General features: G+C 65.9%; 110 protein-coding genes (2 of these 110 cut by a window edge). 60 read left to right on the forward strand and 50 right to left on the reverse strand.

The genetic code is table 11. The annotated features are described in order from the left end of the window. Together AC3ANU_RS04975 and AC3ANU_RS04980 are read right to left on the reverse strand one after the other, a co-directional pair. Positions 1-33, reverse strand: the 5' portion of a protein-coding gene (locus AC3ANU_RS04975) for an acyl-CoA thioesterase (protein WP_488315566.1). 432 nt of this gene lie to the left of the window's left edge; 33 of the gene's 465 nt are visible here — the first part of the coding sequence; the start codon lies at positions 31-33; its stop codon lies off the left edge, out of view. After that, complete coding sequence (locus AC3ANU_RS04980; RefSeq protein WP_488315567.1) at positions 26-1,276, reverse strand: CaiB/BaiF CoA transferase family protein; 1,251 nt, start codon at positions 1,274-1,276, stop codon at positions 26-28. The genes AC3ANU_RS04975 and AC3ANU_RS04980 overlap by 8 nt, the downstream gene beginning before the upstream one ends. A gap of 174 nt (positions 1,277-1,450) precedes the next feature. On the opposite strand from AC3ANU_RS04980, the gene AC3ANU_RS04985 reads away from it, so the two are divergent. Then, positions 1,451-2,347 (forward strand): LysR substrate-binding domain-containing protein, encoded by an 897-nt coding sequence (locus AC3ANU_RS04985; protein WP_488315568.1) that lies wholly within the window; start codon positions 1,451-1,453, stop codon positions 2,345-2,347. 150 nt (positions 2,348-2,497) lie between these two features. Continuing rightward, positions 2,498-3,685 (forward strand): acyl-CoA dehydrogenase family protein, encoded by a 1,188-nt coding sequence (locus AC3ANU_RS04990; RefSeq protein ID WP_018770668.1) that lies wholly within the window; start codon positions 2,498-2,500, stop codon positions 3,683-3,685. A gap of 43 nt (positions 3,686-3,728) precedes the next feature. On the opposite strand, the gene AC3ANU_RS04995 is transcribed toward AC3ANU_RS04990, so the two are convergent. Then, positions 3,729-5,000: an alkaline phosphatase family protein gene (locus AC3ANU_RS04995; protein ID WP_018770667.1), complete on the reverse strand. Its 1,272-nt coding sequence runs from the start codon at positions 4,998-5,000 to the stop codon at positions 3,729-3,731. Then, positions 4,997-6,649: an alkaline phosphatase D family protein gene (locus AC3ANU_RS05000; protein ID WP_026265984.1), complete on the reverse strand. Its 1,653-nt coding sequence runs from the start codon at positions 6,647-6,649 to the stop codon at positions 4,997-4,999. The genes AC3ANU_RS04995 and AC3ANU_RS05000 overlap by 4 nt, the downstream gene beginning before the upstream one ends. A gap of 302 nt (positions 6,650-6,951) precedes the next feature. On the opposite strand from AC3ANU_RS05000, the gene AC3ANU_RS05005 reads away from it, so the two are divergent. The 4 genes from AC3ANU_RS05005 (at position 6,952) to AC3ANU_RS05020 (ending at position 11,332) form a co-directional block, all read left to right on the forward strand. Continuing rightward, positions 6,952-8,400, forward strand: a complete 1,449-nt coding sequence (locus AC3ANU_RS05005; RefSeq protein WP_488315569.1) for an HNH endonuclease signature motif containing protein — start codon at positions 6,952-6,954, stop codon at positions 8,398-8,400. 308 nt (positions 8,401-8,708) lie between these two features. Beyond that, entirely contained in the window at positions 8,709-9,587 is an 879-nt protein-coding gene (locus AC3ANU_RS05010) for a phosphatidylinositol-specific phospholipase C/glycerophosphodiester phosphodiesterase family protein (RefSeq protein WP_144600218.1), read from the forward strand. Positions 9,588-9,614: 27 nt separating this feature from the next. Continuing rightward, entirely contained in the window at positions 9,615-10,670 is a 1,056-nt protein-coding gene (locus AC3ANU_RS05015; protein WP_488315570.1) for a hypothetical protein, read from the forward strand. Positions 10,671-10,849: 179 nt separating this feature from the next. Beyond that, positions 10,850-11,332 carry an SRPBCC family protein gene (locus tag AC3ANU_RS05020; RefSeq protein ID WP_488315571.1) on the forward strand — a complete coding sequence of 161 codons (483 nt, stop codon included), beginning with the start codon at positions 10,850-10,852 and terminating at the stop codon, positions 11,330-11,332. Positions 11,333-11,411: 79 nt separating this feature from the next. On the opposite strand, the gene AC3ANU_RS05025 is transcribed toward AC3ANU_RS05020, so the two are convergent. Both AC3ANU_RS05025 and AC3ANU_RS05030 read right to left on the reverse strand, forming a co-directional pair. Then, positions 11,412-12,809 carry an MFS transporter gene (locus AC3ANU_RS05025; RefSeq protein ID WP_018770661.1) on the reverse strand — a complete coding sequence of 466 codons (1,398 nt, stop codon included), beginning with the start codon at positions 12,807-12,809 and terminating at the stop codon, positions 11,412-11,414. 115 nt (positions 12,810-12,924) lie between these two features. Further along, positions 12,925-13,860 (reverse strand): dihydrodipicolinate synthase family protein, encoded by a 936-nt coding sequence (locus tag AC3ANU_RS05030; RefSeq protein ID WP_026265982.1) that lies wholly within the window; start codon positions 13,858-13,860, stop codon positions 12,925-12,927. Between the two features lie 166 nt (positions 13,861-14,026). Here AC3ANU_RS05030 and AC3ANU_RS05035 point away from each other — a divergent pair, with 166 nt between their 5' ends. Continuing rightward, the gene (locus tag AC3ANU_RS05035) at positions 14,027-15,052 is read left to right on the forward strand and encodes a LacI family DNA-binding transcriptional regulator (RefSeq protein ID WP_488315572.1); all 1,026 of its coding nucleotides are present in this window, start codon (positions 14,027-14,029) and stop codon (positions 15,050-15,052) included. A gap of 8 nt (positions 15,053-15,060) precedes the next feature. Here the strand turns inward: AC3ANU_RS05035 and AC3ANU_RS05040 are convergent, their stop codons facing one another. Next, on the reverse strand, positions 15,061-15,540 hold the full coding sequence (locus AC3ANU_RS05040; protein ID WP_478222857.1) for a GNAT family N-acetyltransferase: 480 nt from the start codon (positions 15,538-15,540) through the stop codon (positions 15,061-15,063). Positions 15,541-15,730: 190 nt separating this feature from the next. Here AC3ANU_RS05040 and AC3ANU_RS05045 point away from each other — a divergent pair, with 190 nt between their 5' ends. Together AC3ANU_RS05045 and AC3ANU_RS05050 are read left to right on the forward strand one after the other, a co-directional pair. Further along, complete coding sequence (locus AC3ANU_RS05045; protein ID WP_488315573.1) at positions 15,731-16,651, forward strand: patatin-like phospholipase family protein; 921 nt, start codon at positions 15,731-15,733, stop codon at positions 16,649-16,651. 208 nt (positions 16,652-16,859) lie between these two features. Continuing rightward, entirely contained in the window at positions 16,860-17,003 is a 144-nt protein-coding gene (locus AC3ANU_RS05050) for a hypothetical protein (protein WP_155845608.1), read from the forward strand. Between the two features lie 238 nt (positions 17,004-17,241). Here AC3ANU_RS05050 and AC3ANU_RS05055 read toward each other — a convergent pair whose 3' ends face one another. After that, entirely contained in the window at positions 17,242-17,601 is a 360-nt protein-coding gene (locus tag AC3ANU_RS05055; protein WP_144600224.1) for a VOC family protein, read from the reverse strand. A 119-nt stretch (positions 17,602-17,720) separates the two neighbouring features. Between AC3ANU_RS05055 and AC3ANU_RS05060 the strand changes: the two genes are divergently transcribed. The 9 genes from AC3ANU_RS05060 to AC3ANU_RS05100 all read left to right on the forward strand — a co-directional run bounded on the left by AC3ANU_RS05060 (position 17,721) and on the right by AC3ANU_RS05100 (position 28,546). After that, positions 17,721-18,623 carry a LysR family transcriptional regulator gene (locus tag AC3ANU_RS05060; RefSeq protein WP_018770653.1) on the forward strand — a complete coding sequence of 301 codons (903 nt, stop codon included), beginning with the start codon at positions 17,721-17,723 and terminating at the stop codon, positions 18,621-18,623. A 131-nt stretch (positions 18,624-18,754) separates the two neighbouring features. Next, positions 18,755-20,128 (forward strand): MFS transporter, encoded by a 1,374-nt coding sequence (locus AC3ANU_RS05065; RefSeq protein WP_488315574.1) that lies wholly within the window; start codon positions 18,755-18,757, stop codon positions 20,126-20,128. Then, on the forward strand, positions 20,125-21,036 hold the full coding sequence (locus AC3ANU_RS05070; RefSeq protein WP_018770651.1) for a shikimate dehydrogenase: 912 nt from the start codon (positions 20,125-20,127) through the stop codon (positions 21,034-21,036). Before AC3ANU_RS05065 ends, AC3ANU_RS05070 begins: the two co-directional genes overlap by 4 nt. Beyond that, positions 21,033-21,773, forward strand: a complete 741-nt coding sequence (locus AC3ANU_RS05075) for an SDR family NAD(P)-dependent oxidoreductase (RefSeq protein WP_018770650.1) — start codon at positions 21,033-21,035, stop codon at positions 21,771-21,773. Before AC3ANU_RS05070 ends, AC3ANU_RS05075 begins: the two co-directional genes overlap by 4 nt. A gap of 66 nt (positions 21,774-21,839) precedes the next feature. Continuing rightward, the gene (locus AC3ANU_RS05080) at positions 21,840-22,964 is read left to right on the forward strand and encodes a Gfo/Idh/MocA family protein (protein ID WP_488315575.1); all 1,125 of its coding nucleotides are present in this window, start codon (positions 21,840-21,842) and stop codon (positions 22,962-22,964) included. A gap of 8 nt (positions 22,965-22,972) precedes the next feature. Further along, positions 22,973-25,039, forward strand: coding sequence for an FAD-dependent oxidoreductase (locus AC3ANU_RS05085; RefSeq protein ID WP_488315576.1), 2,067 nt, complete (start codon positions 22,973-22,975; stop codon positions 25,037-25,039). Continuing rightward, positions 25,036-25,905: a sugar phosphate isomerase/epimerase family protein gene (locus AC3ANU_RS05090; protein WP_488315577.1), complete on the forward strand. Its 870-nt coding sequence runs from the start codon at positions 25,036-25,038 to the stop codon at positions 25,903-25,905. The genes AC3ANU_RS05085 and AC3ANU_RS05090 overlap by 4 nt, the downstream gene beginning before the upstream one ends. Beyond that, a complete protein-coding gene (locus AC3ANU_RS05095; protein ID WP_488315578.1) occupies positions 25,902-26,756 on the forward strand; it encodes an aldo/keto reductase in 855 nt (284 codons plus the stop codon). The genes AC3ANU_RS05090 and AC3ANU_RS05095 overlap by 4 nt, the downstream gene beginning before the upstream one ends. Then, the gene (locus tag AC3ANU_RS05100; RefSeq protein WP_488315579.1) at positions 26,753-28,546 is read left to right on the forward strand and encodes an FAD-dependent oxidoreductase; all 1,794 of its coding nucleotides are present in this window, start codon (positions 26,753-26,755) and stop codon (positions 28,544-28,546) included. Before AC3ANU_RS05095 ends, AC3ANU_RS05100 begins: the two co-directional genes overlap by 4 nt. Before the next feature lie 60 nt (positions 28,547-28,606). On the opposite strand, the gene AC3ANU_RS05105 is transcribed toward AC3ANU_RS05100, so the two are convergent. Both AC3ANU_RS05105 and AC3ANU_RS05110 read right to left on the reverse strand, forming a co-directional pair. Continuing rightward, entirely contained in the window at positions 28,607-30,478 is a 1,872-nt protein-coding gene (locus AC3ANU_RS05105; RefSeq protein ID WP_488315580.1) for a pectinesterase family protein, read from the reverse strand. Then, positions 30,478-31,821: a pectate lyase family protein gene (locus AC3ANU_RS05110; protein ID WP_488315581.1), complete on the reverse strand. Its 1,344-nt coding sequence runs from the start codon at positions 31,819-31,821 to the stop codon at positions 30,478-30,480. Before AC3ANU_RS05110 ends, AC3ANU_RS05105 begins: the two co-directional genes overlap by 1 nt. 164 nt (positions 31,822-31,985) lie before the next feature. On the opposite strand from AC3ANU_RS05110, the gene AC3ANU_RS05115 reads away from it, so the two are divergent. The 4 genes from AC3ANU_RS05115 (at position 31,986) to AC3ANU_RS05130 (ending at position 33,435) form a co-directional block, all read left to right on the forward strand. Next, positions 31,986-32,288 (forward strand): hypothetical protein, encoded by a 303-nt coding sequence (locus AC3ANU_RS05115; RefSeq protein WP_488315582.1) that lies wholly within the window; start codon positions 31,986-31,988, stop codon positions 32,286-32,288. 76 nt (positions 32,289-32,364) lie between these two features. Beyond that, positions 32,365-32,679, forward strand: a complete 315-nt coding sequence (locus tag AC3ANU_RS05120) for an ArsR/SmtB family transcription factor (protein ID WP_488315583.1) — start codon at positions 32,365-32,367, stop codon at positions 32,677-32,679. After that, positions 32,676-33,083: an SRPBCC family protein gene (locus AC3ANU_RS05125; protein WP_488315584.1), complete on the forward strand. Its 408-nt coding sequence runs from the start codon at positions 32,676-32,678 to the stop codon at positions 33,081-33,083. The genes AC3ANU_RS05120 and AC3ANU_RS05125 overlap by 4 nt, the downstream gene beginning before the upstream one ends. A 103-nt stretch (positions 33,084-33,186) precedes the next feature. Further along, positions 33,187-33,435 (forward strand): hypothetical protein, encoded by a 249-nt coding sequence (locus AC3ANU_RS05130; RefSeq protein ID WP_018770639.1) that lies wholly within the window; start codon positions 33,187-33,189, stop codon positions 33,433-33,435. Between the two features lie 462 nt (positions 33,436-33,897). Here the strand turns inward: AC3ANU_RS05130 and AC3ANU_RS05135 are convergent, their stop codons facing one another. The 3 genes from AC3ANU_RS05135 to AC3ANU_RS05145 are packed head-to-tail and all read right to left on the reverse strand — an operon-like array spanning position 33,898 to position 37,624. Then, positions 33,898-35,361: a hypothetical protein gene (locus AC3ANU_RS05135; RefSeq protein WP_488315585.1), complete on the reverse strand. Its 1,464-nt coding sequence runs from the start codon at positions 35,359-35,361 to the stop codon at positions 33,898-33,900. 50 nt (positions 35,362-35,411) lie between these two features. Continuing rightward, positions 35,412-37,163 carry a DUF5671 domain-containing protein gene (locus AC3ANU_RS05140; RefSeq protein WP_488315943.1) on the reverse strand — a complete coding sequence of 584 codons (1,752 nt, stop codon included), beginning with the start codon at positions 37,161-37,163 and terminating at the stop codon, positions 35,412-35,414. Continuing rightward, positions 37,160-37,624, reverse strand: coding sequence for an LpqB family beta-propeller domain-containing protein (locus AC3ANU_RS05145; protein ID WP_488315586.1), 465 nt, complete (start codon positions 37,622-37,624; stop codon positions 37,160-37,162). Before AC3ANU_RS05145 ends, AC3ANU_RS05140 begins: the two co-directional genes overlap by 4 nt. 265 nt (positions 37,625-37,889) lie before the next feature. Between AC3ANU_RS05145 and AC3ANU_RS05150 the strand changes: the two genes are divergently transcribed. The 3 genes from AC3ANU_RS05150 to AC3ANU_RS05160 all read left to right on the forward strand — a co-directional run bounded on the left by AC3ANU_RS05150 (position 37,890) and on the right by AC3ANU_RS05160 (position 41,526). Continuing rightward, positions 37,890-39,260, forward strand: a complete 1,371-nt coding sequence (locus tag AC3ANU_RS05150) for an MFS transporter (protein ID WP_488315587.1) — start codon at positions 37,890-37,892, stop codon at positions 39,258-39,260. A 110-nt stretch (positions 39,261-39,370) separates the two neighbouring features. Next, positions 39,371-40,627: an aminopeptidase P family protein gene (locus AC3ANU_RS05155; protein WP_018770635.1), complete on the forward strand. Its 1,257-nt coding sequence runs from the start codon at positions 39,371-39,373 to the stop codon at positions 40,625-40,627. Positions 40,628-40,689: 62 nt separating this feature from the next. Beyond that, entirely contained in the window at positions 40,690-41,526 is an 837-nt protein-coding gene (locus AC3ANU_RS05160) for an IclR family transcriptional regulator (protein ID WP_056391544.1), read from the forward strand. 26 nt (positions 41,527-41,552) lie between these two features. Here AC3ANU_RS05160 and AC3ANU_RS05165 read toward each other — a convergent pair whose 3' ends face one another. Continuing rightward, the gene (locus tag AC3ANU_RS05165) at positions 41,553-42,947 is read right to left on the reverse strand and encodes an MBL fold metallo-hydrolase (RefSeq protein WP_043425183.1); all 1,395 of its coding nucleotides are present in this window, start codon (positions 42,945-42,947) and stop codon (positions 41,553-41,555) included. 6 nt (positions 42,948-42,953) lie between these two features. Next, the gene (locus AC3ANU_RS05170; RefSeq protein WP_488315588.1) at positions 42,954-43,421 is read right to left on the reverse strand and encodes an Hsp20/alpha crystallin family protein; all 468 of its coding nucleotides are present in this window, start codon (positions 43,419-43,421) and stop codon (positions 42,954-42,956) included. 271 nt (positions 43,422-43,692) lie between these two features. On the opposite strand from AC3ANU_RS05170, the gene AC3ANU_RS05175 reads away from it, so the two are divergent. Beyond that, complete coding sequence (locus AC3ANU_RS05175; protein ID WP_056391542.1) at positions 43,693-44,160, forward strand: DUF4383 domain-containing protein; 468 nt, start codon at positions 43,693-43,695, stop codon at positions 44,158-44,160. Positions 44,161-44,203: 43 nt separating this feature from the next. Further along, positions 44,204-44,659 (forward strand): universal stress protein, encoded by a 456-nt coding sequence (locus AC3ANU_RS05180; protein WP_488315589.1) that lies wholly within the window; start codon positions 44,204-44,206, stop codon positions 44,657-44,659. 500 nt (positions 44,660-45,159) lie between these two features. Here the strand turns inward: AC3ANU_RS05180 and AC3ANU_RS05185 are convergent, their stop codons facing one another. Further along, positions 45,160-46,773 (reverse strand): PucR family transcriptional regulator, encoded by a 1,614-nt coding sequence (locus tag AC3ANU_RS05185; protein WP_488315590.1) that lies wholly within the window; start codon positions 46,771-46,773, stop codon positions 45,160-45,162. A 106-nt stretch (positions 46,774-46,879) separates the two neighbouring features. Here AC3ANU_RS05185 and AC3ANU_RS05190 point away from each other — a divergent pair, with 106 nt between their 5' ends. Both AC3ANU_RS05190 and AC3ANU_RS05195 read left to right on the forward strand, forming a co-directional pair. Beyond that, the gene (locus AC3ANU_RS05190; RefSeq protein WP_488315591.1) at positions 46,880-48,430 is read left to right on the forward strand and encodes a purine-cytosine permease family protein; all 1,551 of its coding nucleotides are present in this window, start codon (positions 46,880-46,882) and stop codon (positions 48,428-48,430) included. A 62-nt stretch (positions 48,431-48,492) separates the two neighbouring features. After that, complete coding sequence (locus AC3ANU_RS05195; protein WP_268002005.1) at positions 48,493-49,440, forward strand: polysaccharide deacetylase family protein; 948 nt, start codon at positions 48,493-48,495, stop codon at positions 49,438-49,440. An 87-nt stretch (positions 49,441-49,527) separates the two neighbouring features. On the opposite strand, the gene AC3ANU_RS05200 is transcribed toward AC3ANU_RS05195, so the two are convergent. Next, positions 49,528-50,370, reverse strand: a complete 843-nt coding sequence (locus AC3ANU_RS05200; RefSeq protein WP_488315592.1) for a helix-turn-helix transcriptional regulator — start codon at positions 50,368-50,370, stop codon at positions 49,528-49,530. 85 nt (positions 50,371-50,455) lie between these two features. On the opposite strand from AC3ANU_RS05200, the gene ilvD reads away from it, so the two are divergent. From ilvD to AC3ANU_RS05230, 6 genes are all read left to right on the forward strand, one after another. After that, entirely contained in the window at positions 50,456-52,315 is a 1,860-nt protein-coding gene (gene ilvD / locus AC3ANU_RS05205; protein WP_134165483.1) for a dihydroxy-acid dehydratase, read from the forward strand. A 105-nt stretch (positions 52,316-52,420) separates the two neighbouring features. After that, positions 52,421-53,194, forward strand: coding sequence for a hypothetical protein (locus AC3ANU_RS05210; protein WP_018770624.1), 774 nt, complete (start codon positions 52,421-52,423; stop codon positions 53,192-53,194). Between the two features lie 82 nt (positions 53,195-53,276). Then, positions 53,277-54,095, forward strand: a complete 819-nt coding sequence (locus AC3ANU_RS05215; RefSeq protein WP_056391521.1) for an oxygenase MpaB family protein — start codon at positions 53,277-53,279, stop codon at positions 54,093-54,095. After that, a complete protein-coding gene (locus AC3ANU_RS05220) occupies positions 54,088-54,996 on the forward strand; it encodes a DUF817 domain-containing protein (RefSeq protein ID WP_134165480.1) in 909 nt (302 codons plus the stop codon). Before AC3ANU_RS05215 ends, AC3ANU_RS05220 begins: the two co-directional genes overlap by 8 nt. A gap of 70 nt (positions 54,997-55,066) precedes the next feature. After that, on the forward strand, positions 55,067-56,308 hold the full coding sequence (locus AC3ANU_RS05225) for an MFS transporter (RefSeq protein ID WP_488315593.1): 1,242 nt from the start codon (positions 55,067-55,069) through the stop codon (positions 56,306-56,308). Between the two features lie 44 nt (positions 56,309-56,352). Continuing rightward, on the forward strand, positions 56,353-56,748 hold the full coding sequence (locus AC3ANU_RS05230) for a (R)-mandelonitrile lyase (RefSeq protein ID WP_134165516.1): 396 nt from the start codon (positions 56,353-56,355) through the stop codon (positions 56,746-56,748). A 77-nt stretch (positions 56,749-56,825) separates the two neighbouring features. Here the strand turns inward: AC3ANU_RS05230 and AC3ANU_RS05235 are convergent, their stop codons facing one another. The 6 genes from AC3ANU_RS05235 to AC3ANU_RS05260 all read right to left on the reverse strand — a co-directional run bounded on the left by AC3ANU_RS05235 (position 56,826) and on the right by AC3ANU_RS05260 (position 62,714). Then, entirely contained in the window at positions 56,826-57,248 is a 423-nt protein-coding gene (locus AC3ANU_RS05235; RefSeq protein WP_018770619.1) for a universal stress protein, read from the reverse strand. 111 nt (positions 57,249-57,359) lie between these two features. Continuing rightward, a complete protein-coding gene (locus AC3ANU_RS05240) occupies positions 57,360-58,736 on the reverse strand; it encodes an LLM class flavin-dependent oxidoreductase (RefSeq protein ID WP_488315594.1) in 1,377 nt (458 codons plus the stop codon). A 24-nt stretch (positions 58,737-58,760) separates the two neighbouring features. Beyond that, the gene (locus AC3ANU_RS05245) at positions 58,761-59,519 is read right to left on the reverse strand and encodes an ABC transporter ATP-binding protein (RefSeq protein WP_488315595.1); all 759 of its coding nucleotides are present in this window, start codon (positions 59,517-59,519) and stop codon (positions 58,761-58,763) included. Then, positions 59,495-60,349 carry an ABC transporter permease gene (locus AC3ANU_RS05250; RefSeq protein ID WP_488315596.1) on the reverse strand — a complete coding sequence of 285 codons (855 nt, stop codon included), beginning with the start codon at positions 60,347-60,349 and terminating at the stop codon, positions 59,495-59,497. The genes AC3ANU_RS05245 and AC3ANU_RS05250 overlap by 25 nt, the downstream gene beginning before the upstream one ends. After that, positions 60,346-61,464, reverse strand: coding sequence for an ABC transporter substrate-binding protein (locus AC3ANU_RS05255; protein WP_488315597.1), 1,119 nt, complete (start codon positions 61,462-61,464; stop codon positions 60,346-60,348). The genes AC3ANU_RS05250 and AC3ANU_RS05255 overlap by 4 nt, the downstream gene beginning before the upstream one ends. A 356-nt stretch (positions 61,465-61,820) precedes the next feature. Beyond that, positions 61,821-62,714 (reverse strand): helix-turn-helix transcriptional regulator, encoded by an 894-nt coding sequence (locus AC3ANU_RS05260; protein WP_026265975.1) that lies wholly within the window; start codon positions 62,712-62,714, stop codon positions 61,821-61,823. Positions 62,715-62,854: 140 nt separating this feature from the next. Here AC3ANU_RS05260 and AC3ANU_RS05265 point away from each other — a divergent pair, with 140 nt between their 5' ends. Then, positions 62,855-63,871 carry a zinc-dependent alcohol dehydrogenase family protein gene (locus tag AC3ANU_RS05265; RefSeq protein WP_018770613.1) on the forward strand — a complete coding sequence of 339 codons (1,017 nt, stop codon included), beginning with the start codon at positions 62,855-62,857 and terminating at the stop codon, positions 63,869-63,871. Between the two features lie 146 nt (positions 63,872-64,017). Then, complete coding sequence (locus tag AC3ANU_RS05270) at positions 64,018-65,058, forward strand: NAD(P)-dependent alcohol dehydrogenase (RefSeq protein WP_056391504.1); 1,041 nt, start codon at positions 64,018-64,020, stop codon at positions 65,056-65,058. A 93-nt stretch (positions 65,059-65,151) separates the two neighbouring features. On the opposite strand, the gene AC3ANU_RS05275 is transcribed toward AC3ANU_RS05270, so the two are convergent. The 5 genes from AC3ANU_RS05275 to AC3ANU_RS05295 all read right to left on the reverse strand — a co-directional run bounded on the left by AC3ANU_RS05275 (position 65,152) and on the right by AC3ANU_RS05295 (position 68,785). After that, the gene (locus tag AC3ANU_RS05275) at positions 65,152-66,189 is read right to left on the reverse strand and encodes a nitronate monooxygenase (protein WP_018770611.1); all 1,038 of its coding nucleotides are present in this window, start codon (positions 66,187-66,189) and stop codon (positions 65,152-65,154) included. A 171-nt stretch (positions 66,190-66,360) separates the two neighbouring features. Continuing rightward, positions 66,361-66,555: a hypothetical protein gene (locus AC3ANU_RS05280; protein ID WP_018770610.1), complete on the reverse strand. Its 195-nt coding sequence runs from the start codon at positions 66,553-66,555 to the stop codon at positions 66,361-66,363. 318 nt (positions 66,556-66,873) lie between these two features. Beyond that, entirely contained in the window at positions 66,874-67,605 is a 732-nt protein-coding gene (locus AC3ANU_RS05285) for a GAF and ANTAR domain-containing protein (protein ID WP_056391502.1), read from the reverse strand. A 100-nt stretch (positions 67,606-67,705) separates the two neighbouring features. After that, a complete protein-coding gene (locus AC3ANU_RS05290; protein WP_134165464.1) occupies positions 67,706-68,056 on the reverse strand; it encodes a hypothetical protein in 351 nt (116 codons plus the stop codon). Between the two features lie 9 nt (positions 68,057-68,065). Then, on the reverse strand, positions 68,066-68,785 hold the full coding sequence (locus tag AC3ANU_RS05295; protein WP_018770607.1) for a GAF and ANTAR domain-containing protein: 720 nt from the start codon (positions 68,783-68,785) through the stop codon (positions 68,066-68,068). 67 nt (positions 68,786-68,852) lie between these two features. Here AC3ANU_RS05295 and AC3ANU_RS05300 point away from each other — a divergent pair, with 67 nt between their 5' ends. After that, positions 68,853-69,587 carry a GAF and ANTAR domain-containing protein gene (locus tag AC3ANU_RS05300; RefSeq protein ID WP_488315598.1) on the forward strand — a complete coding sequence of 245 codons (735 nt, stop codon included), beginning with the start codon at positions 68,853-68,855 and terminating at the stop codon, positions 69,585-69,587. 31 nt (positions 69,588-69,618) lie between these two features. Here AC3ANU_RS05300 and AC3ANU_RS05305 read toward each other — a convergent pair whose 3' ends face one another. Then, complete coding sequence (locus tag AC3ANU_RS05305) at positions 69,619-70,344, reverse strand: Type 1 glutamine amidotransferase-like domain-containing protein (protein ID WP_488315599.1); 726 nt, start codon at positions 70,342-70,344, stop codon at positions 69,619-69,621. A gap of 82 nt (positions 70,345-70,426) precedes the next feature. Here AC3ANU_RS05305 and AC3ANU_RS05310 point away from each other — a divergent pair, with 82 nt between their 5' ends. The 3 genes from AC3ANU_RS05310 to AC3ANU_RS05320 all read left to right on the forward strand — a co-directional run bounded on the left by AC3ANU_RS05310 (position 70,427) and on the right by AC3ANU_RS05320 (position 72,025). Next, on the forward strand, positions 70,427-70,759 hold the full coding sequence (locus AC3ANU_RS05310) for an ArsR/SmtB family transcription factor (protein ID WP_018770604.1): 333 nt from the start codon (positions 70,427-70,429) through the stop codon (positions 70,757-70,759). 12 nt (positions 70,760-70,771) lie between these two features. Continuing rightward, entirely contained in the window at positions 70,772-71,269 is a 498-nt protein-coding gene (locus tag AC3ANU_RS05315; protein WP_018770603.1) for an SRPBCC family protein, read from the forward strand. A 156-nt stretch (positions 71,270-71,425) separates the two neighbouring features. Next, on the forward strand, positions 71,426-72,025 hold the full coding sequence (locus AC3ANU_RS05320; RefSeq protein ID WP_488315944.1) for a DnaJ family domain-containing protein: 600 nt from the start codon (positions 71,426-71,428) through the stop codon (positions 72,023-72,025). 133 nt (positions 72,026-72,158) lie between these two features. Here the strand turns inward: AC3ANU_RS05320 and AC3ANU_RS05325 are convergent, their stop codons facing one another. Beyond that, entirely contained in the window at positions 72,159-74,330 is a 2,172-nt protein-coding gene (locus tag AC3ANU_RS05325; protein WP_223992688.1) for a transglycosylase domain-containing protein, read from the reverse strand. Positions 74,331-74,508: 178 nt separating this feature from the next. On the opposite strand from AC3ANU_RS05325, the gene AC3ANU_RS05330 reads away from it, so the two are divergent. Continuing rightward, positions 74,509-75,135: a PadR family transcriptional regulator gene (locus AC3ANU_RS05330; protein WP_018770600.1), complete on the forward strand. Its 627-nt coding sequence runs from the start codon at positions 74,509-74,511 to the stop codon at positions 75,133-75,135. A gap of 24 nt (positions 75,136-75,159) precedes the next feature. On the opposite strand, the gene AC3ANU_RS05335 is transcribed toward AC3ANU_RS05330, so the two are convergent. The 3 genes from AC3ANU_RS05335 to AC3ANU_RS05345 form a co-directional block, all read right to left on the reverse strand. Continuing rightward, complete coding sequence (locus AC3ANU_RS05335) at positions 75,160-76,479, reverse strand: ammonium transporter (RefSeq protein ID WP_018770599.1); 1,320 nt, start codon at positions 76,477-76,479, stop codon at positions 75,160-75,162. Between the two features lie 322 nt (positions 76,480-76,801). After that, on the reverse strand, positions 76,802-77,596 hold the full coding sequence (locus tag AC3ANU_RS05340; protein WP_488315600.1) for a carbon-nitrogen hydrolase family protein: 795 nt from the start codon (positions 77,594-77,596) through the stop codon (positions 76,802-76,804). After that, a complete protein-coding gene (locus AC3ANU_RS05345; RefSeq protein ID WP_026265973.1) occupies positions 77,596-77,832 on the reverse strand; it encodes a DUF2630 family protein in 237 nt (78 codons plus the stop codon). Before AC3ANU_RS05345 ends, AC3ANU_RS05340 begins: the two co-directional genes overlap by 1 nt. Before the next feature lie 85 nt (positions 77,833-77,917). On the opposite strand from AC3ANU_RS05345, the gene AC3ANU_RS05350 reads away from it, so the two are divergent. Beyond that, complete coding sequence (locus tag AC3ANU_RS05350; RefSeq protein WP_018770596.1) at positions 77,918-78,316, forward strand: hypothetical protein; 399 nt, start codon at positions 77,918-77,920, stop codon at positions 78,314-78,316. 14 nt (positions 78,317-78,330) lie between these two features. On the opposite strand, the gene AC3ANU_RS05355 is transcribed toward AC3ANU_RS05350, so the two are convergent. Genes AC3ANU_RS05355 through AC3ANU_RS05365 form a run of 3 tightly spaced genes read right to left on the reverse strand, consistent with a single transcriptional unit; the run spans position 78,331 to position 79,435 of the window. Next, positions 78,331-78,666: a DUF202 domain-containing protein gene (locus AC3ANU_RS05355; RefSeq protein WP_144600246.1), complete on the reverse strand. Its 336-nt coding sequence runs from the start codon at positions 78,664-78,666 to the stop codon at positions 78,331-78,333. A 4-nt stretch (positions 78,667-78,670) separates the two neighbouring features. Continuing rightward, positions 78,671-79,066, reverse strand: a complete 396-nt coding sequence (locus AC3ANU_RS05360) for a YidH family protein (RefSeq protein WP_018770594.1) — start codon at positions 79,064-79,066, stop codon at positions 78,671-78,673. Between the two features lie 9 nt (positions 79,067-79,075). Further along, positions 79,076-79,435 carry a YnfA family protein gene (locus tag AC3ANU_RS05365; protein ID WP_268001994.1) on the reverse strand — a complete coding sequence of 120 codons (360 nt, stop codon included), beginning with the start codon at positions 79,433-79,435 and terminating at the stop codon, positions 79,076-79,078. A gap of 54 nt (positions 79,436-79,489) precedes the next feature. On the opposite strand from AC3ANU_RS05365, the gene AC3ANU_RS05370 reads away from it, so the two are divergent. The 3 genes from AC3ANU_RS05370 (at position 79,490) to AC3ANU_RS05380 (ending at position 82,970) form a co-directional block, all read left to right on the forward strand. Continuing rightward, entirely contained in the window at positions 79,490-80,518 is a 1,029-nt protein-coding gene (locus tag AC3ANU_RS05370) for an LLM class flavin-dependent oxidoreductase (protein ID WP_488315601.1), read from the forward strand. A 156-nt stretch (positions 80,519-80,674) separates the two neighbouring features. Next, on the forward strand, positions 80,675-81,772 hold the full coding sequence (locus AC3ANU_RS05375) for a ferredoxin reductase (RefSeq protein WP_018770591.1): 1,098 nt from the start codon (positions 80,675-80,677) through the stop codon (positions 81,770-81,772). A gap of 13 nt (positions 81,773-81,785) precedes the next feature. Next, a complete protein-coding gene (locus AC3ANU_RS05380; protein ID WP_056391468.1) occupies positions 81,786-82,970 on the forward strand; it encodes a fatty acid desaturase family protein in 1,185 nt (394 codons plus the stop codon). A 73-nt stretch (positions 82,971-83,043) separates the two neighbouring features. On the opposite strand, the gene AC3ANU_RS05385 is transcribed toward AC3ANU_RS05380, so the two are convergent. Then, positions 83,044-83,955: a cation diffusion facilitator family transporter gene (locus AC3ANU_RS05385; protein WP_018770589.1), complete on the reverse strand. Its 912-nt coding sequence runs from the start codon at positions 83,953-83,955 to the stop codon at positions 83,044-83,046. A gap of 125 nt (positions 83,956-84,080) precedes the next feature. Beyond that, complete coding sequence (locus tag AC3ANU_RS05390) at positions 84,081-84,488, reverse strand: ArsR/SmtB family transcription factor (RefSeq protein WP_155845606.1); 408 nt, start codon at positions 84,486-84,488, stop codon at positions 84,081-84,083. Positions 84,489-84,662: 174 nt separating this feature from the next. On the opposite strand from AC3ANU_RS05390, the gene AC3ANU_RS05395 reads away from it, so the two are divergent. Beyond that, a complete protein-coding gene (locus AC3ANU_RS05395) occupies positions 84,663-85,499 on the forward strand; it encodes an alpha/beta fold hydrolase (protein WP_488315602.1) in 837 nt (278 codons plus the stop codon). Between the two features lie 100 nt (positions 85,500-85,599). Here the strand turns inward: AC3ANU_RS05395 and AC3ANU_RS05400 are convergent, their stop codons facing one another. Further along, positions 85,600-86,010 (reverse strand): response regulator transcription factor, encoded by a 411-nt coding sequence (locus AC3ANU_RS05400; protein WP_056391459.1) that lies wholly within the window; start codon positions 86,008-86,010, stop codon positions 85,600-85,602. A 76-nt stretch (positions 86,011-86,086) separates the two neighbouring features. Beyond that, a complete protein-coding gene (locus tag AC3ANU_RS05405; protein ID WP_018770584.1) occupies positions 86,087-86,830 on the reverse strand; it encodes a GAF and ANTAR domain-containing protein in 744 nt (247 codons plus the stop codon). A 295-nt stretch (positions 86,831-87,125) separates the two neighbouring features. On the opposite strand from AC3ANU_RS05405, the gene AC3ANU_RS05410 reads away from it, so the two are divergent. From AC3ANU_RS05410 to AC3ANU_RS05425, 4 genes are all read left to right on the forward strand, one after another. Continuing rightward, positions 87,126-87,719, forward strand: a complete 594-nt coding sequence (locus tag AC3ANU_RS05410) for an adenylate kinase (protein ID WP_056391456.1) — start codon at positions 87,126-87,128, stop codon at positions 87,717-87,719. A gap of 46 nt (positions 87,720-87,765) precedes the next feature. Further along, positions 87,766-88,644 (forward strand): NAD-dependent epimerase/dehydratase family protein, encoded by an 879-nt coding sequence (locus tag AC3ANU_RS05415; protein ID WP_018770582.1) that lies wholly within the window; start codon positions 87,766-87,768, stop codon positions 88,642-88,644. Positions 88,645-88,739: 95 nt separating this feature from the next. Then, complete coding sequence (locus AC3ANU_RS05420; protein WP_488315603.1) at positions 88,740-90,587, forward strand: S8 family serine peptidase; 1,848 nt, start codon at positions 88,740-88,742, stop codon at positions 90,585-90,587. A 96-nt stretch (positions 90,588-90,683) separates the two neighbouring features. Beyond that, positions 90,684-91,481, forward strand: coding sequence for a phosphatase PAP2 family protein (locus AC3ANU_RS05425; protein ID WP_018770580.1), 798 nt, complete (start codon positions 90,684-90,686; stop codon positions 91,479-91,481). Between the two features lie 60 nt (positions 91,482-91,541). Here the strand turns inward: AC3ANU_RS05425 and AC3ANU_RS05430 are convergent, their stop codons facing one another. Continuing rightward, positions 91,542-91,859 (reverse strand): MerR family transcriptional regulator, encoded by a 318-nt coding sequence (locus tag AC3ANU_RS05430; protein WP_056391447.1) that lies wholly within the window; start codon positions 91,857-91,859, stop codon positions 91,542-91,544. 144 nt (positions 91,860-92,003) lie between these two features. Here AC3ANU_RS05430 and AC3ANU_RS05435 point away from each other — a divergent pair, with 144 nt between their 5' ends. The 4 genes from AC3ANU_RS05435 to AC3ANU_RS05450 all read left to right on the forward strand — a co-directional run bounded on the left by AC3ANU_RS05435 (position 92,004) and on the right by AC3ANU_RS05450 (position 94,935). After that, positions 92,004-92,429, forward strand: a complete 426-nt coding sequence (locus tag AC3ANU_RS05435) for an Hsp20/alpha crystallin family protein (RefSeq protein ID WP_026265970.1) — start codon at positions 92,004-92,006, stop codon at positions 92,427-92,429. Positions 92,430-92,493: 64 nt separating this feature from the next. After that, entirely contained in the window at positions 92,494-92,871 is a 378-nt protein-coding gene (locus tag AC3ANU_RS05440) for a J domain-containing protein (RefSeq protein WP_488315604.1), read from the forward strand. Positions 92,872-92,912: 41 nt separating this feature from the next. Then, positions 92,913-93,290, forward strand: a complete 378-nt coding sequence (locus tag AC3ANU_RS05445; protein WP_018770576.1) for a hypothetical protein — start codon at positions 92,913-92,915, stop codon at positions 93,288-93,290. 97 nt (positions 93,291-93,387) lie between these two features. Beyond that, on the forward strand, positions 93,388-94,935 hold the full coding sequence (locus AC3ANU_RS05450) for a glycoside hydrolase family 1 protein (protein WP_478223411.1): 1,548 nt from the start codon (positions 93,388-93,390) through the stop codon (positions 94,933-94,935). A 21-nt stretch (positions 94,936-94,956) separates the two neighbouring features. Here the strand turns inward: AC3ANU_RS05450 and AC3ANU_RS05455 are convergent, their stop codons facing one another. Continuing rightward, on the reverse strand, positions 94,957-96,069 hold the full coding sequence (locus tag AC3ANU_RS05455) for an App1 family protein phosphatidate phosphatase (RefSeq protein WP_261377375.1): 1,113 nt from the start codon (positions 96,067-96,069) through the stop codon (positions 94,957-94,959). 32 nt (positions 96,070-96,101) lie between these two features. After that, a complete protein-coding gene (locus AC3ANU_RS05460) occupies positions 96,102-96,833 on the reverse strand; it encodes a DUF72 domain-containing protein (RefSeq protein ID WP_056391426.1) in 732 nt (243 codons plus the stop codon). Positions 96,834-96,894: 61 nt separating this feature from the next. Here AC3ANU_RS05460 and AC3ANU_RS05465 point away from each other — a divergent pair, with 61 nt between their 5' ends. The 3 genes from AC3ANU_RS05465 to AC3ANU_RS05475 all read left to right on the forward strand — a co-directional run bounded on the left by AC3ANU_RS05465 (position 96,895) and on the right by AC3ANU_RS05475 (position 99,821). After that, entirely contained in the window at positions 96,895-98,703 is a 1,809-nt protein-coding gene (locus AC3ANU_RS05465) for a glycoside hydrolase family 15 protein (protein WP_056391424.1), read from the forward strand. Positions 98,704-98,817: 114 nt separating this feature from the next. Continuing rightward, positions 98,818-99,108, forward strand: coding sequence for a hypothetical protein (locus tag AC3ANU_RS05470; protein WP_018770571.1), 291 nt, complete (start codon positions 98,818-98,820; stop codon positions 99,106-99,108). Further along, positions 99,108-99,821: an HAD family hydrolase gene (locus AC3ANU_RS05475; protein WP_056391421.1), complete on the forward strand. Its 714-nt coding sequence runs from the start codon at positions 99,108-99,110 to the stop codon at positions 99,819-99,821. The genes AC3ANU_RS05470 and AC3ANU_RS05475 overlap by 1 nt, the downstream gene beginning before the upstream one ends. 37 nt (positions 99,822-99,858) lie before the next feature. Here the strand turns inward: AC3ANU_RS05475 and AC3ANU_RS05480 are convergent, their stop codons facing one another. Further along, a complete protein-coding gene (locus tag AC3ANU_RS05480; protein ID WP_056391418.1) occupies positions 99,859-100,107 on the reverse strand; it encodes a hypothetical protein in 249 nt (82 codons plus the stop codon). A 192-nt stretch (positions 100,108-100,299) separates the two neighbouring features. On the opposite strand from AC3ANU_RS05480, the gene AC3ANU_RS05485 reads away from it, so the two are divergent. Beyond that, positions 100,300-101,481: a zinc-dependent alcohol dehydrogenase gene (locus AC3ANU_RS05485; RefSeq protein ID WP_142071011.1), complete on the forward strand. Its 1,182-nt coding sequence runs from the start codon at positions 100,300-100,302 to the stop codon at positions 101,479-101,481. Positions 101,482-101,566: 85 nt separating this feature from the next. Here the strand turns inward: AC3ANU_RS05485 and AC3ANU_RS05490 are convergent, their stop codons facing one another. The 4 genes from AC3ANU_RS05490 to AC3ANU_RS05505 are packed head-to-tail and all read right to left on the reverse strand — an operon-like array spanning position 101,567 to position 106,754. Beyond that, the gene (locus tag AC3ANU_RS05490; RefSeq protein ID WP_134165446.1) at positions 101,567-102,379 is read right to left on the reverse strand and encodes a bifunctional allantoicase/(S)-ureidoglycine aminohydrolase; all 813 of its coding nucleotides are present in this window, start codon (positions 102,377-102,379) and stop codon (positions 101,567-101,569) included. Positions 102,380-102,396: 17 nt separating this feature from the next. Further along, the gene (locus AC3ANU_RS05495) at positions 102,397-103,674 is read right to left on the reverse strand and encodes a DUF6986 family protein (RefSeq protein ID WP_478222888.1); all 1,278 of its coding nucleotides are present in this window, start codon (positions 103,672-103,674) and stop codon (positions 102,397-102,399) included. A 1-nt stretch (position 103,675) separates the two neighbouring features. Continuing rightward, positions 103,676-105,274, reverse strand: a complete 1,599-nt coding sequence (gene aceB, locus AC3ANU_RS05500; protein ID WP_488315605.1) for a malate synthase A — start codon at positions 105,272-105,274, stop codon at positions 103,676-103,678. A gap of 34 nt (positions 105,275-105,308) precedes the next feature. Continuing rightward, on the reverse strand, positions 105,309-106,754 hold the full coding sequence (locus AC3ANU_RS05505; protein WP_488315606.1) for an NAD-dependent malic enzyme: 1,446 nt from the start codon (positions 106,752-106,754) through the stop codon (positions 105,309-105,311). Between the two features lie 221 nt (positions 106,755-106,975). Between AC3ANU_RS05505 and AC3ANU_RS05510 the strand changes: the two genes are divergently transcribed. Then, positions 106,976-107,731: an IclR family transcriptional regulator gene (locus tag AC3ANU_RS05510; protein WP_483687199.1), complete on the forward strand. Its 756-nt coding sequence runs from the start codon at positions 106,976-106,978 to the stop codon at positions 107,729-107,731. Between the two features lie 88 nt (positions 107,732-107,819). Here the strand turns inward: AC3ANU_RS05510 and AC3ANU_RS05515 are convergent, their stop codons facing one another. Continuing rightward, a complete protein-coding gene (locus AC3ANU_RS05515; protein WP_488315607.1) occupies positions 107,820-109,325 on the reverse strand; it encodes a nucleobase:cation symporter-2 family protein in 1,506 nt (501 codons plus the stop codon). Between the two features lie 152 nt (positions 109,326-109,477). Next, on the reverse strand, positions 109,478-110,027 hold the 3' portion of the coding sequence (gene pucL, locus AC3ANU_RS05520) for a factor-independent urate hydroxylase (RefSeq protein WP_026264395.1). Its footprint extends 359 nt past the window's final position; the window shows 550 of its 909 coding nt (coding positions 360-909); its start codon lies beyond the right edge, outside the window; it ends in the stop codon at positions 109,478-109,480.

A 110,027-nucleotide genomic window follows, 5' to 3' on the forward strand; every position in this document is an offset into this window, starting at 1 on the left:
TGGGCAGACTCGGGTCCGGTAGGTTTCAGGCATCGACCAGGGCTTTCCGATGGAGTAGCCATTCCCGCACCAAGCGGGAGCTTTCGTTCAATCCCGGGGGTGCGAGCGAATAGTCCACCGGCGTAAGGGAATACTCGACAGGATGGCGGACCGTGGGTATCTTCCGGGGCCCGTCGCCAGCCATCACTATCGGGTTCAGCCCCAGCTGTTCAGCGAGCTCCACACCGCCGCGGACATCCTGGATCGGAGCGCAGGGCAGCCCTGCCGAGGAGAGCTCACGGAACCATTCGTCGGCTGACTGGCTGGCCAGTTGGGCGTGGAGGATGCCGCGCAGCTCGTTACGGTTGGCGTTGCGCTGCAGAGTTGTGACGAACTTTGGATCACGGGCGACTCCGGGAATCCCCAGCGCCTCGCACAGCCGGACGAACTGGGCATCATTTCCCGTCGCGATGATGATAGTGCCGTCCCCGGTCTGCATCGGAGCGTATGGATACATGCTGGGGTGTTCGTTCCCCATCCTGGTCGGTACCACACCGCCCGTTACGTAGGCCGCAGACTGGTTCACCATGCCGGACAGGGCCGAGGTCAGCAGGTTCAGTTCCACCAGCTGACCCTCGCCGGTCCGGTCCTTGTGGTGTAGTGCCCCCAGGATGCCGATGGCAGCGTGCAGGCCCGTGATGACATCGAACAGCGCGATGCCTGCCCGGTACGGTTGGGAGTCCTGGTCCCCGGTAAGGCTCATCATCCCCGATGCGGCCTGTACCAACAGGTCATACCCCGGAATATGTGCGCCCGCTCCAGTACCGAACCCAGTGATGGAAGCATAGATAATGTTCGGGTTCAGTTCGGCCGCGGACGCGTAATCCAAGCCCAGCCGCGCCATGTTGCCGGGCTTGAAATTCTCGATCATGACATCAGCGCTGGCGATCAGGGAACGCGCAACGTTGAGGTCCTCCGGGTCTTTCAGGTCCAGGGCAATGGAATGTTTGTTGCGGTTAACCGCGAGGAAGAACGTGGCCTCGCCGTCCCGTACGGGGGGCATATACGTGCGGGTGTCGTCACCCTCAGGTCCCTCCACCTTGATCACCGTGGCGCCCATGTCAGCCAGGAGCATGGTGGCGTACGGGCCTGCCAGCACCCTGCTGAAATCTGCCACCACAACGCCGGCGAGGGGACCCGCGCTGGCCCGGCCCAGGACGTCACCTTCAGGATTGTCGTCACTGCCAGCGGGACGACTATGTCCGCTGGAAACCGGTTCGTTGATCGGTTGTGTCATCTGCTTCCTCCGCTTTGTGGTGTGCATCACCTACCTTCCCAAGCGGACTGATTCGCGTCCAATACACATTGGGTGCCGGACTGATACCTCAGCGCCATCAATGTCAGCTCGGTCTGCCTTCGGTATGTTGGGCGTATGAACAACGACGTTTACCTGGTCAGGAGCTGAGCGGAAGTGGAGATACACCAGATCCGGGCCTTTCTCGCCGTGGCAGAGGAACTGCACTTCGGCCGGGCCGCGCGTCGGCTCCATATGGCCCAGCCGCCGCTGAGTCGGTCCATCCAGCGGCTTGAGCACGAACTGAAGGCGCCGCTGTTTATCCGCAGCACGCGCACGGTGCAGCTGACCGCCGCGGGTGAGGCCCTTCTCGGCCCGGCACGCGAGATACTCGAGGGGTGCCGGCGGGGCCGCCTCGCGGTCGCCTCGGTGGGCCGCGGCGAAACCGGGCGCGTGCGGGTCGCCTTTGCCGGGGTTTCCTCGCATGTCATGGTTGGCAAGCTCGCCAAGCGTGTCCGGGAGGTGCACCCGGGAATCGACTTTGAGCTGTCCAGCTCCAATTTCGCCCTTCCGGCCATGGAGAAGGTTATGAGCGGGTCCATGGAAGTCGGCCTGGGCCGCTGGAATTTCATTCCTGCTGTCCTTGACTCGCGGATCGTGGCCAACGAGCGGCTCGTCGTTGCCCTGTATGAAAGCCACCCCCTGGGCGGGCAGGCTTCGCTGCGTATGGCAGACCTCGCGGGGCAGCCTTTCGTCACGTTGCCGGAGCACCCGGGCGCCATCCTCCATGACCACCTTCGAAGGCTCTCCAGTGCCGCAGGTTACGTCGTGGAGATTGCCCAGGTGGCGCCGGATTCCCAGACTCTTATGGCGCTGGTGGCAGCCGGGATCGGTGTCGCCCTGACAGTGTCCTCCGTGCCGGAAAACTTCAGCCACCCGGGTGTCGTGTTCATTCCCCTTGATGATCCGGTTGACCCCATCCAACTGCGGCTGGTCTGGCGGAAGGACAACACCAGCCCGGCGCTGCGCGAGGTCCTTCGGCTGTCGGAAGAGGTCCTTCCATCGCCAGACTGAACCGTCCATTGATGCGCATGGGGCATAACCGGAATCACTATTAGGTATTGGATCTGACGGCAATCAGGCTGGCACAGTGGTTCGGGTCACCGGGTGCAAGTACGCCCGTGCTGACGCCAACCCTTCCCTTGACCTGCCAGGAGAATCACCGTGACCGTAACCGCACCTGCCCTGGTCTTCGACGACGTGCTAAACCTTGACACCCTCCTGACCTCCAGGGAACTGGAGCTGCGCAGCACTGTCCGTGCCTTTGTGGATGAACGGATCCGGCCCAACATCGCCGAGTGGTATGAGGACGCCCACTTCCCGCTCGAGCTTGTTCCCGAGCTTGGGGAGTTGGGGGTCCTCGGGATGCACCTCAAGGGCTACGGATGCCCGGGCCGCAGCGCCGTCGAGTATGGCCTCGCCGCCATGGAGTTGGAAGCCGGCGACTCCGGGCTTCGGACCTTCGTCAGCGTCCAGGGTTCCCTGGCCATGAGTGCCATCCACAAATGGGGGTCCGAGGAGCAGCGGAACGAGCACCTGCCGGCGATGGCGCGGGGCGAGAAGATCGGCTGCTTCGGACTCACCGAGCCCACGGCCGGCTCCGATCCTTCCAGCATGGCAACTTTCGCGGCACCCGACGGAGACGGCGGCTGGGTCATCAACGGCGCAAAGCGCTGGATCGGGCTCGCCTCAGTCGCCCAGATTGCGGTCATCTGGGCTAACACTACCGAAGGTATCCGCGGGTTCATCGTCCCGACGGACACCCCCGGCTTCACTGCGACGCCCATCAACTCGAAGCTGTCCATGCGGGCCTCCATTCAATGTGACATCAGCCTCGATGAAGTACGGCTGCCGTCCACTGCGCTCCTGCCCGGTGCCCGCGGGCTCAGCGGCCCGTTTTCCTGCCTTAATGAGGCCCGTTACGGAATCATTTGGGGGGCCATGGGTGCCGCGCGGGACTCCTACGAAACGGCCTTGGCGTATTCCAGCGACCGCCTCCAGTTTGGCAAGCCCCTCGCCGGCTACCAGCTTACGCAGGAAAAACTGGTCAATATGCTGCTGGAAATCCAAAAGGGGACCCTGCTGGCGCTTCATACCGGACGCCTGAAGGACTCCGGGACGCTGGAGCCAGTTCAGATCTCCGTGGGAAAGCTGAACAACGTCAGGGAGGCCATTGCCATCTGCCGCGAAGCCCGCACCATCCTTGGGGGAAACGGAATTACCCTGGACTACTCGCCGCTGCGGCACGCTAACAACCTTGAATCAGTGCGAACGTATGAAGGTACGGACGAGGTCCATACCCTAATCCTGGGTCAGCGGATCACGGGCATCCCGGCGTTCCGGCAGGAGTGACGGCATGGCACGCGGCTGTGCGGCCGCGTGCCATGCCGGCCGCTTAAAGCCCAAGTGCTCCTGCCCGGGAAGCCCCGTCATAGCCGCCGGCCGGTGGGTTGAGTCCGTAGATCGCGCCAATGGTCGGTGCTACGTCGGCCGTCCTGGCCGGATCCGAAGAAACCCCCGCGACTACCTTGGGGCTGCCGCCGGTAATGAAGAAGGGGATAGGTTCCGTGGCGGGATGTCCGTGATTACCGGGAATCGGATTTGAGATCACGTACGGGTCGGAGAAGCGCCAGCCCGCCCGGCAATAGGCCACCAGGTCTCCCGCCTCGGCCCCGAGCCGGAGTTCGCCGGGCTTATGTACTGACAGCACTCCCTCATGCGCGTCCACAAGCTGTTCGACGGCGGCCAATCCCGCAAGGCGGTCCGCTTCGGAACCGGTCCAGTACAGCAGGTCCGCCCCGCCATTTTGGGCGATCCTGATGTTGGCCTGGAGGTCAGGGCGTGCCTGCAGGATCAGGTCGACGGAAACCACATTGGTGGGAATGGACCAGTCCATGGAGTGGTCAGCAAGCACCATGATCACGCTCGACTCCCATTTGCCCGTGCCCTTGAGGTGATCGACGAAACGTCCCACCTGCTGGTCAGTGTTCATCAGCGCGGCCTCGCGTGCCGCCCGCAGCGTGGTGCCGGTGAGGTCGGAGTGCCCCACCCGGTCGATGTCGCCCAGGTTGGTGAACACGAAGTCGGGGTCCGGCCCGCTGACCATGGCCAGCAGGGCGTCCATCGTGGCCAGATCGGGTGCGTGGCCGGTTACCGGGAGAAGCGGCTGGGGTTCCCAGCGGTAGCTGGCTCGGGTTCCGAAAATGCCGTAAAGGTACTTCTTGCTGAGTACAGACCCCGTGGTAAGTCCGCGCTCCTGCAAACGCTCCAAAATAGTTGGAAAGTGCAGGTCGGTGGGCCGGTCGAGGTCGCGGACCACACTTTCCGTGCTGTCGAAGATGGAGTTGGCAGGGACCCCGGAGCGGTCCGGACGGACACCCGTCATCATCATCACGTGGTTTGGAATGGTCTCCATGACGGGGAGCGACCGGGCTGCCGGGAAGTTGGTGCCAGCGGCCCGGAGCGCGGCCAGCCGTGGGGTCAGCGTGGTGGAGATTTCGTCTGGGCGGCAGCCGTCCACCACCAGCACGTAGCTTCGCACACGTTCGGCGGCGGGTGCTGCCCATGCCGCCCCATGGGCGGCGGAAAGCACGACGGCGGAACCTCCTGCGGCGGCGAGTTTCAGGAACTGCCGGCGTCCTGGGTTCTGATGGGTTGATGAGCTCAAGAGAGGCCTCCTTGTGCCGGCGTTACTTTGCCGGTGTTGGCTGCGATATTAAACGAGGTGGACAGGGTGGATCCTGAGCCGGCGGAAGTTCGCTCGGCGAGGACATACCAATCCATCCGCACTCCGCCGGGCGTGACGTCCAGGACGGAATAGCCGTGCGAGTCGAAATCGAGGTACTTCACGTGCGGGTTTGCCCCCTTGATGGCGCTCTCGACGCCGACGGAGACCGTACGGGGTGGCACGTTGAGGATGTCGTCCAGGTTGTCACTCGTCACCGAAGTACAGACAAGTTCGGCCGCCACGGAATCGCCCGTGACGGGGTAGGTGGCGGGATCGGCCGGGATGTCGCATGCCCAGCCGGAGTGGATGTCGCCGGTCAGGAACACAGTGTCCTTGACCGCGTTGTCCCGCAGGTGGCTGATGACGCGGTGCTGGTCCGCCTCGTAGCCGTCCCACTGGTCGACGTTGATCTGCGCCCCGTCGATGGTGGTGCCGCCCATAAGTTTCTGCACCCCGCCCAGTTCGGCCGTGCTCAGCGATGACGGGACGCGCACTGGCGTGATCATGACCGGGTTGCCGACCAGCTTCCATTGCGGGCCAGTGGACTTCAGGTTGCCAAGGAGCCAGTCCATCTGTGCGGCGCCAGTGATGCTGCGGTCAGGGCTGTCGACTGTGGGGTCGGCTGCGTTGGCGGCCTGATGATCGCGGTAGGAGCGCAAATCCAGCATGGACAAGCTGGCCAGGGAACCGAAGTCCAACCGCCGGTAAAGTTGGCCGCCAGGTTCGTACCGCACTGGCATCCATTCGGCGTAGGCCTGATGTGCCGCGGCAAAACGCTCATCCCACGCTCCCTCGGCTCCCTCAGTGTGGTTTTCCGCGCCGCCCTTCCAGGCGTCGTTGGCCGATTCGTGGTCGTCCCAGGTCACGATGAACGGCGCGGCGGCGTGCAGCGACTGCAGGTCCGGGTCGGTCTTATATTGTGCGTGCCGGCGGCGGTAGTGGGCCAACTGCGTCATTTCGTGGGCAGGCTCGTGGGGACGGACCACCACGTCACGTGCCTGGTATTCGCCAGGCCCGTATTCGTAGAGGTAATCGCCGAGGTGAAGCACGGCGTCGAGGTCTCCGCGGGCGGCGAGGTGGCGGTAAGAGGAAAAATAGCCGGCCTGCAGGTTGGCGCATGACACCACGCCAAACTTCAGCCGGTCCACGGGGGTACCGGCGGCGGGTGCTGTTCGGGTCCTGCCCACGGGGGAAACTGATTGCCCCAAGGTAAACCTGAACCAGTAACTGGTGCCTGGGGAGAGCCGGGGCGCAACAACCTTGACCGTGTGGTCCCTGGCCGGGCTGGCGTTGGCGATGCCGCGGGCAACTATTTTTCTAAAGTCTGCATCAGCCGCGACTTCCCACCCCACCGTGACCTCCGGGCCCAGCCCGCTCCCGGGCAGGGCCTCAGGTGACGGCGTGACCCGTGTCCAGAGCAGCACGCTGTCAGGAAACGGGTCGCCCGAGGCAACACCGTAGGCGAAAATCCCCGTACCAGCTGCGGCCGCGCTGGCCGCGGCGGTCCCGGCCCAAAGCGAGCCACTGCCACCCGCTGCCGCAACCACCGCTGCGGACCTTAGCATTTGACGACGAGTGTAAGTGTTCATAATTCGAGTATTCCTACTCGCCAGTAGCGGATTGGGCTTTCCGTCCGGGAGTTCGCCTGCAGTTTCCCAAGTGTTTGCTCCCGGGCAACTGACGGATACCTCCCATGTCTGCCTCCCGATGATGGCAAGGCCAGGTGGCGCGGATGCACAGTCCTGGCCGCCCCGTTCAGCGCATGGGCCCCGAAGAACCATGGCTGGAGATGTGGGCGCCGATGTCCTGATGAACACAATCGCTTGCCTCAGCACGGTGGACAGGTTGAATCGGAACTCGAATTGTCAGACCCCAGTGACAGCATTTGGGTATGGAAACCGGAGCGGTTGTGGACGCGGGACGCAGGGCCGGGTTGCCGGCTGCTGTCACCTCCCTGGCCGGACTGGTGGACGAGTTGGCCGGAGTCCTTGCCCGTTCCTCGGAAGCGCCGGCTCGTGGAGACGGCCTGGCTGGCCATGATCCTCTGCGGGAACTTTCCGAGTCCTGCCTGGACGGCCTGGCGGTGGTGGCCCGGATCGAAGCTGCCACAGCCGCGGCGAAGGTCCAATTGCTGGCCGGTTACGCAGAGGCGTCAGATGCGTTGGAAGGGCCGGCGCAAAGTGCCTATGAATCGTCGGCGCGGGAAATGAGCATGGTGGCAGAGGTTGCCTGCTTCCTCACCATCGGTGAACGTGCCGCGTCTGCACTTTTGGGGGAAGCCCAGGCGCTGACCAGCTCTTTGCCGTCGACGCTGGATGCGCTCCAGGACGGAAGCATTTCCTGGCAGCACGCACGGATCCTTGTGGACGAAACCTCTGGCCTCAACCCCGCTGCGGCCGCTTCATTGGAAGCTCACTTCCTTGACCCGGAGGCACCGAACGCGGCCAGGGGAGCCGCTGCTGGCGAATTGGTGCCGGCCCGGTTTCGTCGGAAAGTCCGTTCCTGGCGGGAACGGCATCACCCGGAGTCCCTGGATTCGAGGCACGCGAAGTGCGCAGGGGACCGGCGGATGGAGTACTCCCTGGACCGGGACGGAATGGCATGGGTCTCGCTGTACATGCGGGCGGACACGGCATGCGCGGTCTGGAACAGGATGTCCGCCATGGCCCGCGGCCTGCAGGGCCCGGATGAACCGCGGACGCTTGCCCAGCTCAGGGCGGATGTGGCTGCGGGGTTGCTGTTGGGCAATCCAGCCCAGGCAGTTGGCGCGGCGCCCTCCCTTAAAGCCGACGTGCTGGTCACCGTGCCGGTGTTTTCACTCCTCGGAACCGCGGACGAGCCCGCAGAGCTTGACGGTTACGGACCCATCCCGGCGTCGATGGCCCGAAGGCTCGTCACGGAAGGTGCCGGCTCGTTCTACCGGGTCCTCGTGGATCCCCGGGACGGGGCACCGCTGGAAATCAGCCGGACCAGCTACCGCCTCCCGGAATCACTGAAGCGGTGGTTGCGGATGCGCGATGGAAAATGCACTTTTCCCGGCTGCAGCAACGCCAGCCCGGATAATGAATCAGACCACCTCACGGCCTGGGAACATGGCGGAACTACCGGAATCAGCAACTTGGGTCAGCTGTGCCCCAAGCACCACAGGCTCAAGCACCGAACGGGCTGGAGCCCCGGACCAGCCGCCAGGAACGAACCACCCGGCTGGATCTCGCCCACCGGGCGCCAATACAACGCCGAACAACCGGACCGGGAACCGCCACTGTGGCCGCCGGGCTTCCTGCCCGGAGAAGGCAGCCTCTTGGAAGCAGTATGCGTGGATTATCTGGCTGCGTCATAGCCGGGGTATTCATGCTCCCCGTCGGCGTGCTCCGTTGATGTGCGCCCCGGCACAGCCAGGACCGCGTTCAACCGCGGCGCCACGTGGAGCAATCATCCGTGCCGGTCTTGGAAGTGAAGTAGACATCCTTGCCGGTCTTGGAAGCAGGCTGCCGGTCCTGTAGGGACCGGCCTGTTGTTCCCTTCCGTTTACCCACCATCAACCAAAGCGCTCCAAACCGTTCCAGCAGGCACAGCAAGCTGTTCGGGCACCCTTCCGCCCGTCACACCCCGGCCGGGCAGACATCCCCGACGCACCAGGAGTACTCCGTGTTCGTGAAAAGCACCCTCGCCACCGTCGCCATCCTCGCTTCCCTTGCCGGGACAGCCGTAGCCCCCGCCCAGGCGCAGACTCAAGCCCCGGCTGAGGCACCCAGGCCGGCTCCCGTCGTCGTCGGCCAGCCGCTTGCCGGGACACACGCCCACAATGATTACGAGCATGACCGGCCCCTGTTCGACGCCTTGGAGCACGGCTTCACCAGCGTCGAGGCGGACGTGTGGCTTGTGGACGGCGAACTGCGGGTGGCCCACGACCTCGCCGACGCCAAGCAGGGCGTCACGCTCGAGAGCCTCTACCTCGACCCGCTCCAGGACCTGGTCCGCAGCCAGCCCGGCCACAGCGTCTACCCCCAGTGGGACGGCAGCCTCCAACTCCTGATCGACATCAAGAGCGAAGGCGAGGCCACCTACGCCGCCGTCGAACAGGAACTGTCCGAGCACCGCGGCATCATGAGCCGCTACACCAACGGCAACGTCAAGACCGGCCCGGTGACCGCCGTCATCAGCGGCAACCGCCCACTGGCCACCATGCAGGCACAGACCCAGCGCTTCAGCTTCTACGACGGCCGCTCTACGGACCTCGCCTCAGGCCTCCCCGCCGCCCTGATGCCCCTGGTCAGCGACAACTGGACCAAGCTCTTCACCTGGCAGGGCGTGGGCCCCATGCCCGAATCCGAGCGGACCAAGCTGCGCGCCTTCGTTGCCACGGCCCACGCCAACGGCTACCGCGTCCGCTTCTGGGCCACCCCGGACCAGCCCGGCGCCGCCCGCGACGCCGTCTGGACCGAACTGGCCGACGCCGGCGTGGACCACATCAACACCGACGACCTCGCCGGCCTCCAGCAGTTCCTCACCGCCCGCGGCGCCTAGGCATTTAGCAGAAACAGGAGCAATCACATGCCCACAAAGACTTTGAAAATTACGACGGCGGCACTCACCCTGGCGCTTGGCCTCCTTGCGTCCCAGCCCGCATTCGCCGGAATACAGGCTGCGGACAGCAGCAGCGACAACAACCAGGCCTTCACCTTCGCCGCGATCGGCGACATCCCCTACGGCGCAACCGAGATCGCCAAGTTCCCGTCCCGCATCCAGGACCTCAACGCCGACAAGGACCTGAAGTTTGTAGCACACGTGGGCGACATCAAGAACGGCTCCTCCGTCTGCTCCGACGGGTACTTCTCCTACATCCGCTCCCAGTTCGACACCTTCACCCACCCGCTGGTCTACACGCCTGGCGACAACGAATGGGTGGACTGCCACCGCGCCAACAACGGCGCCTACAACCCGCTGGAACGCCTGAACAAACTGCGGGAGGTCTTCTTCAACCAGCCCGGCAAGACACTCGGCGCCACCATGCCGGTGAAGTCCCAGGCGAACCTGGGCCTGCCCGAGGACGTCCGCTTCACCAAGAACCGGGTGGCCTTCTCCGTCCTGAACGTCCAGGGCAGCAACAACTCCCTCCTGCCGTGGACGGGCCTGGGCAAGACAGAACCCACCCCGGAGCAGCTGGCGGAGGTGGAGCACCGGACGGACGCCGTCATCACCCAGATCCACCAGACCTTCGCCGACGCCAGGCGCAGCAATGAGCGCTCGGTGGTGCTCATGCAGCAGGCCGACATGTTCGACCCTTCCCTCCTGGCCGACGCCACCGCCAGTCCCGAAACCGTCTCCGGCTTCCGCGGGATCGTGCAGGCGATCGTCGAGGAAACCAACCACTTCGACGCACCGGTCTACCTCATCAACGGTGACAGCCACGTCTTCGCGGAGAACCAGCCCCTCGCCGCGGGATCGCCGTGGCTGGGCATCTACGGCTCGGCCCCAGCGGACAACCTGCGGCGCATCACCGTGGACGGCGCCAACAACGCCGTGGACTATGTGCGCTTCACTGTGGCCGGCAACAGCGCCACGGGTGAGGACGTCCTGAGTTGGGAAAAGGTCGCCTTCAGCGGGTAGGCACCAACCGGAAGCGGACGACGTCGGGCGCCCACCCGCCGTCGTCCGCTTGGGAATTCCAAGGCTCTGGACACAGATAGCTGCCGGACTTATCGTGCTGGGGTGGCGGCTGCCTGACTGGCAGGAAGGCCAGTGCTGCCGGTCTGTCGCTGCGGCCGTCCGTCATAAGGAGGAAGCAGATGGAACACTTCGAAGAGGTTGAAGAGACCGTTGAAGTCGCCGTCCCGGTGGGTACCGCTTACAACCAGTGGACCCAGTTCGAATCCTTTCCGCGGTTCATGTCCGGAGTGGAATCGATAACCCAGCTGACGGACACCACCAACCACTGGGTTACCAAGGTGGGTGGCGTCAGGCGGGAGTTCGACACTGAAATTGTCGACCAGGAGCCCGATGACCGGATCGCCTGGCGCAGCGTCGACGGCAAGTCGCATGCCGGTATCGTCAGGTTCACGCCGCTGGACGCTACTCACACCAAGGTCAAAGTCCATTTCGAATGGGCCCCGGAAACCGTCACCGAAAAGGCAGGCGCGGCGCTGAAGATCGACAACATGCAGGTCAAGGCGGACATGCGCAAGTTCAAGGACTTCGTTGAATCGCGCGGCACCGAAACCGGAGGCTGGCGTGGCGAAGTCAAGGACAGCGGCCCCACCGGCCAGTTGTAGACCTGGCAAACAGAAACGTACGACGGCGGGTGCCCACCCGGCGTCGTACGTTTCCTTGTTTTTGTGGTTGTGGTGCGGGTCAGGGCGAGAGTTCCTCGAGGACCCGGCCCTTGGTTTCGATGGCAAAGAAGATGGTGACCAGTCCACCGATGAGCGCGACTGCGGCGAAGACCGTGAAGACGTAGCTGACCCCGTAATTGTCCACGATCCAGCCGACCAGGATGGGCCCGATCGCGGAGCCTGCCCGAAGCCAGGCACTTCCGAATCCGGTGCCGATGGCGCGGAGACGCGTCGGGTAGAGCTCGGCCGAGTAGAGGTAGAGGGAAAACGAGATGGTCTGGAGGATGGCGTAGGCGATGCTGGCGAACACCACAACCTGCGTGGCGGAGACGGCGCCGAGGGCGGTGAGCACTACCAGCGGGACCGTAGCGGCGAGGAATGCCCATGAGTACCAGCGCTTGCGGCCCACGCGGTCGATGAGGAGCGCGCACAGGATGGACGCCACGACGCCTACTGCCGATGTCACCCAGCCGTAGGCAAGGCTGGCCTGAAGCGGGAGGTTGAAGGTCTGCTTATAGAGCGTTGGGAGCCAGGTGATAAGGCCGTTGTTGACCATGTAGACGCAGATCCAAAGCATCCAGATCATGAGCGTGCGTTTGCGGTAGATGCCTGAGAAGAGTTCGCGCCAGTCGGTCCGGGCGGTCGCTTTCGGGTCCACGGGGCGCACAACGGGCTCGGAAAGGGCGTGGCCTGCTTTTCGGGCTTCATTTTCCAGCATGGTGACAACCATGTCTGCCTTGTTGACGTGTCCCCGGGAGGCGAGCCAGCGGGGGGATTCGGGCATCAGCCAGCGCATGGGAATGGTGAGCAGGGCGGGGACGATGCCGACGATAAACATCGCCTTCCAGCCCACCACCGGGACCAGGAAGTACCCGGCGATGCCGGCGAACATGAGGCCCACGGGGAAGATGACCTCGTAGAGGAGGAAGAACCTGCCGCGCTTTTTCGCTCCAACGAATTCGTTGATGTAGGCGCTGGCCACCGGGACCTCACCACCGGTTCCAATGCCCTGGATGAAGCGGAAGACGATCATCGACGCGGCGCCCCACGCGAACAGGCAGGCGACGTCCATGGAGACGAAGAGCAGGATGGTGATGAGCAGGACGGGAAGCCTGCCGATCCTTTCGGCCAGCTGGCCAAAGAAGAGTGAGCCGAAGATCTGGCCGACGTATCCGGCTGACAGGATCATCCCGATCTCCCCGGCCGTCAGGTGCCATTCCGTGGACAGCTGCGGCATGGCGAAGGCGATGGCCAGGACGGTGTAGGCGTCGAAGAACGTGGCGGACCCGATGATCACGCGGATCAGGGTCAGGCGCCGGGTGAGCGGAAGCCTTTCGAGACGGGCTACGAGCTCTGCATTTATCCGGGCGGCGTTGGGGCCGCCAGCCATGGTGGTGGTGTTGTTCGGCTCGCGCATTGCGAGTCCTCCTTCTCCAGCGCGGTGCTGGGGTCCTCATTGACCAAGAGTGGAGATGGCAAAAGCCTAGGGGAGGATGGCGGGAGTTGTCCCCGCCATCCTCAGGATCCGTGGATCAGACAGTGGCGGTGACCTTGCCGATGTTTGCGGCGGCGAAGGCTTCCGCAATTTCGGTCTCGGCGCCTTCCGGCAGGGGCAGGAGCGGGGTGCGCACTGTTGCGTGCTCGAGGATACCGCGGTTCACCAGGCCCCACTTCAAGGCGACGGTGCCCTCCATGTGGGAGCCGCGGTGGTAAACGTTCTTGGTCACTGGCAGCAGCCGCTCATGAATGGCGTGGGCACGCTTGTAGTCCTGCGCCTTGCCGGCCTCGATCAGTTCGACGAGCAGTTCGGGGGCGATGTTGCCGTAGCCGACGAGCAGACCGTCGACATCGAACATTGTCGGGAGCAGGTACTCGTCATGGCAGGACAGCACCTGCAGCTCGGGGTACGCGGCGCGCAGTGCGGGAATCTCGGTGTACCACCGGCGCATGTTGCGGACACCGTTCTTCGTGGCAAAGACGCCCTCCTGGCCGGCGATCTCCAGCTGGGTGTCGAGGTCGTAGGTCGCCTTGGTGTTGTCGGGGTACTGGAAGAGGATCAGCGGCAGGCCGGACTCTTCGTAGATCTCCTGGTAGCGCGACTGCGGGGCACCCTTCTGGTATCCGAAGCGCAGCCACCCGTGCGAGGGGTAGACGAGACCAGCTGACGCGCCGGCCTCGACGGCCTTCCTGGCCTCGAGGGCCGCGGTCTTGTTGCCCTCCTTCGTGATGCCCGCCACGACCGGAATGCGGCCGTCGGTGGACGCCACGAACGCGCGGATGACGTCCAGCTGCTCCTCTTCGGTAAGGAACGTGCCTTCGCCGGCGTGGCCCAAGACGACGAGACTCTTCACGCCCTCAATCGATCCGAGCCACGAACCCAGACGCTGGATCGCAGCGAAGTCGACAGCGCCATCTTCGGTGAACGGGGTGACAGGTGCGGGGCTGAGTCCGCGGAGATCGAGTGTCATTACAGCTACCTTCTTCTCTTCTTTGATAGTTGGCAGTTCCGCTAGTATGGGAACGTTTGCAGGAACGTTTTCAAGTTTGCACGTGTCGCAGCTCACTGTCAAGGGAACGTTTGCAAGTTGGAGGAATAGAGTGTCTGTTACACCCTTGCTGAAGAGGAGAACCGCGATGGAACGGGCCTTACCGGCTGAGATCGTTACCCTGAAGGACGTCGCAGCTGCCAGTGGCGTCAGCATCTCCACGGCCAGCCGGGCCCTGGATGAACGCACCCCGTCCCGTTCAGCGGCCGCAATACACGTCCGGAAAATCGCTGAGGAGCTCGGCTATCGGCGGAACTCCTTCGCCTCAAGTCTTCGCCGCGGCGAGACCCGGACGTTGGGTGTCTTGGTCCCCCGCCTGAGCGACACCGTCATGGCCCTGATGTTCGAAGAACTCGAAAAGGCCGCCTCTTCCCGCGGCTACTTCGCCATGGTCGCTACCAGTGGGGATGACCCTGAGGATGAACGACGCGCAGCCGAAACACTCCTGGACAGAAACGTCGACGGGTTGATTCTCGCCACGGCACGCCTCGATGACGAACTCCCCCGGCGGCTGCGTGAGCGCCGGGTAGCCCATGCGCTGGTGCTGCGCACCGACGGTATCAGCCCCTCCGCGCTCGGAGACGACGAGATTGGTGGATACCTCGCCGTACGCCACCTCATCGACCTCGGTCACCGTGACATTGCTGTTGTTACCGGTCCCGCCTTCACATCAACCGGAACCGCACGCCTGGCAGGAGCCCGGAAAGCACTGGGCGAAGCAGGGATACAGCCGCGCGAAGAATGGCTGATCGCAGCCGGATACGGCATCGAGAATGGATATTCGGCAGGTGAAACCCTGCTTGGACACACTGCGGGAAACCGACCCACAGCCATATTCGCAGCCAATGACAACATTGCCATGGGGGTCATTGCCGCGGCGCACCATCACCGGATCGAGATAGGGAAAGACCTGGCCCTCGTGGGCTATAACGACATCCCCCTGGCTGCCAGGCTCTCCACGCCCCTGACGTCCGTGCGGGTACCCCTGGACCAGATCGCCGCCACCGCGATCGACCTCATTATGAATCCCGGAAAGGAACCGCGCATACGGAAATCCCTTCCAACGCTCATTCCCCGCGAATCCAGCGGCGCCCCCAAACACTTTCCGCGGTAAGGGGGCGTCTACGCCTGGAGCCTCAGCTCCATGAACACGCTGTTGGGGTCCAGGACATAGTCGGCGAAGGGCGGGCACTCGGTGAACCCGTGCCGGGCGTAGAGACGCCGTGCGGGCGCGAAGTAATCCTCTGTTCCGGTCTCCAGGAAGACGTGCCCAAGGTTCCGGGCACGGGCGTCCTCAAGGATATGCCGAATCATGAGGGTGGCCACACCCCGTCCCCGCGCCGTTGCCGTGGTGCGCATCGACTTGATCTCGCCGTGCCTTGCGGCGCCGGCGGGGGAGGGCAAAAGTTTGAGGGCGCCGCACCCCAGCAGCGCGCCGTCCTCGCGTGCGGTCCAGAACGAGATGGACGGCGCGGACAGCGCGGAATGGTCCAGCGCGTGGACGCTTTCAGCGGGCGAGGTGGCGAACATGTCCGCCAGGTGCTCGCTCAGGAGCAGACGGACGTCATCACGCGCGGGGCTGTCCCGCTCAATCAAAATCATCGCTACAAATTTACCCGTTGCGCCCGGCCCCGCAGGTGTGCCAAGATTCCCATGATCGTGACCAGGCCGCAGGAGGTGAGACCCATGAATGCTGTATCCGCAATGGGTGCTCCCCGCAGTCCACGATCGAGCGGCTGAACTAGTCGCCACCGGGAGCGCCGAATCAGGCAATTCGCGAAGGGCGACTCCCATGAACTCAACACCTTCTTTAACCCCGCACGGCACCTTTGCGGTGTCTTCCGGGCGGGCACTGGTCCTTGGCGGCGGCGGCTCAACAGGAAATGCATGGCTGATCGGCGTCCTCGCCGGGCTGGCCGATGCCGGTTTGGACGTGGCCGGCGCCGAGCTGGTCATCGGCACCTCCGCCGGGTCAACAGCTGCAGCCCAGATCGCCGGCGCCCCTCCCGCCGAACTCTATGCGGCCGTCCTTGACGCTGCGCCGCAGCAACGAACGGCTCCGGCCGGAGCAGCTGCTGGGGTGAGTCCCGCCAGGCCGGTGTCCGACCACCTCGAGCGGACTGACCGGATCATCGCCTCAGCTGCAGATCCAGCCGACATGCGCCGCAGGATGGGCGCGCTGGCGCTGGACCTCGCTTCCGCGCATGACGCCACCGGGCGGTGGCGCGAAACCGTCGCCAGCCGGCTGCCAATCCGGGAGTGGCCGCAGCACAGGCTGCTCATTACGGCGGTCGATGCCCGCACCGGCGAACCGGCCGTCTTCGACCGCAACAGCGGCGTGGACCTGGTGGACGCCGTCGCCGCCAGCTGTGCCAGCGGGTTCGCCTACGGGATCGGGGACAGGCGCTATATCGACGGCGGCTACCGGCGCAACGAGAACGCCGACCTTGCCGCGGGGCACGGGCGCGTCCTGGTGCTTTCGCCCTTTGGCGGCAGGACCCGGATGCCGCTCGAATGGGGCATGCAGCTCACCGCGCAGATGGCGGAGCTGACTGCAGGTGGGAGCAGGGTGGAAACGGTCTTCTCGGACAGCGGTTCCGAGCACATGTTTGGCGCCAACGCCATGGATCTGTCACTTCGTCCGGCCGCGGCCCGGGCTGGGTTCAGCCACGGTGAAAAGCTGGCCCCGCAGCTCACTGAATTCTGGCGTTGAGTGGGTGGTTTTCCTGCGGCAATTTCGGAAATTTCGGCGCCATGCCCAAATCAGCAGAATCATCAATTTAATGTTTTTGTACTCCGCTCCGAAAATGACCAGACCCCGCCGCAGGGCAGGTGGAGGCGGCTGCGTGGGGCGATTTTGGGAGGGCTGGATAAATAAATAAAACGGCGTAGGGTGGCGGGTATCGCAAGCAAGGAAAGGCGTGATTCCGATGTCCGGAAAATCTCCCAGGGGCTCCGCTGCCAAAAAGGTCGGCAAGTCGATTCTTGAAAAACGGGCCGACAAAAAAGCGAAACATGAAAGCGGCATACTCAACATCGTGAAGCCGCGCAAGAACCAGCGCTGACAGGCGCGCGGGCGGCCGGAACTCCTAGCCCGGCCGCCCGCTGCTGACGGCCGGGATCAAAGCAGGAAGGACGACGGCGGGTGCCCACCCGCCGTCGTCCTTCCTGCCTGACTGCCAGTCCTCCGATGGTGACGCCGCGCCAGAAGGTGTTTTTGCCGCTCTCCCGCAGGTAGCCGGCGTTGACAGTGTCGCGCGGGAAGTAGTGGTGCCGGCGGCGGGCTTGTTTCCGGTGACGGCGCTATCGCGGGCTTTTGTCGATGACGCAGAACCGGTTCCCGTCCGGATCCTCCAGGACCACGAAGTCCGGGTCATCCGGGTACAGGTCCCAGTCCACCCGCTGGGCGCCCAGCGAGACCAACCGGTCAACCTCCGCAGCCTGGTCATCCGCGTAGAGGTCCAGGTGGATCCGCGGGTGGTCCTGGACGGGCGTTTCGCTGAGCTGGAGGGACAGTTCCGCGCCAGGGCCCGACGCCGGCACGAGGGTCACCCACGTGTCGTCGCCAGGTTCCCGCGGGACGTAGCCGATGGCGGCGTTCCAGAAGTTGGTGGCGGCGGCAACGTCGTTGACGCCGAGGACGATGGTTCCGATGGTCAACATCCGCCCAGCCTAAACCCGGTCCTTGGGGACCGGCCAGGTTCCTGCGCATGGGGGAGCGCCGGTGTCTGCGAAAGCTGCGCGCCCACGGTAATAGGCACGAAAGAGTAAATTCTGAAGATATGACAGAGATCCGCTGGCTGGAAGCATTTGTTGCGGTTGCCGAAGAACTGCATTTCGGCCGTGCCGCACAGCGCCTGCACACTTCGCAGTCGCCGCTGAGCCAGACCATCCGGAAGCTGGAGGCGGACCTGGGGACGCGTCTCTTTGAACGCAACACCAGAAGCGTAGCCCTCACACCGGCAGGGTATGCCCTGCTGCCGCGGGCGTACCGTGTGCTCCACGAAATGCGCCTTGCCCGGGAGGCGGCCCAGACCGAGGAGGCGGGCGTCCGTGGCAACATCAGGATTGGATTCTCAGGTGCCGTAAACCATCTCACTCTTCCGCCGCTCACCCGCGCCGTCCGGCGTCGCTATCCCGACATCAAGATGGACCTCACCAGCCGGGTCCGAACGGCTGATGGACTGGCCAGCGTCGCGAAGGGCGCTCTCGACCTTGCTTTCGTTGGCCTTCCCGAATCCCCGCCAGCGTCGGTGATGACCAGGCTGGTTGCCAGTGAGGAAGTCGGCGCGGTACTTCCTTTGGACCATCCGCTGGCCCAGGAACAGTCCATCCCATTGAAGTCACTGGCAACCGACGACTTCATTTCCCCGCCGCTGGATGGCTCATCGTCAATGACCGACGTGATGCTCGCGGCCTGCCAGGCGGCGGGATTCCGTCCCCGCATCGTCCAGGAGTTGTCAGACCCCTACATGGTGTTGACCTTCGTCGCCGCCGGTGTGGGGGTCACCCTGATGAGCAGCGGGATAGCGGGCATCATTCCCTCCGGAGCCACATACGTGGCCCTGGATGACCCGCCGCATTTCATGAACCATGCCATCGCGTGGTCGGCGGAGAACGATTCAGCCGTCCTGGCCGCTGTGCTCGGAGTTGTCGAGGAGATCTTTCCGGAGATTCCCCGCTGACGGCACCTAACTCCACTTAGTGGAATAGCAGCATAGTGATAGATCATTTTAGTCGTGGACTAGCTAAGTGATGACAGCCACACTGGATGGAGCAGCCGCATCAAGCGGCGAACCACAAGAAAGGGAACTCCATGTCAGTGTCGACATCGGCTCCAGCACGCCCCAAAAACAACGCGAAAATCGCGGCCGTATCCGGCTTCGTGGGCAGCGCACTTGAGTACTACGACTTTTTCATCTTCGGCTCCGCGGCAGCGCTGATCTTCGGCAAGCTGTTCTTCGCGCCCGGTCCCTCCGCCATGCTGCTGTCCTTTGCAACGGTGGGCGTCGCCTACATCGCCCGCCCGCTCGGAGCAGTGGTCTGCGGGCACCTCGGCGACAAGTTCGGCCGCAAGCGGGTCCTGCTCCTGACCCTGCTGCTAATGGGTACCTCGACCTTCCTCATCGGCTGCCTGCCTACCTATAGCCAAATCGGGATGGCAGCGCCCATCCTCATCGTGGTTCTTCGCCTTGTGCAGGGACTTTCGGCGGGCGGCGAATCACCCGGATCAAGCTCACTGACCCTTGAGCACGCCCCTGACGGGAAGCGCGCCTTCTACACCAGCTGGACGATGAGCGGCATCATGTTCGGCATCGTGCTTTCCACCCTTGTCTTTATTCCGGTGGCATCCATGCCCGAAGACCAGCTGTTCTCCTGGGGCTGGCGCATCCCCTTCCTCGCCAGCGCAGTAGTCACAGTCATCGCCTTTATCCTCCGCCGCCTCCTCGAAGAGCCTGCCGTCTTCGAGGAAGTCAAAGAGCACGACGCAGTGGTCAAGGTACCGCTTGTTACGCTGTTCCGGCATCACTGGGCAACCGTCATCCGCGTCACGGCAATGTCGCTGTTCACCATCATCAACACCATCATCAACGTCTTCGCCCTCTCCTACGCCACCTCGGTGGTCGGCGTGGAAAAGGGACTCATGCTGACGGTGATCGCCGTCGCGAACCTTGCCGCCGTCGCCATGGGTCCGCTGGCAGGCATGCTGTCGGACCGGATCGGCCGCAAACCCGTCTTCGTCTCCGGGCTGCTGCTGCAGATCGGCATGATCTACGTGTTCTTCATGGCCCTCTCCGCCGCGAACCTCCCGCTGATCTTCCTCACCGGCATCCTGCTGATCGGTGTCGCCTACACGTCCACCAACTCCATCTACCCCGCCTACTTCCCGGAGCAGTTCCCGGTCAGGGTCCGGTACTCGGGCATGGCCATCAGCCTCATGTTCGGACTGCTCCTGGCCGGATTCGCCCCGGTCATTTCCGAGCTGCTGATCGGTGGGGACAAAGCCAACTGGGTGCCGGTCGCAACCTTCGCCGCGGTGGCCTGTGCCATCTCCGCGGTCGCTGCGCTGATGGCACCCGAGACCTTCAAGACTCCAACTGCCCAGCTGGGACTCAAGAAGTCTGACCTGGCGCGCCACCCGGCGTCGTCCGCCATTCCTGCGGCAGCCACCGCCAAGGTGCAGGCATGAGCCAGCTCGCGCTGCCTGGCCTGTGGTCATTCCAACCACGTGAAGCCGATACCGGCCACCGGTTTGTCGTCGGACTGCTCGGATCGGGGATCGGCGGCTCACTGACCCCGGCCCTGCATGAAGCGGAAGCCGATAGCCTGGGCCTTTCCTACACGTACCGAGTCATCGATCTGGACGTCATCGGAGAACCCGCAGAGCGGTCCGCGGCACTGGTGCGGCGCGCAGCAGACCTCGGATTCGACGGCCTGAACATCACCCATCCGAGCAAACAACTGGTGCAGGACGGCCTCGACGAACTCTCACCCGAAGCCCGGATCCTCGGTGCCGTCAACACCGTCACTTTCCACAACGGAAGGGCGGTGGGCCACAACACGGACCACGTTGGCTTCATCGGCGGTCTCCGGGCCGGCCTTCCGACCGCAACGACCGGCTCGGTGGTTCAGATCGGTGCCGGGGGAGCCGGTGCGGCAGTGGCCTTCGGGCTGCTCAGCGCCGGAACCAGGAACCTGGTCATTGCTGATATTGAACCGGCAAGGGCCGAAGATCTCGCCGCCAGGCTCGCCCGGCACTTCCCGGGCAGCCAGCTGTCAGTGAGCGGGACGGATGCCATCGCCGGAAGCCTCCGGGAGGCCGACGGGCTGGTGAACTCCACGCCCATCGGCATGACAGGCCACCCCGGTACACCGGTGGATCCGGACCTCATCCACCCCGGCCTGTGGGTGGCGGACGTGGTCTACCGGCCGCTCGAAACCCAATTGATCAGGGCAGCGCGTGGCAAGGGCTGCGCTGTACTTGACGGCGGCCGCATGGTGGTTGGCCAGGCAGCCGCCGCCTTCGAACTCTTCACCGGGATTCCCGCAGACGCTGACCGCATGCTTGCCAACTTCCGACGGGCGGTTAGCCGATGACACGCCAGGCACCGGCCACCATCACCGGGTCCCGCTGCCTGGTGGTCGGGGCAGCCAGCGGCATCGGGCGTGCGACGGCGTCATGCCTTCGGGCGTCCGGGGCGGCGGTGGTCGGCGCCGACCTGCCCTCGGCCACCTGGCCCGGAGAAGCCGGGACCTCGTCACTGGCCATGGACGTCACCAACCCAAAGTCCGTTGCTGCGGCCGTGTCCGCCGCAACGGAGGACATGGGAGGGCTCGACGCGGTGGTGAACTGCGCCGGCATCCTGGGTCCCGTGTCCCCTGCGGCGGACATGTCCGTGGAAGACTTCGAACGCATCATCAGGATCAACCTGACCGGGGCGTTCATCGTCTCCCGGGCCGTCCTGCCGCGAATGGCAGAAGCAGGCTACGGCCGGCTGCTCCACATTTCCTCGACAGCCGGCAAGGAAGGCGTGGCCAACATGGCCGCCTACTCCGCCAGCAAAGCCGGGATCCTGGGCCTGGTCAAGTCCCTCGCCAAGGAGTTTGCGCTGTCAGGGGTCACCGTCAACGCCCTCGCCCCGGGCAATGTTGTAACCCCGCTCTTCGCCGAAGTTCCGCAGGAACAACAGGCAGCCCAGGCCGCCAAAATCCCGATGGGCAGGTTCGGCACGCCCGCCGAGGCGGCCTCGCTCATCCAATTCATCATTTCGCCGGCGGCCTCCTACACCACTGGCTTCGTTTTCGACCTGTCCGGCGGCCGCGCCACCTACTAGGCCGGAACCAGCCGGCCGCCCGGACCCACACACTTTCCCACCGCACCAGAAAGACGGCACCAGTCGATGAACACCGCACCACCTCCCACCGCCCGCCCTCTCCGGATTGGAATCGCAGGATGCGGCGCAATCTCCCGCAACCACCTGGAGGCCTTTCGCGCCCTTGACCACGTCACCATCGCCGGGGTCTGCGACATCGACCTGGACCGTGCGCGTGGCACTGCCGGGGCGTGGGGGATCCCGGCGGCAGTGAACACCGTCCGGGAGCTCCTGGACCTGGGCCTGGATATCATCTCCGTCTGCACGCCGCACCCCACCCATGAGGATGTGGTGTTGCAGGCCGCTGCGGCAGGGGTCCATGTTCTTTGCGAAAAGCCCATCGCCATTGAGCTGGCATCGGCTGAGCGGATGGTGAAGGCCTGCGGGGATGCCGGTGTGAAGTTGGGCGTCCTCTTCCAACGCCGGTTCTGGCCTGCCGCGCAGCGCATCCGTGCAGCGATTGACGACGGCACGCTGGGCCGGCCCATCATGGGCCAATGCTCGGTGATGTTGTACCGCGAACCGGAGTACTACTCCCGGGATGCCTGGCGCGGAACGTGGGCCAACGACGGCGGCGGCGTCCTGATGACCCAGGCCATCCATTACATCGACCTGCTGCAGTGGTTCATGGGAGATGTGGCAGAGGTCTACGGGAAGATCACCACCTACAAGCACGGCGGGCACATCGAAGTGGAGGACTCAGCGACGGCCGTCATTACCTTCACCTCCGGTGCCATGGCCACCCTTGAAGCGTCGACGGCGGTGTCCCCGAGCCTTGGCGTGCAGGTCAGGATCACGGGGGAGACCGGTGCCTCCGCGTCCCTCACCGAATTCCCGGAAGGCAGCGACGGGCGGGTGGACCTGTGGGCAGTATCCGGGACGGTCAGCACCGAGCCTGCCTACCCGGAAGGAATGCAGGGGAACGTTCCCCTGGAAAGGATCAATGGCCAACTCATCCCCCACCACACCTCCCAGGTCAAGGATTTTGTCCAGGCCGTCCGTGAAGGAGGCGAACCGGCCATCACAGGCCGGGACGCCACGAAGGCCCTGCGGATCCTGCTGGCGGTTTACGAATCGTCCCGTACCGGCAAACCCGTCCACTTCACCCAACTGCCGTCAGATACCCTGCCCCGTGTTCGGGTTGCAGGCTAAGGAACGTCATGGAATCCAACACACGCCACGCCGCCCGTCCGCTCACCCTGGGCCGCAACGGCCGCACCCCAAAAACTCTCCGTAACCGCCTCGCCTCCGCTCCCATGGAACGCAATTACGGAACCGCCGACGGCCGGATCACCGAGCAGTACATCGACTATCTGGTGACCCGCGCCAAGGCCGGGCTGGGGATGGTCACCACCGAGGCCACGTATGTCCGCGCCGACGGCAAGGGCCGCACCCACCAGCTGGGCCTGCACAGTGATGCCATGATCCCGGGTTTGCGCAGACTCACGGACGCCCTGCACGCGGAAGGCGCGCTGGCCGCCGTCGAACTCAACCATGGTGGGCGCACCGCCCAGGCCGCCGTGTCCGGTCTCCGGAACGTGGCGCCCTCAACGGTGGCGTGCGAGGTGGCCGGCGGCGAGGTTCCGCGTGAACTCACCGTGGAAGAGTGCCACGAACTGGCGGAAGCCTACGCCCACGCCGCCCGCCGGGCGGTCCAAGCAGGGTTCGACGTCATCAACATCCACGGCGCCCACGGCTACCTGATCCATCAGTTCATGTCGCCCATTTCCAACCACCGCACGGATGAATTCGCCGCCCCGGAACGTTTCATGAACCTGGTCATCGATGCAGTGCGGGCGGCTGTCCCGGACACCATTGTGGGCATGAGGGTGTCAGTTGTTGAAGGTCCAGCGGACGGCATCACCGCCGAGCAGCAGGTGGCCATCATCGCCAGGGCCCGCCTGGAGCACCTGGACTTCCTGGACCTCTCCGCCGGCAGCTATGAAGCCGGCGAATGGATTGTGCAATCCGGCGAATGGAAGCCTGGAATCCTCGCTGACTACGCCAAGGCGTACCGACAGTTCGGCCTGCCCCTTGGGATGGCGGGGCGCCTGAACTCCCCGGCCATCATCGAAGAAGTACTCCGGGAGGAAACCTGCGATTTCGTCAGCCTTGCCCGCGCCATCCACGCCGACCCGGCTTTCGTCGGCGGCGTCCTCCAGGGCGGCCGCTACCGTCCCTGCATCGCCTGCAACGTCTGCATCGACAACCTGGGGCTCGGCCAGGTGACCTGCACCGTTAACCCGGCCGTGGGACGTTCCCGCGTTCCCGTTCCCACACCTGCCGTTCGCGAAGGATCCCGCGTTGTCGTGGTGGGTGCCGGCCCTGCGGGCCTTACGGCAGCCCGGGAACTTGCTGAAGCGGGAGCGCAGGTGACCGTCCTCGACGACGGCGCCCGCGCGGGCGGTCAGTTCGCCCTCGCCGAGCGGATGAAGTCCACGCCGGACTTCCACCGTTTTGCCGAATGGTCCGCGGAGGAGAATACACGGCTGGGCATCGATGTCCGGCTGGGGGTCCACGTGAATACCGGCCGCCTGGACGACCTTGTCCGCGGCATGGAAGCAGACGCCGTCGTGCTGGCAACGGGGGGTCTCCGACCCGCGGCAGGATTCACCGGGGCAGACTCCGCCAACGTTCTGGATGTCCGCGAGTGGCTCGCCAAGCACCCGGAGGTTCTCGGCGCCGGTCCGTCAGACAGTGAAGTCCCTGATGCCGTGACCATCTGGGGAGCGGACTCCGTCGCCATGAGCGTCGCTGACACTTTGGCCCACAGGGGGACGGCTGTGCTCCTGGTGGGCCCGCAGGCGGCCATCGCGCCGGAATCCGGGCGGAGGGCCAAGATCCTGGCCGTGCCCCGGCTTGAGGCCAACCCACGGGTACGGATCCGGCTTGGCTCGACGATTGAAGAGTACGACGGCGGCCGGGTCCGGATCAGCGGTCCGGGCCTGGCTCCCGAGGGGGAGTGGCTGGACGCGCCGGGACCGCTCCTGGTTTCGCGCTCCGTGGTTCCGCTTGACGGGTCCGTCCCGGCGCGGATCCGGGACGGAGAGCTGGGCCGCCAGGCCACCGTGCCGGTGACGCTGGCCGGGACCGTGGCGGACCAGGCCCCGGCCATTGCCTCCAACGCCGTCAAGAGCGGCTATGACGCAGCGCAGAGGATCGCCGGGCTGCTGGCGTCCAGCGCCGCCGCAAACACCGAATTGAGCCTGAACGGAGCATCGTCATGACCGGAAATGCGCACAGGCCCATCGGCCTGGCACAGCTGTCCCTGCTGAACACGGCCCCGCCTGAACTTGTTGGCGTGGCAGCCCGGGCGGGCTTTGATTTCGTCGGCGTCCGGGTCCGGCCCGTAACGCCGTCCGAACGGCGTTACGAGCTGCAGCCCGGTTCACCGATGCTGCGCGAAACGCTGGCCCGGATCCAGGACACGGGCGTCGGCGTACGGGACATCGAATTCCTGCTTCTTGACGGAAGCGACCAGCGCGACGCGTGGCTGCGGATGATGGAAGCCGGCCAGGCACTCGGTGCCAGTTCCCTGACGGTGGCCGGCGGCGATCCGGACAGCACCCGCCTGACGGACACACTGGCGCGGATGACCGAGGACGGTCGAGGTTTCGGCATCACACCCACCCTGGAGGCGATCTCCTACCAGCCGGTCGCCTCCATCGCCCATGCAGCTGGCATCGCGCGACAGGCGGGCTGCGGGATCGTGGTGGATACCCTCCATTTCAACCGCTGCAGCGGTCCGGGCGCGGCCGCCCAGTGGAAGGAGCTGCGCACCAACGCGGACCTCGTGCCGCTCCTGCAGTTGTGCGACGGGCCGGCAGCACAGCCGGTCAGCCGTGAGGCGCTGGTCTTAGAGTCGCGGTCTGAGCGCGGGATTCCCGGCGAGGGCGGGTTCGGCCTTGCGGAGGCGGTTGCCGCGGTGCCGCCCGGACTTCCGGTCAGTGCGGAGGTGCCCTCGGACCGGCGCGTGGCGGAATTTGGCGAGCTCGGCTGGGCACGCAGGCTCAAGGCAGGCGTTGACACTGTGCTGGCGCAGGCCGGCAGCAGGCAGCCGAACAGCTCTGTCCGCGCGGCGGCCGCGACATGAGCGCCACCACAAGCGAGATCACGACGGCGGAGCTTACGCCGGGTGTGCGCATTCCGCTCGTCGGCCTGGGAACATGGCCCTTGACTGGTGAGGGCGCCGCAGCGGCGGTGCAGCAGGCCATCGGCAACGGCTACCGGCATATCGATACGGCCGAGAACTACGGCAACGAAGAAGCGGTGGGGGAGGGGATCCGCCGCAGCGGTATCGGGCGCGGAGACCTTTTCCTCACCAGCAAATTCAACAGCCGGTGGCACAGCCGCAGCGGAGTGCGTGATGCCTTCGGCGAGGCTGTAAAGCGGCTCCGCGTCGACTACCTGGACTTGTTCCTGGTTCACTGGCCCAACCCAACCCAGGGGAGGTTCGTCGAAGCCTGCGAAGGACTGCAGGAACTTGTCAATGACGGCTCCATCAGGGCCTGGGGCGTCTCCAACTTCAAGCCGGCGCATCTACGGCTCGTTCAGGACGCAGGCCTTGCCGTCCCGCTGAACCAGGTCCAGGTGGACCCCGAGCACGGCCAGCCGGCGCAACTGGCCTGGCACCGTCGGCACGGGATAGTCACTGCCGCCTACAGCCCGTTGGGCCGCAACGGTAAGTTCCTCGGCCATCCTGCGGTGACCGGACCGGCGCGGCAGCTCGGCAAAACCCCCGCCCAAATTGTCCTGCGCTGGCATGTCCAGCACGGCCGGGTGGCGGTGCGAAGTCCGCGGACGGCCAACGCCAGCGCGAGAACCTGGACGTTTTCGGCTTTGCCCTGGCACCGGAACAGCTTGAGGCCATCGACGCCCTGGAGACCGGCGCGCCGCCGCGCCTGGACTCCGATACCTTCTTCCATTAAGAAAGCACCGAAATGACTGCATCATCAACAACACCTTCATCTGCCCTGCCGACGATAGACTGCGACGTCCTGGTGGTCGGCTCCGGGGCCGGCGGCCTGTCCGCCGCCGTCACGGCTGCCTACCACGGCTTAAAGGTCATTGTGGTGGAAAAAGCCGAGGTCTGCGGCGGGGCCACATCATGGTCCGGTGGGTGGGCCTGGACGCCCGGAAATCCATTGGCCAAGGCCGACGGCGTCGCCGAGGACCGGGAACTGTTCCGTACGTACCTGCGCCACTGTCTCGGCCGGAATTATCAGGAGGAGCGGGTAGAGGCCTTTCTGGAAGCGGTCCCGCACATGGTTGGCTTCTTCCAGAACAAGACAAGCCTCCAGTTCGTGCCGGGAACCAAGATCAAGGACATCTACGGCAACACCCCGGGCGCGGGCGCCGGCCACCGCTCAGTGGGGCCCAAGCCAATGAACGCCCGCCGGATCAAGCCAGAGCTGCGCGCCAAGATGCGCCACCAGCTCTACGAAACCTCGTTCCTTGGAATGGGGATCATGGCGGGTCCTGACCTGACCAAGTTCCTCTCCGCCTCCCGGGGCAACATCAGGGGCATCGTCCATGCAGGTTGGCGGGTGGGCTTCCACCTCCTGGACCTCCTCACACACCGCCGGAACATGCAGCTTGTCAACGGCACGGCCCTCACCGGGCGCCTGCTGAAGTCGGCAGATGACCTGGGGGTGGAAATCCGCGTCTCCACCCCGGCCAAGCACCTGCTTACCGACGGTTCCGGCACGGTGACGGGCGCCGTCGTAAGTTCCCCGCAAGGTGAGCTGCAGATCAATGCCTCCCGCGGCGTCGTCCTGGCCGCAGGCGGCTTCCCCAATGACATCTCCCGGCGCAAGGCGCTGTTCCCCGGGAACCCCACGGGCCGGGAGCATTGGACACTGGCACCGAAGGAAACCACCGGGGACGGCATCACCATGGCCCAGGCCATTGGGGCACGCTTCGAGACCGATGTCGCGTCGCCCGCTGCATGGTGCCCGGTGTCGCTGGTCCCGTACCGGAACGGACGGACCGGTACGTTTCCGCACATCATGGACCGTGCCAAGCCGGGCAGCATCGGAGTCCGCCGGGATGGCAAGCGGTTCGTCAACGAGGCAAACGGCTACTACGACTACGTTGAAGGCCTGCTCAATGCGACCCCCGAGGGTGAGCCCGTAGAGGCGTGGCAAATCGCCGATGCCGCGTTCGTGCGGAAGTTCCCCCTGGGCATGGCGAAACCCCTGCCGGTGCCTCTCTTCCCGTACATACGGTCCGGCTACCTCAAGAAGGGCAACACCCTTGAGGAACTGGCGGCAGCATGCGGGATTGATCCACAAGGGCTCACGGCCACAGTGGCAGCCTTCAACGCCAATGCCCGCCTGGGCATCGACCCCGACTTCAACCGCGGAGAGACCGAGTTCAACAGGTACGGCGGCGACCCCGGAAACACCCCCAACCCTTCACTGCGTCCCCTGGAAAAGGGCCCCTTCTACGCGGTGAAAATTGTCCCCGGATCCTTCGGTACCTTTGCCGGACTCGCAGCCGATCATCACGCACGGGTCCTGGATACGCAGGGCCAGCCCATCAGCGGCCTTTACGTTGCGGGCAACGACCAGGCCTCAGTCATGGGTGGGCACTACCCGGCTGGCGGAATCAACCTGGGCCCCGCGCTGACCTTTGGGTACATTGCGGGGCGCCGCCTCGCGGACGCTACGGAGTATGAAGACGACAACACCCCCGAACCGGGAGTACAGGGGAGCCAAGTTCACCCAGGCTGAGAGACGTGCAAGCTGCGAGAGCCCGGCTCCCTGCCGGAACCGGGCTTTCCCGTCCCGGGACTAAACGGCAGGCACCACGCTGCAATCCGCCCTTGAACCAGCGAGCTGCGGCGCCCACCCGTCACTTCCCTGCAGGTATGTCCTGGCCGTGTACTTGGCCGCCTCAGCCGCGGGCAACTGCGGACGGTCGGGGGTAACCTGCGCGCCGGGGCCGTGGTTGTTGTACTCATGGAACCGCGCCTCGCGCCAGGAGAAGCCGCTCATGTCCGTCCACGGCGTGCCGGAGATGTGGGCGCCAAGCCAGGAGTCCCGCACCAGGACCTGGGCAACGGCTTTCGGGTCGCCGCTGGGATGCCACGGCCTGCCGAGATGGACGGTGTCCCTCGCCGCGTCCGACACCAGCCGGCACTGGTCGAAGAGGTAACCGTACGGGATGGACAGGTCCTGGCTGCCCGCCGTCACGTAACCGTTGTTGGTGGTGGAACCCCGATCCAGGGATTTGATTTCGCAGCCTCTGAAGACGGCCGTTCCGCGGCCGAAGATGAAGTCCACGTCGCCTTCCACATAGCAGCCGTCAAAGTAGAAACGGGCCTGGACGCCTGCACCCGGTGAGTTGACCAGCAGGGTGTCCTGGTTGCCCAACAGCCTGATGTTGGACAGCACCGACCGGTCCGCCGTGATGTGCAGCGCCACGGCCTGGCGGTCCTTCATCCCCGTGTTGGCTGCCTCGTCGAAATCGTTGCTGATGGTCAGGTTCCGAGCCACAAAGTCCGGCCCGTCGATCCGGACGGACGCGCTGCCGGAGGTGCCAAAGTTCCCGCTGCCACCCGGCTTGGGGGTGCCGGACGCGTTGTTGAAGACCAGCACCACATCCTCGGGACGTCCGCCCTGGCCGATGAAGGAGATCCGCGGCTTGTCGGCCGGAACCCGCACGGCTTCGCGGTAGGTGCCGGGCTGGATCCTGATGACGGCCCGCTGGAGGCTCCCCGCAGGCGCGGAATCCACGGCGGCCTGTACGGTAGCGAACGTCCTGCCGGGTCCGACGTCGAGCGTCATCGGGACGTCGATGGGCCGCTCGGCCGGCCAGTACATGTCGAGCAGGGGTTCCGTGACGGCATCGATGTTCTGGAAATAGCCCGGCGGGACGATCTCCTTGGACTGCAGTTCACGTGCCACGAGGCGGGCCACCGCCACCGCGCCGGCGGCTTGGAAATGCGTGTTGTCCTCCGAACCCTGAGGGTACTGCGGGTGCTCGCCGGGAGCCAGGAAAAGGAACTGCGACTTGGTTCCTTCCGGCCCCAGCTGCTGCCAGAGCTGCTTCGAGGACGCGGTGAGGTCCACCAAAGGAGTGCCGGACGCGGCGGCAAGCTCCCGGACAGCCTGCGGATACGCGCCGTGGGAGTCCTTCGCATTGCCGAACGAGTCGAAGCGGCGGCGTTCCACCGGGGTGACCAGCACAGGTTTTCCCCCGCGTGCCCTGGCCCCGTCGATGTACCTGCCCAGGTACTCCTTGAACGTGGTGTCCGGGAGCGTTCCGCGCGCTGGGTCCGCCACCTTTTCGTCATTGTGGCCGAAAGAGACCAGCAGGTAATCGCCCGCCTGCATCAAGGTCAGCACCTGGTCCAGCAGCCCGGTGTCGGCAAAGCTCTTCGAGGAGGCGCCGGACCATGCGTAATCAAAGACGGTTGCCTGCGACCCCAACAGGAGTGGCAGGGCCTGGCCCCAACCGGCGCGGGGGCGCTCGGACTGCTGGTAGGCCGACGACGTCGAGTCCCCGACCACGAAGATGACCGGCCTGTTGCGGGGTTTCGTGGGGTCGGGGCCAGCTTGGGCGAAGGCCGCCGCCATGCCCGTTCCAGGGAAGGCTGCGGCGCCGGCGGTGAGTGCCAGCGCTGTCAGGACGCTGCGGCGGCTGGGCAGGATGGCAGCCATCAGAGGTCGCCTCCGGCCGTGAAGACCGGGCCCGTGGAGTCCTTGAGCAGTGCCGGCACGGCCTGGGCCGGGTGGACCTGGGTGCGCAGGGCAGGTATCCAGGACGTGTCCTCGGCCAGCTGGTCTGCGGGCGCCGCGGCGGCGTTGTACTCGGCGCGAATGTCGGTGATCTTGCCATTGACTGCATTGGCGGTGGTGGTAATGGCCGTTCCCTTGTAGCGGCCGATGATCTCCGCCGCATCAACGCCGGCTGGAAGCGTGAAGGCGTTCGCCTCCGCGTAGAGGTGTGAGCTGAACCCGGCGCCCAGGCTGTATTCGTAGGGGATGGCGCTGTCTTCGGTCACCTTGAAGTGGTTGTTGTACACGTCCACGTGGCCGAACCGGACGCGTGGCGCGCGCTGGCCCACATTTTCAAAGACGTTGTGGTGGATGGTGACCCGCAGTTTGCCGGGGTCCCCGCGCGTGGGCGAATCGGTGGAGCCGATCAGCAGCAGCTTGTCGTGGTCGGAGAACCGGTTGTAGGACATGGTTACCAGGTCCGATCCGTTGGTGACATCGACGGCGCCATCATGCACCTGGTAGGGGCGGCCGAAGTAGAGCGGCTGGGAGCTGTCGAGATTGGGGGCGTCCGTGAAAGCAGAGTGGTCGATCCAGACGTGCGTGGCCTTGTTAATGACTTGCAGCAGGTCGTATTCGCTGTTCCAGTTCCCTTCAGTGCCATCTGTGGGATCCCACGCGGGAAAGCAGTCGGCAGCGTCCCGCAGGGTGAGGTTACGGACGATGACATTGCTGGCTCCGTTGATGCGGAGGGCTGCGCCGGTGATGCTGCTGCCGGGAGTGGCACCGACGATGGTGGTGTTGCCTGGGATGTCCCACCGGATGGTCTTCGCCTGCTTTGCGGCGGCCAGGCGCCTCGCGTCCTCCTGCGGGCCCTCCGGCTTGCGGTCCCGGCCGTAGGTTGCCGGATCAAAATCCTCGAGGTACTGCGCCAGGCTGTAGTTCGTGCCGTCCGCGTAGCTTTCGCAGGTGAGTGGCGAACCATCCGCGGCAGTGTTGGCGTCGATGCTGCCGTGGACACGGACAATCTTGGGCTGGTTGCCGCCGGTGGCGAATGCAGCCAACAGTTCCGCCTTTGTGGAGACGTCGTAAACATTGGCGGCCTCTGCTGCCGAGCCGCCGGTGGTTCCAGTACCTTCGGATGCCCAGCCGTTTCCAGTGGGAAGAATCTGGCGCTCAAGCGGCGTCTGGGCGGTCTGGGCCGTGGGATCCGCCACTGGAACTGGGGAAGCTCCTGCCGGTCCGGCAACGAGGAGTGCTCCTGCAATGGCAATGGCTGCAGACATGGATAAGTGCGTACTGCTTTTTCGCATGTTCTCTCTTCCGTCATTGGAATGAACTGCGCCCAGGACCGGGGCCACTATGCCGCCGACATTTGTGAGCGCTGACAAGGACCATATCCAGAAAACGGTTTCTCGGCAATAGTTCTACTCCGGCTAGACTCGCCTGCATGGGGGAGAACAACATGCCTGACGAGCGCCAACCGTCCAAACGCGGCAAGCTTCCAGCCGCCGTCGTGCCAGTGCTCGGTGCTGCGGCGGTGCTGCTTGGCTGCCTGATCGCGTACCTGAACCGTAACTTCACCGGCTGGTCTGCCTATGCGCCGCTGAGCAAGACGCCCTTCAGCGCCAACGGCGCGGCCTTCGTCACCCAAGGGACCCAGATAGGCCTGGCCATCATGGCCGCCGGGCTGCTGGTGCTCGCATTCTGGGCCGGCTACCGGTTGGGACGGCGGGCGAAGCCCGTGCGCTGAGGCCCGGCGGAGCCAGCGGAGCCGCCCAGCGGAACCCGCCTTGATACGTCGGAAAATTCCGACATATACTGTGGGTGTGCTTCCCGATGTCTTCGCCGCAGTAGCCAACCCGGCACGGCGCACCATCCTGGACGAGCTTCGGCAGGGACCGCGGACGGCGGGTGAGCTTACCGGCCTGCTGGACCTCAGCCGCCCCGCCGCGTCCGAACACCTGGCCGTGCTTCGCGAGGTGGGGCTGGTCCGCGAGGAGCGGCAGGGCCGGAACCGGGTGTACCACCTCCAGCCTGTCGCCCTCGCCGAGGTCGGTGGCTGGGTAAAGAACTTTGAGCACTACTGGAACCAGCGGCTGGACGCGCTGGCAGACCTTCTGGACGAGGAGAATCCGTCATGACCGAGAATGCCATCCGGCTGGAACGCCGCTACCCGCACCCTGCCCCGGCGGTGTGGGCTGCACTGACCACACCGGAACTGCTGGCGCGCTGGTGGGCGCCCGGCGATATTGCGCCCGTGGCGGGACATCGTTTCACCATGGACATGGACGCCTGGGGCCGGCAGCAGTGTGAGGTCCTGGCCGTGGAGGAGGGCAGCTCCATCAGCTTCCTCTTCTCCGAAGGCCAGCTGGACACCACCATCACCTGGCGGCTCGAACCAGTCGACGGCGGTACCGTCCTCCACTTCGAACACGCGGGCTTCCAAGTCGATACCCCTATGGGCCGCCATGCCATAGAAGGCATGGGCAACGGCTGGCCGGGCCTGCTGGCCCGCATTGACGGGATCCTCGCCGAAGGCTCCTGACGCCTTGGGGGAGCGGACGACGGCGGGACGCGCCCGCCGTCGTCCGCTCCCTTCCGCGCCTTCCGCGGGTTTACCGCCCGAAGGCGAAGGGTAACGATGGAGTATGACTGATTCAGGAGCGGGCGGCGCCAACGACCCCTTTGACGGCAGCGACGGGATCGTGGCCGGAACCGAGCACCTTGAGACGCCTGAAAGCATCGCCGAGGATGTCCGCCACGACATCCAACTGGGCCACGTCCAGGACGATGTTACCCACGTCCTTGAGGAGCGGTTCGAGGAAGCAGGCATTGAGGCCCGCCCTGAGGAAGTGGATGACCTCGCCGAAGAAATCGAGCGGGACGCATCAAGCTAAGCCCCTGGCGTCGACGCCAAGGAGCAGGTGCTTCACCGAGCAGGACGGGCCTGAAACGGCAGGTAACAACCTGGTCCAGTGCGCTGGCCGTGTTGGGCGCATGGCTCCAAGGAGTCATACCGGTGGTCCAGGTGGCCCGCCCCTCAACAGGGTGGTTGCGGCTTAGGGCCAATCGGCCCGGGTGAAGCGTATGGGGCTCCGCAGTGTGAGAAGGCAATCGGATGTCCACTCGGCGACATTGCCTTGTGAGTCCTGTGCATTGGGCGCTGCGACCTGCTGCACGTCCTGGTTTGCAGCGTCTTGAGGACCATCGGCGATGCTTTTCATTTATCCCCCTTGGCAAGCGTGTGTGCCCACCCTAGGCACCCCGGAATGCCAAAGGAAGAGAGTTAATCCACCAGCGGGATAAACTGCGCAAATCTTGAGTATCAGCGCGATTGTTCCCGCATCCGGCGCCGCAGCTCACATCCCGGCATGCGAGAAAACAGTGCTGAAGAAGGCGGCCAGCGCGTCTGCTCTGGCCTGCGTTTCGGACTGGGATGCCGTGTTGCTGTTTGCCTCCACCGACAGCGTCCCCTTGCGCGCGCCGGCCCGGATATGCCATGCACCCGTCCCGTCGGAGAGCTGATAGGCCATGGCGTAACCCGAGTCGGCAGCCACCCCAAGGTTCAAGGGGGACACCGAGGTCCACGCCCGGCTGCCCCCACCGGGCAGGCTTTCGTTAACGTTCGTGCAGCCCCGGAGGCGCTCCGCCCTGGAGTCAAACGGATAGGGTGGCCCCATGGTCGAGGGCATGCTGATGACGGTGAAATCGGTGTAGTCGTTCTTGCTGGCCCCCGCAATCTGTCCCTGCCCGTAGACGGACCCAAGCAGCGAGGCGGTGTAGGTCTCGTCGCTGATGGTGCAAGGGGAATCAGGCAGCTGGGATGAGGCGCCAGGGGTGAAGCCGGGAGGCGGCCCAAGTACCGTGGCCTGCGGCAGGCTGACCGGTTCCCCGTTCGGGCCGGTGATGCCCTTGAACAGTGCCACCAGCTGGTCCGGGGTCAGGGAGTTTGGCGGCGGCGCTGCCACTGATGAAGCGCCCTTCCCTGCCTGGTCAATGAGCTCCTTGGCAAGTCCTGCCATGGCCTCAAGGGCGGGCTTCGCATCAGACTCAGAGTTGAGACTGGCAACCCCAAGACTGAGGGTAATGGACAGTGTGCCATCCAGGACCCGAAGCCCCACGGTGCCTATATCCCCATGGCCCGTCGGCTTGGTGACCTGCATGAAGCCGTGCTGCTTTTCCCCGACTTGGGGAGCGGCAAGCAGTTGGAAGGCGGATGTGGAGGTCCGGCCGGCCTCGGTGTAGGCCAGGTCGAACTGGCGGCAGCGGGACACGAGATCATCCGCGTAGCCGAAATCAGCCTTGGCAATGGTGTCCTTGTCCGCGCTTCGCAGGATGATCATGATGGTGGTGGTGGGGCCGGACTCACCACCGGCCGGCGGCATGCCGCCTTCCGCAAAACCGATGTCCTTGTCAGCCCAGCGGGCGAAGGGATCCTGCGGGACGAAGGCGAGGCAATCCCCGGGTGTCGTTTCCATTTTCGTGGAGGGAAAGGACCCGCTGACGGCGCCGCTTCGAAGCGAAGCCGAATCATGGGCGGCGGGGAAGGGCAGGTTGCGGGTCTGGCCCACGCCGTTGATGATGGCCACAAGTTCAGCATCCGAGAAGGGCTTTGACAGGGATGCCGTTGCGCCGGGGCTGCTGGGCGCCAGGGGGGTTTGCGGGGCAGGCCCGGAGGTGTTGGAAGGGCTGCTGCCCTGGGTGGTGCTACCGGAGGAACAGCCGGCCACGGCGAGCAGGACGGCCGCCATGCAACTGAACCACCACCTGCCGTTCCTTCGTGGAGCAGCAACGCTGCGCTTCGCGGCTCCACGAACTGCCATGGCCGGCCTCCTTTGCCAGCACCCACGCTAGGCCGCCACCCGGACGCCAGCTAGGGCCGTAGGACCCGGCCCGGCGCCGTGCCACCAGGGACGGCAGAACCCCTGGCGGCAACCAGCGGCGTGACTTCCAGCCGGGTTCCCGGCCCTGCCAGCACCAGGACATGCTGGGCTGCCACGCCCTCCAGGGCGGCAGCCACCTGCGGGACGATGTCCTCCACCCCGGCAGGAAGGACGGACGACGGCGGAAGTCCGGCGCCGCCGTCGTCCGCCCTCAGCCACGTGGTCACCTTGGCGCCGCCGGTGGCATCAGCGATGCCACGTGCCAACGCCTCCGGGTCCACGGCACCCGGCGCGTAGCCGCTGATGAGCGTGACCCGCTCAATCACCCGTTTATGGATGGGTGCGGCGGCGGCAAGCAGGGCCCGGTCATGCCGCCACAGCGCAAAGTGGTAACCCGCCACCAGCCCGGCCGCCACCAGGAGGCCCAGCGGGGCCCGGATCCGGTCCAAAAGGCTGCCGCCCGAAACGTCACCCAGGAGGAATTCGAAGAGCCGGTAGCCAATGACCAGCAGCGTAATGAGCGCCACCACCGCACTGACACCGAAAAACGCCACCAGGTAGACGCGCCGGCCGGGAGGGATATCGGCTGCCGTCCGCGGCTGGTGCCTCGGCTTCCAGGCCTGCCACCAGACCGGGCCGCCGACGGCGAGGGAACTGATGCCGCCCAGGAGCAGGGTGCGCGTGGCACCACCGGCCAGTGGCGATACCGCAGCGGCCAGCAACGCGTTCACCACCACTCCGATGCCGGACGCGGCCGCGGCAAGCGCCACGGCCGACGTCACCAGGAGACTGGCGCGGCGGGTCCGGGGTGATCGGTGGACGGACGTGGTGCGGTGGTACCGCCACACCAGGGCGCCGATGACGGCGGCCGCAATGGCCGGGGCGAGCGGTTCGAGCAGGTCGTTCAGCGGGTCGTTCCGGTCAAACGCCAGCCGCAGGAGGACAAACAGGATGACACCCAGCCCGCCCAAAGCGGAGATCCCGGCGACGAAGATGCCGACAACGATGATGGTGACGTCCACCAGCCCTGTTTGGTAGCGCCGGCCACCCTCCCGGAACCAGTGCCACCACCACACCACTGCTCCGCCGGCGGCCCAAATGAGGGACCGGAGGACGTCGACCCACCACGGCTCAAAGGTGGCGGTGGCCGTGAAACCGCGGATGGCGACATCCAGCAGCGTACTGAGCGCGGCAATCGAAGCGCCGGCGGCCAGCAACAGGCCAAAGACGAAGCCGACGACGGCGCGCACGTCCTCAAGGTGCGATGACGGTTTGCGGGGGTGCTTCCACATCCACCGGTGCCACCACCAGATAGCTGCCCACACAAGGGCGTTGGCCAACGGGGACTGCCACTGGCTTTCCTTCGCATCAACAAAAGATGAGGCGAGGTCCAGCAGCGATGTGGTGCCGATGATGAGCGAGACCGCGTACATACCGGTCAGGTAGAGGCCCCACCCGGGCGCAGTCCGCTCCGATTCGTCGTCGAGCCTCCGCCACACGAACCACCAGAGAAGCAGTGCCAGCGGTCCGCCGATCAGGGTGAAGGCCAGCGACAGGGCCAGCCCGGCCACGTCGCCCGCCGCCAGGACGGACGCCGTTCGGAACAGCCGTTCCAGCAGTCCGCTGAGGCCTGACGCCGTGATAACCACCAAGGCAAACAGCAGAACGTACAGGATCAGGCGGCGAAGTGTGGCCAGGCCGCTGGCGGGAGCGGGAGCCAATGGTGCTGCCGGCGCCGTCATTGCTTCACCGGCGTCACGGTGCAGGCCATCAGGGGGTACGGCGGCTGGTCGATCATCCATGTCCCGTTCACCTTGAGGAGCGAGAAGGCGTCCTCCATCTCATACTCTGAGGGGCCGAACGGTCCGCCCTGGGCTGACCGCACGATCGAAACTTTGACGGTGGCTGAATCGGTGCGCTCCGTCGTCGAAATCAACACCACCCGGGCAGGGCGCGGTTCGCCCGGATAGGACCCACTGCACCTGCTCCGGGCACCCTCGGTGAGGAAGGACTGCGCGGTGGGGATGTCGCCGTCGATCACGGCTTTGCTGTACTGCTGGACCACTCCGGCGGGGCTCGCCTTATCCAGCGGTGCCGGCTCACCCCGGGTAAATACCACGGCCAGCGCAACCACCACCAGCACCACCACAACGCCCGCCAGCGCGAGCAGGATCCGGTCCGGTTTTCGCGCTGCGTCGTCCATGGCGCAAGTATGCGGCAGGTCGGCGGCTTTCGCCCGTGTCTTAGGACCTGATTTTCCGCCGCCACTCGAAAACTCAACAACGTTGCGCCTCACGCAACATAATCGGGCATTGCTGGCAGATTGCGTTCGTCCTGCGACGGCGTTGCCACTCCGTGGAATGAGCTAATAAACTTTATCGGCGGCTATTGACTGTGGCACGCGTCACGGCCTATCTTGAAACAACCATGTTGCAACAGCTGCAACTCCTACTTTTACTGGTGGTTCCATGAGTAACGAATCAAACTCACCCGTCGCAGGAGTCATTGCCAATGACGTTGATGCTCCTTCCGCGGCAGGCCACGGCGCGGACAACCCGGTGGCCAGCAAGGACGTTCGACGCCGGGTGGTCACGGCGAGCTTCATCGGCAACTTCGTCGAGTGGTTCGACTACGCCGTGTACGGCTATCTCGCGGCCGTGATTTCCTCGGTATTCTTTCCCGAAGCCGACCGGCAGACCGCGCTGCTGGCAACCTTCGGCGTCTTTGCCATTTCCTTCTTCTTCCGGCCCCTGGGCGGCTTCTTCTGGGGCCACATCGGCGACAAGCTGGGCAGGCGCAAAGCCCTGTCGCTCTCCATCGTCATCATGTCCGTCTCCACCTTCTGCATCGCCCTCATTCCGGGATACTCAGCCATCGGCATGCTGGCTCCGGTCCTGCTGCTCCTGGTCCGCGTGGTGCAGGGCTTCTCGGCAGCCGGCGAATACGCAGGCGCCTCAGCCTTCCTGGTGGAATACGCCCCGGCCAACCGCCGCGGACTCTACGCCGCGGTGGTCCCGGCCAGCACCGCAGCGGGCCTGCTCCTGGGTTCCCTGATCGCTGCGCTCCTCAGCTCTGTGCTCAGCACCGAACAGCTGCACGAGTGGGGCTGGCGGCTGCCGTTCCTCCTGGCGGCCCCCATGGGCCTGATCGGCCGCTACATCCGCACCAAGCTGGAGGACACACCCGCCTTCCGCGCCCTGGCCGACCAAGCCGAATCAGCGCCTAAGGCTCCTGCGCTGGACATGTTCCGGACCTACCGCAAGCAGCTGATCATTGCCTGCGGGGCAGTGCTGCTCAACGCCGTCGGCTTCTACGTCATCCTCAGCTACATGCCCACGTACCTTTCCGAGGAACTGGGCTTCGGGCCCACCGAATCCTTCCTGGCCACTACCATCGCCCTGGCCAGCTACATCGGATTCATCTTCCTGACCGGCATCGCGTCGGACCGGTTCGGCCGCAAGAAAATGCTGATCACCGCCTCCGTGCTGTTCATCCTCCTGACCGTCCCCGCCTTCATGCTCCTGGACACCGGCAACTTCCTGGTCATCGTGCTGGTCCAGATCCTGCTGGGCGGCATGCTCACCCTGAACGACGGCACCCTGCCCAGCTTCCTTGCCGAACTGTTCCCCACCAAGGTCCGGTACAGCGGATTCGCCGTCAGCTTCAACCTGTCCAATGCATTGTTCGGCGGCACCGCACCCTTCATGGCCACACTGCTGATCGGCCTGACGCAGAGCAAGCTGGCCCCCGGCTGGTACCTGGTGGCGGCCTCTGTCGTATCCCTGGTGGCCGTGCTGTTCGCCGCCGAAACGTCGCGGAAGCCCCTTAAACACCTCTGAGCGACCAGAGGCCCCTCAACCAACCCCTCGCACAAACAACACCAACTGCAGCGCAATCACCTGCCGCGGCATGCCCTGGCAGCAGCTGCATCCATTAGAAAGGCACACCCGTGACCATCACTGCCGACAACGCCTCATCCATCGCCGAGCTGGAGCGCCTCAAGGTCCTGCACAACGGCACCAAGGGCAAGCTCACGTTCTCCGACGCAGAGTTCGAGCGCCGCCTGGGCGGGCTCCGCCGGATCATGGCCGCCAAGGACCTGGACGCTGTCATCCTCACCAGCTACCACGGCATCAAGTACTACTCCGACTTCCTGTACACCACGTTCGGCCGCAACTACGCCCTGGTGGTCACCGCTGACGACTCCGTCACCGTCACGGCCAACATCGACGCCGGCATGCCCTGGCGCACCTCCTACGGCGAGAACATCGTCTACACCGACTGGCGCCGCGACAACTTCTACTTCGGCCTGCAGGAGGCACTGCGCCAGCGCGGCGTCAAGGCCTCCCGCCTGGGCGTCGAGGACGACTTCCTCCCCGGCCTGACCCGCGAGAAGATCGCCGCCGCCTTCCCCGGAGCGGAACTCCTGGACGTTTCGCAGGACGCCATGCGCCAGCGCATGATCAAGTCCGCCGAGGAGATCGAGGTCATCAAGCACGGCGCCCGCATCGGCGACCTGGGCGGCGAAGCCATCCGCAACGCCATCCGCGAGGGCATCACCGAGTACGAGGTGGCCCTGATCGGCACCGAGGCCATGGTGCACGAAATCGCCCGCACGTTCCCGCACCGTGAGGTCCGCGACACCTGGGTGTGGTTCCAGTCCGGCATCAACACCGACGGCGCCCACAACTGGGCCACCACCCGGAAACTGCAGCAGGGCGACATCCTCTCGCTCAACTGCTTCCCGATGACCTCCGGCTACTACACCGCCCTGGAGCGCACCCTCTTCCTGGGCCAGCCGGACGAACGCTCCCTGGAACTGTGGAACATCAACGTGGAGGTGCACCGCCGCGGCCTGGAACTCATCAAGCCCGGCGCCGTCTGCAAGGACATCGCCGCCGAGCTCAACGAGATCTACATCAGCCACGGCCTGCTGGCCAACCGCACCTTCGGCTACGGACACTCCTTCGGCGTCCTCAGCCACTACTACGGCCGCGAAGCCGGCCTGGAACTGCGCGAGGACATCGACACCGTCCTGGAACCCGGCATGGTGGTCTCCATGGAACCCATGATCACGGTGGCGGACGGCCTGCCGGGCGCCGGCGGCTACCGCGAGCACGACATCCTGGTCATCGGCGAGGACAACACGGTGGAGAACATCACCAAGTTCCCGTTCGGCCCGGAACACAACATCATCCAGGCATAACCATCACACCGGGAGGCGGCGCCACGGACACGTGGCGCCGCCTCTGCCGTCCATGAGGAAAGATGGTGTCCACCATGACTCCTGCAAAAACCTCCGACAGCAACGGCAACGGGACCGGCACCAACGGCGGGACGGACGCGAAAGGCGCCTCCGTCGTCGTCAATGCCATCGCCGTCCTGCGCACCTTCACGGCTGACGAACCACTGCTGGGCGTCACCGAAATCGCCAACCGCGTAGGCATGCACAAGAGCAGCGTCTCCCGGATCCTGGCCACCTTCGAGCAGGAAAACCTGGTGGAACGGGACCCCGAAACCAAGCGGTTCCGGCTGGGACTGGGACTCATCGCCGTCGCCGGGCCGCTGCTGGCCGAGATGGAGGAACGGCGCGTGGCGTATCCGGTCCTGCGGCAATTGACCGAGCAGACCGGGGAAACCAGTGCGCTGATGCTCTGGAACGGGGACGAGGCCATCTGCGTGGAGCAGATCGCCAGCCACCACCAGATCAAGCACACCACCCCTTTGGGGGCGCGCTACCGGGACGCCATGAGCGCCTCCGTCCAGGTATTCCTCTCCACCCTCCCGGCCGAGCGGGTACGGGAGCTGCTGCGCAGCGGAACCATCACCTTTCCAGGACTGGACGACGCCGGACTGGCAGCCTACGAAGCCAGGCTCCAGGATGTGGCGGAGCGGGGATGGGCGGGAAACTACGGCGAATCGTCCATGGACGAGGTTGGCGTCGCCGCCCCCGTCCGGGACCACCGCGGCGACATAGTGGCCGCCGTCCTCATCCCAGCCCCCCGCTTCCGGGTATCGAAGGAACAGTTCGAAAGCCTGGGGGAGGCCTGCGTGGCCGCCGCCGCCAAAGTCACCACCCGCCTGGGCGGGCGCCCCACAACCTGAAGCGGCGTGGCGGTGTTGTGCGTCTTTTAGCTGGGGTGTTCGAGCGAGATGGTTTCCAGGTGCTCGGGGACGCGGGCTTTCCAGCCAAGTTGGCGCTTGATGCGGGCCCGGAGGGTGTCTGCGGCGTCCGGTTCACCATGCGTGACGTAGGTCATGGCCGGCGCCTGGGAAGCGGTCTTCATCCATTGGATCAGCTCGTCGGAATCCGCATGGGCTGACAGTCCTTCCATTTGGATGACTTCTGCACCGATTTCAACGTCCTGTCCGTAGATGCGGAGGTGTTTTTCACCCGCGGCGAGCGATGCTCCGCGCGTGCCTCCGGCCTGGTATCCGCTGAGGATGATGGCGTTGCGCCGGTCCGGCCCGTAGGCCGCGAGGTGGTGCAGGATCCTGCCGCCAGTGAGCATGCCGCTGGCGGAGATGATGATCATGGGTCCGCCGCGAAGGTTGAGCAGCTTGGATTCGTCAGCGCTTCGGACGGGCGTAGCCACTTTGTACATGCTTTCGAATTCGTGCTGTTTGAGCCTGTGTTCCTCCCGGTGGCGCTGGTACATACCGGAGGCGTCAATGGCCATCGGGCTGTTGAGGTAGATCGGGATGGAGGGGATGGCATTCCTGGCCAGAAGGCGTGAGAGGTGCAGCAGGACTGTTTCGGCCCGGCCGACGGCGAACGCAGCGATCATGATGACGCCGCGTCGTTTGGCCACCCGGCTGATGATCTCGCCCAGTTCGGTTTCAGGGTTCCCCGCGGGATGTGCCCTGTTGCCGTAGGTGGATTCGGTGACCAGTACGTCCACGGGCTCAAGGTCACGGGGCGGGTACATCAGTGGGTCGTGGGTGCGGCCCAGATCCCCGGTGAAATGGATCGTCCTGCCGCCGAGTTTGAGGTGCACCTGTGCGGCGCCCAGGATGTGGCCGGCGGGAAGGAATGTCGCTTCGATGCCCCCGGGCAGGGAAAACGGGGAGTCGAAGCCCTGGGTCCTGAAACTGTTGAGCGATCGGACGGCGTCTTCTGCAGTGTAGAGGGGCACTGGCGGATGATGTGTTGATGATGCTGTGCGGTCCGCATACCGGGCTTCCTCTTCCTGGAGGTAACCGCTGTCGGGAAGCAGCAGTGAACACAGTTCTGCCGTACCAGGTGTCGCATAGACAGGGCCGTTGAAACCGTCGCGGACCAGGGCAGGAACATACCCGGTGTGGTCCAGGTGGGCATGTGTGAGGACAACGGCGTCGATGTTCGCGGGGCTGACCTGGAACGCTACCCGGTTACGGTCGCGGAGGTGTTTATAGCCCTGGAACAGACCGCACTCGATCAGGACCCGGTGGCCGCGTGAACGGATCAGGTACCTGGAACCCGTCACAGTGTCGGTTGCACCGAGGAACTGCAACGTCGGGGGATGCTGGTCCCTTGGCTGGGGCACTGCCCGTTACCCGCGGGTGATGGGAAGTTTTTTCGGTTCGGTGGGTTGGGCCTGCTCGGGCAACGGGGTGCGGACTTCCAGGACCCCGTTGGTGTAGGTGGCTTTGATGTCTTCTTCCTTGACCCCGTCAGGGAGCGGGATGTTCCGGCTGAAGGACCCGTAGCGGAACTCTGACCGATAGCTGCCTTTGTCCTTGTGTTCTTCCTTTTCCTGGCGTTCAGCGCGGATCCGCAGGAACCCGTCATCCATTGTCACTTCAATGTCTTTGTCAGGATCGACGCCGGGCATCTCGGCACGCACCACAAGGGTCTTGTCGTCGACGAACTCTTCGACCCTGATCGGGGCAGGGCTGGCCGGTGACTCAAACATGCGCTCTATGGAGTCCAGCAACTCCGCCGGGGAGCGCAGGGCAGACGTGAAGGGGGAGGGCCACCGGGAGGCTGCGAAGGGGGACCATTTGGGCAGATCAGACATGACAAAAACTCTCCAGATTCGGTGCGGAGGACGCCCGGAAGGGGCCGGATCAATCCAGTAAATACCCGTGCATCCGGGGCTGGCAGGGGCAAAAGACCCGCCCGCCGGGAGCCCTCACGCACAGCCCTGAAATTCATGGATACCTGAGGACTAAAGCCTCTGAAGGCAAGACGCGCCCGGCTCGAAGCTGGAAACATAGGGAGGCTTGCCCCATCCCGGCAGCCGAACTTAAACACAACAATCTCCCTCCCTGCGTACAAGGAAGCAAGCCATGTCTGCATCATCAGCACATCCGGGCGTAGGCGCACGTCACCACCGCACGGCCATCGAAATCACTGCCCTGGCGGCGGGAGCAGTTTTCGCCTTGGTGGGCGTTCTCGGTTTCATCCCTGGAGTCACCACGAACTATTCGGAACTGAGTTTCGCCGGCCCCGACTCCGGCGCGATGCTCCTGGGTGTCTTCCAGGTATCCATCCTGCACAACATTGTTCACCTCCTCTTTGGAGCAGCCGGCCTGCTCATGGGCAGGACCGCGTCCCAGTCGAAGTACTATCTCATCGGCGGCGGCGCCCTCTACCTGGTTATTTGGCTCTACGGACTCCTGATTGACCAGGCATCCTCGGCCAACTTCATCCCGGTGAACACCTCAGATAACTGGCTCCACGTGGTGCTGGGAGTCGTCATGCTCGCAGTGGGGATTGTGCTTGGCCGCGGAACCGGCCCGGCGAAAGCACCCTGACCCTCTGACCCAGTACGGCTCGGGGCAGTGAAAGGAAAGACGAATGACCAGCACTGGTCCATTCCTGATTGTTGTCGGCTTTGACGGTTCCGAACCCTCCCAGGCAGCACTGGACTGGGCGATGGATGAGGCCCGCCAACGCAATGGCCAACTCCGCCTCGTCACCGCCTGGAACAAGCCGCCGATGGCGTGGTATCCGGCTGTCCTGGAAACGGCCGCAGGTGAAATTGCCGCCGAAGAGTCTCCGGAGCACATCGCCCGGACGCTCCAGGGTGAGGCGCTGAAGGCCGCCGCAGATGGCGGCGTGACCGCTTCGGGGCAACTCGTAGACACCCATTCACCTGCTTCGGCGATTCTTGACGCCGCCAAGGACGCGGATCTCATTGTCGTCGGCTCCCGGGGCCATGGGGGATTTCCAGGGCTGCACATGGGCTCCGTATCCACCCAGGTGGTCAACCACGCCCCCTGTGCTGTCCTGGTGGTCCGATCCAAGGCGTAATGCCCCTGGAGCCTGCTCAGCTGGGCCCCGTCAGCCGCTGCAGCTGGGCGCGTGGAGGGGACGCACACCAAAAGTTCAAGCGGAATGCGCTCTACCTCTGGTGGGGTGGCGGGGCCGGTCGTAGAGTGGAAGTGCCTGCAGGTAACCATCAGATGACGCCGGGTTGTTCAGGACATGAGAATGTCCGAGCCGTCTCTTAGCGAGATCGCGAAGGTACCTGCAGGTTCTGCGTTTAAACACTTTTCTCCGCTGGAAATTTGGCTCTTGCGTCCCCGCAAAACCAGGCGTAACACTGTTAATACGTTCTTCGAAAGAAGGGCGGGAACGGACAACAGGGAACCCTGGAACACGCCGAGGATCTGATCCAGGTGGTCTGCCGGTGACGAGGCAGGAAGCACCAGGATTCCCGCAAGTTCGGGAGATGATGTTCGTCATAACGGAATCAAAACAGTCGAAGCCCCTTCAGCATTGCTGGTGGGGCTTCCCCTTGTACTGCCAGGTCAGGGCAGTCCGGCCATCCGGGCCGCCAGGTGCAGTGCCGCCAGCCGGCCCGTGCCGCGCGGATCACCGCCGCACAGCTCGAAAATGCGCTGCAACCTGTGGTGCATCGACTGGCGCTCCAGGTGCAGTTCCCTTGCAGACTGCGCTGTGTTGCAGCCTGAGTCCAGCCACACCTGCAGGGTCTCCAGCAGCTGGGACTGCCGCTGCGCATCATGCTCAAGGACCGCCCGCAGCTGCCGGTTGACGAACGCCTCCCGTGATGAGGCATCAAGGCAGGTCAGGGACAGGCTCTCCACGGCCGCGTCCTCCGCATCCACCACCACCAGGCCGCGGGCCGGATAGCGCCTGCGCGCCGACGCGTTCCTGCGCCGGATCTGGCGCACCTCCAGGGTGCGGCGGGCTTCGGCCAGGGACCAGGCGGCCTCCGCCACGCCGCCGGCCAGGGGACCGACGGCGATCACCGCATCATGGTCCCCTTCCAGCCCCTTCAGCGATTCCACAAGCTGCCGCCGTTCACCCACAGTGTCAGCGCAGGGCAGGCCGATCATCACCACCAGTTCGGCATCATCCAGATAGGCGGCGCACGGAATGCGCCGTGAGCTGAGGAAGCTTTCGACGGCGCCACGCAGCTCCTGCGGTGACGCGGCGTGGATTGCCGCCACCACGGAGGGGGAGTCCGTGGGGAAGCCGGCACCCGGAGCAAGCTGCTCAAGGCGCCACTCCGGAGCTGCGTTCAGGACTGCCCGCATCAGTTCGGCGCCAGCCAGGGCATGCAGTCCGGGAGGCGTGTGCTGCAGCAGCGCCAGGCCCAGGATGTCCACGGCGCGTTCCCCCGCCACCTGCGCCAGGGCCACGTCCGCGGCATCCGGAACCCGCACCTCCAGGCGGCCCATGAGGACACCCCGCACGGGAATGTCCACGGTGATCACCGTTCCGCCGGACCTGCCGTGAAAGCCGCCGTGCCCGCCCGGCCCGGAGCCGCCGTCGTCCGCTGTATCGCCAGCTGCCGCCGCCCCGGCTTCCGCGCCAATGTCACCGTTCCAGCCCTCGGGCATGGCGCTGCCCATGGTGACTCCCCAGGGGGAGGTGAGCTTCACCGCGGAGCTGGTGATGCCGGCCAGTACGCCCAGGATCTTGTCGAGTGAAGCGCCGTGGGCCAGCTCCGCCGCCATGGCCCGGGTGGCAGCGTCAGCCTGCTGCAGGTGTCCCACGGACTCGCTCACAAGCAGGGAATTGATGGCCTGCATGACGCCCACGAACGGCACCACCTTGCGCAGCTCCACCACCGGAAGGCCATATTCCTCGGCCTTTTCGAGCATGTTGGCCGGGATCTCCGGCAGGGCGCCACCGGTCTCGATGGCGAGCGCTGCAATCCCGCGCTGGGCCAGTTCGCGCACGTAGTCCTCGCGCTTGGCAGGCGTGGCCGTGGCCAGGGTGATCCCGCCGCACAGCAGCAGTTCGCCGCCCCGGAGCAGGGGTGCAATGTCAAGCACTTCGCTGGAGTGGACCCAGCGGACCGGTTGCGCGTCGGCCGCCACACCCAGGGGGTGGACCACGGGATCGGCGGCGGCGAGGGCGGGGTGGGCGAGTATTTCGCCAAGAAACACTGACACGACAGTCCGTAACGTAGTAGGGGAATCTGTTCGACACATCGTATCTTGTTCCTTGTGATGGGGGCCACATAGCCTTTTGGTACTTATCCACCTCACGGAGGCCCCCATGCAAGAAAAGCTTTCACCAGCCACGCCCGGCCAGCCCGGCCAGGCCACGCAGGACCACAACGCCGTGGACCACGAAGCCTGGCTCCAGCCCATCCCCGAATCAGCACGCACACGCAAGGTATCCGGCCAGTTCTGGATCTGGGCGGGCGCCAACCTGGCACCCATCAACTGGGTGCTGGGGGCACTCGGGATCCAGCTGGGCCTCGGGTTGGCTGACACCGTCACCGTCCTGGTCCTGGGCAACCTGATCGGCATGCTGCTCTTTGGCTGCTTCGTCCTCCTGGGCCAGAAGACCGGCGCCACCGGCATGGTCCTGGCCCGTGCCGCATTCGGACGGCGCGGCAATTACCTTCCGGCCGCCATCCAGGCCCTCCTGGTCATCGGCTGGTGCGCGGTGAACACCTGGATCATCCTGGACCTGGTCATGGCGCTCTTCGGAACCCTTGGGTGGGTTGACCCGGAAGCCCCCAACTACGCCTGGAAGATCGGCGTCGCCACCTTCATCATGGCCCTGCAGGTAGCCATCGCCTGGTTCGGCTACAAGGCCATCGCGGCCTTCGAAAAATGGACCGTACCGCCCACCATCCTCATCCTGGCCGTCATGTCGGCCGTCGCCTGGTTCGGCATGGACATCGACTGGGGCTACGCCGGACCGGCCGGCGCCATCCTGGAAGGCTCGGAGCGGATCGCCGCCATGAGCGCCGTCATGACCGCCATCGGCATCGGCTGGGGCATCACCTGGTTCACCTACGCCGCGGACTACTCCCGGTTCGTCAGCACCAGCGTCCCCAAGAAGAAGGTCTACCTCGCCTCGGTCCTTGGCCAGTTCATCCCGGTGGTCTGGCTGGGTGTCCTGGGCGCCAGCCTGGCCACCAACTCCGGGGAGATCGACCCCGGCAAGCTGATCGTCCTCAACTTCGGCGCCATGGCGCTGCCGGTGCTGCTCATGGTGCTCCACGGCCCCATCGCCACCAACATCCTCAACATCTATACGTTCTCCGTCGCAACCCAGGCACTGGATATCTCCATCAGCCGCCGCAAGCTCAACCTGTTCGTCGGCGTCTTCTCGCTGGCCGCCGTCGTCTTCTTCATCTTCCAGGAGGACTTCGCCGCGGTACTCGACGCCTGGCTGATTGGCCTGGTGGCCTGGGTGGCCGCCTGGGGCGGCATCATGCTGGTGCACTACTTCTGGCTGGACAAGCGCTGGCCGGGCGAGCCGGAGCGCCTGTTCGACGCCGTGGGCACCAAGCGGCTGCCCGGCGTCAACTGGGCCGGTGTCATCTCCCTGGTGGCCGGGATTTTCGCAACGTGGCTCTTCATGTACGGCCTGATCCCCATCATGCAGGGCCCCATCGCGGTGGCGCTGGGCGGCTGGGACCTGTCCTGGCTGGCCGGTGGACTGACCAGCGCCGGGGTGTACGCCATCCTCGGGCCGCGGCAGCACATCCGCTACCTGGCCCTGCAGCCCCGCATCAAGGAGGCGGCGGACAGCGCCCCTGGAGCGGACGGCAAGGCAGCGGACAGCGCGCCCGCCCTTCCCGCCCTCTAAACGGCCCTGCCCTTCTTCCCCAGCACCTGGCGGGCGCACTGCGCCCGCCGAAAGGATTTCCCATGAACCAGCCCGCCATCGCAGACCCGCTGCACCCCATCATCTGGCCCGACGGTGCCAAGGCCGCCGCATCCTTCACCTTCGACGTGGACGCAGAGTCCTGCACCATCGCCCACAACCCCACCAGCACCCGGCGCATGTCCCTGATGAGCCACCAGTCCTACGGCCCCAAAATCGCGGTGCCGCGGCTCCTGGCCATCCTGGCGCGCCAGGACATCCAGGCCACCTTCTTCATCCCGGGCTTCACCGCCGAGTCCTACCCGGACGTGGTGCGGCAGATCGTGGACGGCGGCCATGAAGTGGCGCACCACGGCTACCTGCACGAACCCATGCAGGGCATCGACGCCGCCACCGAGGCAAGCTACATCGACCGGGGCCTTGAGGCCCTGGCCACGGTGGCCGGAGTCCGGCCGGTGGGCTACCGGGCACCGTGGTGGGAGCTGAACTGGCACTCGCCGGGCCTGCTGGCCGACCGCGGCTTCCTCTACGATTCCAGCCTGCTCGACGGCGACGCCCCCTACCGCTTCGCCGTCGCCGCCGATGATCCCCGGGACATTGTGGAGATTCCGGTGGACTGGACCCTTGACGACTGGGAGCAGTACGCGTTCTATCCCGGCGTGACGGGCAGCGGGGTGATCGAGAGCCCGGCCAAGGTCCTGGAGATGTGGACCCTTGAAGCCGAGGCCCACCACTCCCAGGGCAGCTGTTTCGTGCTGACCAACCACCCGTTCATCTCCGGCCGGCCGTCCAAGGCGGTGGCGCTGGAGCAGCTGATCGAGCGGGTTAAGGCGATGGACGGCATGTGGGTAACCACCATGGAACAGATTGCCCGGCACACCAAGGAAACCGTGACGGAGGTCCACACCCACGCTCGGATCGACGTGCCGGTATTCCCGGGCGCGGGTGCACAGTTCCAGCCCGCCTTGGTGCGGCAGGGGGTGCTGGCCTAGCGTCCTGGGGTAACGTCCGGGCCCAGCGACCCGGGCGAGGAAAGCGGCCGACGGCGGGAGTTCCCGCCGCCGGCCGCTTTCGGTTGTTTACGACTGGTCAGCCGTGGTCATCAGGGACTGCATCTGGGCGGCGGCGCCGCTGCCCGGGGCGGGCGTGTAGACAACGATGTGCAGGTCCGGCCGGTCCGAAGGCGACACCTGGTGGTGTTCCAGCTGGAGGACTCCGACGGCGGGGTGGTGGAAGAGCCGCTCGCGGGATTCGAAGCCCAGGATGTCGTACAGGTCCCAGCCCTGGCGGAACTCGGGGCTTGCCTCCTTGAGCCGTTCCACCTGGTACTGGATGTCCGGATCACCCAGCCGCTGTCCGGTTTCGGCGCGGAATTCGGCAAGGAAACGCTTGCTGGTGGTGTCCCAGTCCGGGAGCAGGTCCCGGACGTAGGGGTCGGTGAACACCAGCCACAGCAGGTTCCGGTCCGCCGGGGGCGCTGTGGCGATGTTGGGGTACAGCGCCGCATAGGCCTTGTTCCAGCCGGCTACGCCCCAGTCCGGGAACAGGGCAAAGGACGGATTGGGATCAAGTGCATCCAGCAGCCGCTGGATGTGGGGCGGAGCAGTATCGGCGGCGGGGCCGGAGGGCGCCGCGGACGCATACCCGCCCAGGGACAGGACATAGCCAAGGCCGGTGGTGGAAAGATGCAGCGCACGGCTGACGGCCTCCAGGACCTGTCGGGAGGGGCTGATGTCCCTGCCCTGCTCCAGCCAGGTGTACCAGGTGACGCTGACACCGGAGAGGAAAGCCACCTCCTCGCGGCGCAATCCCCGGTCGCGCGAGCGGCCGATCGGCGGCAGGCCATAGTCGGCCCGCAGCGCCTGGTCGCGGCGGGCGCGCAGGAAGAGGCCAAGTTCCTTGCGCCGTCCGGGATCACTCACCCGAAAATACTATTACTCTGGTACTCCTACTACTAGTAGCAAGAGCGTCTTCCACCCCGGCCCATGAGCCCGCAGGATGGTAGGCATGCCTGCACTTCGCTCTAAAACAGTCACCCATGGCCGCAACATGGCCGGCGCCCGCGCACTGCTGCGCGCTTCCGGCGTCGCCAACTCGGACATCGGAAAGCCGATCATCGCCGTGGCCAACTCCTTCACCGAGTTCGTCCCCGGCCACACCCACCTCGCCCCCGTGGGCCGGATCGTCTCCGACGCGATCCTCGCCGCCGGCGCCGTGCCGCGCGAGTTCAACACCATCGCCGTGGACGACGGCATCGCCATGGGCCACAGCGGCATGCTCTACTCGCTGCCGTCCCGCGACCTGATCGCCGACTCCGTGGAGTACATGGTCAACGCACACTGCGCCGACGCCCTGGTATGCATCTCCAACTGCGACAAGATCACCCCCGGCATGCTCATGGCCGCGCTGCGCCTGAACATCCCCGTGGTCTTCGTCTCCGGCGGCCCCATGGAAGCAGGGCGCGTGACCCTGACCGACGGCTCCGTCCGCTCCCTGGACCTGGTGAACGCGATTGCCGATGCCGTGGACGAGTCCATCTCCGATGCCGACATCAACCTCATCGAAGAGAACGCCTGCCCCACCTGCGGCTCCTGCTCCGGCATGTTCACCGCCAACTCGATGAACTGCCTCACCGAGGCCATCGGCCTGTCCCTGCCGGGCAACGGGTCCGTGCTCGCCACCCATACCGCACGCAAGGCCCTGTACGAGAAGGCCGGCGCCACCGTCGTCGAACTCGTCAAGCGCTACTACGACGGCGACGACGATTCCGTGCTGCCGCGCTCCATCGCCACCGCGAAGGCCTTCGATAACGCCATGGCCCTGGACATCTCCATGGGCGGCTCCACCAACACCATCCTGCACCTGCTGGCCGCCGCCCAGGAGGCCGGCGTGGACTACGGCCTGGCCGAGATGGATGCCAAGTCCCGCCAGGTGCCCTGCCTGGCCAAGGTGGCTCCGAACGTGGCCAAGGACAAGACCTACTACATGGAGGACGTGCACCGCGCCGGCGGCATCCCCGCCCTGCTGGGCGAGCTGAACCGAGGCGGCCTCCTGCACAAGGACGTCCACTCCGTGCACTCCGATAACCTGGACGGCTGGCTGGATGACTGGGACATCCGGGGCGGCAAAGCCACCGAGGAAGCAAAGGCCCTGTGGCACGCCGCTCCCGGCGGCGTCCGTTCCTCCACCGCGTTCTCCCAGTCGAACGAGTGGACCTCCCTGGACACCGACGCCGCGGAAGGCTGCATCCGCTCGGTGGAGCACGCGTACTCCAAGGACGGCGGACTGGCCGTGCTCCGCGGCAATGTGGCCATCGACGGCGCCGTGGTGAAGACCGCCGGCGTGGACGAGTCCATCTGGACCTTCTCGGGCCCGGCCGTGGTGTGCGAGTCCCAGGATGAAGCCGTGGAGAAGATCCTGAACAAGACCGTCAAGGAAGGCGACGTGGTGGTCATCCGTTACGAAGGCCCCCGCGGCGGTCCCGGCATGCAGGAAATGCTCTACCCGACGTCGTTCCTCAAGGGCCGCGGCCTGGGCAAGAAGTGCGCCCTCATCACTGATGGCCGTTTCTCCGGCGGCACGTCCGGCCTGTCGATCGGGCACATCTCGCCGGAGGCTGCCTCCGGCGGCGCCATCGCCCTGGTGGAGGACGGTGACATCATCAGCATCAACATCTCGCAGCGTTCCATGCAGCTTGAGGTCTCGGACGAGATCCTGGCCGAACGCCGCGAGAAGCTGGAGGTCAACGGCGGCTACAAGCCCAAGGACCGGGACCGCCAGGTCTCCGCTGCACTGCGCGCCTACGCCGCCATGGCCCTGTCCGCGGACAAGGGCGCAGTACGGGATGTGTCGCTGGTAGAGCGGTAAGGCGTCCGCGGCGGGAGAGGGGAGAAGCAGGTCCTCCGGCCCTCCCCCGCCCGGGCCCGGCGCGCCACACTTGAAGGGTCATCGGCAGGCCCAAAGGAGGGTGTGGTGCGCAGGCTCATCACGGCGTTTTCGGCAGCGGCCCTGGCAATGCTGTTCCTGGCCGGCTGCTCACCGCAGCCGGGAAGTCCACAGCCCTCGCCATCCACGGCGGGCTCTGCCGCCACGTCAGCAACGGCCACCGGTACGGCCGCCGGGCCGACGCCGTCGAGCGTCCCTTCCACACCAACAGCCGCGCCCGGCACTTCTGCGGCCGGTTCTGCCGCGGCTGCCTGGACCACGTTCACGACGGCGGATGGCGCCATGGCGTTCGACTTACCTGCCGCCTGGAGCGTCAAGGATCCGGCAGGGGAGTTGGCGGAGGGCGGAGGGGCCTTTGCGGAGGTGCGGAACCAGGCCGGAAAGGTGATGGCCACGCTGCGGACCAACATGGCCACCGGCTCCACGTGTACCGAGAGGTACCCGTATGAAGTCCTGGACAGCGCGGACATCCCGGTACTGGTCCAGGGCGGAGTGGTGCCGCAGTTCGTGTTCGAGACCCGCGCAAACGCCGCGGCGCCGGGCATGTACCGCACCCCGGCGGCCGGCTACGGCATTACGTCCGGCCCTCCGCCGAGCGGTCCCGACGCCTGCCCCATCTTCCAGTTTTTCCGGTGGCCGCCCAACGCTGCCATGTTCGGCGCCTCCTACGACCCGGAAATCAACGCGACACCCGGCGACCAGTCACTGCCGTACCTTGAGCTGGCGCGGAAGTACCGGGACACGGCCGAGTACGCGGACATCAAGAGAATGATCACCTCGCTGCGGCCGGTAAACCGCTGACCGGACGATACGTGGGCCTGGCCCCTTGTCAACGGGCCAAAGGTCCGGTCCTGCCGTCCTGCCGTGACGGTACCCTGTTGACATGGTGCAGGAATTTTCCGACTACCGGGCGGAAGGCATCCTGCTTGCTGGGGCAGGGCGGGCCATTCTGCTGCAGCTTGCCAATCCGGCCATTGGCCGGGGCGTGGCGGAACACAGCACGTTCACTGAGCGCCCCGTCAACAGGCTCAAAGGCACACTGACGTATGTCTACGCGGTCGTCTATGGAAACGACGCCCAGGTTAACGAGGTCCGCCGCAGGGTTAACCGGGCTCATGTTCCGGTGCACGGCACTGCGGACAAAACGTCCGCCGGGTACAACGCCTATGATCCGGAACTGCAGCTCTGGGTGGTGGCCACACTCTACGACACCGCTCTGACCATCATCGAGAAGATCTACGGCCCGCTGGACGATGCAGCTGCCGACGCCATGTACCTGGACTACGCGCGGATCGGCACCGCGCTGCAGCTTCCGCCGGGCATGTGGCCCAAGGACAGGGCGGAGTTCGGCCGCTACTGGGCCGAACACGTCTCCACCCTGCACGCGGAGGCCCCCGGGGTCCGCGTTGGACGCGGCCTGCTGTTTCCCAAGCACACAGCCCTGTGGTACCGGGCCATCATCCCCCCTGCCAGGTTCCTCACCGCCGGACTCCTTCCCCACCAGTTGCGGAAAGACTTCGGCCTCGGCTGGAGCGACCGGCACGAACGGCGCTTCAACCGCACCTTTCGCATCCTGGCCGTTGCCTACCCGCGGCTGCCGCGGGGCATCAGGTACTGGTTCAAGAACTACTGCCTGCGCGAACTCGACAGGGACCTGAAGAGGAACACCCGGCCAAGCCAGCGCCAGGGGATCAGTGCCTAGCCCCAGACGCGGTTCACCACCGGTGGAGCAGCGGATCGACGAACGGGCCAGGAGGTTCCTGGCAACTGCTCCGGCCGGCGGCGGCAAAACAAGACTCACTGAGTTCGTGGTCTTTGGCCTCAAGCAGGGCTGGGCCTGCATCTTCGGCGCGGCGCTCCTGGCAGTGCTCATGGCCGCCAGGATCTGGTATCCGGACACTGCCGGCCTGGCGCGCAACGACTTCCTGACGATCGCCGCCGTCGTCATCCAAATCCTGATGGTGGCGTTCAAGCTGGAAACCCTGCGGGAACTGCGGGTCATCGTCCTGTTCCATCTTGTGGGGACCGTCATGGAGCTGTTCAAGACGGACGTGGGTTCGTGGTCCTACGATGCCCAAGGCTTCCTGCGCATCGGGGCCGTGCCGCTCTTCAGCGGGTTCATGTATGCCGCCGTGGGCTCGTACATGGTGCGCGTCTACCGGCTGTTCGACCTGAAGTTCGCCGCCTACCCCCGGCGCTGGATCACCGCCGTCCTCGCCGCCGCGATCTACGCCAACTTCTTCACCCACCACTACATCTGGGACCTGCGCTGGGTGCTGCTCGCCGCCGTCGTGCTCATCTACGGCCGGTGCGTCATGCACTTCCGCGTGTTCCGCCGGGAGTTCCACATGCCGCTGCCGGTCTCTTTCCTGCTGGTGGCGCTGTTCATCTGGCTCGCCGAGAACATCGCCACCTGGTCCGGTGCCTGGCTCTACCCCAGCCAGGTGGACGGCTGGCACCCGGTGGGCCTTGAGAAACTCGTGGCTTGGTTCCTGCTAATGATCATCTCTGTGGTGCTGGTGGCCTGGGTGTACAAGCCGCAGCCCCCGGTGGCGGCCACGGGAGGGCGGCGGGAGGCCCCGTCGTCCGCTGTGCTGCGGTAAGGGGGGTCTGCCAAGACCCGTTTCAGCAGGGCCCTCGCTAGGGCTTCGGAAGCGCGCTTTGATGGAGGCTATGGCCTCCGAAACAACCGTCATCAACACCAGCGGGCAGCAGCGACCAGGCATCCCCGGGCACCAGCAGGCCCACTGGGGAGGCGTCTTCGCGATGTCGCTGTGCGTCTTCGCGCTGATCGCCTCCGAGTTCATGCCGGTCAGCCTGCTCACGCCGATGGCCTCGGAACTGCAGGTTTCCGAGGGCATGGTGGGACAGGGCATCGCGGTCTCCGGCGTGCTGGCCGTCCTGACCAGCCTGTCCGTGTCCACTCTGGCCGGCGGCATGAACCGCAAGACCCTGCTGCTGGGCCTGACGGCGCTGATGGCCGCCTCCGCGGCGCTGGTGGCCACGGCCCCGGGGTACCTGCCCTTCATGATCGGCCGCGCCCTCATCGGCGTGGTGATCGGGGGGTTCTGGACCATGTCGGCAGCCACCGCCATGCGGCTGGTGCCGGCCCACCAGGTGGCGCGGGCCTTGGCCATCTTCAACGGCGGCAACGCCCTCGCAACCGTGCTGGCTGCACCGCTGGGAAGCTACCTTGGCTCCGTCATCGGCTGGCGCGGGGCGTTCTTCTGCCTGGTGCCGGTGGCCGTGCTCGCGCTTCTCTGGCAGTGGATCAGCCTGCCGTCCATGAACGTCCAAAGGCAGGCGCGTGCGGCGGGAAACATCTTCGGGATCTTCGCCGCGTTCAAGAGCCGGCCGATTGCCTGGGGCATGGCCGCCTGCGGCGCCTTCTTCATGGGGCAGTTCGTCCTGTTCACCTACGTCCGCCCGTTCCTGGAAACGGTGACCCGCGTCGATGCGGGCATGGTGTCCCTGGTGTTGCTGGTCATCGGTGCGGCGGGATTTGCAGGCACCCTGCTGATCGGCCGGTTTCTCGGCACCGGACTGTACCGGACGCTGGTCTTTATTCCGGCGCTCATGGCAGTCCTTGCCGCAGCGCTCGTTCCCTCCGGCGGGTGGATCGCCGCCGTCGTGGTTCTCCTGGGCCTGTGGGGCCTGATGTCCACGTCCGCGCCGGTGGGCTGGTGGAGCTGGATTGCGAAGGCGATGCCCCACAACGCGGAGGCGGGCGGCGGCCTGATGGTGGCCGTCATCCAAACATCAATCGCCATCGGATCCACGCTGGGCGGAGTGCTGTTCGACTGGGCCGGCTACCGCGTCACCTTCCTGGTGGCCGCAGCGGTCCTTGCGGCGGCGTCCGTCCTGGCCTTCGTGACGTCCCGGGCCACGCCTGCCGGCCCCGGGCAGACAGCATGACCAACGCACACCTTCCCATCTACCCGAACCATCAGGAGGAGAACATGAAGTACACCCAGAGCGGCGGCCAGACGGCGGCCGGGCCCAAGGAATGGTTCACGGGTACGGTCCAGATCGACGGGATCCGGAATCCGGATGAACAGTCAGCCATTGGCTGCGCGCACGTCCGGTTCGCGCCCGGCGCCCGGACCGCCTGGCACCACCACCCCATGGGCCAGACCCTCTACGTGACGGACGGCATCGGCCTGGTGGCCCGCCGCGGCGGCGAGGTCCAGGAAATCCGCCCCGGCGATGTGGTCTACATCGAACCCGGCGAGGAGCACTGGCACGGGGCCACCCCTGAGCGGTTCATGGCACACATCGCCATGCAGGAAGCCGACGGGAACGGACAGGTTGTCACCTGGCTCCGCCACGTGACCGATGAGGAGTACGGGGCGTAACTGACGTTTGCGCACAAGGAGGGCCGACGACGCCGGGAGTTCCCGACGTCGTCCGCCCTCCTTGTGTGTGGGGCAGGTCAGTCCTCGTACGTGTTCGCGATGTAGACATCGCACGGGGCATTGTGCGCCACACTGTTGGCGACGCTGCCCAGGAGCCGGCCGATGCCGCGCATCCTGCGGTTGCCCACCACGATCAGCCGGGCATCCAGGCGGATGGCTTCCTTGATGAGGGAATCGGCCGGCTTGCCGCGGGCAGCGAAGTGGGTAATCTCCACTCCCGGCCGCGAGGCGCCGAGCGACTTTGCCACCATCTCCGAGCTGTCCGCGTTGGAGATGCGCACCTTGTCCGAGCCCACCCCGAAGGTTTCGGCGTTCTCCATTTCAAAGGCGGTCACCACATGGAGTGTCGCTCCCAGCGACTCCGCCAGCCCCAGCGCCACTTCCGCAGCCTTCCGTGCGGACGGGCTGGCGTCCACACCTACAACGATTACACCGCTCATGTCCTGCTCCTTCGTCCAGTCCTGGCCTTAATGTTCACTGCCAGTCTAGGGACTACCCCTCCCGGGCCCTCGTATCACACGGCCTGGGGCACCGTCTCATGGACCCGGCAGTCAGAACGCGGATCCAATCGAGGCAAGGCCGGCGGCGGACGCCCCCGCGTACCGGTTGGCCGGCCGTGGCAGGCCGTAGTGCTCCCGCAGGGTCCGGCCCGTGTATTCGGTCCGGAACAGGCTGCGCTCCTGCAGGATGGGCACCACCTGGTCCACGAAGGTTTCCAGCCCGGACGGGAGCACCGGCGGCATGATGTTGAAGCCGTCCGCCGCTCCGCCGTCGAACCATTCCTGGATGGCGTCCGCCACCTGCACCGGGGTGCCGGTGAAGGTGCGGTGCCCGCGGCCGCCGCCCAGGCGGCCGATCAGCTGCCGCACGGTGAGCTGCTCCCGGCGCGCCAGCTGGACGATCAGGGTGTAGCGGCTCTTGGCGCCCTCGATCTCATCCTCGCTGGGCAGGTTGTCCGGCAGTTGCCGGTCCAGCGGCAGGTCCTCCGGGTCCACGCGCAGGGTCTTGGCCAGCTGGATCCGGGCGTATTCGGGCTTGATCAGCCGGTCCAGCTCGCGCTCCAGCTCCTGGGCTTCCTCCTCCGTGGCACCAATGACCGGCACGATGCCCGGCAGGATCTTGATGGCCTCCGGATCACGGCCGGCAGCCGCGGTGCGGGCCTTCAGGTCGCGGTAGAACTCCTGCGCATCGGCAAGGGTCTGGTGGGCGGTAAAGACGGCGTCCGCGTACCGGGCAGCGAGGTCCTTGCCGTCCTCGGACGAGCCCGCCTGGACGATCAGCGGGTGCCCCTGCGGTGAGCGGGGAACGTTCAGGGGACCGCGGACCTTGAAGTGCCTGCCCTCGTGGTCGATGGTCCGGATCTTGTCCGCGTCACCCCACACGCCTTCGGCCTTGTCGGCCAGCACGGCGTCGTCCTGCCAGCTGTCCCACAGCTTCTGCGCCACCTCGATGAACTCTGCGGCGCGCTCGTACCGGACAGCGTGGGCGGGCTGGTCGTCCACGCCGAAGTTGCGGGCGGCGTCCGGGCCGGCCGTGGTCACCACGTTCCACCCTGCCCGTCCGCCGCTGGCCCAGTCCACGGACGCGAAGCGGCGGGCCAGGTTGAAGGGCTCGTTGTAGGTGGTGGACGCGGTGGCGATCAGCCCGATCCGTTCGGTGGCGCCGGCGATCGCCGTCAGCAGCACCGTGGGCTCGAGCTTGCCGGCAGGACGGCGGCCCACCTCGCCGAACAGGACGGGGGAGTCGGCAAAGAAGATGGAGTCCAGCTTGCCGCGCTCGGCAGTCTGGGCGAGCAACTTGTAGTGCCCAATATCCGTGCTGGCCTGCGGATCGCTTTCCGGCAGCCGCCATGAGGCCTCGTGGTGGCCGGTGCTCATCAGGAACGCGTTCAGGTGGAGCCGGCGCCGGGGAGGGTTGTTGGAAGTCATGGGTAGTCCTTCGGGTCTGGTGGTTCAGTGGGTGGCGCCGACGACGCCAAGATCGGTGAGGAGGCCGCGGCGGAGGGCTTCATGCCCGGCCGCATCGGCGGAGGAGCGGATCTCCGGCGTTACCGGGCGGACGGTGGCGATGCGGCCGTGGTCCAGGACCACGATCCGGTCTGCAAGCGCGATGGCCTCGTCCACGTCGTGCGTGACCAGCAGGACGGCTGGGCGGTGCGCGGCCACCAGGTCCTGGAGCAGCCCGTGCATCCTGATCCGGGTCAGCGCATCCAGGGCGCCGAACGGCTCGTCGGCCAGCAGCAGCTGGGGTTCGCGGACCAGTGAACGGGCCAGCGCCACGCGCTGCTGTTCGCCGCCGGACAGCTGGTGCGGCCATGCTTTTTCACGTCCGGCGAGCCCCACTTCGGCGAGGGCCTTGCGGGCGCGGGCTTCGGCGTCGTGCTCCCGGACGCCCAGGGTGACATTGCCCAGCACGCTGTCCCAGGGCAGGAGCCGCGAGTCCTGGAAAACCACGGAGACGCGGTCCGGGACGCTGATCACGCCGCTGCCCCGGACGTTGTGGTCCAGGCCGGCCAGGGCGCGCAGCAGGGTGCTTTTGCCGCAGCCGCTGGGTCCCAGCAGGGCCACGAACTCGCCGGGGGCGATGTCCAGGTCAACGCCGTTCAGGACTCCCTTCGGGCCGAATCCCCGGACCAGGTCCCGGACGGAAACGGCGGAACGTACGGGACGTGCGGGCCCGATGGCGGTCAGCCCGCCAGGGTGCGCTGCCATGAGAGGGCCTTTCGTTCGATGAAGCGGACAATGCCGTCGGAGAGGAGGCCAAGGATGCCGTAAACGGCCAGGCCCAGGACGATGATGTTGGTCTGGCCATAGGTGCGGGCGAGCTCCATCATGTAGCCGATGCCGCTGGTGGCGTTGATCTGCTCCACCACCACCAGGGACACCCAGGCGCCGGTCACGGCGAAGCGCAGGCCCAGGAAGAACCCGGGCAGGGCACCGGGGAGGACCACCTTGCGGATGAAGCCGGCCCGGCTGAGCCCCACGGTCTGTGCGAGCTCCACGAAGCGCAGGTCGATGCCGCGCAGGCCCGCATGCGTCTGCAGGTACACCGGGACAAAGACGCCCAGGGTGATGGTGAGGACCTTCATGGTCTCGTCGATGCCGAACCACAGGATCAGCAGCGGGATCAGGGCCAGGCCGGGGATGGCGCGCTTGATCTGCACGGGCCCGTCGATGAAGGCCTCACCCACCCGGCTCAGCCCGGACAGGAGCGCCAGGACGGCGCCCACCAGGATGCCGAAGAAGAGCCCCAGGCCGGCGCGCTGGGCGGAAATGGCCAGGTTCTCCTGGAGCCGGCCGTCCGCGATGAGCTCACCGGCGGTGGCCACCACGGTCCAGGGCTCGGACAGGATCCTGGGGTCCAGGAGCCCTGTTGCGGAAGAGACTGTCCACAGCAGCAGCAAGGCGGACGGGCCCACCCAGGCGAGCTGCCGGCGTCGTCCGGGCCCCAGCCGCTTCCCTGCGGGCCGCACATCCGGCCGCCCTGCCGGTGCCGGATCCTGGTGGGCTGCCACCACGGGCCGGTCCAGTACGGCGCTCATGCGGCACCTGCCTTTCCGGCGGGCGCAAATGCCGTGCCGGCGATGGCTTCAAACCTGGTGTCGTACAGGTCGGCCGCCGTCAGCTGCGGCTTCTTCTGCTCGCGGGCCAGGAGGTCGATGGTTTCCTGGTGCCTGGCGATCGCTTCGGTCCAGGCGGTGGGCAGGTCGCGCTTGCCGGTGGCATCGATCAGGTATTGGCCGTCCTCGCGGGACAGCCCCTGGTCCTTGACGTAGTAGCCGTCAAGCCACTCCGCCGGGTGGTCTTCGATCCAGCGCTGCGCCTTGCCCCAGACCTTCACGTAGGCGGCCAGGGCGGCGGCCTTGGCCGGATCGGCCAGGACCTTGGCGGGGGAGTAGAGGAGGCTGGGATCATCGCGCAGCCCGTGGCGGATGGTGGTGGCGCCGTCGGCCTTGTACTTGGCCAGGTAGCGTTTGATCTGGACCCCGCCCAGGGGAGCGGCGTCCACCTGTTTGCTGGCCAGCGCCGTGGCGTAGGCGTCCCCGGTGCTGGGCAGCTCCACCAGCTTGACGTCCTCCTGCCTGAGCCCGGCCTTGTCCAGGATCCGCAGCACCAGCGCACCCTGCGCCTGGCCCGGGCTGTAGGCCACTTTCTTGCCGCGCAGGTCTTCCAGGCGGCTGATGCCCGCTCCCGGGGCGACGCCCAGCTCATAAATGGGATGGTTCACGGCATCCTGGCGGTAGCCCGCGGCGATGATGCGGACGTCGAGGCCGGTCCAGGTGGCGTGGATGGGCGGGATGTCCGCCACGGACCCCACGTCCAGGGCGTTCGCCCGGAACGCCTCGGTTGTCTGCGGGCCGCCGGAGATGTTGGCGAACTCCACCGTGAAGCCGTCCAGGTCCTTGATCAGGCCGGACAGTTCCAGCGCCACTTTGATGCTGGGATCGCCCACCTTGATGGTGGTCCCGGCGGGCACCGAGGCAGCCAGCGGTTCCAGGGCGCCCTGGCTGATGCGGGCGCCGCCTGCGGTGGCGGTCCCGCCGCAGGCGGACAGCAGGCCGACGGCGGGAATCGCCAGAAGTGCGCCCAGCGCACGGCGGCGGGTGAATGCCGGGGAGCCGGGGCTGGAGTGGGGCGGGGGTGCTGGGAAGGACATGGTGTTCCTTTCGGGGAAAGATTCCGGGTACGACGACGGCCCCCGGGGTGTGTGCCCGGGTGGACGTGTGAGGTGGGTGGGGCCGTCGGCGCGGCGGCGTGCCCGCGCTTTGGGCTGGTGCTTACGGCCTGGCCGGTGCCGTGAAAACACTCAAGCACGGTCCGCAGGGCGTTGGCCAGCAGCACGCAATGGAGGCTAAACGCTGCGAAACGGCGCTACTTATGGCGCCATCCGGCCGACAAACGCGGACCAATGGGGACAAGCCAGGCAACGCGGAGCCACGAACCGCAACGGAGGTTAATGTGACTGGACGGCAAGGCGCGGGCGAAGGCCGGCGGCCGGTGAAGCCCTGTGGCCTAGGCGCGGACTTGGCCCTGGGCCATGTCCGCGATCTTTTCGGTGGCCGCCCAGGAGGCCAGGAGCTTGAGGGCCTCCTCGGAAGGGCTGCCGGGAGTGGCGGGATACACGGTGAGCGTGTGCCCGGGGTCCTCTTCCAGGCCCAGGACCTGGTAGTTCAGTTCCAGGAGGCCCACCACGGGGTGCTGGAAGAACTTGGTCCCCGCGTAGTGGCGGCGGACGTTGTGCGCTGCCCAGAGCGTGCGGAACTCGTCACTCCGCATGGACAGCTCACCGATGAGTTCGGCGATGCCCTTGTCATGCGGGTTGCGGCCCGCCTCGCGGCGGAGGATGGCCACATTGGTGTTGGCGGCCCGGTCCCAGTCGGTGTAGAAGTTGTGGGCCCGGGGGTCAAGGAAGATGAACCGGGAGTGGTTGGCCGGCCGTGACGGGGCACGGTACATGTCCGAGTAGAGGGCGTAGCCCAGGGTGTTGGCGGCCACGATGTCCATCCGGTTGTTGCCGATGAACGCAGGTGCCCCGGTGATGGTGTCCAGGAGGTACTGCAGCTCGGGCCGCACTTTCGAGGGCGCGGACCCGCCTGCGCCCGCAGCCCTCTTCCGGCCCGACGTGTTGGCCGCCCGGGCCAGGTCGTAGAGGTGGTCGTGTTCCGCGCGGTCCAGTTCCAGGGCACCGGCAATGGCATCCAGGACACTGTCCGAAACGCCGCTGAGGTTCCCGCGTTCCAGCCGGGTGTAATAGTCCACGCTGACGCCCGCCAGCCGGGCCACCTCCTCGCGGCGCAGCCCCGGTACGCGCCGCCGGCCGCCGTACGGTTCAATGCCGGCCTGCTCAGGGGTGATGCGCCCACGGCGGGAGGACAGGAACTGTCGGACCTCGGCTCGGTTATCCATGGGGACCACGTTACGACCATCGGCATCGCCCTAAGGAGGTTCTGCCAGAACCAGTTACAGCAGGGCCCTCGCTAACGTTCACCGGGCCGGGTTTGATGGGATTGTCCGTTTTCAGCTTTCCACCCCTTGGAGGACCCAGCATGCGCGCAGCCATCATGCACGCCCCCGGAGACGTGCGCGTCGAGGACCGTGACAAACCCGCCATCAGGCAGCCCAGCGACGCGGTCATCAAACTCGTTGCCGCCTGTGTCTGCGGGTCCGACCTCTGGCCCTACCGGGGCGCAGACAAACTGGCCAAACCCATGCCGATGGGCCACGAATACGTGGGAATCGTCGAAGAAGTGGGCGCCGACGTGAAGAATGTCCGCCCCGGCCAATTCGTGGTTGGCTCCTTCTTCGCCTCGGACAACACCTGTGAGATCTGCCGCTCCGGCTACCAAAGCGGCTGCGTCCACCGGCAGGGCGTGGGCGGTGCGCAGGCTGAGTACCTGCGCGTCCCGCTGGCGGACGGCACCCTGGTGGCCACGCCGGAGATGCCCGACGCCGGCATGGTTCCGTCGCTGCTTGCCGCCTCCGATGTCCTGGGCACGGGATGGTTTGCCGCCAAGGCGGCCGAAGCGGGACCAGGCAAAACCGTGGCGGTGGTGGGCGACGGCGCCGTGGGGCTTTTGGGGATCCTGGCCGCACAGCAGATGGGCGCCGAACGCATCATTGCCATGTCCCGCCACGCCGACCGGCAGGCCCTGGCCCGCGAATTCGGCGCCACCGACATCGTCGAGGAGCGCGGGGACGCAGGCGTGAAGAAGATCAAGGAACTCACGGGCGGGCTCGGCGCACACTCGGTCATCGAGGCCGTTGGCACGCAGGAATCCATGCTGCAGGCAATCCACGCCACCCGTGCCGGCGGCCATGTGGGCTTCGTCGGTGTCTCCCATGACGTGGCGCTGCCAGGCCGGGACCTGTTCTACTCGCACGTCCACCTGCACGGCGGTCCCGCTCCGGTCCGGCAGTACCTTCCCGAGCTGATCGACCTGATCCTCCGTGGCGACATCAACCCCGGAAAGGTGTTCGACCTCGAACTCCCCTTGGACCAGGCAGCAGAGGCGTACAAGGCCATGGACGAACGCCGCGCCATCAAGGTGCTCCTCCGGCCCTGACGTTTCACCCGGCTTGGCCAGGCTGCAGAGGGTAGGACTGCCAAGACCAGGTACAACAGGGCCACGCTGGCCCCACCTTTTCCGGGGTTTGATCCGAACAACCCCGGTAGCATTTCAGTTATCCCCCAACAGATCACAGGAGAACCATGACTACCGTCAAGGCTTATGCATCCCCGTCCGCCACGGAGGACCTGGTGGCAACCACCATTGAGCGCCGCGAGGTGGGTCCCCACGACGTCATGATCGACATCAAGTTCGCCGGCATCTGCCACTCGGACATCCACACTGTCCGCGGCGACTGGGGCCGGCAGCAGTACCCGCTGGTTCCCGGCCACGAAATCGCGGGCATCGTTACAGAGGTGGGCTCCGCGGTGACCAAGCATGCCGTTGGCGACCGTGTTGGTGTTGGCTGCATGGTCAACTCCTGCAAGGAGTGCGCCAACTGCCAGAAGGGCGAGGAACAGTACTGCCTCAAGGGCAACGTTGGCACGTACGGCGCCGTTGACCGCGACGGCACCATCACCCAGGGCGGCTACTCCACCCACGTTGTGGTGACCGAGGACTTCGTGGTGACCATCCCCGAGGGCATCGAACTCGATGTCGCCGCACCGCTGCTGTGCGCCGGCATCACCACCTACTCACCGCTGCGGCACTGGGGCGCCGGTCCCGGCAAGAAGGTCGCCGTCGTCGGCCTCGGCGGCCTGGGCCACATGGCCGTCAAGCTCGCCCACGCCATGGGCGCCGACGTGACTGTCCTGTCCCAGTCGCTGAAGAAGCAGGAAGACGGCCTGCGCCTGGGCGCTGACAGCTACTTCGCCACCAGCGATCCCGCCACGTTTGAGGTGCTCGCCGGCTCCTTCGACCTCATCATCAACACGGTCAGCGCTTCAATCGACATCAGCTCCTACCTCGGCCTGCTGAAGCTTGACGGCGCACTGGTCAACGTTGGTGCTCCTGCCGAGCCGCTTCCCGTCAATGCGTTCGCACTGATCGGCGGCCGCCGCTCCTTCGCCGGTTCCATGATCGGCGGCATCCGCGAGACCCAGGAGATGCTCAACTTCTGCGCCGAGCACGGCCTGGGCGCCGAGGTCGAGGTCATCCCGGCTGAGAAGATCAACGAAGCCTACGAGCGCGTCCTTGCCTCGGACGTCCGCTACCGCTTCGTGATCGACACCGCCACCCTCTAAAGCACCACCCCCGCGCGGCGGGCCGGCTCCGAAAGGGGCCGGCCCGCCGTCGTCCGTGGCAGAAGCAGCAGCCGTGGCAGAAGCATCAACCCGCTACGGGGCGAGGCTCTTGAGGATCGCCGCCGCGGGGCCGTCCACGGCATGCCGGTAGTTGATGCCGGCCCACAGGTTCAGCCAGTCCGGCTCGCCGGCGGCTGCAGCCGCTGCCCGCAGGGGAGTGGTCAGGTGGTGGATCTCCGGGTAGCCGTAGGGGGCATCGGGGTCGTGGCGGCGCATGAATTCGTTGTAGAGGCCGCGGGCGTTGCGGCCCGAGAAGGCGCGGGTGACGGCGGTGGTGGTGAACCGCTCCGATGACGACAACGCGGCCCGGTGCGCCGCCTTGGTTCCCGCTTCATCCGCGCGGAGGAAGGCGGTTCCGGCCTGGACCGCCGCGGCACCCACGGCGAGGGCAGCCCGCGTGTCATCGGGCGTGGCAATCCCGCCGGCCGCGATGAGCGGCACCTCAAGGTCGGAGAGCTCTTCGAGGATGCCATGCAGGGGCACCTCGGGAGGCGGAACATCCGCCTTGAACGTCCCGCGGTGGCCGCCGGCTTCCGGGCCCTGGACGCACAGGGCGTCGGCGCCTGCCTCAAGCGCCTGAAGCGCTTCGCCGCGGTCCGTCACCGTGGCGACCACATACACACCCTGCTTTTGGAGGGCCTGGACCACGCCGGTAGCGGGAACGTCGAAGGTGAAGGACACAACGGCCGGCGCGAGCTCCAGCAGGACCTCGAGCTTTTTGTCCCAGTCGTCATGGTCATGCCGTGGCTCGCCCAGGCTGACACCGAAGCGCTCGGCGTCAGGGGCCAGGGACGCCGCGTACTGCTGAAGGGACGCCGGGCTGATGACCGACGGCTGGGGAACGAACAGGTTGACCCCGAACGCCCGGCTGGTGAGTGAGCGCACCGTCTCAATCTCGGAGCGCATCGCCGCGGCGGTCTTGTATCCGGCCGCGAGGAAGCCGAGGCCGCCGGCGGCAGTGGCAGCCGCCGCGAGCTGAGGTGTGGAGGGCCCGCCTGCCATCGGTGCCTGGATGATCGGCACTGCCAGGGACCCGAGGTTGAACCGGCCGGGCTTTTGCTGGGTATCCATGTTTCCTCCCCGTCCTGCTGCGCGTACCTCACGAATGCTACGCCGTTCCGCGGCGGCGGGCTGCGCCAGGTTGTGCGGTCAGGGCCCCCGTCCCCGCGGGGCAGCAAAAAAAGCGCGGACGACGGCGGGTGGTTCCCCGGCGTCGTCCGCGCCCCTTGGTGGTGGGAGTGCCTAGAGGGCCAGTGCCGCCTCGTCGCCGCGCACACTCAGGGTGAAGGTGTTGGGCCCGCTGCACGTGACAGCGATGCGGCAGGTGGTGGTGTTGTGGCGCGACGACAGGTCGCTGACCGCGGAATCGAGGGTCTCGTGGAGTGAGGTACGGTCCCAGATCTTCAGGGTCACGGATTCGGCAGTATTAAACGTCATTGTTCAGACTTTCCTGTATCAAGCCGGCGCTGCGTCCGGTCAATTGGCCTGTCCGCGCTCAGAGGATCGGTGGCCGGTGCTCACCGGTGGGCCTCATTGCGTCACCAGGATGTCGAGGGCCGATGTGTCCTGCCCTGCCCTTCCATAGTGCCCATGACGAAAGTGCCTGCTCAACCAAAATGCCCTATTATTGCGAGTGATTCTCATCACTTGTGAGCGGGCGCACAGTCCACTCCGGCGTTACGGAAGCGCAGTGCTGCTCCACGCCTTTGCTCGTCGGCTTCGATCAGCTGGTCCGGCCCCCGGTCCATTCGACATTCATCTTTTACCCCCACCCGGATCGGCATTAAGGCTGCCCCTCGCCACGATCTCCTGCGCAATCTCCTGGATCCGGCGGTTGCCGGATGCGGCAGCGGCCTGGAGGAGGTCCAGTGCGCCGTCCCGGCCGCCGCGGGCCTGGAGCATAACCAGCGCAATGGCCGCGTCAACCACCGCGCGCGACTTCAGTGCGGCCCGCAGGTCCTCGGAAAAGACCTCAGGGGCGTGGAGCCGCAGTGCGAGCCGAAGGATGCGGGACATCGACGCCGCCTGGTCCTCCACCAGCTTGACGGTCTCGGGGTCGAAGGCATGGACAGCATGCGCGTAGCAATTGAGGGCCGCTTGGGAAAGGGGCTCCGTGCGGATGGGTACCGCCAAAACCGAGCGCACACCCAGCTTTGCAACGGCATAGGTGTACGGTGCCCACCTCTGGTCAAGCTGCAGGTCGTCGATCAATACGCTGCGCTGCTCCCTGAGCGCGGCGAGGCATGGGCCTATGCCAAAGGCGTACTGGGTCTCGTCCAGCCGGCGGCCCTCTTCGCTGCTGTAGGCAAACGTGGACAGGGCGCCGTCGCGCTCCACGGTGACCGTACATGCCACCGGCGTCCCGTCTCCCCCCAGCTGCGACGCGGATATGGTCGCAAGGCCCAGGAGGAACTGCGAAAATTCCGGGGTGTTGAGCAATAAATCCTGATACTGGTCTGCGGTGGTGACTGCATCGTTGTTGGCCATAAGGCCTCAATCCCTAGTTGCGCCAGTGATCCTTTATTCGACACTACGCCTGTAAAGGGGATTCCGAACAGGGTTTGATGCCCGTCTCACTGATGCTGCTTCAGGAGCTTGGCGCGGCGGCGCCTGGTTCGCTGCCGCCGTCGTCATCCCCTTCCGCATCCCCATCCGCATCCTCTTCCGCGGCCTCCGGCCTGGATGTGAAGTCATTGGAGTAGGGCGCACGCGGCCGCGGCCGCTCGTCAATCAACTCGTTCGCCGCAAGCGCCAGCAGGTCGCGCTGGATCGGCGGCAGCGAGAGAAGGCCCTGCAGGTAGGCCTCCACCTCATATTCGCCTGCGTCTCCGGACATGCCAAAGTACTTCAACCACAGCTCCGACACGGAGATATCCGCTGCCCTGAGGGCTGCACGGAGCCGGCGCCTTTGTTCCGGTTCGTGTGGATCGAAACCCATCCGCGCTGCCTAAATCCCGGACGCCGGCGTCCCGGCCAGAATGGATTCGCTGATGTTCAGCAGGGTGGTGCGCTCGTTCCGCGCCTGGTTCATCAGCTGTTGCAGCGCCGCCTTGTGCGTCGTGCCCAGGCGTTCCATCACCACACCGCAGGCGCGGTTGATGACATCCCTGCTGTGGAGCGAAGTCTGCAGCCCTTCCGTCATTTTGCGCGGAGCTTCGCTTCCTTGGACGTGCGACAGAAGGGTCGCGGCCGGCCCGGCGAACAGTTGAATCAGCCGCACGCTGGTTTCGTCGTAGCCGGACGGTGTGGCGGCATACAGTTTGAGGGCGCCGATCGCTTCCTTGCCGGCCATCAACGGTGCACTCACCACTGACCGGATGGGTAGTCCCCGCACCGAGTCCCGCCATAGCGGCCACCGCATGTCGTCGTGGAGGTCCTGGACCAGGACGGGAATCTCTGCCGCCCAGGCTGTCAGGCAGGGACCTTCGCCATGGCGGTACTGTTCGGCGTCAGCCTGTTCCACCACCCCGTCGGTGTAGCCGCTGCTGGTCCGCCGGCCCCGGGAGTCAAGCAGGGACACGCCAGCACCGATGGTGCCCGGGACTGACTCCTTGGCGGCCCGCGCCAGGAGGCTGACCGCGGTGCCCACCTTTTCCTCTGTCAGCAACAATCCCTGAATCCGAGCAATCACAATGCTGAGCTCGTCAATGGGCAGGTGCTGGGGCATCTCTCCAGCATAGGTTAACCACTTGGCGTCTCCACGCGCCGCTTGGCTGCAACAGTAGGATTGCAGCATGTCGACATCAGCAGATAACGAGTCGGTCCGTCAGCTGCAGGAAATCCTGGTGGGCGCGGAGGGCATTGTGGATTTCCTGTCCGGGCTGTCGGGCATGGCTGCCGCAGCGGTCTCCGAAGCTGCGAACGACACGATCGAATGTGCTGTCACCCTCAAAGTCCGGCGGCGTCCTGCCACTGCAGCCGGCAGCAGCGACCGTGCGCTGGAGCTCGACCACATAGAGCAGGTGTTGGGCGACGGGCCTTGCGTCCGTGCCCTCCGGGAGATGACTCCGATCATGATTGACGACGTCGCAGAAGACCCGAGATGGCCGGACTTCAACAAGAAGCTGGCCGAACACAGCGTGCGCAGCAGCCTTGGCGTGCCGTTGGTGATAACCGGTGATGCAAGGGCGGCGTTGAACTTTTTCGCCGCCAAACCCCACGCGTTCACCGCTGATGTATACGATAAGGCAGTTGGTTTCGCTGGTGCCGCCCACAACACCATGCAGCTCTCCGTGCGCATCAACACGAGCGAAAACCGGGCCGACGACCTGGAAGCCGCCCTTGAGAGCAGGACCGCCATCAATCTGGCCTGCGGCGTGATCATGGCGCAGAACCGATGCTCGCAGGAAGAGGCGATGGAGATCCTCACCAAGGTCTCAAGCAACCGCAACCGTAAGCTCCGGGATGTTGCCAAGGAACTGATTGAGCAGTTGTCCGGCACCAGCGTCCGCACGCACTTCGACTCGTAGCCGGCAGGTTGCCAACCTGATCCCGGCCCGGTCAGGGTGCAGCTCTCAAGGATACGATGGCGGTCCCTCCGCTTCGGTGAACGTCCCAGCAGTGGCCGCTGCCGATGACGTCGTAGTCCCCGTCGCCCAAGGCCGCTAAAACCACGGCTGTGCGCTCGTCAATGGCCACCGTCCTTTCCACCAGGCCAGCTGCCACGGCGCCCACGGCACGGCTCAGGGTCCCGGCCTGGGCGGCATGGACATCCACGGAAAACCCGGCCAGCCCCAGACCCTCGCGGATATCCACTGAGTCCAGGCCCTCCGAGCACTCTTCGCCGCAAACTTCCACTCCGTTGACCTTGTATCCGCCAACCAACGCCCGCCGGGGTGCCACCACGGCGCCGGCGGAAAACCCCAGATAGGGTGCGCCGTCGGCAACCAGGCGCCGTATCGTTGCGGCCGCGGGGTGCAGGGCCTCCCAATAGGCCGGTGTGAGACCGCCGCCCACCACCACCGCATCGACTTTCGCGAAAGCGCCGGGGTCGGCAGGCTTGCCGTCTGGAAGCGGTACGGCAGCAATTTCGCACTCGATCCTGGCCTGGAGGGATTCGGCGCAGGCGGCCACGAGTTCCTGCAGGTTGCCGCCGCGTTGGTGCACGGCTACGGCGATGCGGGGAGTCCGGCGGCCGGCATGTTCCCGGACGTCGAGTGCGAACCGGTCGAAGACCTCCTGGAATGCCAGCGGATCCGGGCCCGCCCCGGCGAGGAAGATGCTCATGGCCTTCAAGATACCGGCACGGCCGGGGTGCCCACGGCAGGACCATTGACGCACGTCCAACTGAGGGCTAATCTACAACCAAATGGTTGTAGATACGCTGACTGAGACTGAACTGGACCGCCTCTTCCAGGCGTTCGCCGATTCCACCAGGCGGGACATCGTCCGCCGGGTGACTGTCGGCGAGTACTCCGTTTCCGGCCTGGCAGCGCTTTATGCCATGAGTTTTGCGGCCGTCCAGAAGCATGTGGCGGTGTTGGCGCGGGCATCCCTGGTCACCAAGGAAAAACGCGGAAGGGAGCAGATCGTGCGGGGCAATCATGAAGGACTGCGGAAAGCCCGGCAGCTGCTCGACGAATATGAACAAATCTGGCGGCAGCGCGCCGCCAGGATGGCAGACATTCTCGCTGAAGGTTAGGAAGGCATTGCCATGGCAGTCATCACTATGGACAAGAACCCGGAGGCGCTGACCCTCACCCTGGTCGCAGAGTTCGACGCCGGCGTCGATCGTGTGTGGCAGCTGTGGGAGGACCCCCGCCAGCTGGAGCGCTGGTGGGGCCCACCCACTTGGCCGGCCACATTCCACAAACTGGAATTCGTCCCCGGCGGCCGTGCCAACTACTACATGACCGGCCCGGAGGGGGAGAAGGCCCACGGCTGGTGGGAATTCACAGCGATTGATGCCCCGCGGACGCTGCAGTTCGACGACGGGTTCGCGGACGACGACGGCAATCCCACCGGCGACCTGGGCGTCACCCACGCCACGGTCACGTTGGAGCCGCTGGGGGAGCGTACCCGCATGACCATCCAATCGTCCTTTGAATCCGAGGAGCAGTTGGAGCAGATGGTGGCCATGGGCATGGAGGAGGGCCTGAAGGGAGCCGTGGGCCAGATCGACGGCATCCTCGCCGAGCACGCCAACGCCTGACTGCACGGTTGCCACGACGAACTCCCGCCACAGCATCTGGTGGGCGGACGACGGCGGGACGTCCCGCCGTCGTCCGCCCACCTTTGCCGTTGAACAAGGAAGCCGCCCGTTGAAATACTTGAAGGTGGTTCAGGCCGAGGGAAGGCGGTGGCAGCAATGAGCGGCGGGACAGGGGATTTCCGGAAGCGCCTGGAGAGGGCAGTGGAGCTCCGTTCATACCGCGGCGCCGGCATCAGTGCCGAGGAGGAAGCCGCGCTGGACGCCCTCGACGAGAGGGAGCGTGAGAAGCGGAGGAAAGTCAGTGATGCCGCCCGCGCCGAGTACCTGGTCCGGGATGCCATGGCACAGGGCAAGTTCGACAACCTCAAGTACGCGGGCAAACCGATCCCCGGCCTGGGGGACTCGTACGACCCCGACTGGTGGGTCAAGGGGCTGATCCAGCGGGAACATATCAGCGGCCTGGGCCCGGCTGCCATCCTGCTCCGCGGCGAGGACGCTGAGCTCGAAGCCAAGCTGGATACCCAGTACACCGAGCAGCAGGTCCGGGACCTCCTTCAGGATTTCAACCGGCGCGTGATCGATGCCCGCCGCCAGCTGCAGGGCGGGCCGCCGGTGGTCACCAAGACCCGTGACGTGGAGGAGGAAGTGGAGCGCTGGCGCAGCCGGCGTGCGGCGCGGAGTGTGGAAGTTCCCGCCGAACCGGAGCCCCAGCGTTCCTGGTGGAAGCGGTTATGGAAGGGGACGGGCCAGGAATAAGGGTTCCACTGCTCATGGAGCCGACTGGCAGATGGGGGGACAGTTAACGGCGGTCAGCTGGTTTTCCACATAGGGCTTTTGGGTGGCTGTCGCTGTCGGACCCTGAGGTCTGCCGCTCCGCTGAAGCCAGGGCCTACGGCTTCGGGGTAGGGCTGGGACCAATCATCGAAGCGGGAGGCGGCGCGAACGGGGTTGCGGGATAAAGCGGCGCCACCTTGAGCATGTAGTTGGCCCACTGTGGACCGGCGATCATGTATCCGTCCAGCCGGGGGTAGAAGGTGCCGTTGATGGTCACGTTTTGTCCTGGCCGCTTTTGGCCTTCCAGGGCATCCCCGAAGAAGGAAGCGGTGACCATGCCGGTGGTGTATCCCACCACCCAGGTGGAACCGTTGTTGTTCGAGGTCCCGGTCTTGGCTGCGGTGGGGACCTTGTCATGGACCTTCGGGTTGATCCAGACACCGGAGCCCTTCTTCAGGACATCCTGCAGTACCGAGTTGACGCCGCGGGCTACGTCCGGTTTGACGGCATCGTGGCAGTCCGGGGCCTGGGCGGGCAGCTTCGCCCCGGCTGCATCCGTGACATCAACCAGTCCAATGGGTGCGCAGAAGCGGCCGTCCGTGGCGAAAGTGGCAAAGGCATTGGCAAGGGTAAGGGGGGCAACGCCGGTTCCGCCCAGCAGGTTGCCCAGCTGGTGCATGTTGACCGGGGTGCTGTCGAGGCCACTGTGCAGCCCGACGGCATCCACCATTTTCTGGATGCCGCAGAAGTCCAGCTGTGCCGCCGCGGCGAAGGTGGCGGTATTGATCGAGTTGTACAGGCCGTAGTTGACGGGCATCGGCCGGTAGAAGCCGTCCTCGGCATTCTGCAGGTCGTCGGCAGCACCAAGGGCGGGGTTTGCCTGCGCGGTGCTGTAGGCTCCCAGCACCTTTCCGCAGCTGTCCTTCCACGGGAACCCCAGGGGATAGACGCGGCGTGAGGCGTCCACTTCGGCGGTGATCGACTTTCCCTCGTTCAGCCACTCCGCAAAGGTGAAGGGCTTCATGGTGGACCCGGGCTGGAAACCTCCGGCGCCGTTCAGGTCGTTGCCCTGGGCGTCCTTGGCATCCACGTTGAAGTTGAGGTTGGTGTCGAACTTGCCGGGTTGCGGAAGGAACACCGTGTTTTGGGCCATCGCCAGGATCTTGCCGCTGCCGGGCTGGATGGTTAGCAGCGAAGCTGCCCACCGGTCAGGATTTGCGCCTGCGGTTCCGTCAACCTGGGCCTGTGCGGCGGCCTGAAGCCTGCTGTCCAGGGTGGTGACGATAGTGAGCCCACCCCGGTACAGCCTTCGTTCCCGCTCAGGTTCCGTCGGGCCGTAGGCAGGATTGTTGAGGATCAGGTGCGAGATGTAATCGCAGAAGTACGGCGCGATGGCCGCATTGGCGCAACCCTGCTGCTGGGGCGTGATCTTCAATTCAATCGGAGCGGCCACGGCCTCGTCATGCTGGGCCTGGGTGATCTTGCGCAGGCGCAGCATCTCGGACAGGACCTGGTTGCGGCGCACAATGGACTTGTCCGGGTTGGTGGCCGGGTTGTACAGGGTTGGGCTGTTGACCAGCCCGGCCAGCAAGGCTGCCTGGGGAAGGGTGAGGTCTTTCGCGCTGGTGCTGAAGAAGTAGCGTGCCGCGGCTTCAATTCCGTAGGCGTTGCTGCTGAAGAACACGATGTTGAGGTAACCCTCAAGGATCTGGTCCTTGGTGTACTTCTTCTCCAGCGTGATGGCGAGCTTCATTTCCCGCAGTTTGTCGCCAAGGGTCTTCTGCCCGTTCAGCACCACCGCGTCCGGCCTGTCCTGTGAGAGCTGTGCCTCGTTCAGGACGTTGGTGACGTACTGCTGGGTGATGGTCGAGGCGCCCTGCTCGCCGCCCTTGGTCAGGTTGGACACCATCGCCCGCAGGATCCCCTGCGGGTCAACACCCGCATGGTCGTAAAACCTGCTGTCCTCGATGGCGACAATGCCGGTCTTGATGAAGGGCGACATCTGGTCCAGCGGTACCCGCACACGGTTCTCCGCGTAAAACGTGGCGATCGGTTGCCCATCGGCGGTCAGGACCTTCGTAGCCTGCGACGGCGGCTGCACCGTCAATTCCGCCGGCAGGCTTTCGAAGAAGCCAATGGAGGAACTGACGCCCATCCCGGCGGCTGCCACAGCCGGAACCACCAAGCTGGCTGCCAGCACGCCGCACATGACGCTCGCTGCAAGGAACCCCAGGACCCGTCCCAGGGCCGCGCCAAAACCGCCCCTGCGCTTCCGCTTCTTCACCATTCCTCAGCCCTCGTCCTGTGAGGTGGGAACAGGATACGCCCCTGCCAAGGGCCGAAACAGTGGCGGAAGGTCAGGATTTGGTCACACCAAACCATTGACCAAGCGATAGTTACCGACATATCGTTAACTATCGCTGAACAAAACAGCGAGCTTCTGAAAACGAAAGGACCATGCCACCATGAAAGGCATATTTGATGACAGGAATCCCGGCCCGGAATTCGGCAAGGGCCGCTTCGAACGGGGGAGGGGCCACAGGGGACCGCACGGGCACCGGGGTCCGGGCTTTGGTCCCGGTTTCGGACCTGGTTTTGGACCTGGTTTCGGACCCGGATTCGGGCCGGGCTTTGGCCCGGGTTTCGGGCGGGGCGGCCGGCGGGCCAGCCGGGGCGATGTCCGTGCAGCCATCCTCTCGCTCCTTGCGGAGGCACCATCCAATGGTTACGGACTGATCAAGACCATCGCCGCAAAGACCGGCGGAATGTGGCGGCCAAGCCCGGGATCCATTTACCCCACGCTCCAGCAGTTGGTGGATGAGGGCCTGATCGAGGCGCTCAGTGAAGGCCGCGGGACCGAGTTCGCACTCACGGACGCAGGCAGGGCCTATGTGGCAGAGCATGCCGAGGAGATGGAGAACGCCTGGAACGCCGAACCGGACAGCGCCGACAGGGACTTCCACCAAAGCATCGGCAAGCTCCTGGGCGCCATCCATCAGTTCCGCACCGGCGTGACCCAGGAACAGCGTGCTGCTGCGATCGAGAAGATGGACGAAACCCGCCGGGCGCTCTACAAAATCCTTGCGGACTAGATCCTTAGGCCGCGGCTGTGGAAGCTACGCGAAGGAGTCTTCCCGGGCGTGCCGCTCCGCGGGAGCAGCAGCGGTTGGGATGTGCGCAGCTGCCTGGCGCAGGGGGTTGAAGCCTGCTCCGATCTCGCCGAACGCGTAGGCGGTCTCGGCGTGCTCGGACAGGTCCACGCCGGCGGTCTCGGCCTCGTGGCTGACGCGGAAGCCCACCGCCTTGTTGATGACCCGCGCAATGACCGCCGTTCCAAGTCCGGACAGCAGCAGGGTGATGACGACGGCGGCTGTCTGGGCGATGAGCTGCTGGACACCGCCGCCGTAGAAGAGGCCGCCGCCCTGGCCGTTCACGGGGAGGGCGATGAATCCCAGGGACAGGGTGCCAATGAGGCCGGCCCCCAGGTGGACGCCCACCACGTCCAGGGAGTCATCAAGGCCGAACCGGTACTTGAGGTCCACGAATACGCAGCATGCCGCTCCCGCCACCAGGCCCAGGCCGATGGCTGCCACCGGGCTGACGTTGGCGCAGGAAGGGGTGATGGCCACAAGGCCGGCCACAACGCCGGAGGCGGCGCCCAGGGAGGTGGGGTGCCCGTGGCGGATCTTTTCGGTGATGAGCCAGGTGAGCATGGCCGCGGCGGGGGCCACCAGCGTGTTGATCCAGATGAGGCCGGCCTGTTCAGCGCTGGTTGCGGCGCCGCCATTGAAGCCAAACCAGCCGAACCACAGGATGGCCGCGCCCAGCATGATGAAGGGCAGGTTGTGGGGGCGGTGATTGGGGTCCTTCGCGAAGCCGTGGCGCTGGCCCACGATGATGGCCAGCACCAGCGCGGCAGTTCCTGAACTGATTTCCACCACGGCGCCACCGGCGAAATCGATGACCTGGCCGAAGATTGCGGTGACGGCCCCGCCTGCACTCATCAGCCCGCCACCCCAGATCATGTAAGCGAGAGGGCAGTAGATCAGGGTGATCCACACGGGAACGAACAGTGCCCATGCGCTGAACTTCGCGCGGTCGGCGATGGCGCCGCTGATCAGGGCCACGGTGATGATGGCGAAGGTGGCGCTGTAACCGGCCTTGAGGAGGTCCGGCGAGCCCATCAGGTTCTGCAGGCCGAAACTCGTGAAGGGATTGCCGAAGAGCCCCAGGATGCCGTCTCCGGTAGTCATGGAGTAACCCCAGAGAACCCACACCACGCCCACAATTCCGGCGGAGATGAAGCTCATCATGATCATGTTCAGCGCGGCCTTGGCGCGGGTCATGCCGCCGTAGAAGAGACCGAGCCCAGGGGTCATCAGCAGTACCATCGCGGCCGAAATCATCAGCCAGACGTGTTGGGCAGTGATTTCCACCGGTGGGTCCCTTCGCAACGTGATCTTGGTCCGGGGCCCGTTTTGGCCCCAGCATTTCCCCCGGGATCCATTTTTGGCGTCGCGTGTTTCAGTCAATGCCGCTTTAAGTTGCAGGCACGTTACACAAATCGCTCCCGCGTGAAGTTCACGTATCCGGTATGTTTCAGGAATGTAAACGGCTTCTCTGGCCGGAGCCACCCACGCTGGCACCATCCCAAATACTTCCCCGCCGGCACAGGCGACGCAGCGCACCTAAGGTGAGAAACGCCGTCGTACCCTGCTTGGCCTTCTGTTTCAGAGCTATGAACGGCAGCTCACAGGGTCAGAACCTGCGCGCGTTGGCCAGGACCGGCAGGTTGGCCCGTACGTCGGCCACCGTGGCGGGGTCAATATCGACGACGGCGAGTTCGGGTTTTCCGCCAAGGGTCACCAGCGGTTTGCCGAGTGGGGTCACAACCGCGCTGTGGCCGATTCCCGTGGGTGCTGTTCCGGCGGGACCAGCGCCGACGGTTTCGGGATCCCCTTGGCCGCAGGCAATCACGAACGCGGTGCTGTCCAGCGCCCGTGCGCGAACCAGCAGGTCCCACTGCTCGGCCTTGCCCTCCCCGGCGCCCCAGGAAGCGCACACGATGTTCACCTGCGCCCCCGCGTTCGCGTTTGCCGTGAACAGGCCGGGAAAGCGCACGTCGTAGCAGGTGGCAAGGCCGAAGACGGTCCCGTCGAGTTCGAACGTAACCGGCCCTTCCCCTGCGTCCACTGTCTTGGACTCCGTGAACCCAAAGGCATCGAAGAGGTGGATCTTGTCGTAGGAAGCATCCACACCGGGTCCGGTGACCAGCAGCGTGTTGCGGACGCGGCCGTCCTTCCCCGGCGTGAACATGCCGGCCACAATCGTGATCTCCAGCTCCCGGGCCATCTTGCGGACCTCGCTGGCCCACGGGCCGTCGAGGGGCTCGGCAATGTCCCTGAGGGAGTGCCCGAACGCGCGCATCGTCGCTTCGGGAAACACAACCAACTGCGCGTCCGCATTACTGGCCTGCGCGGCGTAGTCCCACATCAGTTCAAGGTTGGCGGCGGTGTCTGCACCGCTGATGATCTGCGCTACTGCAATACGCATTACTGCCGGTAGCCCTCAACCTCGCTGATGGGGCGGGCCTCGGCGTCGTTCGGGTTCTCCCCGGAATCCTTCTTGGCCCGGCGCTGGCGCAGCAGGTCCCAGCATTGGTCCAGGCTTTCTTCCACGTACTTCAACCGCGCCGGGTCCGGGGCCTGCCCGCTGCCCGATCCCTCGCGCAGCGAGTGCTCCTCCTCCACCAGGGCCTGGATGTGCGTCAAAATGTCCTGATCATTCATGGCTTCCCCTAACTCCGGTCCGGTCACCTTCAGCGTACGGATCAGGTGCTGAAGCCACCAGTCCCCGCGCGGTACCATCAACTTCATGCCCACTGCGCTCGATATGGCAGGTCCCATCCTGGAAGTGCTCACCTGGTTGTGCCTGCCCGCCGGGCTGGGACTGCTTTTCTACACCGGCTTCCTCCGCCGCTTCGTGCACCCCTGGGACGTGGCCGAGGCCGTGGTGTACTCCGATTCCACCGGCGTGGGGTTCCGCTGGTTCGACCGGAAGCACCAGGTCCACAACGCCCCCATGTCTCCCTACGACATCAGGGACATGGCGGCGGGAGACACCCTCCCCATCTACTACCACCCCAAGCGCCCAACGCAGTGGCAGACCACCGCGCCGGAGGAAGCCGGCAGGACAGCCTCGGTCCTGGGCCGCTGCCTGACGGCGATCGGCTCGGTAGCGCTCCTGGCCGGCTTCGTCCTGCCGATGTTCTAGGAACTGGCTGTGTTCTACGGACTGATCAGGACCACAACAATGCCAAGTCCGCCAAGGACCACTCCGGCGAGAGCGGTCCAGAGCACGGCAGGCAGGTCCGCTTCGATGCTTTCGCCTGCCAGACCATGGGACCTGGCCCGGTACCGGCGGCGCTGCGTGAGGTAGATGGCAAGGGCGGCGCCGCCGGAAATCGCCGGCAGCATCAGGATGGGTAACCCGTAGACGGGTAGCCAGCGCAGGAAGAAGGCGCTCGCCGTCACCAACGCCAGCATGGTGCGGCCCCATGCCAGGGCGGTCCGCTCGGGCTGGAGGCCGGGATCGCCGTGGGGGCTGGGAGCATGGGCTGCCACAGGCTCAGCGCCAGAGGATAAAGACCAGGACGACGGCGGCAGCCAACGCCCCTGCCCCGGCCAACAGGGGCACGAAAAACGGCAGGGGCAGCGGGGCCCTGGTGCGCATGCTCCGCTCCACCCGAAGCCACCGCACCGCGGCGCCACCGCTGAGCATCATGCCCAGCAGCAGCAGGAGGACGGCAAGGCCTTTACGGACAGGCTCAACAAAAAGTCCGGACGTGAACGCCTCAATGGCAATGCCGCCTGCCAGCAGCGCCAGCGACGTGCGGATCCAGGCGAGGAAGGTGCGCTCGTTGGCAAGCGTGAAGCGGGGGTCCGGTTCCTCGCCGCCGGGGAGCAGCCGTTCGGCCATTTTTCCGCGCGGGGGCGGGCCGGGCGGCTGCTCACTGTTGGTCACCGGGCCAGTTTAGCCGCCGCTCCGCGGGGCAAACATGATCACGGCAACACCCAGCAGGCAAACCAGGGAGCCTGTGATATCCCACCTGTCGGGGCGGAAGCCGTCAAAGACCATGCCCCATGCCAGGGAACCTGCCACAAACACCCCGCCATAGGCCGCCAGGATCCGGCCGAAGTGCGCGTCCGGCTGCAGGGTGGCCACGAAGCCGTAGGCGCCGAGTGCGACCACGCCAAGTCCGGCCCACCACCAGTCCCTGCCTTCGCGGACGGACTGCCACACCAGCCAGGCGCCGCCGATCTCCGCTGCCGCGGCCAGCACGAACAACACAATGGCCTTGAAAATACTGACGGTTTCCTCCGGAATGCCCACGGAGCCATCATTCCAGCCGGGAATGCCACCGGTATCCGGACAGTTGGGCAAGGTATGCAGCGCATAGGATTCCTTTCATTCGGCCACTGGGGCCCCGGCCAGGGCTCGCGCACCAGGACGGCGGCGGACGCCCTGCTCCAGGGGATCGAACTGGCGGTTGCCGCTGAAGAACTCGGCGTGGACGGGGCATTCTTCCGGGTCCACCACTTCGCCAGGCAGCAGGCATCACCTTTCCCACTCCTGTCAGCCATCGCCGCCCGCACCCGCCGGATCGAAATTGGCACCGGCGTCATCGACATGCGCTACGAAAATCCCCTGTACATGGCGGAGGAGGCTGCAGCGGCAGACCTGATCAGCGGTGGCAGGCTGCAGTTGGGCATCAGCCGCGGGTCACCCGAGCCGGCCCGGGAAGGCGCGTCGGCATTCGGCTACCGGCCGCAGGCGGGGGAGACCGACGCCGACATGGCCCGGCGCCACACCGCCGTCTTCCGCAAGGCCATCACGGGTGCCGGCATGGCTGAGGCGGACCCCAGGTACGCCGGCGGCGCCACCGGCCTCCTCCCCGTCCAGCCCCAGTCCCAGGGCCTCGCGGAACGGATCTGGTGGGGCGCCGGCAGCAGGAAGACCGCCGTCTGGGCCGCGGAACTGGGCATGAACCTGATGAGCTCCACACTGCTCACCGAGGACACCGGTGTCCCCTTCCATGAACTCCAGGCCGAACAGATCCAGCTGTTCAGGGACGCGTGGGCGGCAGCAGGACATACCCATGCCCCGCGTGTTTCGGTCAGCCGCAGCGTCCTTCCCATCGTGGATGAGGAAGACAACTACTACTTCGCCGGCAGCGCCCTTCGTGACGGCCGCGACCAGGTGGGCGTTATCGACGGACTGACTGCCAGGTTCGGCAAGAGCTACGTGGGCGCGCCGGACCTCCTGGCGGAAGAACTCGCAGCCGATGCGGCAGTGCGGGCAGCGGACACCCTGCTGCTGACCGTTCCCAACCAATTGGGCGTGGACTTCAACGCCAAGTTGCTGGGAAACATCGCCGGGCACGTCGCCCCGGCCCTGGGCTGGAGCCGCCAATAAGGTGCGGAAACCAGGTGCGGGAACAATTTGTGAGACCGAACCGTTACTCTTATAGTGCGGCGTGGGGGCTTCGCGCCCTTAACTAGTGTGTGACTGCGGAACGGTCATATGACGGAGAGAGAGATATATGGCTCGCACCGCTCTAGGCTTAACCGTATGATCCGGCTACGTCAGCTGGCCCAGGCGGCCTCAGTGCTTACCACCCCTTTGGCGCCGGAAGACATTCTGGCACTTTTCAACCCTGTCTACTCAGCCAGGCAACTGCGCGGCGTGGTCACCCGCGTGGTCCAGGAGACGGCCCAGTCGGCCACCATCTTCTTCCGCCCCGGCCGCGGCTGGAAGGCGCACCTTGCCGGTCAGTGGGCCCGCATCGGCGTCGAACTGGACGGCGTCCGGCACTGGCGCTCCTATTCGCTCAGCGCTCCGGCAGGCAAGGATCCTGCCATCACCGTCACGGACGTCGGCGCCGTGTCCGGCACGCTGGTGCGCACCACCAAGCCCGGCGATGTCCTGTTCCTGGCTCCGCCGCAGGGCGACTTCGTGCTTCCCGAGCACCCCCGGCCCCTGCTGATGGTTACGGCGGGCAGTGGCATCACCCCGGTGATGTCCATGATCCGTACGCTTGTGCCGCGGCGTCCGGACGCCGACGTCGTGCTGGTCCACTCCGCACGCACCCCGGGCGACAGCCTGTTCCGTGAAGAGCTGGCCGAACTCGCGGACCAGTTCCCCAACTTCCGCCTGGCCCACTGGTACACCGGTGAACAGGGGCGGATGGACTTCTCCAGCACCAAGGAGCTGGACGAAATCTGCCCCGACTGGAAGGACCGGGCTGCCTACGCCTGCGGTCCGGACAGCTTCCTGGACGACGCCGAGGCCCTCTGGAAGCGCGCTGCGCTGACCACCCGGTCGCCGGGGACCGACGTCGCCGTTGCCGGAGACGCCGGCAACCTCATGATCGAGCGCTTCAACACCACCTTCAACGCCGGTGTAGGGCACGACGGCGGCTTGGTCACCTTCGAAGCCTCGGACCGGGAGGTGGAGGCCGACGGCGACACCCCCATCCTGGACATCGGCGAGGACGCCGGGGTGCTGATGCCCAGCGGCTGCCGGATGGGCATCTGCCACAGCTGCCTCACACCGCTCCTGGCCGGCCAGGTCCGCGACCTGCGGACCGGGGAAATCCATGGCGAACCAGGCCAACTTATCCAAACGTGTGTCTCGGCAGCCGCCGGACCCGTCAACCTCGAACTCTGAGGAGCAGTACCGTATGACTGTCATCTCACCTACAAAGACCACGGCCGCCGGAGGAGCCAGCGCCGGCACCTCACGGACGCGCCCGGGCAAACTCGCCGAATCCGGCAGCCCCACCGTCCGCCCGCCGGCCGCCGCGCACCTCAGCGACGAGCAGGTAGCTGAACTCGGCCGCGAACTGGACGCCATCCGGGACGAGGTCCTGGCCAAGCGCGGGGCCGAGGATGCTGCCTACATCCGCCGGATGATCAAGATCCAGCGCGGCCTGGAGATTTCCGGCCGCGCCGCCCTCCTGGTCAGTAAGAACAAAGCCGCCTGGGTTACCGGCACCACCCTGCTGAGCCTGGCCAAGATCCTGGAAAACATGGAGCTGGGCCACAACATCCTGCACGGCCAGTGGGACTGGATGCGGGACCCGGACATCCACTCCACTACCTGGGAATGGGACTTCGTCACGCCCTCGCGGTCCTGGCAGCACACCCACAATGACCTGCACCACCGCTGGACCAACGTGGTGGGCAAGGACAACGACGTCGGATACAACCTTCTGCGCATGGACGAGAACCAGCCGTGGAAGCCCATCAACCTGGCCAACCCGCTGTTCAATGCCATCCTGGCGCCGGTTTTCGAGTGGGGCATCGCCATCTACGACCTCGAGCTGACCGAGTACAAGGAAGGCACCAAGTCCAAGGAAGCCCTGCTCAAGGACCTCAAGGCGCTGGGCAAGAAAGTCGTTACCCAGTTCACCAAGGACTACGCGGCCACTCCTGCCGTCGCCATGCTGACCGGATCCGGCAAGCAGGCGCTGTTCGGCACGATCACTGCCAACGCTGTCCGCAATGTGTGGGCCCACGCGGTTATCTTCTGCGGCCACTTCCCGGAAGGAACCGACACCTTCACCGAAGAGATGGTTGACGGCGAAACCCGCGGTGACTGGTACGTGCGGCAGATGATCGGCTCGGCGAACATCTCGGGCTCCAAGTTCATGCACCTCATGACCGGCAACCTCTCGCACCAGATCGAGCACCACCTTTTCCCCGACCTGCCCTCCAACCGGTACGCCGAGGTGGCGCCCAAGGTCCGCGAGATCTGCCAGCGCTATGGCCTGAAGTACACCACCGGCCCGCTGCTGAAGCAGGTGGGTTCGTCCTGGGCCAAGGTCTTCAAGCTGGCCCTGCCCGGCAAGGCTGCGCGGGCCTAGAAGCCTCAAAGCAAAACCCGGGAAGTGACCCGGCCGGCGCTGCCCGGCCGGGTCACTTCTGCGTTGGCGGCCTTTAGCGCCGGGTGCCTGGAACCAGGAGCACGTGGTCCAGCTTGGGCAGTGCATGACGCAGTCGGTGTTCGGCGCTTTCAAGGACCGCTTCCGCCCGGGACAATTCCGTGTCCGCCAGGTCAATCCGTGCCGAGCCCTGCAACCGGTGCCCGGACCACCGCAGCTGCAGGTGCCGGACTGCCAGGACGCCCGGCGTAGCCTCCAGCGCGGCTTCGGCACGCGACACCAGGTCCGGCTCGATGCCATCCATGAGCCGGCGCCCAATGCTGCGGACCGTTCCCCACAGCAGGACCATGATGGCAGCGGAGATGATCAACCCGACGATCGGATCAGCCAGCGGGAAACCCAGCATGACCCCCACCGCTCCGATTACCACCGCGAGCGAAGTGAAGCCATCCGTCCTGGCATGCACACCGTCCGCCACGAGCGCCGCGGAACCGATCCTCCGGCCAACCCGGATGCGGTAGATTGCCACGGCCTCATTCCCGGCGAAGCCGATCAGGCCGGCGGCGATGACCCAGCCGAGGTTTTGCAGCGGCTGGGGATGGATCAGCCGGTCCACGGACTGCCAGCCGGCCACCACTGCAGAGAGGGCCACCACGGCCACGATGAACAGTCCGGCCAGGTCCTCAGCCCTGCCGTAGCCATACGTGTAGCGGCGGGTGGCGGCCCTGCGTCCCAGGATGAAGGCCACCCACAGGGGCACCGCGGTCAGGGCGTCCGAGAAGTTGTGGATGGTGTCCGCGAGCAGGGCCACCGAACTGCTGAACAGGACCACCAGGAACTGCAGCGCCGTCGTGGCCAGCAGGACGAACATGCTGATCTTCAGCGCCCTGATGCCCTCGGTGCTGGCCTCCATGGCATCGTCAATGGAATCTGCGGCGTCATGCGTGTGCGGAACGAAGAGCTCCATCAGCCAGCCCTTGAAGCCGGTGTGGTGATGATGCCCGTGGTCGTGGTCGTGGTCGTGCTGGTGGCCGCCGTGGTCCGTCCCGTGCGGGTGGCCGTGGCCGTGCGTTGACCCGCGGTGCGGGCCGCTCACGACGCGTTCCCCTGTCCGGTGTGGACGAAGCCCTGGTCGTGGGGGACCTGCTTGTGGGGAGCGCGGTGGTGGGCAGGTTCGCCGCCGAGTGCATGCTCGGCCTGGAAGATGGCGTCCGCCACCAACTGCCGCGCGTGTTCATTTTCCAGCCGGTAGAGCACCCGGGTCCCGTCCTGCCGCGTGGAAACCATTCTTGCCAGCCGCATCTTGGCCAGGTGCTGGGACACGGCGGCGGGGGACTTGCCCACCACGTCCGCCAGGGCACCCACCGCCATCTCGCCGTCACGGAGGGCCAAAATGATCCGCACCCTGGTGGCGTCCGCCAGCATGGCAAAGACCTCCACGGCCAATTCCACGTACTGGCTGTCCGCCTTCAGTGGGCAAGCATTACTATCTGCATTCATGCGCATATAGTGTCACACTATTTCACTGCAGCGGATCCAGGCCGCCGCGGGCAGCGAACGGCGCGACGAATCGAGGCTGCTGGAGCGGGGGCCGCCCCCTAGAGTAGGAGGTGCAGGGCCCGGCGCTCCGCCGGGCTGCTCCGATCAGATCAGTCTCGAAAGGAACTTGCCTCCATGGCTTTCATTACCGTAGGTACCGAGAACAGCACTGACATCGAGCTCTACTACGAGGACCACGGCTCCGGCCAGCCCGTCGTGCTGATCCATGGCTATCCGCTGGACGGATCATCCTGGGAAAAGCAGACCGCCGCCCTCCTGGATGCCGGGTACCGTGTCATCACCTATGACCGCCGGGGCTTCGGAAAATCCAGCAAGCCCACCGAGGGCTACGACTACGACACCTTCGCAGCGGACCTCAACACCCTGCTCAACACCCTGGACCTGAACAACGTGGTGCTGGTGGGCTTCTCCATGGGCACGGGAGAGGTGGGCCGCTACCTCGGTACGTACGGCTCGGCCCGCGTGGCCCGCGCGGCGTTCCTCGGGTCCCTGGAGCCCTTCCTGCTCAAGACCGATGACAACCCCGACGGCGTCCCGCAGGACGTGTTCGACGGCCTCAAGGAAGCGGTCACCGCCGACCGCTACGCCTTTTTCACCGAATTCTTCAAGAACTTCTACAACTCCGACACCTTCCTGGGCACCCCGCGGCTCAGCCAGGAAGCCGTCAACGCCAGCTGGAACCTGGCTGCCGGCGCCGGAGCGCATGCTTCTGTCGCAGCGCAGCCCACCTGGCTTACGGATTTCCGCCAGGACATCCCCAAGATCGATGTTCCGGCGCTGATCCTGCACGGCACCGCTGACAACATCCTGCCCATCGATTCCACCGGCCGGCTGTTCGCCAAGGCCCTGCCGAGTGCCGAGTACGTGGAGATCGAGGGTGCACCGCACGGCCTGCTCTGGACGCACGCCGCGGAGGTCAACGAAGCGCTGCTGGCCTTCCTTTCGCAGTAGGGGGTCAAACGGACAAACGGCGACGACGGTATGCCGCCGTCGCCGTTTGCTCACCACCGCGGTCCGCTGAGGTGTCATGCCTCATGTCCAGGAGGCGAACTTAGCAGGCGGGTTTGCCCGTTATGTGCGGCTCCTGGGAAACCGGCGGCGGTGTCACCAGTTGTACGGCGAGATCCCGGAGCTCCTGCGGACGGAAAGGCTTGGTGAGGTACCCCGCGGCCCCCGATGCCATGCCGGCCAGCACATCGTCCTGCTCGGAACGGGCCGTGAGGAACAGCAGGGGCGCGCTGGTAAGGGCGCGGATGGCGCGGGCCACCACGTACCCGTCCATATCCGGCAGCCCAACGTCCAGGGTCACCAGGGCGATGGCGGGATCAGCCGCGGCGGCAATGGCCTCGGCCCCCGTGCCCACCATCCTGACCTCAAAGCCCGCGCGCGACAGGACCACTTCGATCAGTCCGCGGATATCGTCGTCATCCTCCACGACAAGGCAAACACGCTGCTGTTCCATCAAGCCCCCCGGCGAAAAGTTGGCACCAGTCTACCTGCGGGAACGCTGCCGGCATGACCGACGCAAAAGATGGCCGCTATCCGTCGTAATGCGTGCGCGCCGGGCCCTGGCCCAGGGCGTTGACGACCGCCGCGGCCACATCATGCAACTTGGTGTTCCGGGTGCTGGAAGCGGTCTTCAGGATGTCGAAGGCTTCCTGCTGGCTGCACCGGTTCTGGGCCATGATGATGCCGACAGCCATGTCAATGACCGTGCGGGACTCAAGGGTGGCCCGAAGGTTCGCGGCCGTTTCGCTGTAGTGCGCGAACCGCACCGCAAGGCGGAGCGCCAGCGAGGTCTGGCTGACGAAATCCTCGGCAAACTTCAGCACGCGGCCCTCGAACCGGTGCGGGCGGCGGGAGTACAGCAGCAGCGATGCCTTGGTTTCCCCCTCAAGCCGGAACGGAACTGCCGCCACGGAGCGGATCCCCTCGGCAGTCGCGGCGGCGGCGTACTCAGGCCAGCGGCCATCCGCGGTGAGGTCCGGAGCGTGCACGATCTCCTGGGCCGTGGAAGCCGTGAGGCCCGGGGTGTCGCTGTACCTGTGTTCAAGCCGTCCGATGGACTTTGCATCCGGGCTGCTGCTGGCGACCGTGGCGGCCTTGCGTTGCCGGAGGAGGGTGATGGCGCACAGCATTTCGTCGCCGGGCTCGGAGAGATTGCGTGCGGAGACCTGTGCCAGTTCATTAAGGAAGTCCTCAACGTCGGAGCTGTTGAGGACAAGTTCATGCAGGTGCTCAGTGATGGATGTATCGGTTTTTGCTGTTGACTCGCTGGCCACGATTTTCTGGTGCCATTCGCTCAGGTCAAAACGAGCCGGCAACACGCCAACACCCCGCAACTGGGCGGGGAGCCGGTGATGGTCGCTGGATCGACGAACTTTCCAACGGCCTGCTGCTAAACCGATAACCAGAAGTATATACATCCCCGTGCCGCCCAAAGCGTCATATATGGCTGCCCCGGAGCGGGCAAAGGCTGGCGCGGGGCCGGGCATACCGGCACAATGAAGCAGGCGCCGGTGCTGCTGCGGGCTGGCCGCGGGACCAGGGGCTGCTCAGCGGCGGAGGGACAGGAACATGACCAGGCTGCTCATCATTGGACCACCAGGGTCCGGCAAGGGAACCCAGGCCGAACACCTCGCGCGGCACTTCCGGGTCCCTGCCGTTTCCACCGGGGATATTTTCCGGAGCAACGTCAGCCAACAGACCGACCTGGGGAACCAGGCCGCCCGGTACCTGGATGACGGCCATTTCGTACCGGACCACCTCACCAACGCGCTGGTCAAGAACCGTCTCCTCGAAAGCGACGCGATGCACGGGTTCCTGCTGGACGGCTATCCGCGGACAGCTCAACAGGTACTGGAACTCGACCGCATGCTTGAGGCACAGGGGCATGCGCTGGACGCCGTGATCGAACTGCAGGCGCCCGACGAGGAACTGGAGCAGCGGATGCACCGCCGCGCCCTGGAGCAGGGGCGCACGGATGACACCATCGACGTCTTCAGGCGCCGGCTGGACCTCTACCACCGCCAGACGCATGAAGTAGTCTCGGTGTACGCGGGCCGGGGCATTCTTGTGTCCGTCAACGGCAGCGGGGACCCGGGCGGGATAACTGCACTGGCAATCGCCGCCGTCGAAAAGTTCCTTGCAGCCCCGCAACCCCCGTCCTGACCGAAAACACCGCACGGTGAACGCACTCGAGCAAAAGGAAACAGTGATGAGAATTGCCGTTACAGGCGGAAGCGGAAAACTGGGGCGGCACGTGGTGCGCCGGCTGACAGGCGACGGCCACCAGGTCCTCACCCTGGACCGTGCGGGTGCCCGCAGCCCGGAACTGCTGGTGGTTGACCTGCGCAACTACGGCCAGGTGGTGGACGCGCTGCTGGGCGTTGATGACCGGCATGACGGGTTCGACGCCGTGGTGCACCTGGGTGCCATTCCCGCCCCGGGCATCCTTCCGGACGCAGCCACCTTCGAAAACAACATGCTGTCCACCTACAACGTCTTCCAGGCGGCGCGGCGCGCCGGCATCAAGAAGGTGGTGTACGCCTCCAGCGAGACGGTCCTGGGGCTGCCGTTCGACATCGACCCGCCCTACATCCCGGTGGATGAGGAGTACCCGCCGCGGCCGGAAAGCACCTACTCGCTGGTGAAGACGCTGGAGGAGCAGATGGCTGTGGAGATGACGCGGTGGGACCCCGAACTGAGCATCACCGGCCTGCGGTTCTCCAACGTCATGGACGAGGCCGACTACGCCAAATTCCCCTCCTTCGACGCCGACGCGACGCTGCGGAAGTGGAACCTGTGGGGCTATATCGACGGCAGGGACGGCGCGCAGGCCGTAGTACGTGCGCTGGAGAACGCCAAACCAGGGTTCGAAGCCTTCATCATCGCCAACGCTGACACGGTGATGAGCCGGTCAAGCGCCAGCCTGGCGGAAGAGGTCTTTCCCGGCGTCAAGGTCACCAAGGACCTGGGAGAGCACGAAACGATGCTGTCCATCGACAAGGCGCGGCGCCTGCTCGGTTTCGAACCCGAGCACAGTTGGCGTAACCACGTGGCGGCCGGCTCCAACACGGTGGAAAGCCAGCGATAACCACCGGTCCGCAGGAATCGCCGAGGGTTCGCGAAGGATCATCCAAGGAGCCGGAAGCCGTGTGCTTCCGGCTCCTATCCTTTTGGTATCCCCCCTTGCCCCGCCACCACAAGGACCCCAAAATTCGTACCCGATTCTTCGTGCTGCCGGCCCTCACGGCGCTGCTCTCCGCCGTCGGCCTTTCCACCGTGTCCCTGCCGGCGGCTGCTGCTCCTGCCCCCGCCGCCGCAACCGGCCGTTACATCGTGCAGTACGCCGCCACTGCCGACCTCGCAGCCGAGGTGTCCGGGCTGCGCGGCCAGGGCCTCGCCGTCGGCCGTACCTTCGAGCATGCAGTCCGCGGCGCCGTCGTCACGGCCAACCCCGCGCAGGCGGCAGCCCTTGCCAGGTCCGGGAAGGTGCTGTCCGTGGAGCCCGACGCCCCCGTCAAGGTTTCCGGGACCGAGCAGCCCGCCCCCTGGGGCCTGGACCGCGCAGACCAGCGGACCCTTCCGCTCTCCGGTTCGTACTCGTGGACCGCGGCGGGCGCCGGGGTGACCGCCTACGTGGTGGACACCGGCATCCTGGCATCGCACACCGACTTCGGTGGCCGGGTTGCGGCAGGCTGGACAGCGGTGGCGGACGGCAACGGCACCACCGACTGCAACGGCCACGGCACCCACGTGGCCGGAACCGTGGCCGGAGCCACGTATGGCGTCGCCAAGAGCGCCAAGCTGGTGCCCGTGAGGGTGCTCGACTGCAGCGGGTCCGGCTACAACTCGGACGTGGTGGCCGGCCTGGACTGGATCGCCGCCAACCATGCGGCCGGAACCCCCGCCGTGGCAAACCTCAGCCTGGGCGGAGCGGCCAGCAGCACCGTGGACGCCGCCATCCAGGCAGTTCTTGACGACGGCGTCACCACAGTGGTTGCCGCAGGAAACTCCGCCGTGGATGCCTGCACCGCTTCGCCCGCCCGCGTCCCCGGGGCTGTCACGGTGGCAGCCAGCGACTCCGCCGACAAGCAGGCTTCGTTCTCCAACTTCGGGTCCTGCGTGGACCTGTATGCGCCCGGCGTCGGCATCACCTCCGACTACTACACCTCCACCACCGCCACCGCATCCATGTCCGGAACCTCCATGGCCGCGCCGCACACCGCCGGAGCAGCCGCCGTCCTGCTGTCGCAGAACCCTGCCCTGGCACCGGCCGACGTAGCAGCGGCACTGGTAGCCAATGCCACGTCCGGCGTCATCGCCGGCGCCTCCGCGGGAACCCCGAACCGCCTGCTGTACACCGGGGCAACGGCACCTGCACCTGCGCCTGCCCCTGCACCCGCTGTCACGTCTGTTTCACCGGCCGCCAAGGCCACCGCCGTGGCAGCTGGAACGAACGTCACGGCCACCTTCAGCACCGCTGTTCAGGGCGTGAGCGCCGGGACGTTCGTGCTCAGGAATGCAGCCGGCAACAGCATCGCGGCCACCGTCACGTACAACGCCACCACCCTGACCGCCACCCTTGACCCGGCAGCAAGCCTTGCCCCCGATGCCAGCTACACCGCAATCCTGACAGGAGGAGCCTCGGCCATCCGCGATGCCGCAGGCACCCCGCTGGCGTCCACCAGCTGGACGTTCACCACTGGCCCCGCGCCCAGCGTCACCAGCTACTCGCCGGGCAGCAACGCCCTCCTGGTCCGCAGGAGCAGCAGCATCAGCGCCACCTTCAGCGAGGCGGTCCAGGGCCTTAACACCACCACGTTCACCCTGAAGAACCCGGCCACCGGCGCCGTGGTGGCAGCAACGGCCTACCGCAACGGCACCACCAACCAGTGGATCCTTGACCCCCAGGAGACCCTCGCCGCCAAGACGCGGTACACCGTGACCCTCACGGGCGGGACCAGCGGCATCCGGGACCTGGCCGGCAACCCCCTCGCCAGCCGGAGCTGGCAGTTCACCACCGGCTCTTTCTAGCCGCCTGATGGAGTGAATGGGCCGTGGCCGGGATAATCTTCACCCTAGGCATTCATCACGGCACGCATCTTCCGCGGCGTAGGGACGGGCAGCACATTGGCACAGAAATCAGCAGGTTCCGCAGTCTCTGAACGGAAAGCGGGAAGGTGGCACGCCTTCCACGAGAAGTTCGTGGTGGAGGAACGCTACGTGGACCCTGCCGACCGGCGGGGCCTGTACCGCGCGTCGATCATCCTGGCCGTCGTGGGGCTGGCACTCTTCATTGCCACCCTGGTCAGCGTGGTGCAGGCCGACGGCCTTTCCGTTGCCGACACTCCCGTGCATGACTGGCTGCTGACCACCCGTTCAGCGGCCGTCACTGCCATCATGATCTTCCTGGCGGTGATTTTCGGCCCCATCGCGCTGCCCATCATCGTGCTGGTGGTGATCCTTGTCTGGGGATTCGCAGCCAAGCACGCCTGGCGCCCCATCCTGCTCGCCTCCGCGATGCTGACCGGAGTGATCATCTCGCAAATCATCCTCCACATCGTCCAGCGCTCCCGGCCCCCCGTGGACCAGATGCTGTTCGGCGCGGACCAGACCTTCTCGTTCCCGTCCGGGCACGTCCTGGGGGCCTGCGACTTCCTGCTGGTGGGCGCCTACCTGATTTTCTCCCGGCGCCGGAACCCGCGTGCCGCGGTGTTCGGCTTCATCGGGGCCGGGATCGGCATCATCCTCGCTATCGCCAGCCGGTTGTACCTTGGCTACCACTGGCCCACGGATGCGTTGGCGTCGTTCGCGCTCTCGCTGCTCATCCTCTCCGGGGTCATCGCGCTTGACACGTGGCGGACGGCCAGGATTCCGGGGGAACCGATCACCGGAGAGCTGTCAAGGGCCGAATCCACCGGAGAGTAGGAGCTTACCGGGAGCAGTCCGGGAACCGGATCCCGCTTACTGGGCCACTTGCTGGCCCACTTATTGCGGCCGCGATTTTGCCCGCTTGAGTGCCCGGTGCAGCTTCACGTTGGCTGCCTCCAGCTCCAGTACCTTCGCAACGCCCGCCAGGTTCAACCCCTCCTGCAGGAGTTCGCCGATCCGCAGCAGTACGGCAATATCGTCGTCGCTGTACTGGCGCGTGCCGCCCGCCGTCCGCGAGGGCGTCAACAGTCCCTTGGTTTCGTACAGCCTGATGTTCTGCTGTCCGGTTCCCGTGAGCTCCGCCGCCACCGAGATGGCGTACAGGGCCCGTGAACCGGGGGAGCGGCCAGCCCGACCTGCTTCAGGATCCGCCATTCTTTCTCCCAAAAATCGCTTCCGCTGGTACCTTGCTTCAGTTTTGCACGAGTGCTATAAAAAATCTATATCCACCACCATAGATTAAAGGAGGTGGTGGGTAGCTGCAGATCCAGCACCTGGAAGCTAAAGGAGTGGGAAATGATGTTGATGCGTACGGACCCGTTCCGTGAGCTGGACCGGCTCACGCAGCAGGTCTTTGGAACCTCCGCCCGCCCGGCAGCCATGCCCATGGACGCGTGGCAGGAAGACGGGGAATTCGTGGTGGCGTTCGACCTTCCCGGTGTGAACGTGGATTCCCTGGACCTGAACGTTGAGCGGAACGTCCTGACCGTCCGGGCGGAGCGCAAGGACCCCACGCAGCCCAACGTGGAGCTCGTGGCCTCTGAGCGTCCCCGGGGCGTGTTCAGCCGCCAGTTGATCCTGGGTGACACCCTGGACACCGAGCACATCAAGGCCAGCTATGACCAGGGTGTCCTGACCCTGCGGATTCCGGTTGCCGAGCAGGCCAAGCCGCGCAAGATCGAGATCCAGACCCAGCAGGGCGAGAAGCACCAGATCGGCAGCTAGGACCATGCTTTCGTGCCGGCGCCCCTGGCCCTCCGGGCGGGGCGCCGGCGAAACAGGAGGCAGGATGACTGATCTCCCCGACTACTACGCCATCCTGGGCGTAGGCCGGGACGCCGGCCGCCAGGAAATCTCGCATGCCTACCGCGCCCTCATGCGCACCCACCATCCGGATATGGACGGCGGGCGGGCTTACGAAGGCATGGAGACCATGGGGGATACGACGGCGGAGAAGGGCAACACTGCACAGGGGGAGGAACTTCTCCGGATCATGCAGGCGTTTAACGTGCTGCGTGACCCCGGGCGCCGCGCCGACTACGACAGGAAGCTGGCGGCAGCTGCGCCCACCAACATTCCGGTCCGGAAAGTCCGCAGCCGTGGCGGGCAGTCCGGACCTCCCATCCGCGTCACCCCGGTGCGGTGGGAAAGCGGGCCCTGGTCCTGATCCAGGCCCTGGGCCATTGATCCAAGGAGGCGGAAAACTGCATGGGCGACTGGCGGCGCTACGATTCACACCTCATTCCTGCATTCTTCGAACGCTTTGAGCAGCGGTGGGGCGAGGGAACCGCGCCCTTCCTGGACCCGGAGGCGCACGAACAGCCTCTGCCGCGGGCACAGTGGATCAACCCCACCACGGGTGCTGCGCTGGCGGTGGTTCCGGTATGGACCGCCGATGAGAGGCAGCAGCGTTCCTTCGGCGTGTTCTACCTCCCGCCGGGCGGGGACATCTGGGTCCTGCGGCCCGGGTACACCGGCTACCTGGAGCCGTCCGACGACGACACGGAACACCTGGTGACGCTCCGGAATGATGCCTTCCGCAAGGCAGTGGCGCACGCCAAGGAGTTCCTGTTCGGCACCCAGTAGTTGCCGGCGCCGGGAGCGGAGTTGCTGCTCGTCAGCCGACCTCCGCTGTGACATTCTGGGACGTACCCTAACTACCGTGACCAAAGGCTGGACCCCAATGCACATCACCGCCAAGGACCTCGCAGCGCTCATCCCCCCGGGGTTCACGCTTGGCGTCGCAACCGCAGCATTCCAGATCGAAGGGGCGCTGGACGAGGATGGACGGGGGCCGGCGGGCTGGGACAGGTTCGCTGCCCGGCCCGGTGCCATCGTTGAGGACCACAGCCCGGTGGTGGCCACGGACCACTACCACCGGATGCCGCAGGACGTGGCCCTCCTGAAGCAGCTCGGCGTTGACTCCTACCGGTTCTCCTTCTCCTGGCCGCGCATCCAGCCGGGCGGCACCGGCCCGGCCAACCGCGCAGGCATGGCGTTCTATGACCGGCTCCTGGACGAGCTCCTGGCCAACGGAATCTCGCCCATGGCCACCATCTACCACTGGGATACGCCCCTGGAACTGGATGAGGCCGGCGGCTGGATGAACCGGGACACCGCCTACCGGCTGGGGGAGTACGCGGCGCTCGTGGCCGATGCCTTCGGTGACAGGGTGGCCCGGTGGGTCACCATCAACGAGCCGGCAACGGTGAGCGCCAACGGCTACTCGCTGGGGCTGCACTCCCCAGGCAAGGAGCTGGCCCTGGGTGCCTTCCCCACGGTCCACCACCAGCTGCTGGGCCACGGGCTCGCCGTCCAGGCCCTTCGCGCGGCGCGGGTGCCCGGCGAAATCGGCATGACCAACGTCTACTCACCCATGGTGCCCAACTCCATCAACCCGCTGGACAAGATCAGCGCGGGGCTTATGGACCTGGGGCAGAACCGGCTCTACGCGGACCCTGTCCTGACGGGCAGGTACCCGGACCTCATCCGCGCGGCCAAGTTCTTCAGCTCCTTCGAACATCCCGAAGAGGACATGGAGATCATTTCCCAGCCCCTCGATTTCTACGGGCTCAACTACTACATGCCCACCAAGGTGGCCGTTGGGCCGGGCAACGGCGCCGTGCCGGCCAGCATGGCCGAGGCCATGGGCAGCGACCTCAGCGCGGCCGGAAACGGCGCTACGCCTTTCCACGTGGAGACGTGGCCGGAAGCGGACGTCACCGCATACGGCTGGCCGGTCAAGCCGGAGTACATGGCCGTGGCCCTGAAGGAGATGGCCGAGCGGTACCCCAACCTGCCGCCCGTGATCATCACCGAGGGCGGAGCCAGCTTCGAGGACATCATTGTCCGGGACAAGTCCACCAACACCAGGTTCATCCCGGACGAGCGGCGGCTGAAGTACATTTCAGACCACCTTGAAACCGCGCTCCGGGCCACGGCGCCCGGTGGGGTGGCCGAATCCGTGGACCTGCGCGGCTACTACGTGTGGTCCTTCCTGGACAACTTCGAGTGGTCCGCCGGCTACAACCAGCCGTTCGGCCTCCTGCACGTGGACTTCGAAACGCTCGACCGCACACCCAAGGCGTCCTACTTCTGGTTCCAGGAGCTCATCGAGGAACGCGACCTGGCTGCCGCGGCCGGGGCGGCCATCGCGCAGGCAGCGGTTCCGGAGCTGTTGGACAGTGAATTGCCCGACGACGGCGCACCCCTGGGTGCCAACGCGCAGTAAGGCTGCGCAGCCGGGAGCCGTTCAGCCCCGGAGCAGGTCCAGCATGGCCAGCTGCTTGGCGATGCCGGCGCCGTCGGGCGAGTAGATCCACGGCACGCGGGAGGTGGTGTGGTCGCCGTCCTCGGAGTGGCCGCCGGCGAACACGGATTCGCTGACGGACAGCTGCCGGATGGCGATTGCTGCAACCTTGTCCGGATTTTCGGCGGCAAAGGCGGAGTAGATGGCCTCGTCATGCTGTCCGTTGTCGCCGATCAGGAGCCACCGCATGTCCGGGAATTCCTGGGCCAGCCGCTCCAGGTTGCGGTGCTTGTGGTCCTGGCCGCTGCGGAACCAGCGGTCCTGGGTGAGTCCCCAGTCCGTGAGCAGCAGCGCGCCCTTGGGGTACATGTTGCGGGTCAGGAACCGTGCCAGGGTGGGGGCCGCGTTCCAGGGGCCGGTGGACAGGTAAATGACCGGGGCTTCAGGGTGCTCGATGGTCAGCCGGTCCAGCAGCACGGCCATCCCCGGAGTGGCCATGCGCGCCCGTTCGCTGAGCACGAAGGTGTTCCACAGGGCCAGGAAGGGCCGGGGCAGGGCGGTCACCATGACGGTGTCGTCGATGTCCGAGACGATGCCGAACTGCACGCCCGGAGCGATCACCTGGATCAGTGCCTCCGCCGGCTCGGTTCCCTCGGCCCGCAGCACGGCAGTGTGCCAGCCGGGGGACAGCTGCACGTCCACCTCGGTGTCGATCAGCCCGCCCCGGTCCGCCGTGACGTGGGTGACCACATCACCGATGGTGATTTCGACGTCGGAAAACTGCAACGGCACCCCCGTGAACGCCCGCCAGCCGCGGATGTTCTGGTTGCCGTTCCTGGCCGCGTGCTCGGCCTTGCTTCCGGGCGGCGGCTTCTGTGTCAGCAGTACCCTGCCCAGGACGCGCACCCGGGTGGTGGAGCCATAACCCTGGTACGCGATGGTCTGCGGCACGAACTTCCACCGCTTGGCGAGCTGGATCCGGACGTCGTTGACCGCGTCCGACAACCGGTGTGCCAGCCGGAAGAACTGGCTTCCGGACAGGGCGGTGCGGCCCTTCGTGTTCCGCCGGGGTGGGCGTGCCGTGTCCTGGTCGGGGTTCTGCGGGGCCGAGTCCATGCCACCACTCTGCCACAGGGCGGCAGCGGGCATCAGCCGTTGCCGAGGATCGCGCGCAGGGTCCGGGCATTCCACACGGCGTTCCCGCCGCCGTCGTTGTTGAAGTACGCGTAGACATCGATGCCCGCGCCGTCCCACTCACGGATCCGGTCGGCCCACCAGTGGAGGTCGGCGTCCGAGTAGGAGCCGCCGTAGAGGTGCTGGTGGTCGGGTCCGTGCAGCCGGACATATGCGAAGGAGGCGGTGGTCCGCAGGATGCAGGGCAGGTTGGCGCCGCTCATGATGCAGTAGGCGGCCTGGTGCCGCTCCAGCAGGGCAAACACCTCAGGGCAGTCCCAGCTCGGGTGCCTGAACTCCACGGCAACCCTGATCCACGGCGGAACCGCAGCGAGGAAGTAGTCCATCCTGGCGTCGTCGCGCTCCAATTGGGGCGGCAGCTGGACCAGGAGCACGGCACGTTTGTCCCCCAGTTCGTGCCAGCAGCGGGCAATCCGCTCCACCCAGACTTCCGGTGAATACAGTTTCCGCGCGTGCGTGAGTCCCCTGGGAGCTTTGACGGACATGGCGAACCCGGGCGGCAGGCGCCTGTTCCATCCGGCGAAGGTGGTATCCCTGGGCCAGCGGTAGAAGCTGGCGTTCAGTTCCACCGTGCTGAATTCGGCGACGTAGCACTGGAGCCGGTCCCGCACGGGCAGCCCGGGCGGGTACAGGACGTTCTCCCAGTGGTCGTAGCTCCAGCCGGAGGTGCCGATGTGGATTCCCATTTGCCTCAGGCTACACCGGGCTTCCCCTTCCGTTCGGGCCCGGGTGTGGCAGGGTAATGTCATGGCGCGAATCGAAGATTATGCCGTTGTTGGCGACCTTCAGACCGGAGCCCTGGTCAGCAGGGAAGGCTCGATCGACTGGCTCTGCCTCCCGAGGTTCGATTCCCCTGCCTGCTTCAATTCGCTGTTGGACACGCCGGACTCGGGGCGCTGGCTGCTGGCTCCGGAAAGAGGGGGCGAATGCACCCGCCGGAGCTACCGCGAGGGCACCCTCATCCTGGATACGGAGTGGGAGACGCCGGACGGAACCGTGCGCATCACCGATTTCATGCCGCCGCGTGATTCCGTCGCTGACATCGTCCGGATTGTGGAAGGCATCAGCGGCAGCGTCAGGATGCACGGCGAACTGGTCCTGAGGTTCGACTACGGGCACATCATTCCGTGGGTGCGCAAGGACAAGCGCGGGCTGCACGCGATCGCCGGTCCGGATGCCGTCTACCTGGTCACTCCGGCACCCCTGCATGGCGAGAACATGCACACTGTCAGCGACTTCACCGTGAATGCAGGCGAAAAGGTACCTTTCGTGCTGACCTGGGCGCCCAGCCATGTGGGACGCCCGGTATCCGTGGACGCGGAAGTAGTCCTTGACAGCACCTTTGCATTCTGGCGGGGCTGGTCCTCGCAATGCACCGTCAAGGGCAAGTACCGGGAGGCCGTGGTCCGTTCCCTGATAACGCTCAAGGCGCTGACGTATGGCCCAACCGGCGGGATCGTCGCGGCCGTCACAACGTCGCTGCCGGAGCAGCCGGGCGGCCAGCGTAACTGGGACTACCGCTACTGCTGGCTGCGGGATGCCGCCATGACGCTGCAGGCGCTGCTGGCGGCCGGCTACACCGCGGAGGCCGCTGCCTGGCGGGACTGGCTGCTCCGGGCCGTGGCCGGCGACCCCGCCGACCTGCAGATCATGTACGGGATCCATGGCGAGCGGCGGCTGCCGGAAATGGAGTTGCCGTGGCTGAAGGGTTACGAGAACTCGGTACCGGTGCGGATCGGGAATGCGGCGGCTGAGCAGTTCCAGCTGGATGTATGGGGTGAGGTCCTTGACTGCCTGGCGCTGACCCGGAACTCGCTGCTGACGCATACGGACGAGGCCTGGGACGTGCAGATTGCGCTGATGGAGCACCTTGAAACCATCTGGGACCAGCCGGACAACGGGCTCTGGGAGATGCGTGGGCCGCGCCGGCACTTCACCCACTCCAAGGTCATGGCGTGGGTGGCTGCGGACCGGATGGTGAAGGGTGTGCGCGAGTCCGGCCTGCCGGGCCCCGTGGAGCGCTGGGAGCTGCTGCGGGACCAGATCCGCAAGGACATCATGGCCAACGGCTTCGACGCGGAGCGCAATACGTTTGTCCAGTCCTACGGCCGTCCGGAGCTGGACGCCAGCCTGCTGTTGATTCCCAGGGTGGGGTTCCTGCCGCCCGATGATCCCAAGGTGGTGGGAACCATCGAAGCAATCCAGCGGGAGCTGACCCAGGACGGGTTTGTGCTGCGGTACCGGCCGGAGCAGAGCGACGACGGCCTGCCGGGCGACGAGGGCGTCTTCCTGGCGTGCTCGTTCTGGCTGGTGGAGGCGCTTCTGGGGGCGGGCCGCCATGAGGAATCCCGCGAACTCTTTGAGCGGCTGCTGGAACTGCGCAACGACGTCGGGCTGCTAAGCGAGGAATGGGCGGTGAAAGCCAGGCGTCAGCTGGGCAACACGCCGCAGGCGTTCAGCCATTTTGCCCTTGTGACTAGCGCCCTGGAGCTGCATCAGGATACGGTTCGGCGCAGTGACAGCCCCATTCCGCCTGAAGGGGTGGATTCGCGCTGAGGCGGCGCGGACCGGGGCTGGAACTTCTCCTTCGCAGGATAGATAAGTATACTTACTAATACCTCATGGAGTGCTCCCAAGCACAGCGCCGTGATTGATGGAGGAGTGATAGTTATGGCCGGATATTTTGAGCTCGTTGATGCCCCCGACGGCGGGTACCGGATCAGGATGATGGACGGAAGCGGGAACCTGATGGCCATCTCGGTAACCTTTCCCACCAAGAGGGCTGCTGTGGCGGGCGTCGCGATGGCCCGGGAAATTGCCGGCACCGGCCTGATCCGGGACAAGAGCCTGGACGGGGCCGGATCGGTCATCCGCGACCGCGTGCGGCCCGTCAACTCCCCCAAGGAGGAGGCGGCCCGGCGGAAGAAAGCGCCGGAGGCACGACGGGCAGCCGTGAGCTGATGCCGGGTTCCACTCCACCCCCGGGCGGCCCGCGCCGGGGGGTCCTCTTTGACGTTGACGGGACGCTGATCGACTCGTCCTACATCCACACCGTCGCCTGGTGGGGGGCGTTCCGCCAGTACGGCCACGACGTGCCCATGGCGGCCATTCACCAACTCGTTGGCATGGGCGGCGCCCGGCTGGTGGACAATCTCCTGCCGTCCGGCCGCGACCGCGGCGAGGATGAGGACATCATGGCCAGCCACGGCGCGCTGTATGCCTCGCACTGGCCCTCCCTCCGCGCCCTCGACGGGGCCAAGGAACTGTTAGGCCGGTGCCATGCAGGCGGGCTGGCTGTGGCCCTGGCATCCTCGGCGAGGGACCGCGACCTCCAGGTGATGCGGTCCGTCCTCGACGCCGACCCCTTCATCGATGCCGCCACCAGCGCGAATGATGCGGAGGAAAGCAAGCCTGCGCCGGACATCCTGGAGGCGGCCCTGGCGGCCACCGGCCTCGATGCCGCAAACGTTGTCTACGTCGGGGACGCGGTATGGGACATGAAGGCGGCGGCGGCGCTGGGGATCCCTTCCATCGGCGTGACCTGCGGTGGAATCCAGGCCGGCCAGCTGCGTGACGCCGGCGCGGCGGAGGTCTACCAGGGACCGCGCGACCTGCTGGAAAACCTGGGCTCAAGTGCCATTGGCCGGCTGCTCGCGCTCCAGCCGAACGCCTGACAGCACCCCGCTTGACGGCACCCACGCCTGGCGGCGGTCATAACGGCTGGCCGCCGGGCACCGAATCCTCGTTGCCGGCGACGGCGGGCTTCGTCCACGACACCACCACCTTCACCGAGCCGTCGTCATTCCGCTCGATGTCAGTGGCCACCTCTGCTGCGGGCGCGCCCATTTCCGCGATCCGCGCGCGGTAGGTGCTGACCAGCTCAGCCAGGCTTTCTTCCGTCCATTCACCCGGACGCATGCGGGTGGAGATCTCGACTGGTTCCGGCTGGTACAGCGACATGGCGTTCCTCTTTCCCGTTGTCTTTTGCCTGCCCTTCCTACGCTAGGAGCAGTCGACGGCGGTCACAAGGTTTTCATCAGCATGCTTACTTTTTTTCCCTAAAACAGATAGCGTCGAAGAAAGGGTGCCGGCAGGCGCCCTTCGCACGCCCCCGGAGAGAGCCCGGCGGCAGGACAGAGTGAAAGGGAGACTGTGAAAGCACTGACGTGGCAAGGAAAACGGTCGGTAAGCGTTGAAGAAGTACCCGATCCCGTCATCCAGGAACCGACGGATGCGATTGTCCGGATCACCTCCACAGCCATCTGCGGCTCGGACCTGCACCTCTACGAAGTCCTCGGGCCATACATGCACAAGGGCGACGTCATCGGCCACGAGCCGATGGGCATCGTGGAAGAAGTGGGAAGCGGCGTCACCAACCTCCGCAAGGGCGACCGCGTGGTGATTCCCTTCAACATCTCCTGCGGTTCCTGCTTCATGTGCAGCCAGGGCCTGCAGTCGCAGTGCGAAACCACACAGGTGAAGGAGAAGGGTTCCGGCGCGGCACTGTTCGGTTTCTCCGAGCTGTATGGATCCGTACCCGGCGGGCAGGCGGAATTCCTTCGCGTCCCGCACGCGGATTATGGCCCCATCAAGGTGGGCAGCGAGCTTCCGGATGAACGCTACCTGTTCCTTTCCGATATCCTGCCCACTGCGTGGCAGGGCGTGGAGTACGCCAATGTCCAGCCCGGTGGCACCTTGACGGTCTTCGGGCTGGGGCCCGTAGGCCAGTTCGCCACCCGGATCGGGATCCACCGCGGTTACCGGGTCATTGGTGTGGACCCGGTCCCGGAGCGGCGTGAAATGGCCGCCCGCCACGGCGTGGAAACCCTTGACTACAGCAAAGGCGTCGCCGACGAACTGCGGGAGATAACAGACGGCAGGGGCCCGAACGGCATCGTGGACGCCGTCGGTATGGAGGCGCACGGTTCCCCGGTGGCCGGCTTCGCCCACCAGGCCCTTGGCCTCCTGCCGGACAAGCTCGCACAGAAAGCGATGGAGACTGCCGGCGTGGACAAGCTGGCCGTGCTGCATACCGCAATCGACGCTGTCCGCCGCGGCGGCACCCTGTCGCTGAGCGGCGTCTACGGCGGCGAAGCCAGCCCCATGCCACTGATGACCATGTTCGACAAGCAGCTCCAGCTGCGCATGGGCCAGTGCAACGTCCGTAACTGGACGGACCAGCTCATCCCGCTGGTGGAGGACGACGCCGATCCGCTTGGCGTCATGGACCTGGTCACCCACCGCTCCGGCCTGGAGGGTGCGCCCGCCCTGTACGAAAAGTTCCAGAAGAAGGAAGACGGCTGCATCAAGGTGGTCCTCAACCCCGGCGCCTGATGCCCGGGTGTCTGTACACACAAGCAGGGGCGGTTACGGAAATCCGTAACCGCCCCTGCTCCTGTCCGGACAGGCCGGAAAACTCCTAGGTGAGCTTCACCTGGCGGTTCATGTCCTTGTAGAGCAGGTAGCGGAACTCACCCGGGCCGCCGGCGTAGCAGGCCTGCGGGCAGAAGGCACGCAGCCACATGAAGTCGCCGGCCTCCACCTCCACCCAGTCGTTGTTCAGCAGGTACATGGCCTTGCCCTCCAGGACGTACAGGCCGTGCTCCATGACATGGGTTTCCGGGAACGGGATCACGCCGCCCGGCTGGAAGGTCACGATGTTGACCTGCATGTCATGGGCGAGGTCGCTGGAGTCCGTGAAGCGGGTGGTCTTCCAGACGTCGTTGGTGTCCGGCATGGACGTGGGCGCCACGTCCTTTTCGTTGGTGACGAAGGACTTGGCCTCATAGCCTTCCAGGCGCTCGTAGGCCTTGCGGATCCAGTGGAAGGACACGATGTCGTCGGAGATGTTCTCCAGCCCCCACTGCGCGCCGGCCGCCAGGTAGGCGTAGCCGCCCTCCTCCAGCTGGTGCAGCCCGCCGTCGAGGGTCAGGTTGACCGTGCCCTTGGTGACGAAGACGACGCCCTCAACGCCTTCCTCGAACTCCGCCTTCGGCGCCCCGCCGCCGGGAGCGATTTCCACGATCAGCTGCGAGAACGTGGTGGCGAAACCGGAGATGGGGCGGGCAATGATCCAGGAGCGGGTCTTCGAGAAGCCGGGCAGGTTGGACGTGACGATGTCCGTCAGCACGCCCTTGGGGATGACCGTGTAAGCCTCGGTGACGATGGCGCGCTCGGTGGTGAGGTGGGTCTGCGGCGGCAGGCCGCCTTGCGGGTAGTAGTACTTGCCCATGAACGAAGGTCCTTTTCTTAGGAGTTTGACGTGGTGGCGAGCCGCGGGTGCGCCAGCGCGGTGAGCTGCGGAATCCCGACGCCGGCAAGCGCCTGGACTTCATCCGCACCGACTGCGCCGCACTGGACGCCGCGGAGCACGAAGGCGGCCAGGGCCCGTGCGGTGGCGGGCTCGTCCATGACGCCGCCTTCGGTCCGCTCCACATAGTTCCGCAGGCGGGCGGCGGCGGCCGGCAGGCCCTCGCGGTAGAACGCATAGGTGGCGGCAAACCGGCTGGGAAGCTGGGCCGGATGCAGGTCCCAGCCCTGGTAGTAGCCGCGTTCCAGCGACCGGCGGACCAGGCGCCCGTGCAGCTGCCAGGCGTTCTCCACGTTGTCGCCCACCGGGATGATGTTGGTGGACCCGTCGGAGAGCCTGATGCCGGTGCCGGCGACGGCCAGCTGCATGACCTCCTTGGCGAAGTCGGCCACCGGGTGCTCCATGGACTGGTACTCGGCAGAGATCTGCAGCGACGCCGAGTAGTCGTAGGTGCCGTAGTGCAGCCCGCTGATCCGGCCCGGCACGGCATGCGGCAGCTGCGCCACCGGGGAGGTGCCGTCGGGGCCGAGGATCAGCTGTGGCGTCTCCACCTGGACCTCGAAGCGGAGCCGTCCGGCGGGCAGCGAGTGGACTTCCTCCAGCCGCGACACCGCGTAGTCCATTGCCTGGACCTGGGCCACGGTGGTGACCTTGGGCAGGGTCAGGACCAGGCCCTCCGGCAGTTCGCCGGCGGCGGCGAGGCCGGAGACAAACAAGTCCAGGGTGCGCAGCCCCCGCGCACGGGTGGCCGCCTCGAAGCACTTGAAGCGGATGCCGATGAACGGGGGAGCGGACCCGGCCGAGACGGCGGCGGCCACCGCGGACGCCGCGGCAACCGCGGCGGCGTCCTCGGCGTCGTCGCCCCGGTCCCCGAAGCCGTCCTCAAAATCGAGGCGCAGGTCCTCGATAGGTTCGCTGGTGAGCTTCGCTTCCACGCGCCCGGCGACTGCTTCGGCGAGGCTGCCTTCCTGGCCCAGGAGCCGGCCCAGTGCTTCCAGGCCGCCGTGGGCGTTGGGCACAGCCAGCGCCTGGGCGCCCCAGTCGGCAGCGAACGACGGCGTGAACCGGTCCGCGGGCACGTAGACCGTATGCACGGGCTGGCGGGAGCCGTCGTCGCCCGGGTAGTTGCGCTCCAGCAGCCGGTCGGTGGCGGCCAGCTGCCCGTCGATGTGCGCGAGGTCCCCTGCGGACAGCGAGGGCCTGGATGCTGCTGCCATCTCAGCCCACCAGCTCGTAGGCGGGCGTGGTGAGGAAGTCGGTGTAATCATCCGACAGGCAGATGTCTGCGATCAGTTCGCTGGCCGGCTGGTAGTAGCGGCGGAACGCCTCGTCCCCGAATTCGGTGCGGAGCCGCTCGGTTTCCTCCGCCAAAATCTTTTCCACCAGCTCCCTGGTGACCGTGTTGCCGGTGTCCGCGAGGATGGACTTGTTGCGGATCTGCTGCCACACCTGCGAGCGGGAAATCTCGGCCGTGGCGGCGTCCTCCATGAGGTTGTGGATGGCCACGGCGCCGTTCCCGGACAGCCACACGGCCGTGTAGGCAACGGCCACGTAGAGGTTCAGGCGCAGGCCGGCCTCGGTGACCTGGCCCCCGGCGGACTGCACGTCCAGCAGATGCTCCGCGGTAACTGAAACCTCGGGGCGCTGCTTGTCCACCTGGTTGGGCTTGTCACCCAGGACGGAGTCGAAGACTTCGCGGCAGGTGGGGACCAGGTCCGGGTGGGCAACCCAGGAACCGTCGAAGCCGTCGTTGGCCTCGCGGGTCTTGTCCGCGCGGACCTTTTCAAACGCCGCTTCGGTGACCTCAGGGTGGCGCCGGTTGGGGATGACCGCGGCCATGCCGCCCATGGCAAAGGCGCCGCGCCGGTGGCAGGTCTTGACCAGGAGTTCGGTGTAGGCGCGCATGAAGGGGGCGGTCATCGCCACGGAGGCGCGGTCCGGCAGGACAAACTCCTCACCGGCATCGCGGAAGTACTTGATGATGCTGAACAGGTAGTCCCAGCGGCCGGCGTTCAGGCCGGAGGCGTGGTCCCGCAGTTCGTACAGGATCTCGTCCATCTCGAAGGCGGCCGGGATGGTCTCGATCAGCACCGTGGCGCGGATGGTGCCCTGGTTCAGGCCGAGGAAGTCCTGCGCGAACACGAACACGTTGTTCCAGAGCCGCGCTTCGAGGTGGCTCTCCATCTTGGGCAGGTAGTAGTACGGCCCCTGCCCGTTGAGGACCAGCTGCTTGGCGATGTGGAAGAAGTGCAGGCCAAAGTCCACCAGCGCACCCACCGCGGGTTCACCGTTCACCAGCAGGTGCTTCTCCTGCATGTGCCAGCCGCGGGGCCGGGCCACCACCACGGCGAGCGGCGCGTCGGTGCGGAGGCGGTACTCCTTGCCTTCCTCCGAGGTGTAGCTGAGCGTGCCCTGGGCGGCGTCGCGGAGGTTGAGGATGGCATCGATGACATTGGCCCAGGTGGGCGTGCTGGCGTCCTCGAGGTCCGCCAGCCACACCTTGGCGCCGGAGTTCAGGGCGTTGATGGCCATCTTGGCCGGCGAGGCGGGGCCGGTCATTTCCACCCGGCGGTCCTGCAAAGCTGCCGGTGCCGGCGCAACCTTCCAGTCGCCGTCGCGCACGTCCTGCGTCTCCGGCAGGAAGTCGAGCTTGCCCGTTTCCGCCACCCGCTGCCGCTTGACGGCACGGGCTGCCAGGAGCTCGTTGCGGGTGCCGGCGAACCGGTTGTGGAGTTCCTCCACGAAGGCCAGTGCCTTGGGGGTGAGGATCTCCTCTGCGCGGTCGATCGGCCGGGGATCTGTGACGGTGATGGCCATTTCTGGTCCTTTCCTTAGGCTGGAAGTCGGGCGGTCAGGCGGAGGCCAGTGCTGGCTCCGCGGCGGAATCGGCCGGTCCGGCAGCCGTTGCCACGTTTGAAGCGTGAGCCGCGGCCGCGACGGCTGCCGCGACGTTGGCGGTCACGTGCGGGTCGAAGATGCTGGGGATGATGTAGCTGGCATTGAGCTCATTATCATTCACCCGGTTGGCGATTGCTTCCGCGGCGGCCACGAGCATTTCCGGGGTGATGTCGCTTGCCCCCACGTCGAGGAGTCCGCGGAAAAGGCCGGGGAAGGCCAGGACGTTGTTGATCTGGTTGGGGAAGTCGCTGCGGCCGGTGGCCACGACGGCGGCGTGCCGGGATGCGACGGCGGGGTCCACCTCGGGGGTGGGGTTGGCCATGGCGAAGACGATGGCGTCCTTTGCCATGGAGGCGATGTGTTCCTCCTCCAGGATGTTCGGGGCGGAGACGCCGATGAAGACATCAGCACCCACCAAGGCCTGGTGCAGGGTGCCGGCGAACCCTTCCTGGTTGGTGTTTTCCGCGATCCAGGTGCGGTGCGGATCGTTGTACGCCTCACCCTTATGGATGGCGCCGGAGCGGCCCGCGGCCACAATGTGCCGGGCGCCCTGGGCCTTGAGCAGCTGGATGATGGCAGAGCCGGCGGCGCCGACCCCGGACACCACGATCCTCACGTCCGCGATCTTCTTGTCCACCACGCGCAGGGCGTTGACCAGGGCAGCGAGGGTCACGATGGCCGTGCCGTGCTGGTCGTCGTGGAAGACCGGGATGTCCAGTTCCTCGCGCAGGCGGGCCTCGATCTCGAAGCAGCGGGGGGCGGCGATGTCCTCCAGGTTCACGCCGCCGAAGACGGGTGCCAGGAGCTTGACGGTGCGGATGATTTCCTCGGTGTCCTGGGTATCCAGGCACACGGGCCAGGCGTCCACGTTGGCGAACTGCTTGAAGAGGGCGGCCTTGCCCTCCATGACCGGCAGGGCCGCGGCGGGGCCGATGTTGCCCAGGCCCAGCACGGCGGAACCGTCGGTGACCACTGCCACGGTGTTGCGCTTGACCGTCAGGTTGCGGGCAGCGGCGGGATCCTCGGCGATGGCCAGGCAAACGCGGGCGACGCCGGGCGTGTAGGCACGGGAAAGATCGTCGCGGTTGCGCAGCGGGACTTTGGGAACGACTTCGAGCTTGCCGCCCAGGTGCATCAGGAAGGTGCGGTCCGAGACGTGCTGGACCGTGACGCCCTCAAGGGCGTTGAGGGCGTCCTTGACGCGTGCGGCGTGGTCGTCGTCGGTGGTGTTGCAGGTGACGTCGACGACGAGGGTCTCGTGGTGGGACTCGGTGACGTCCAGTGCCGTGATGGCCGCGCCGGCTGCTCCGACGGCTGCGGCGAGTTCGCTGGTGGCGTTGAAGCTTGAAGGTGCTTCCACGCGCAGGGTGATCGAATTTCCGGGGCTGGGGTTCGCCATTGAATGTCCTCCTGTTTGGGCCTGGTCCGGCTTCTGCTCTAATCCGAATGTTTTCGTATTATGGATATTATTATCTACTTTATGGAAACACAACCCCTCCGAATGCGACCGTCCCTTCGCGTCGCGGCGGCGGTGGCTGTGCTGTATGTTGGGTGTTCTAAGCAACTCTTTTCACGATGCGGATAAGAGTTGTCGGATTCCGAGCCATAGGAGACAACGGAATGGCAGAAAAAGCCTCTGGCGGGGTGCAGTCGGTAGAGCGCGTCTTCGAACTGCTTGAGCTCATCACCGATGCCGGCGGCGACGTCACCCTCAGCGAGCTGTCGTCCTCCACGGACCTGCCGCTGCCCACCATCCACCGCCTGCTCCGCACCCTGGTGTCGCTTGGCTACATCCGCCAGCTGCCCAACCGGCGCTACGCGCTGGGCCCCCGGCTCATCCGCCTTGGCGAAGGTGCCAACAAGCAGTTGGGCGCCTTGGCCCAGCCCCAGTTGAAGATCCTGGTGGACCGGCTGGGAGAGACCTCCAACATGGCGGTGCTGGATTCGGACATGGTGATCTATGTGGCCCAGGTGCCGTCGCTGCACTCCATGCGCATGTTCACGGAGGTGGGCCGCCGCGCCCATACCCATGCCACCGGCGTCGGCAAGGCCATCCTGGCCCAGCTCGACGACGACACCGTGCGGGGTATCGTGGCCCGCGCCGGCATGCCCACCCCGACGCCCAAGAGCATCGGCGATGTGGATGAATTGCTGGCCGACCTCAAGCTCATCCGCGAGCGTGGCTACTCCATTGACGAGGAGGAGCAGGAACTTGGTGTCCGCTGCTTCGCCATGGCGGTACCAAATGCCCCCACGCCCAGCGCCATCTCCGTCTCCGGCCCGGTATCCCGGGTGGATGAGGACTTCGCCGACAAAGCCGTTCCCATCCTCCGTGAAGCCGCCGAGGCCATCTCCCGCGAACTCAACCGCACCTGAGGCACCCGCGCGGCGCCGACTTCCAAAACCACACACTAAGCGGCCCCTCCCGTTCGGGAGGGGCCGCCGTCGTCTGTTGCAGGGAAAATTAATGCTCCGACGCCTTCTCAGATGACTGGATGGGGACTTCCTTGCCGTCGCAGTCGATGAGCTTGCCGTTTTCAAACCGGTCGCCCTCGGCCAGGCAGCGGAGGTCCTCGGCGCGCACCAGGCGCTCGGTGCCGGCCACGAACACGGACTGGTTGTCCGAGTTTCCGGCCCGGAGGTGGTTGAACAGCAGGTTCAGCAGGATGGCCATGACCGCGGCCGAGCTGATGCCGGAGTGGAAGATGGTGCCGAACCAGGACGGGAACTGGTCGTAGAAGGTGGGGGCTGCGATCGGGATCATCCCGAAGCCGATGGAGGCGGCCACCACGATCAGGTTCATGTTGTTCTTGTAGTCCACCTTGGACAGCGTCCGGATGCCGCTGGCGGCAACCGTGCCGAAGAGCACGATCCCGGCGCCGCCCAGGACGGGGGTGGGTACTGCTGCCACCACGCGGCCCAGGACGGGCAGCAGGCCCAGGACCACCAGGATCACGCCGCCGGCGCTGACCACGAACCGGCTCTTGACGCCCGTGATGGCCACCAGGCCCACATTCTGCGCGAACGCGCTCTGGGTGAAGGAGTTGAAGAGCGGGGAGACAGCGCTGGACAGCATGTCGGCACGAAGGCCATTGCCGATCCGCTTGGAGTCAACCTTGGTGCCTACGATCTCGCCCACGGCGATGATGTCCGCCGAGGTTTCGGTGAGGGTAACCAGGATGACGATCAGCATGGAGATGATGGCGGCGACTTCAAAGGTTGGCGGCCCAAAGGCGAAGGGGGTGGGGAAGGCGACAATCTCGCCCTGGCCCACCTTGGAGAAATCGGCCAGGCCGAAGACGATGGCGATCACCGTGCCCAGGACCATGGCCAGCAGGATGGACAGCCGGGAGATGGCTGCACTGCCCACCTTGCTGAGGAGCAGGACGATGCCCATGGTCGCTGCAGCGAGTCCGATATTCGCCACGCTGCCGTAGTTGGGGGCCTTGTTGTTGCCGCCCATGGCCCAGTTAGCGGCCACCGGCATCAGCGTTAGGCCGATTGTGGTGATCACCGTGCCGGTGACCACCGGCGGGAAGAAACGGATGATCTTGGAGAACAGTGGCGTGATCAGCAGCCCGATCAGGGAGGCTGCGATGACCGAACCGAAGACGGCCTGGATGCCGCCTCCGCCGTGGACGATGGCCACCATGGTGGAGACGCCGGCAAAGGAGACGCCCTGCACCAGCGGCAGCTGCGAGCCGAAGAACGGGATGCCGACGGTCTGCAGGATGGTGGCCAGGCCGCCGACAAACAGGCAGGCTGCGATGAGCAGGCCGATGTCCTGCGAGTTCATCCCGGCGGCCGCGCCGATGATCAGGGGAGGGGCGATGATGCCCCCGTACATGGTGAGGACGTGCTGGAAGCCGTAGGCAAACATGCTTCCGATCGGGAGCCGCTGGTCCTCGGGGCGGGCCGTCCGTGCGCCTTTGCCGGCGGCTGCGGGGACCAGTTTCTTCTTGGTGTTCATGGCAGACTTTCTTGGTTCATGGCAGACGTCATCGTCTGGCTAACTGGTGTCTGGCTAACAGGTGCTGTGAAGATGCGGGAGTGGTGCCGGGTTTGGCTTCGACAGGCTCGACCACTGATGGTTGAGCCTGTCGAAGCCATGGGCGTGGCGTCTTAGCAGAAGCCGGCGATGCCCGACCACGCCGCGGGTGCGGCAGTTGCGTCATCACGCTGGACGGTGGCCTCGATCAGGCCGTACGGCCGGTCGGCGGCGAAGAAGACCTCGTTGGGGTTGTCCAGGCCGAACGGGGAGAGGTCCACCAGGAAGTGGTGCTTGTTGGGCATGGAGAACTTGATCTCGTCGATTTCGCTGTGCGCCTCCAGCACCTTTGCGCCCATGTCGAACAGGGTCTGCTGCAGTGCGTGGGAGTACTTCTCCGTAAAGCCTTCGAGCAAGAGGCCCTTGACGTCGTCGTAGCTCTTGTTGAAGTCCAGGCTGCTGAAGTCCGTGCCTGCCTTGAAGCGCCAGCGGGCCGATACGTCCGTGGCGAGGATGCGGTCGGTGGTCTCCGGAAGGGTCGTGTAGCGGTCGCGGGGGTAGCCCACGAAGCCGGACTCTGTGGACTTGAGGACGGTCAGGTCCTTCAGTCCGGAGATCAGGTGGGTGGCGGCGCCGTCGCGGACCAGGACCGCGGTTCGCACTTCCTGGCCGTTGCGGACGAAT

The organism is Arthrobacter sp. SDR-2R (genome assembly GCF_057747955.1).

What these genes read in the sequence shown, in the direction of transcription:
- AC3ANU_RS04980 (WP_488315567.1), bottom strand. Translation starts at nt 1,276, where the DNA reads ATGACACAACCGATCAACGAACCGGTTTCCAGCGGACATAGTCGTCCC.
- AC3ANU_RS05000 (WP_026265984.1), bottom strand. Translation starts at nt 6,649, where the DNA reads ATGAACACTTACACTCGTCGTCAAATGCTAAGGTCCGCAGCGGTGGTT.
- AC3ANU_RS05005 (WP_488315569.1), top strand. Translation starts at nt 6,952, where the DNA reads ATGGAAACCGGAGCGGTTGTGGACGCGGGACGCAGGGCCGGGTTGCCG.
- AC3ANU_RS05015 (WP_488315570.1), top strand. Translation starts at nt 9,615, where the DNA reads ATGCCCACAAAGACTTTGAAAATTACGACGGCGGCACTCACCCTGGCG.
- AC3ANU_RS05020 (WP_488315571.1), top strand. Translation starts at nt 10,850, where the DNA reads ATGGAACACTTCGAAGAGGTTGAAGAGACCGTTGAAGTCGCCGTCCCG.
- AC3ANU_RS05025 (WP_018770661.1), bottom strand. Translation starts at nt 12,809, where the DNA reads ATGCGCGAGCCGAACAACACCACCACCATGGCTGGCGGCCCCAACGCC.
- AC3ANU_RS05030 (WP_026265982.1), bottom strand. Translation starts at nt 13,860, where the DNA reads ATGACACTCGATCTCCGCGGACTCAGCCCCGCACCTGTCACCCCGTTC.
- AC3ANU_RS05035 (WP_488315572.1), top strand. Translation starts at nt 14,027, where the DNA reads ATGGAACGGGCCTTACCGGCTGAGATCGTTACCCTGAAGGACGTCGCA.
- AC3ANU_RS05040 (WP_478222857.1), bottom strand. Translation starts at nt 15,540, where the DNA reads ATGATTTTGATTGAGCGGGACAGCCCCGCGCGTGATGACGTCCGTCTG.
- AC3ANU_RS05045 (WP_488315573.1), top strand. Translation starts at nt 15,731, where the DNA reads ATGAACTCAACACCTTCTTTAACCCCGCACGGCACCTTTGCGGTGTCT.
- AC3ANU_RS05055 (WP_144600224.1), bottom strand. Translation starts at nt 17,601, where the DNA reads ATGTTGACCATCGGAACCATCGTCCTCGGCGTCAACGACGTTGCCGCC.
- AC3ANU_RS05060 (WP_018770653.1), top strand. Translation starts at nt 17,721, where the DNA reads ATGACAGAGATCCGCTGGCTGGAAGCATTTGTTGCGGTTGCCGAAGAA.
- AC3ANU_RS05065 (WP_488315574.1), top strand. Translation starts at nt 18,755, where the DNA reads ATGTCAGTGTCGACATCGGCTCCAGCACGCCCCAAAAACAACGCGAAA.
- AC3ANU_RS05070 (WP_018770651.1), top strand. Translation starts at nt 20,125, where the DNA reads ATGAGCCAGCTCGCGCTGCCTGGCCTGTGGTCATTCCAACCACGTGAA.
- AC3ANU_RS05075 (WP_018770650.1), top strand. Translation starts at nt 21,033, where the DNA reads ATGACACGCCAGGCACCGGCCACCATCACCGGGTCCCGCTGCCTGGTG.
- AC3ANU_RS05080 (WP_488315575.1), top strand. Translation starts at nt 21,840, where the DNA reads ATGAACACCGCACCACCTCCCACCGCCCGCCCTCTCCGGATTGGAATC.
- AC3ANU_RS05085 (WP_488315576.1), top strand. Translation starts at nt 22,973, where the DNA reads ATGGAATCCAACACACGCCACGCCGCCCGTCCGCTCACCCTGGGCCGC.
- AC3ANU_RS05090 (WP_488315577.1), top strand. Translation starts at nt 25,036, where the DNA reads ATGACCGGAAATGCGCACAGGCCCATCGGCCTGGCACAGCTGTCCCTG.
- AC3ANU_RS05095 (WP_488315578.1), top strand. Translation starts at nt 25,902, where the DNA reads ATGAGCGCCACCACAAGCGAGATCACGACGGCGGAGCTTACGCCGGGT.
- AC3ANU_RS05100 (WP_488315579.1), top strand. Translation starts at nt 26,753, where the DNA reads ATGACTGCATCATCAACAACACCTTCATCTGCCCTGCCGACGATAGAC.
- AC3ANU_RS05105 (WP_488315580.1), bottom strand. Translation starts at nt 30,478, where the DNA reads ATGGCTGCCATCCTGCCCAGCCGCCGCAGCGTCCTGACAGCGCTGGCA.
- AC3ANU_RS05110 (WP_488315581.1), bottom strand. Translation starts at nt 31,821, where the DNA reads ATGTCTGCAGCCATTGCCATTGCAGGAGCACTCCTCGTTGCCGGACCG.
- AC3ANU_RS05115 (WP_488315582.1), top strand. Translation starts at nt 31,986, where the DNA reads ATGGGGGAGAACAACATGCCTGACGAGCGCCAACCGTCCAAACGCGGC.
- AC3ANU_RS05125 (WP_488315584.1), top strand. Translation starts at nt 32,676, where the DNA reads ATGACCGAGAATGCCATCCGGCTGGAACGCCGCTACCCGCACCCTGCC.
- AC3ANU_RS05130 (WP_018770639.1), top strand. Translation starts at nt 33,187, where the DNA reads ATGACTGATTCAGGAGCGGGCGGCGCCAACGACCCCTTTGACGGCAGC.
- AC3ANU_RS05135 (WP_488315585.1), bottom strand. Translation starts at nt 35,361, where the DNA reads ATGGCAGTTCGTGGAGCCGCGAAGCGCAGCGTTGCTGCTCCACGAAGG.
- AC3ANU_RS05140 (WP_488315943.1), bottom strand. Translation starts at nt 37,163, where the DNA reads ATGACGGCGCCGGCAGCACCATTGGCTCCCGCTCCCGCCAGCGGCCTG.
- AC3ANU_RS05145 (WP_488315586.1), bottom strand. Translation starts at nt 37,624, where the DNA reads ATGGACGACGCAGCGCGAAAACCGGACCGGATCCTGCTCGCGCTGGCG.
- AC3ANU_RS05150 (WP_488315587.1), top strand. Translation starts at nt 37,890, where the DNA reads ATGAGTAACGAATCAAACTCACCCGTCGCAGGAGTCATTGCCAATGAC.
- AC3ANU_RS05160 (WP_056391544.1), top strand. Translation starts at nt 40,690, where the DNA reads ATGGTGTCCACCATGACTCCTGCAAAAACCTCCGACAGCAACGGCAAC.
- AC3ANU_RS05170 (WP_488315588.1), bottom strand. Translation starts at nt 43,421, where the DNA reads ATGTCTGATCTGCCCAAATGGTCCCCCTTCGCAGCCTCCCGGTGGCCC.
- AC3ANU_RS05175 (WP_056391542.1), top strand. Translation starts at nt 43,693, where the DNA reads ATGTCTGCATCATCAGCACATCCGGGCGTAGGCGCACGTCACCACCGC.
- AC3ANU_RS05180 (WP_488315589.1), top strand. Translation starts at nt 44,204, where the DNA reads ATGACCAGCACTGGTCCATTCCTGATTGTTGTCGGCTTTGACGGTTCC.
- AC3ANU_RS05190 (WP_488315591.1), top strand. Translation starts at nt 46,880, where the DNA reads ATGCAAGAAAAGCTTTCACCAGCCACGCCCGGCCAGCCCGGCCAGGCC.
- AC3ANU_RS05195 (WP_268002005.1), top strand. Translation starts at nt 48,493, where the DNA reads ATGAACCAGCCCGCCATCGCAGACCCGCTGCACCCCATCATCTGGCCC.
- ilvD (WP_134165483.1), top strand. Translation starts at nt 50,456, where the DNA reads ATGCCTGCACTTCGCTCTAAAACAGTCACCCATGGCCGCAACATGGCC.
- AC3ANU_RS05215 (WP_056391521.1), top strand. Translation starts at nt 53,277, where the DNA reads ATGGTGCAGGAATTTTCCGACTACCGGGCGGAAGGCATCCTGCTTGCT.
- AC3ANU_RS05225 (WP_488315593.1), top strand. Translation starts at nt 55,067, where the DNA reads ATGGCCTCCGAAACAACCGTCATCAACACCAGCGGGCAGCAGCGACCA.
- AC3ANU_RS05230 (WP_134165516.1), top strand. Translation starts at nt 56,353, where the DNA reads ATGAAGTACACCCAGAGCGGCGGCCAGACGGCGGCCGGGCCCAAGGAA.
- AC3ANU_RS05235 (WP_018770619.1), bottom strand. Translation starts at nt 57,248, where the DNA reads ATGAGCGGTGTAATCGTTGTAGGTGTGGACGCCAGCCCGTCCGCACGG.
- AC3ANU_RS05240 (WP_488315594.1), bottom strand. Translation starts at nt 58,736, where the DNA reads ATGACTTCCAACAACCCTCCCCGGCGCCGGCTCCACCTGAACGCGTTC.
- AC3ANU_RS05245 (WP_488315595.1), bottom strand. Translation starts at nt 59,519, where the DNA reads ATGGCAGCGCACCCTGGCGGGCTGACCGCCATCGGGCCCGCACGTCCC.
- AC3ANU_RS05250 (WP_488315596.1), bottom strand. Translation starts at nt 60,349, where the DNA reads ATGAGCGCCGTACTGGACCGGCCCGTGGTGGCAGCCCACCAGGATCCG.
- AC3ANU_RS05255 (WP_488315597.1), bottom strand. Translation starts at nt 61,464, where the DNA reads ATGTCCTTCCCAGCACCCCCGCCCCACTCCAGCCCCGGCTCCCCGGCA.
- AC3ANU_RS05260 (WP_026265975.1), bottom strand. Translation starts at nt 62,714, where the DNA reads ATGGATAACCGAGCCGAGGTCCGACAGTTCCTGTCCTCCCGCCGTGGG.
- AC3ANU_RS05265 (WP_018770613.1), top strand. Translation starts at nt 62,855, where the DNA reads ATGCGCGCAGCCATCATGCACGCCCCCGGAGACGTGCGCGTCGAGGAC.
- AC3ANU_RS05270 (WP_056391504.1), top strand. Translation starts at nt 64,018, where the DNA reads ATGACTACCGTCAAGGCTTATGCATCCCCGTCCGCCACGGAGGACCTG.
- AC3ANU_RS05275 (WP_018770611.1), bottom strand. Translation starts at nt 66,189, where the DNA reads ATGGATACCCAGCAAAAGCCCGGCCGGTTCAACCTCGGGTCCCTGGCA.
- AC3ANU_RS05280 (WP_018770610.1), bottom strand. Translation starts at nt 66,555, where the DNA reads ATGACGTTTAATACTGCCGAATCCGTGACCCTGAAGATCTGGGACCGT.
- AC3ANU_RS05285 (WP_056391502.1), bottom strand. Translation starts at nt 67,605, where the DNA reads ATGGCCAACAACGATGCAGTCACCACCGCAGACCAGTATCAGGATTTA.
- AC3ANU_RS05290 (WP_134165464.1), bottom strand. Translation starts at nt 68,056, where the DNA reads ATGGGTTTCGATCCACACGAACCGGAACAAAGGCGCCGGCTCCGTGCA.
- AC3ANU_RS05295 (WP_018770607.1), bottom strand. Translation starts at nt 68,785, where the DNA reads ATGCCCCAGCACCTGCCCATTGACGAGCTCAGCATTGTGATTGCTCGG.
- AC3ANU_RS05300 (WP_488315598.1), top strand. Translation starts at nt 68,853, where the DNA reads ATGTCGACATCAGCAGATAACGAGTCGGTCCGTCAGCTGCAGGAAATC.
- AC3ANU_RS05305 (WP_488315599.1), bottom strand. Translation starts at nt 70,344, where the DNA reads ATGAGCATCTTCCTCGCCGGGGCGGGCCCGGATCCGCTGGCATTCCAG.
- AC3ANU_RS05310 (WP_018770604.1), top strand. Translation starts at nt 70,427, where the DNA reads ATGGTTGTAGATACGCTGACTGAGACTGAACTGGACCGCCTCTTCCAG.
- AC3ANU_RS05315 (WP_018770603.1), top strand. Translation starts at nt 70,772, where the DNA reads ATGGCAGTCATCACTATGGACAAGAACCCGGAGGCGCTGACCCTCACC.
- AC3ANU_RS05320 (WP_488315944.1), top strand. Translation starts at nt 71,426, where the DNA reads ATGAGCGGCGGGACAGGGGATTTCCGGAAGCGCCTGGAGAGGGCAGTG.
- AC3ANU_RS05325 (WP_223992688.1), bottom strand. Translation starts at nt 74,330, where the DNA reads ATGGTGAAGAAGCGGAAGCGCAGGGGCGGTTTTGGCGCGGCCCTGGGA.
- AC3ANU_RS05330 (WP_018770600.1), top strand. Translation starts at nt 74,509, where the DNA reads ATGAAAGGCATATTTGATGACAGGAATCCCGGCCCGGAATTCGGCAAG.
- AC3ANU_RS05340 (WP_488315600.1), bottom strand. Translation starts at nt 77,596, where the DNA reads ATGCGTATTGCAGTAGCGCAGATCATCAGCGGTGCAGACACCGCCGCC.
- AC3ANU_RS05345 (WP_026265973.1), bottom strand. Translation starts at nt 77,832, where the DNA reads ATGAATGATCAGGACATTTTGACGCACATCCAGGCCCTGGTGGAGGAG.
- AC3ANU_RS05350 (WP_018770596.1), top strand. Translation starts at nt 77,918, where the DNA reads ATGCCCACTGCGCTCGATATGGCAGGTCCCATCCTGGAAGTGCTCACC.
- AC3ANU_RS05370 (WP_488315601.1), top strand. Translation starts at nt 79,490, where the DNA reads ATGCAGCGCATAGGATTCCTTTCATTCGGCCACTGGGGCCCCGGCCAG.
- AC3ANU_RS05375 (WP_018770591.1), top strand. Translation starts at nt 80,675, where the DNA reads ATGATCCGGCTACGTCAGCTGGCCCAGGCGGCCTCAGTGCTTACCACC.
- AC3ANU_RS05380 (WP_056391468.1), top strand. Translation starts at nt 81,786, where the DNA reads ATGACTGTCATCTCACCTACAAAGACCACGGCCGCCGGAGGAGCCAGC.
- AC3ANU_RS05385 (WP_018770589.1), bottom strand. Translation starts at nt 83,955, where the DNA reads ATGGAGCTCTTCGTTCCGCACACGCATGACGCCGCAGATTCCATTGAC.
- AC3ANU_RS05390 (WP_155845606.1), bottom strand. Translation starts at nt 84,488, where the DNA reads ATGAATGCAGATAGTAATGCTTGCCCACTGAAGGCGGACAGCCAGTAC.
- AC3ANU_RS05395 (WP_488315602.1), top strand. Translation starts at nt 84,663, where the DNA reads ATGGCTTTCATTACCGTAGGTACCGAGAACAGCACTGACATCGAGCTC.
- AC3ANU_RS05400 (WP_056391459.1), bottom strand. Translation starts at nt 86,010, where the DNA reads ATGGAACAGCAGCGTGTTTGCCTTGTCGTGGAGGATGACGACGATATC.
- AC3ANU_RS05410 (WP_056391456.1), top strand. Translation starts at nt 87,126, where the DNA reads ATGACCAGGCTGCTCATCATTGGACCACCAGGGTCCGGCAAGGGAACC.
- AC3ANU_RS05415 (WP_018770582.1), top strand. Translation starts at nt 87,766, where the DNA reads ATGAGAATTGCCGTTACAGGCGGAAGCGGAAAACTGGGGCGGCACGTG.
- AC3ANU_RS05430 (WP_056391447.1), bottom strand. Translation starts at nt 91,859, where the DNA reads ATGGCGGATCCTGAAGCAGGTCGGGCTGGCCGCTCCCCCGGTTCACGG.
- AC3ANU_RS05435 (WP_026265970.1), top strand. Translation starts at nt 92,004, where the DNA reads ATGTTGATGCGTACGGACCCGTTCCGTGAGCTGGACCGGCTCACGCAG.
- AC3ANU_RS05440 (WP_488315604.1), top strand. Translation starts at nt 92,494, where the DNA reads ATGACTGATCTCCCCGACTACTACGCCATCCTGGGCGTAGGCCGGGAC.
- AC3ANU_RS05445 (WP_018770576.1), top strand. Translation starts at nt 92,913, where the DNA reads ATGGGCGACTGGCGGCGCTACGATTCACACCTCATTCCTGCATTCTTC.
- AC3ANU_RS05450 (WP_478223411.1), top strand. Translation starts at nt 93,388, where the DNA reads ATGCACATCACCGCCAAGGACCTCGCAGCGCTCATCCCCCCGGGGTTC.
- AC3ANU_RS05455 (WP_261377375.1), bottom strand. Translation starts at nt 96,069, where the DNA reads ATGGACTCGGCCCCGCAGAACCCCGACCAGGACACGGCACGCCCACCC.
- AC3ANU_RS05460 (WP_056391426.1), bottom strand. Translation starts at nt 96,833, where the DNA reads ATGGGAATCCACATCGGCACCTCCGGCTGGAGCTACGACCACTGGGAG.
- AC3ANU_RS05465 (WP_056391424.1), top strand. Translation starts at nt 96,895, where the DNA reads ATGGCGCGAATCGAAGATTATGCCGTTGTTGGCGACCTTCAGACCGGA.
- AC3ANU_RS05470 (WP_018770571.1), top strand. Translation starts at nt 98,818, where the DNA reads ATGGCCGGATATTTTGAGCTCGTTGATGCCCCCGACGGCGGGTACCGG.
- AC3ANU_RS05475 (WP_056391421.1), top strand. Translation starts at nt 99,108, where the DNA reads ATGCCGGGTTCCACTCCACCCCCGGGCGGCCCGCGCCGGGGGGTCCTC.
- AC3ANU_RS05480 (WP_056391418.1), bottom strand. Translation starts at nt 100,107, where the DNA reads ATGTCGCTGTACCAGCCGGAACCAGTCGAGATCTCCACCCGCATGCGT.
- AC3ANU_RS05490 (WP_134165446.1), bottom strand. Translation starts at nt 102,379, where the DNA reads ATGGGCAAGTACTACTACCCGCAAGGCGGCCTGCCGCCGCAGACCCAC.
- AC3ANU_RS05495 (WP_478222888.1), bottom strand. Translation starts at nt 103,674, where the DNA reads ATGGCAGCAGCATCCAGGCCCTCGCTGTCCGCAGGGGACCTCGCGCAC.
- aceB (WP_488315605.1), bottom strand. Translation starts at nt 105,274, where the DNA reads ATGGCCATCACCGTCACAGATCCCCGGCCGATCGACCGCGCAGAGGAG.
- AC3ANU_RS05505 (WP_488315606.1), bottom strand. Translation starts at nt 106,754, where the DNA reads ATGGCGAACCCCAGCCCCGGAAATTCGATCACCCTGCGCGTGGAAGCA.
- AC3ANU_RS05510 (WP_483687199.1), top strand. Translation starts at nt 106,976, where the DNA reads ATGGCAGAAAAAGCCTCTGGCGGGGTGCAGTCGGTAGAGCGCGTCTTC.
- AC3ANU_RS05515 (WP_488315607.1), bottom strand. Translation starts at nt 109,325, where the DNA reads ATGAACACCAAGAAGAAACTGGTCCCCGCAGCCGCCGGCAAAGGCGCA.